Consider the following 112,299-nt stretch of genomic DNA (forward strand, 5'->3'; position numbering starts at 1 on the left):
CAGGGCGCTGGAGAAGGCCCGGGCGAACGGGGCCGCGCGGGCGGTGGCGCACCTGCACCTCAACGCGACGCCCACGCTCGACACCGGGCTGCTGAAGGAGCGGTGCTGGCGGACCGTCCGCCGCTACCACGTGCTGCACCGCCCCCTCGATCCCGCGCTGGACCCGGTGCCGGAGCCCCCTGCCGGCGTCCGCGTGCGCGGCTGCACCACGGAGGCCGACCGGATGCGGGTGCACGCCCTTCACGAGGAGTCGTTCGCCGGGCACTTCGACTTCCGGCCGCGCCCCTACGAGACGTGGCTGCACGATCTCGGCGCCCGGCAGCTCGACTGGAACCTGGTGTGGATCGTCACCGCGGACGACCTGGGCGACTGCGGCTTCCTGATGGCGCGCGACGACCGCGAGGCCATGGGGTGGATCCGCAGCATCGGCCTCCTGCCCGCCGCCCGCGGCCGGGGCCTCGCCGGTTTCCTGCTGAGGCACGCGTTCGGCGTCTTCGCCGCCGGCGGCCGGGACACGGTGGGGCTCGGCGTCGACACGCGCAACGCCACCGGGGCGCCCCGCCTGTACGAGCGGCACGGGCTCACCCTCCACTACGCGGTGGACACCTGGCAGACGGTGGTCCGGTGACCGTCGGCCGGTGAGACCGGTCAGGCCGCTCAGGCCACCGCGAGTCCCTCGACGGGGCCGGACAGCGCGGCCTTGAAGTGCCGGGTCACCTCGTCGGCGAGCACCTCGCTCTCGCCCTTGAGGAGCGCCTCCACCACCTGGGCGGCCACGTCACGCGGGTCGTTCTTCGGCACGTCCAGGGCGCGCACCATGTCGGTGTCGGTGTAGCCGAGGTGGACCCCGACGACCTGGGTGCCCCGGCCCGCCAGCTCGTGGCGCAGCGAGTTGGTGAGCGACCACAGGGCGGCCTTGCTCACGCCGTACGCGCCCGTGCCGGAGGCCCACGACAGCACGGAGTGCACGTTCACCACCGCTCCCCCGCCCCTGCGGGCGAGCACCGGGGCGAAGGCCTGCGTGACGCGCAGCGCGCCGAGGACGTTGACGTCGAAGAGGTGCGCGACCTCGGCGACGTCGTTGCCCAGCAGGCCGTTGGGGATCGTCGCACCCGCGTTGTTGACCACGATGTCCACGTCCGGCACCCGCTCCGCCAGCCGGGCCACGGACGCGTCGTCGCTCACCTCCAGGGCCAGCGGCACCAGACGCGGGTCCGCCTCCGGCTCGGGGCTGCGCGCGGTGACGTACACCCTCTCCGCGCCCGCCTCCAGCAGCGCGGCGGCGAAGGCCTTGCCCAGCCCTCGCTGCCCGCCGGTCACCAGCACCCGGGCTCCCTCGATCTTGGTCATGATCCCTGCTCCTCGTTCATGGGCGGCATCGGCCGCGACGTAAGTAAAAGCGTTTTGCTTGCGTCGTCAGCGTGCACCTCGATCGCGACAGAGTCAAGTACGATTGACCTATGTCATGGACCTCGACCGAGCGCTACCGCATCCGCCCCGCCCCCGGCGGCCTCGCTCTGGTGCAGGAACTCCTCAACACCCGCGCCGTCCCCCCGTACGGCGAGGACGTCCTCGCCGACGGGAACGGCGGCGGCCGGTGGCTGCGGGACGTGACCTCCGCGTGGGCCGAGGAGCAGGGCTGGCCGGACCCGACCGGGGAGCCGCGAACCGGGGACCTGGAGCGGGTGAGGGCGCTGCGGGAGCGGCTTGCCTCCCTGATGACCGGCGAGGCGGAGCAGGTCGGGGCGCCCACCGACGTCTCACTGCGGCCCGGCCTGGACGAGGAAGGGCGGGTGGCCCTGATTCCGGTCGGCAGCCCCGGCGAATGGCTGGAGGCAGCCGTGTGGGCGCAGGTGCTGCTCGCGCAGACGGACGGCACCTGGCAGCGGCTCAAGCTGTGCCGGGAGCCGGCCTGCCGGTCCGCGTTCTACGACCGCTCACGCAACAACAGCGGTGTCTGGCACGACGTCCGCCGGTGCGGGAACGCCGCGAACCTGCGGGCGTCCCGGGCCCGGCGGAGGCAACAGGCGGCCGAGGGGCCGGCCGGGGAGTGACCGGGCGGGGACGATCAGGTCGTCTGCCAGAATGGGCGGCGTTCACAGGGCATCGGGGTGCCCGTCGTCGGCCCAGGAGCGTTCACGGTGTCGCCACAGCACGGAAGCCGCTCGTCCGCGCACGGCGGCGGACAGCCTCGGCGGCGCGGGCGGACGAAGCTTCTCCCTGACCTCGAGCTTGGCCCTGACCCCGAACCCCCCGTCGTGCCGGGCGGCGAGCCCGCCGTCGTGAACCGGGAGGATCTGCGCGCCGACTGCTCGGCCTGCTTCGGTCTGTGCTGCGTCGCGCTGCCGTTCGCCCGCTCCGCCGACTTCGCCCGGGACAAGCCCGCCGGGCGGGCCTGCGGCCATCTGCGGGACGACTTCGGCTGCGGCATCCACGCACGGCTGCGCGACGAGGGCTACCGGGGCTGCACCGTCTTCGACTGCTTCGGCGCCGGGCAGAAGGTCTCGCAGGTCACCTTCGGCGGGACCGACTGGCGGCGCCTCCCGGAATCGGCGTCGGCGATGTTCGCGGTGTTCCCGGTCATGCGGCAGCTGCACGAACTGCTCGCGTACACCGCCGAGGCGCTGGAGCTCCCGGCGGCCCGTCCCGTGCACCGCGAGCTGCGCCGGGCGCTGACGCGGATCGAGGAGCTGACCCGGGGCGACGCCGAATCGGTCGTCGCGCTCGACGTGAACGCGCTGCGCGGGGAGGTCAACCCGCTGCTGCTGCGGACGAGCGAGCTGACGCGGGCGGCCCGGGTGCCGGGCCGCAGGAAGGACCACCGCGGCGCCGACCTGATGGGCGCGCGGCTGTCCGGGACGGCTCTGCGCGGGGCGAGCCTGCGCGGCGCACTGCTGGTCGGCGCCGACCTCACGGGCGCGGACCTGCGCGACGCGGACCTGATCGGCGCCGATCTGCGCGGCACGGACCTGTCGGGCGCCGACCTGACCGGCGCCCTGTTCCTCACGCAGGCGCAGCTGAACGCGGCACGGGGCGACAGCACGACGATGCTGCCGCCGTCGCTGGAACGCCCGGCCCACTGGGCGCGTGAGGGTTCAGCCGGCGGCGTTGTCGACGCGTAGCCGGACCTGCCGCTCCAGCCGCCGCAGGCTGTCGTCGAGGGCGCCGGACACCTGCTCCTCGCCGGGGTCGTGGCCGGCGTCGAAGAAGGAGAGGTGCACGGTCACCTCGCTGGCGCCGCTGTCGATGCCGGCGACCTGGAGCCAGCCGGCGTAGCCGCCCTGCTCCCGTGTGCCCCATTCGATGCGCATCTGCTCCCGCCGGGCCCGCAGCAGTGCGGACGTGTCCTCGTCGGTGCGGTCCTCGTGCACGGTGACGGCCGGCAGTTCCTCGGCGCGCACGTGCAGTTCCCCGGGCAGCCAGTCACTCATCTGGCCGATGTTGGCCGCCTGGTCGAAGACCTGCTCGGGCGGGCCCGGCATGGTGCGCGAGCGCTCGTACTCGTTCATCGGTGCACCCTCCTCGGTCGGTGACGGACGCGGGGCCGCCGACGGGGGCGGGCGGCTCCGGCGCGCGGGTCATTCGTTGCCGAAGACGGCCTGCTGCACCTCGTTGGGACCGTCGAAGCGCTTGGCGCCGGTCTCCGACAGCTTGCTCACGAGGCCGTCGTCGGCTCCGTTGCTCCTCGCCACCAGGACGAGGTCGTCCTTGGCCGCGGGGTAGTCGGCGCCCTTGAGTGCCTTCTGCAGGTCGATCGGGCTGAGGTCGGCCATGGCGGGCCTCCCGTGGTGCGTCCGGCGCGGCGGTTCCGCGCGACGACCGGCCGGGTACCCGGCGCCCGGCGAGCCGATTCAGCTCTCCGCGCGAACCTCGCCGTGTGCGCGCCGGTGACTTTCCGCGAGCGCGCCCCCGTCCAGCTCGCACTCGCCCGCACCGGGCCCGGTACGGAAGACGCGGATCGCGCCGAGCGGGGCAGCCCCATGCTCCGGACGGCCCGACCCGCTTCCTCGCGGAGGGCCCCACGGGCTGAGTGACTCGCGTGGTCGCGGACGCCCTCCGGTGCGACGCTGGGGTGGTCAGTTCCGGACGAACAGCCTGGAGGGAGACCGATGGGACGGGACGTCCCGGCGCTCACCTTCACCCGCGAGGACCGCCGGCAGTACCGGTTCAAGATGCAGCAGTGCCTCGACGCGCTCGCACAGATGCTGCGCGAATCCCGTTTCGAGGCCGAGCGGCCCCAGGTCGGTCTGGAGATCGAGCTCAACCTGGTCGACGACCGGGCCGAGCCCGCGATGCGCAACACCGACGCGCTGGAGGCGATCGCGGACCCGGCCTGGGACACCGAGCTGGGCCGCTTCAACCTCGAGATCAACATCGCGCCCCGGCGGCTCACCGAGGGCGGTCCCGACGCCTGGGAGTCCGAGATCCGCTCCGCCCTGAACCACGCGGAGCAGCGCGCCCGTTCCATCGGCACTCACCTCATCATGACGGGCATCCTCCCCACCCTGCGCCACGAGGACGTCGGGGAGGGCGCCCTGTCGGAGAACCCGCGCTACCGGCTGCTCAACGACCAGATCTTCGCGGCGCGCGGCGAGGACCTGCACATCGAGGTGACCGGCGTCGACCGGCTGCGCACCTACGCGGACACCATCACCCCGGAGGCCGCCTGCACCAGTACGCAGTTCCACCTCCAGGTCGACCCGGAGGACTTCGCGGCGTACTGGAACGCGGCGCAGGCGATCGCCGGGGTGCAGGTGGCCCTCGCGGCCAACTCGCCCTTCCTGTTCGGCAAGGAACTCTGGCACGAGACGCGCATCCCGCTGTTCGAGCAGGCCACCGACACCCGCCCCGAGGAGATCAAGGTGCAGGGGGTGCGGCCCCGGGTGTGGTTCGGCGAGCGCTGGATCACCAGCGTGTTCGACCTCTTCGAGGAGAACCTGCGCTACTTCCCCGCCCTGCTCCCCCTGTGCGACGACCAGGACCCCGCGGAGACGCTGCTGCGCGGCGACATCCCGGACCTCGGCGAGCTGACGCTGCACAACGGCACCATCTACCGCTGGAACCGCCCGGTGTACGCCGTCTCCCGCGACAAGCCGCACGTGCGCGTGGAGAACCGGGTGCTGCCCGCCGGCCCCACGGTCGCCGACACCCTCGCCAACGGCGCCTTCTACTACGGACTGACCCGCGGACTGGTGGAGGAGGAGCGGCCGGTGTGGTCGCGGATGTCCTTCTCCGCGGCCGAGGACAACCTGCGCACGGCGGCCCGTTACGGCATCGACGCTCGGCTGTACTGGCCCGGCATGGGCGAGGTGCCGGCGGCGGAGCTGGTGCTGCGGCGGCTGCTGCCGCTGGCGCACCGGGGTCTGGAGCTGTCCGGCATGGACGACGCGTGGCGGGAGCCGCTGCTCGGCATCATCGAGCAGCGCTGTGTGACAGGGCGCAACGGCGCGGTGTGGCAGAAGGAGATGTTCCACCACATCGACGCGACCGCGCACTGCGGGCGGCACGAGGCGCTGCGCCGCATGACGCAGCAGTACGTCGCCTACATGCATCTGAACGCGCCCGTGCACACCTGGCCCGTGGAGTGAGGCGGGAGACGCGGGGACTCAGGTACGGCCCAGGATGTCCGTCACCTCCCGCCGGACCACGTCCCGCGCCTGCCGGGGCAGGCCGCCCAGGGCCGTGCCGTCCAGGGCGTCGAGCACCCGGCCGGCGTCCGCCGTCGCGGGGACGCTGCCGCTGACGACCTCGTCGCCGTCCCGTACGGCGGTGAACAGCCGCCGTCCGCCGTCCTCCTCGGCGTGCACGGCGGTGGCGACCACGAGCGGCGGCGGTCCGCCCAGCTCGCCGGGCGCCTTGTGGTAGCCGCTGACGAGGGGGCGGCGCCAGCGGATGTCCAGCATCAGGGGGCGCTTGGCCACGACCTCCGCGAGATCGGCCTGGTACGCGCCGTCGTGGTCCAGGACGGTCGCCCGTGCGTCCAGGACCAGCGCCGGGGGCAGCAGGCAGCGCAGGGTGCTGCCCACGATGTTGCCGCCGACGGTGGCCGTCCGGCGCACGGCTCCGGTGCCGACGGAGGCGGCCGCACGGCGCAGCACCTCCGGCACGCGGTCGTCGACCTGGTGCAGCAGCACGGCCGCGCCCAGGGTCTCCGCGTCCACCACGGTGGCCTCGGGCAGCCGGCGCAGAGACATCGCCTGTTCCGGGAAGCCGTCGCGCTGCCACTGGGCCCACACGAGCGTGGCCCCGCCGACGGGCACCGCGCCCTCGGCCAGACACCGCCGGGCTTCGGACAGGGAGGTGGGAAGGCGCAGCAACACGGCGATCGACCTGCTTTCCTCTGCGGAGGGCTCAACAGGGGCGGGACGTGGGGCACTTGTCGGGGAGGCGAGGACCGGCACCGCATTCTCCGCAGCGAACCGGGGGCGCGTACAGGGCTCACGCCGGTCGGCTGTGCTCCGAATTGGGAGACCTTGCGCTCGGCCATGTGTTTGCCCCATGGTTGACGCGCGTCACACGGCTGGTTGCTCACCTCGATCTCTCGTACCGGAAGCGGAGACCGCATGTTGAAACGCGCACTGAGACTCGTGCTGTCTATTGTCATGCTCATGGCTGGCCTGGCGGCGGGTTCCCTGGCGACCGCCGGGACCGCGCACGCCGACGGCTGCTACACCTGGAACCGCACCCTGTCCCAGGGCGCGTCCGGCGCCGACGTCACCCAGCTCCAGATCCGGCTGAGCGGCTACCCCGGCTACGGCGCCGTGCTGGCCGTCGACGGCAAGTTCGGCCCGGCCACCACCGCCGCCCTCAAGCGCTTCCAGTCCGCCTACGGACTCGCCGCGGACGGCGTGGCGGGCCCGAACACCTTCAGCAAGCTGTACGCCCTCCAGGACGACGACTGCACGCCGATCCACTTCGACTACTCCGAGCTGAACCGCTGCAACTCGACCTGGTCCGGAGGCGCGGTGAGCGCCGCGACGGCGAAGGCCAACGCCCTGCGCACCATGTGGAAGCTGGAGGCGCTGCGGCACGCGCTCGGCGACCAGCCGATCCGGGTCACCAGCGGCTTCCGCTCGCAGTCCTGCAACAGCGCGGTGGGCGGCGCGAGCAACAGCCGCCATCTGTACGGCGACGCCGCCGATCTCGGCGTGGGCTCCCACTCTCTGTGCACCCTGGCCAAGCAGGCCCGCAACCACGGCTTCAACGGAATTCTCGGCCCCGGCTACCCGGGCCACAACGACCACACGCACGTCGACCACCGCGGCAGCCGCTTCTGGTCGGCCTCGACCTGCGGGATCTGACGCACGCGCGCACGCTGGTGAGAGGTGAGGGGGTCCCGCGCGGGGCCCCCTCACCTTCACGTACCCACGGTTCCGCCCTCAGGCGTGGCCCGACGCTCCCGCCGCAGAGCCGTGCCCGTGGCGAGGGCGCCCCGCCCCTGCCAGGCCGTGACAGCCGGGCGTCCGGCCGCGGCGGCGAGTGCGCCGGACACGGCGATGGTCCGGCCCGAGGGCGAGCGGGGCGGGGTCACGGGGTCAGCCGACCGTCCACTTCTGGTTCGCGGTGCCCGAGCAGGTCCAGATCTGCAGCCTGGTTCCGTTGGCGGAGTTGTTGCCGGTCACGTCCAGGCACTTGTCGGCCTGGGGGTTGACGATGTCACGGGCGGCGGTGACCACCCAGCGCTGGGCGGCCGTGCCGTTGCACTCCCACAGCTGCACGGGTGTGCCGTCGGCCGTGCCGCCCGAGGCCACGTCCAGGCACTTGCCCAGCGCCCGGATCGTACCGTCGGAACCGGTCGTCCAGCGCTGCGCGGCGGTGCCGTTGCAGTCGTGGAGCTGAACAGGGGTGCCGTTGGCGGTGCCGGCCCCGGCGACGTCCACGCACTTGCCGGCGAGGCCGCGGATCGCGCCGCCGATCGAGGTGTCACTGGTCGTCACCGTGACGTGGTCGACGAGGAGTTGCTGCGGGAAGGCGGTGGAGCCGTCCGGGTCGCCGGGCCAGTAGCCGCCGACCGCCAGGTTGAGGATGAGGAAGAACGGCTTGTTGAACACCCACTGGCGGCCGCCCAGGTCTGCGGGCGTGCGGGTCTGGTAGACGTTGCCGTCCACGGACCAGGTGATGCGGTCGGGCGCCCAGTCGACGGCGAAGGTGTGGAAGGCGTCCGCGAAGGCCTGTCCGCCGGGCAGCGTGTAGCCGGCGCCGATTCCGCCCGACCCGGAGTAGCCGGGGCCGTGGATCGTGCCGTGCACGGTGGACGGCTCGAAGCCGACGTTCTCCATGATGTCGATCTCACCCGAGTCCGGCCAGTCGACCGGAGTGCCGAGCATCCAGAACGCGGGCCACATGCCCTGTCCTCGCGGGATCTTCATCCGCGCCTCGACGTGCCCGTACTGCGCGGTGAACCGGCCGGAGGTGTTGAGCCGGGCCGAGGTGTACTGACAGGTGCCGTACCAGCACTGGTAGTTGGCCGGGTTCTCCTTGCGGGCGGTGATGACCAGATGGCCCTGGCCGTCGAGCGCCGCGTTGTCGTTCCCCGCGGTGTAGAACTGCCGTTCGTGGTTGTTGACGTTGTCGCCGGTCTCGATGTGCCACTTCGACCCGTCGACCGCCGCGCCGGCGGGCCCGTCGAAGGTGTCCGAGAAGACGACGGCCGCCGCGGAGACGTCGGAGGCGGGTGCCGTGGCGCGGGCGGGTTCCGCCTGGGCGGTCGTACCGGCCACGCCGGAGGCGAGGAGCGCGGCGGACAGGGCGGCGACCAGCCATCTGCGGGGCGTGCGCGGAGAGGACATGGCTCTCCCTTCCGTACGGCGACCCGTGGGGACGGGTGCGCCGACCGTGGTGGGGGGGTGAAGGTCCGACCACTTGATTCAAGATGTGAGATAAGAAGGCGTCAACCCCCTGGTACAGACCAGGAATTCACATGGGCCGCGTCCCGCCGCACCGGGAGGAGGGGGATCAGGCCGTGGTGCCCCAGGAGGTGCGGTGGGCGCACTTCGGGTCGTGCTCGGTCGCGCACGACGTCCACCAGCGCTCGCAGCACGCCGCCTCCACCTCGGCCCGGGCCACGGCAGCGGCGGCCGCGTCCCGCCATGCCGCCCGGCGTCCCTCGCGCTCGCGCAGCACGGCGACGGCCCGGCGCTCGTCGGCGATGACGGTCTCGCGGACCACGCCCAGGACGGGCGCGAGGGAGGCGGCGGCCATGGCAAGGGTGGTCCAGGCGGGCACCTCACCCCAGGTGCGCACGGTGCAGTAGGCGAGCCAGAGGGCGACGGCGATGTACATGACGGTGAGAACCCGGCTGCCCCTGCTCATGCTCGTCTCCCCTTCGGTCCCCGGTCCGATGGACATCTGATGCCCCGGAAGCGCCCATGCATGACACCGAGTTGCGAGACGCCTTCACCCTTTTCCGGATTCGGTTTTCTGCGGGTGTTTCGGTGCGGACGCCGGGGACGGGGACCGGTCCGGCCGGGGGGTGCGCTAGATTTTGCTCGCCCTTGACCGCGATCATTCACGATCTCTCACGCTACGGAGCCGGCGCACCTCATGAACGACATCGTCAACGGACTCGGCCGGGCCGGCGCCTACAGCGCCCTCGGTCTCGTCCTGCTGGTCCTCGGCATCTTCCTGGTCGACCTGCTGCTGCCCGGCAGGCTCGGCAGGCAGATCTGGCAGGAGCGCAACCGGAACGCCGCCGTGGTGCTCAGCTCCTCGCTGCTCGGCATCGGCGGCATCGTGTTCACCTCCATCTGGACGACCTACGACGACTTCGGCAAGGGCCTGGTCTCCACGGCGGTGTTCGGCGTGCTGGGGCTGGTGACGATGGCCGTGGCGTTCTTCGTGATCGACCTGGTCACCCCCGGGCGGCTCGGCGCCACCCTGGTGGAGGTGGAGCCCCACCCGGCGGTGTGGGTGACCGCGTCCTGCAACATCGCCGTGTCCGCCGTCATCTCGGCGTCCATAGCCTGAACCGGCCGTCCCCTTCCGTCCGCGCGTCACCGCCCGGCCGCCGCGCACCGCACGCGCGGCGGCCGGGCGGTCGCGTACCCGGCTTCAGCCGCCGGTGCCGGGGAGTGGCCGTGGCCGTGAAGTTGTCTCTTTCGGTGCGTTACCGGGGAGTACCAGCTGCCGCTGGGCCACGCCGACGCGCGCGACCGGACATCGGAACGGCACGTCCGGGCGAGCCGGCCCGGGCCGGGGCGGGGCGGCCGTCAGGCCACCCGGCGTCGCTCCGGGGCGACCGCCGGGCGGGCGGGCGCCTGGGGGACGCGGGCGGCCGTACGGACGCGGTACGTCGTGCGGTTGGGGTCGACGACCGGCTCGCCGAGGGTGATCCGGCCGCTCGCCTGAAGCTCGTCGCACTCGGCGGTGGGCAGCGCGGCGTAGCAACCGCCGGCGCCGGTGGCCGGGTCGATCGGACGCCAGTAGCTGTACCGACGGCGGCCGTTGGCGAAGACCGTGACGTACGTCGGGGTACGGGGGTCCGCGATGATGCGCAGCACGTCGGCCGTGGTCCCCGGCGACGCGGGCGCGGCGGCCGGGGACGGGGCGGCGGCCGCCCGAGCCCGCCGTCGGCGGACGGTCGGCAGGTCGACGAGGGTGGTCGAGCGGTCGACGGTGGCAAGCATCTGAAGGACCTTTCCGGAGCCGGACACGAGACCGTCTACCCAGCACCGCGCCGGAGTTGATCTCCTTTTCCGATCATTGTGCAACCTCACACCGACAACGCGCGACGCTTTTCGGACGTTCCCGGTCGACGTGTCGACATGACGACCGTGACAGGCCGTCAGTCACCGGCGAGCGGGTCGTGGCCCCAGTTCATCAGCGAGTGACGCCAGCGGGTGTCGGTGACGTCGCCGGACGGGCGCTGCGCGAGATGGCGGTTGATGTAACCGACGACCTTGCGCATGTGGGCGTGGTCGTCCTCGGTGAGGTCGGCGCGCCCGGTGCGCAGCAGCTCGACGATGCGCCGTCCCGAGGCGTGCCCGGTCGACTCTCCGCCGTCCTTGTGCTGCCCCGCGCTCCGAGACTCGTCCGACTCGAGCCACTTCTCCAGATCGCCGGCCTTCATGTTGACCAGCTTCCGGAACTCGCTCCAGGTCTCCTCGTCGTCCGCGGCCACGTCGCTCACTTCTTCTTCTTGAGCGCCGACGGCTTGTGCACCGCTGTCCTGCCGGACTTGTCGCTGCGCACCTCGTACTGCGGCTCCTCCTCGGAGGCCGCGACGGTGCGTCCGGCCGCCTCGGTCCGCTCGGTGATCTTCTGCTCGACCTCGCCCGTGGTCTCGCTGCCGTGGCTGCTCCAGGCGACGTGGTCGCCCTCGTGCAGGTCCTTCCCGGACTTCTTGTCCTTCGCCATGTCCGGCGCCTCCTTCGTGTCGACCGTGGGGCCGCTCTCCACCCTGGTGGCAGCGGCGGCCGCGCGCATCTCGGGTGGACAGCCGTCCGGGCCGGCCCCCGGTTGAGGGGACCGGCCCGGACGGACGGATCAGCGCGCCGGAAGGACCGGGCGGGTGGTGCGGATCAGACGAGGTCGAACCGGTCGAGGTTCATGACCTTGTCCCACGCCTTGACGAAGTCCCGGACGAACTTCTCCTTGGCGTCGTCGCTCGCGTAGACCTCGGCGAGGGCACGCAGCTCGGAGTTCGAGCCGAACACCAGGTCGGCGCGGGAGCCGGTCCACCTGACCTCGCCGGTCGCGGCGTCGCGGCCCTCGAACGCGGTCTGGTCGTCGGAGGTCGACTTCCACGTGATGCCCATGTCGAGCAGGTTGACGAAGAAGTCGTTGGTGAGGACGCCCGGCGTCCCGGTGAGCACGCCCTGGGAGGACTGCTGGTGGGTGGCGCCGAGGGCCCGCAGGCCGCCGACGAGCACCGTCATCTCGGGGGCGCTCAGGGTGAGCAGGTTGGCCTTGTCGACCAGCAGGTACTCGGCCCGGAGCCGGTTGCCCTTGCCCAGGTAGTTGCGGAAGCCGTCGGCGGTCGGCTCGAGCGCGGCGAACGACTCGACGTCGGTCTCCTCCTGCGTGGCGTCGACGCGGCCCGGGGTGAAGGGCACCTCGACGTCGAAGCCGGCGTCCTTGGCGGCCTTCTCCACGGCGGCGGCACCGCCGAGCACCACGAGGTCGGCGAAGGAGACCCGCTTGCCGCCGGTCTGCTCGGCGTTGAACGCCTCCTGGACGCCTTCCAGGGCACGGATGACGCCCGCGAGGCGGTCGGGGTCGTTGGCCTCCCAGCCGCGCTGCGGCTCCAGGCGGATACGGCCGCCGTCGGCGCCGCCGCGCTTGTCGCTGCCGCGGAAGGAGGAGGCCGCCGCCCACGCCGTGGACACCAGGTCCGACACGGGCACGCCGGTGGCGAGGAGGCGCTCCTTCAAGGAGGCGATGTCCGCGGCGTCGATCAGCTCGTGCGTGCGCTCCGGCAGCGGGTCCTGCCACAGCAGCGTCTCCTCCGGGACCTCGGGGCCGAGGTAGAGGGACTTCGGGCCCATGTCGCGGTGGGTGAGCTTGTACCAGGCGCGGGCGAAGGCGTCGGCGAACTCCTGCGGGTTCTCGTAGAACCGCCGGGAGATCGGCTCGTAGACCGGGTCGAAGCGCAGCGCCAGGTCGGTGGTGAGCATCGTCGGCAGGTGCTTCTTCGACGGGTCGTGCGCGTCGGGGATGATCGCCTCGGCGTTCTTGGCGACCCACTGCTTGGCGCCTGCCGGCGACTCGGTCAGCTCGTACTCGAACTCGAAGAGGTTCTTGAAGAACCCGTTGCTCCACCGCGTCGGCGTGGCGGTCCAGGTGACCTCCAGGCCGGAGGTGATGGCGTCGCCGCCCTTGCCGGTGCCGAAGGTGTTCCTCCAGCCCAGACCCTGCTCTTCCAGCGAGGCGGCCTCGGGGTCGTCTCCGACGTGGTCGGCAGGGCCCGCACCGTGGGTCTTGCCGAAGGTGTGGCCGCCGGCGATCAGCGCGACGGTCTCCTCGTCGTTCATCGCCATCCGGCGGAAGGTCTCACGGATGTCGCGGGCCGCGGCGATCGGGTCCGGGTTGCCGTTGGGTCCCTCGGGGTTGACGTAGATGAGGCCCATCTGGACGGCGCCGAGCGGGTTCTCCAGCTCGCGGTCGCCGGAGTAGCGCTTGTCGTCCAGCCACGTGGTCTCGGGACCCCAGTAGACGTCCTCCTCCGGCTCCCACACGTCCTCGCGGCCGCCGCCGAAGCCGAACGGCTCGAAGCCCATCGACTCCAGCGCGACGTTGCCCGAGAGGATCAGCAGGTCGGCCCAGGACAGGCTCTGGCCGTACTTCTTCTTCACCGGCCACAGCAGGCGGCGGGCCTTGTCGAGGTTGGCGTTGTCCGGCCAGCTGTTGAGCGGGGCGAACCGCTGCTGGCCGGAGCCGGCGCCGCCGCGGCCGTCGCTGACGCGGTAGGTGCCGGCGCTGTGCCAGGCCATCCGGATGATCAGCGGGCCGTAGTGGCCGAAGTCGGCCGGCCACCAGTCCTGCGAGGTGGTGAGGACCTCGGCGATGTCCCGCTTCACCGCGGCGAGGTCGAGGGACTTGAAGGCCGCCGCGTAGTCGAAGTCCTCACCGAGCGGGTTCGCCGCCGGCGGGTTCTTCGCGAGGATCTTGAGGTTCAGACGGTCGGGCCACCACTGACGGTTGCCGCCGCCCTGGGTGGGGTGCGACGCGCGATCGTGCGCCACCGGGCAGCCGCCTGCCCCCTCCGCCTTGGGTTCGGTGACGATCGCGTCATGGTTCTCGGTCATGGGAGTCCTTCCGGGCGAAAAATGTTCGCGCAGTTCAGGCACTGCGGGAGGTGGAACAGCCGGGGCACAGGCCCCAGTAGACGACTTCGGCCTCGTCGACCTCGAAGCCGTGGCCGTCGGACGCGGTCAGGCAGGGCGCCTCGCCGACCGCGCAGTCGACGTCGGCCACGGCGCCGCAGGAACGGCACACCAGATGGTGGTGGTTGTCCCCGACGCGCCCCTCGTAGAGGGCGGCGCTCCCCGCCGGTTCGACGCGCCGCACCAGGCCCGCCGCGCTCAGCGCGTTCAGACCCTCGTACACCGCCTGGAGGGACACATGCCCTATGCGCCGGCGCACCTCGGCGGCGACGGTCTCGACGCCGAGATGGCCGCCCTGGCGGACGGTGTCGAGGAGCGCTACGCGGGCGGCGGTCACGCGCAGCCCCGCACCGCGCAACTCCTCGGCGCTGGTCGACGGCCGGGATGCGGTCATGGCGCCGAACCTACCGCCGAAGACGCGAACAATTCCAGAGAACGAACGGATCCATTCTTGGGGCGTGTCCGGTAACGGTGGGTGGCTCCCGGGTTGCGCCCAGCGCCGGGCACGGACCGCCGCGCGTCCCGCCCCCTCGGTCTGTGGCCAGGGCGTCAGCGCAGGACGTCGAGCGCCCCCGGGAGGATCTTCGCCGTGACGGGCAGCGTCGCGTCGACTTCACCGTCCGTGCCGTACGGGATCGCCCGGTCGGCCTCGATGCGTATCTCCCGGCCGCGCAGGACGCGCACCTGGGGGCGGTGCACGTGGGCGCCGGTGCGCAGTTCGTTCATCAGGGCGAAGAACAGCAGGCGTGGCGCGTGGCGGATCATGACGACGTCGAGGAGGCCGTCGTCCGGTCGGGCGTCGGGGGCGATGAGACGGCCGGATCCGTACGTGCCCGAGTTGGCGGCGACCACGGTGTACCCCGTGTGGGTGAGTTCCTCGCCGTCGACGGTGACCGTGTAGCGGGCCGGGCGCCAGGTGGCCACGGCCCGCAGGCCGCCCGCGTAGTAGGACGCCGAACCCCGCAGCAGGCGGGAGCGGTTGGCGTGCCGGTTGGCGAGGGCGTCCACCCCGGCGTAGACGCTGCCGAGCACCACGACGCGGTCGTGGGCGGCCGAGGTGACCTCGACGGTGTCGACGGGGCGGGGTTCGGCGTGCAGCAGGATGCCGGCCAGGGCCTCCGGGTCCCGGGGCAGGCCGAGCGCCCGCGCGAAGTCGTTGCCCCGTCCCGCCGGGACCAGGCCGAGCGTGGCGCCGGTGCCGCTGAGGGCGCCGCCGACACAGCCGGCCATGCCGTCCCCGCCGACGGCCAGCACGGTGCGGCCCGCCGCTCCGGCGGTGAGGGCGAGTTCCCTGGCGTGCGCGAGACTCCGGCTGTACTCCGTCACCAGCTCCGCGCCCGCCTCACGCAGATGCCGGGCGACGGCGAGCAACGCGGCGGCGGAACCGGCCGCGCCCGCGGTGGGGTTGACGACGGCGGTGAACTGTCGCATCGGGATGCCTCCGGGGGACGGGCCGAGGGGGTGGGGTGGATGTGCGGGGCGCCCGGGCGGGGGCGGTGGGGAGGGGCCCTGCCCGTCAGTCGGCGGGCAGCAGTACGCCCGGGTTCAGCACGCTGTCAGGGTCCAGCCGTCGCTTCACCGCGCCGAGCGCCTCGGCGCCGAGGGGGCCGATCTCGCGGACGTACCAGTCGCGGTGGTCCGTGCCGACGCCGTGGTGGTGGCTGATGGTGCCGCCCGCGGCGAGGATCGCCTCGTTCGCGGCGTGCTTCGCGCGTGCCCAGTGGGCCACGGGGTCCTCGCCCTGCGCGGAGACGACCGTGAAGTACAGCGAGGCGCCGTTCTCGTAGACGTGGGAGATGTGGCACATCACCAGCGGCGGGGTGCCGGCCTCGGTGAGGGTGGCGGTGAGCGCGTCGCGGACGGCGGCGTACAGGCCGGGGAGGCGGGACCAGAACGTCGCCGTCTCCAGCGTCTCCGCGAAGGCGCCCGCGTCGAGCAGGGCGTCCCGCAGGTAGGGCGCCGCGTAGCGGCCGTGGGCCCAGCGGCGGCCCGGCTCCTCGCCGAGCGGGGTGCCGCCGCACTCCCGCAGGACGGCGGCGGCCCGCTCGCGCCGGTAGGCGGTGTCCTCCTCCGTGCCCTCGTAACCGGCGACGGCGGTGCAGCCGCTCGCCTTGAGGTCGCCGGTGCCGATCGCCTCGGGGTTGGCGAGGCCGACGAGGGTCTCGGTCTCGTCGGACAGGCGCAGCACGGTGGGCCGGGGCCCGTCCTGGGCGAGCCGGCGCAGGGCGGCGGCGCCCGCGTCGAAGGAGGGGAAGTTCCAGCCCTCGTACACGCGGGTCTCCGGCACGGGCCGGACCCGCACGGTCACCGAGGTGATGACACCGAAGGCGCCCTCCGAGCCGAGGAGGAGCTGGCGCAGGTCGGGGCCGGCGGCGGAGCGCGGGGCACGGCCGGTGTCGAGGGTGCCCCCGGGAGTGGCGAGGGTGAGGGAGAGGACCATCTCGTCGAAGCGACCGTACCCGGCGGAGGCCTGGCCGCTCGAGCGGGTGGCCGCGAAGCCGCCGATGGTGGCCCATTCGTAGGACTGCGGGAAGTGGCCGAGGGTGAAGCCGTGTCCGGCGAGGAGGGCCTCGGCCTGCGGGGCCCGCAGACCGGGCTGCAGGGTGGCGGTGCGGGAGACCGGGTCGAGGTCGAGCAGGCGGTTCATGCGCCGCAGGTCGAGGGCGACGAACGTGCCGCGCGCCTCCGGGGCGAGACCGCCGACGACGGAGGTGCCGCCGCCGAACGGGACGGCCGCCAGGCTGTGTTCGGCGCACAGGCGGAGCACGGCCAGCACCTCGTCGTGCGTGGCGGGCAGCAGCACGGCCGCGGGGAGCGCCGCGGCGAGGTCACCACCGCGCATGCGCAGCAGGTCCGGGGTGGACTTGCCGCGGGTGTGCCGGACGCGGGTCTCGGCGTCGGTTCGGACGTGGGTCCCGCCGCCCAGCGCGGCGGCCAGGGCGCGGTGCGCGTCGGCAGCGAGCGGGCTCGCGGGGACGTCCAGGTCCTCGAGGGCGGCGGTCGCCGTCTCGCGCGGTCTGACGCCGAGCAGGTCGCGCAGCAGCCCGGTCACCGATCCGGGCAGCGGGGCCGCCCGCTCGGGGTCGCCCCAGCCGCTCCAAAGCATGTCCATGCCTGTCATCCTCACGGGTCCGTCCTGACGGGTCGGGAAAGAGCGATGCCGTCGCCCGACGGCCTCACGTGGCGTTACACTGTTACACATGACGCCTATTCGTCACAACGCCTCGGCAGGTTCGGACAACGACGCGGTGCTCGACGCGGTGCGCGACTGCGTGCTCGCCGTCGGGGTCCGCCGCACCACGCTCACCGACGTGGCCCGCCGCGCCGGTGTCTCCCGTATGACGCTGTACCGGCGCTGGCCGGACGTGCGGTCGCTGGTCGGCGACCTGATGACGCGGGAGTGGATCGCGGTGGCCACCGGGGCCATGCCCGAGCACAGAGCCGGCACGACCGCGCGGGAGCTGCTCACGCAGGGACTCGTGGACGCGGTGCGGGACTTCGTCGCCCACCCGCTCTTCCGCAAGATCCTCGACGTCGACCCCGAACTGCTCCTCCCCTACGTGCTGGACCGCCGCGGCGCGAGCCAGGAAGCCCTCCTCGAACTGCTGGCCGGCGTGCTGCGCGAGGGGCACGCGGACGGCTCCGTGCGCCGCGCGCCCGTCGAACGGCAGGCGCGTTCGGTGCTGTTGGTCGTGCAGTCCTTCACCCTGTCCCTGCGCACCATGACCGACGAGGACGACCCCGAGCTGTCCGCCGAGGCGTTCCTCGGCGAGCTGCGCGGCATTCTGGAGAGGACCCTCACGCCATGACCCCCCTCAGCGGCTCGTCCCTGTCCGCCGCCCGGCGCGCCCGCGACCTGACCGACTCGGTGCACGGCGACACCGTGGACGTGCTGGTCGTCGGCCTCGGTGTGACCGGTGCGGGCGCCGCCCTGGACGCCGCGGCGCGCGGACTGCGGGTGGTCGCGGTCGACGCCCACGACCTGGCGTTCGGCACCTCCCGCTTCAGCAGCAAACTGGTCCACGGCGGGCTTCGCTACCTGGCCTCCGGCCGGCTCGACGTCGCCCACGAGAGCGCGGTGGAGCGCGGGATCCTGATGGAGCGCACGGCGCCCCACCTGGTGCACGCCCAGCCGTTCGTGCTGCCGCTCACCCCGCTGGTCTCGCGCGGCCAGGCTGCGCTGGCGCGGGCCGGCTTCCACGCAGGGGACACACTGCGGCTCGCGGCGCGCACCGCCCGCGCCACGCTTCCCGCACCCCGCCGCCTCTCCGTCGTGGAGACCCGCCATCTCGCGCCGGCGCTCCGCCTCGACGGTCTGCGCGGCGGCCTTTTGTCCTGGGACGGGCGGCTCACCGACGACGCCCGCCTGGTGACCGCCCTGGCCCGTACGGCGGCCGCGCACGGCACGCGGGTCCTCACCCGCGTCCGGGCGCTGGAGCTGACCGGGACCGGCGCCCGTGTCCGTGACGAACTCACCGGCGAGGAGGGCGAGATCCGCGCCCGCGCGGTGATCAACGCGGCCGGCGTGTGGGCGGGCGGCCTCGTCGACGGCGTCCGCATCCGCCCCTCCCGCGGCACGCACCTGGTGCTGCGCCCGGAGAGCCTCGGCCCGCTCACCGCCGGTCTGCACGTACCGGTGCCCGGGGAGACCAACCGCTTCGTCCTGGTCCTCCCCCAGGACGACGGCCGGGTCTACGTCGGCCTCACCGACGAGCCCGTGGACGGCGACATCCCCGACGTCACGGAGCCCCCGGAGACGGACATCGGCTTCCTGCTGGACGTCCTCTGCTCGGTCCTGCACGCGCCGGTGCACCGGGACGACGTGGTGGGCGCGTTCGCCGGGCTGCGGCCCCTGCTGGACACCACGCCGGAGGACGCGGACGCCCCGCCGAGGACCGCCGACATCTCCCGCCGGCACGCCGTGCTGACCTCGCCGGAGGGCGTGGTCACGGTGGTCGGCGGCAAGCTGACCACGTACCGGCGGATGGCCGAGGACGCGGTGGACGCGGCGGTACGGCTGCGAGGGCTGGCGGCCGGCCCGTCCCGCACCGCGGTCCTCCCCCTGGTGGGGGCGGCGGCGCCGCACGTCCTCGCCGGACTGTCCGCGCCCCGCCGCCTGGTCCGCCGCCACGGCACCGAGGCCCTGGACGTCCTGGCACTCGCCGAACGGGACCCCCGCCTCGCCGAGCCGGTCCTCCCCGGCTATCCGGTCACGGCCGCGGAGGCGCTGTGGGCGGTGCTCCACGAGGGCGCGCTGGACGAGGAGGACGTCCTGGACCGCCGCACCCGCATCGGCCTGGTCCCGTCCGACCGGACGGCGGCGCTTCAGGCGGTGCGGGAGCTGCTGGCCGACGCGCCCGCGACGGGCTGACGCGGTCAGCGTGCGTGCACGCCGACCTCGTGCAGCGAGTAGCCGTACCTGGTCCCGCGTTTCAGGCCGACGACGCGCACCTGCCGTGCCTCGACCGGCGTGAACATCGCCGTGTCCAGACCTCCGTCGCCCGTCGTCGTGGACCACACCGTGCGCCAGTCCGTGCCGTCGGTCGACACGTCCACGCGGTACGAACTGGCGTACGCGCGTTCCCAGTCGACGGTGACGCGGCTGATCCGGTGGGCGGCGCCGAGGTCGAGGCGCAGCCATTGGTGGTCCGTCCAGTCGCTGGCCCAGCGGGTGCCCTGGTCGCCGTCGACCGCGCGGGCGGGGGCGTAGCTGGTGAACGGGTTCCACTCGGCGGAGGAGGCCGTCGCCAGGGCGCTCCGGGCGAGGTTCGCCGCCGGGCGGTGGCGTTCGGTCGCGCCCCAGGTGGTGAGGTAGGACTCGGCGCCGCGGAAGAGGTCGTCCACGACGTGCTGCCCGCCGACGCGCCGGATGTCCTCGATCCAGTCGGGCACCAGCCCGTAGTGCGCGGCGCCGTCGGTGTTCAGGTCCCAGGTGCGCTGCCCGGTGGTCTGCCGGTCGAGGAGGGAGCCGCCGTCGACGCTGCGGTAGGGGTAGGTGACCGGGTCGGGCGCGTCCGCGCCGCGCGGGGCGGGCCAGCCGCCTACGCCGTTCATGTCGGTGCCGAAGCCGTAGCCGACGCCGTAGGCGTCCCGCAGCTGTTCGGTGCGGCCGGCCTCGGTGACGAACTGCTCGGAGCCGTTCATGTACTGGGCGGTGAACCCGCCGAGCCGGTAGACGCGTTCGGTCCAGTTCAGGTCCATCCAGCTGTGCGAGGAGAGGACGCCCGGGTAGGACGCGGACTCGAAGAGGTCGAGGACCCGGCCGGCGGCCTTGACGCTCATGTGGTCGATCTCGAGCATCATTCCGCGCGTCATCATGCCGCGCACGGCGTACTCGCCCAGCCCGGTCAGCCCGCGCACGTTGCACCGGGCGTCCGCGTCGTACGACGGGACCTGCACGCCCGCCGGGAGGTGCTTCTCGGCGGCGGGGGCGGAGGCGAGGCCGACGGGGTTGTCGTGCTGCGGGCCGGTGCAGGGCTCGGTCCGCCAGAAGGTGCCGGTGGACAGGAACTGCCCGACGTTGATGGCGGTGCCGAGCGCTCCGGAGTCGAAGCGCACGCCGCACAGCGCGTTGTCGAACTTGTGGCACAGGAACATGCTGCGCACACCCAGGTCGTACAGCTCGTCGAGGCCCGCGTCGATGTCGTCCCGGTCGCACTGGGCGATGTCCAGGATCATCTTGCAGCCGAACGGCTCCGAGGTCTCCACGCCCAGCACCACGGCCAGTTTGCCCTGCTCGATCACCTCACGCGCCTGCGCGCTGTCGGTGACGATGCGGAACCAGCCCTTGCCCGGCCCGCCGTACATGGCGTCGACATGATCCTGCATCCGGTAGGTCAGTGCGGCCTGGAGGCGGATGGAGGTCATCTCGTCGCAGCTGCGGTCCTTGAAGAAGTAGACCGAGCAGATCACGCCGTTGGTGACGAGGTCGTTGACCAGCACCCGCTGCCCGCCGCGCCAGGCTCGCTCGATCCAGGCGTAGTAGTTCTGCTGATGGGTCAGCGAGTCGTGCGCCGGCCAGTCGGCGAAAGTGGGCCAGCCGTCCGGGTCGTGACGGCCGTCGCCGCCGCCCGTGATGAAGTCGAAGACGGCGAGGGAGCCGTCGGGGTAGTGCTCGGGGCAGTCCTTGAGCGCGTCGGCGACGCCCTTGCCGGAGAACGCCTTGCCGCAGATGAGCCGGCCGCCGAAGGCCTCGTTGGACATGATGTGGTTGTGCGCGTCGACGAATCCGCGCACCCGTCCGGCGGAGTCGGTGCCCTTGAACGGCTCGCCGGTCACACCGACCTGCGAGTCCGGCTCGGGCCGGGCGACCGGGTCCCACCAGTTGCCGTCGGCGGCCGAGCTGGACGTGGGCGTGAGCACGGCTGCCAGGACCAGGAGGAGCAGCGTCACGATCCCGGCGTGGCGTCCGGAGCGAGAGGTGGTCACCGGCGGGTCCCTCCGTCGACGGAGCGGTCACGACCACAGTTGTCATGACCTCAGCAAAACCCCTTCGGGGAGCATCGCCACCCGCGCGTACGCCGTCAAGAGTGTGCGCACACCCGGCTCCGTCGGCGGGACGGCCCACGCCCTCCGTGGACCGTCCCGCCCGCAGCTACGGCACGAGCCGCGCGTCCGCCCAGTCGGCGTGGTCGGAGTCCACCCCGTCCCCGCCGTCCAGCACGCGCAGCGTCAACTGCCGTACGCCGGTGACGTCCACGTCGACGGGGAAGGCCGGGTCGGAGCCGCCGAGCATCCCGGTGGTCAGCAGGGTCCTGCCGTCGCCGAGCACCTCGAAGGCCACGGTGCCCTTGGCGCCCACCTCGTCGTCGACGCCGACGTCGGCCCTGAACCGCCCGTACCGGCCGTCGAGTTCGACGACGACTTCGCCCTCCGCGTGGGTCCCCAGGCCCTTGTCGTACACCGTGCCCGCCAGTGTGAGCGGACCTCCGTCGGCGGGGTCGCGCTCGCCGTTGGACATGTCCCGCTCGACCGGCCCCCACCCGTTGCGCTCGGAGGTGAACGGCAGATCGCTCACGTAGGTGACGCCCGGTTCCGGCACGAACACCCGCACCGGGCGCTCGGCCCTCAGCACCCCGGAGTTCGGCCGGTCCGGTGCGCGGTACTCCGCGCGCACGGTCAGATCGTGGCCGCCGGGGCGGACGTCGGACGGCACCCGCACCGCCCAGTTGCCCGACAGCGCCTCTCCCGTGCGCAGTTCGGCCGCCGTCGTGCCGTCGCCGTCGACGGTCCAGCCGTCGGGGACGTCGACCGTCAGCCGGACGTCCGTCGCCGGGCCCGACTCCTCCACCGCGAACCGGCCGGTGACGGCGACGGAGCCGCCCGGGTCCGCCTCGGCGCGTGCCGGAGCGGCGGTGAGCGCGGTGAGCGGCAGCCGGGTCACCGGCCGGTCGCAGGTGTCGCGCCCCGGCGTGAACCGGCAGATCTGCCCGGCGAACCCGCCGTGTTCGGCCGTCGGCACCTCCAGGACGTCCCGGCGCGTGACCACCTGCCGTTCACGCAGCAGCCCGCCGTCCTCACCGTCCCGCACGACCTCCGCCAGCCAGCGTCCGCCGCCCAGGAAGTCCAGCGGCACGCGCTCCCTCCCCGCCTCACCGGCGTGGACTCCGCCCAGGAACCAGCGGTCGCCGTGGCGGCGGGCGAACGTCGCGCTCTCGCCGGGAAGCCCGGACAGCAGCCGCGTCTCGTCCCACACCGTCGGCACCTGCTCCAGGAAGCGGGCCAGCTCCGGCCGCTCACGGTAGGCGGCGACCGAACCGGCGAAATTCTGGAAGCCGGACTCGAACACCACCGACAGCGCCAGTTCGGCCGCGTCGGAGACGGTACGGGTGCCGAACTGGAAGCCCATCGGCGTGTAGTCCATCGAGCCGACCGCGTTGCGCGTGTACGGCAGGGCCGTCAGCCCCGCCGCGGGCACGGTGGCCTGCTCGGCGCCGTACACCGCCTCCAGGGTCATCACGTGCGGCCAGGTCCGCTGGACGCCCTTGGGGAGGGTGGCGCCGTGGAAGTTGACGAGCAGCCGGTGCCGGGCGGTGTCCCGGAGGATGTCGTCGTACCAGCGGAAGCGCGCCTGGGAGTCGGAGTCCATGAAGTCGATCTTGAGTCCGGAGGCGCCCCACCGTTTCACCCGGGGCAGGAACTCGGCGCGCTCGGCCGCCGTGTCGAGATCGGTCCAGTGCGCCCACAGCAGGACGTCGACGCCCCGCTGCCGGGCGTACGCGATCAGCTCGGGCATCCAGTCGGTGGTCTTCCAGCCGTCGTCCACCAGGGTGTACGGCCAGCCGTGGGCGGCGGCGAGGTCCACGAACCGCTGCTGGGCGGCGAGGTCACGCTGGGCGGCGCCGAAACCGTCCAGCCAGGACCAGGCGACCTTCCCGGGCCGGATCCACGAGGTGTCCGCGAGCCGCGAAGGCGGGGCCAGGTCGTCGACCAGGGTGGACTCGGTGACGGCGGCGAGGTCGCCGACGACGGCCGTGCGCCACGGCGTGGCCAGCGGCCCCTCGGAGGTCACCTCGGGGTCGGCCAGACGCACCGTGTAGCGTCCGTCGCCCTCGTGGACCAGCCGGCTCGCGTCGTAGCGGCCGTCGACGTCCGACTCGGTGAGCAGGGCGTAGACGTCCCCGACCTGGAACAGCGCCGGATAGGCGTAGGCGCCGGGGGCGGCGCCGGCCGCGGTGGCGGGGGCGTACAGGCGCTCGTAGTTGACCGAGTACGGCGTGAGCCAGGCCCGCGCGGCGGCGGGCGGGCGGAACGCGGACGCCTCCCGCTCGACCGTGACCGTACCGGGCCCCGGGAGGACGTAGCGGTAGGCGACGCCGTCGTCGGCGACGCGGACCACTACTCCGAGGCGGGCGCCGTCCCGGCCGGTGAAGGTGAACCGGGTCTCCGTCATCCGCGCGGTGCGGTGGAGCTGCTTGCCGGTGGTCATGGAGTACCGCTCGGTCACCTGCCGGGTGTGCCGGGAGTCCGCGCGCAGCCCCGAGGTGAGGTCGGCGGCGGAGGTGACGATGCCGAGCGGCGCCGGTTCGAGCACCGTCGTGGCGCCCTTGCGGGCGGTGAGGGTGAGGGTGCCGTCCGCGGGGTCGAGACGGACGACGGCCGTGACGCCGTCCCGTGGCGCACCGGGCTGGTGCACGGTCCAGCTGCCGCCGGGCCCCGCCGCCCGGGCGGGGGCGCCGAGCATGGTGAGGACGAGCGCGGCGGAGAGCAGCAGGGCGGGGAGGAGCGTCCGGCGCGGGCCGCCTGGCGACATGCGCGACGATCTGGGCACGGGGGTCTCCGTCCAAGAGGTGACATCGTTGTCTGTCTTGGTTCGGGACAACCCTTCCCGCTCACCCGTTCCTCAACCACCGTCCCTCACACGGTGGTTGGGATCAGCTCAGGAGTCGTCCCGCTGGTAGTGGAGCGCGATGGAGCGCAGGACGTCCGCGGACGACACGTCGGTGCGCCCTTCGTCGTGGATCTCGGCGAGCTGGACGAAGGCGAAGGTGAGCGCGGAGGTGATCTGCACGATGGCAGGCCCGAGCTTCCCGGTGACGATCTCCGCCACCTCGCGCGCAGTGGCGTCGGCGGGGAGCTGGATGCGCGGCAGCATGTCCTCGAGCAGCCCTGCGACCGCACTGTCGGCCGTCACGTCGGCGTCCGGGTCGGCGCGCAGGCGACGCCGCATCTCCAGGGCCTCCGTGAGGATGCCGACGCTCCGCTGCATGATCTCGCGCTGCTCCATGCGGCCAGCCTTCACACCGACTGGCCCGGCCAAACGCGTTCTGCCTATCATCCTGGTGATTGCGCCTTTCATACGGTTTGTCCCTGCCGGTGGACCCTGTGTCCCGGCCCGAGTGAGTGATCCATGTCCCGCACCGGCTCCAAGGACCACGGCGACGAGCTGCTGACGCGGCTCGGGACGCTGACGGCCCAGGCGCGTGCGGCGGCCGAGGTGCAGCGCTCGCGGGTGGAGCTTGCCGTCGCGCTGCAGCGCGGCATGCTGCCGAGAGGGCTGCCGACCGGTGACGGCGTACGGTTCGCGGTGCGGTACGTGCCCGCCAACCAGGGCCTCAACGTGGGCGGCGACTGGTACGACGCGTTCACCATGCCCGACGGCCGGATCGGCCTGTCGATCGGCGACGTGCAGGGGCACAACATCGAGGCCGCCGCCTTCATGGGGCAGGTGCGGGTCGGGCTGCGGGCGCTCGCCTCCGTGGACAGCGATCCGGGCGAGCTGCTGGCGCGGACGAACGAGCTGCTGCTGACGCTGGGCGCCGACCTGTTCGCGACCTGCACCTTCATGCGGCTCGACCCGGAGACCCGGGTGCTGGAGAGCGCCCGCGCCGGTCATCTGCCGTGCGTGTGGGCCACGGCGGACGGGCGGTCCGGTGTCACCGAGGACGAAGGCGGTCCGCCACTGGGCGTGCAGTCCGGGGCGGTGTACCCGGTGACGCGGTACCGGCTGGACTGCGGCGGGGTGTTCGTGATGGTCACCGACGGCGTCGTCGAGGGCCCGTCGATGCATCTGGACGAAGGGCTGGAGCAGGTGTCGCGGCTCGCGGGCGTCGCGGCGGTCGCTCGCATCGGCGCGGACGCGCTCGCCGCCGCCGTGATCAAGGGGGCGACCGAGGTGGGGCACGACGACGACGCGGCGGTCCTCGTGATCGGGCACGAGCCCGCCGGTCAACCGTAGGGCCGACAGCGCCGTGCCTCTCACCTGGCCGTGACGGCCGCCTCGGTGTCTGATGACAGATGTGGTGGCTCGCCAGGATCTCCGTACACCGGCCCTCTACGTGCTGCAGACGCTGGCCGTCGCCGCCTGCTACTACGCCGGAGGCCGGCTCGGGCTGGTGTACGAACTGCGGATCGACGGCTCGGTCGTGTCCCCCATCTGGCCCCCGACCGGGATCGCCGTCGCGTCCCTGCTGCTCCTGGGACCGCGCGTCTGGCCCGGCATCGCCCTCGGCGCGCTGCTGGTGGTCGCCCACCTCACCTCCTTGCGCCTGAACTCGCTGGGACTGCTGTTCGCCCACACCGCCGCGCCGCTGAGCGCCTACTGGCTGCTGCGCAGGGCAGGCTTCCGCACCGACCTCGGCCGATTACGCGACTGCCTCAGCCTGGTGTTCCTCGGCGGCTTCGCCGCGATGCTGGTCAGCTCCACGGTCGCCGCCGGGGTGCTCGTCGCCTCCGGCGACCTGCCTTCCGGGTCCTTCTGGTCGGTGTGGCTGCCCTGGTGGGTGGGCGACGCGATGGGGGTGCTGCTGATCGCCCCGGTGCTGCTGCTCCTGCCCCGGGTGCGGACCCCCGTGCAGTGGTCGCGCTGGAAGGAGGCGACCGCCCTGGTGGTGGTCACGGCGGTCCTCGTGCCGGTCGTCACGCACACCCAGGCCAGTCTGCTGTTCGTCGTCTATCCGTTGCTGATCTGGTCGGCGCTGCGGTTCGAGCTGCCCGGCAGCACGCTGTGCGCCCTGTTCGCCTCCTTCCTGGCGACCGACGCGGCGGCCCACAGGACCGGGCCGTTCGATCACCTGTCGGACACGTACATCATGATCACTCTCCATGCCTTCAACGCGGCGGCGGCCCTCACCTCGCTGCTGCTGTCCGCGGTGATCACCGAGCAGCACAACACCCGCCGCTCGGTGGAGCTCGCGTGCAAGGAACTGGTCGAGGTGCTGGAGCATCTGACGGCGGGCGAGCCCGCCCCGCACGGCCGGCCGCAGCGTGAGGAGGGCCCCGGCGCGCGCTGAACCGCGGGGGTGAACCGTCCGCGCACACGGGTCCGTTGCGGCAGAACAGTATGAACGCAACCGCTCCGCCCGTGGTGTCCGGCGGCCGGCGTTCCTAGCATCGCCGCCCGTGCGCAGCAACGCGCCGCCGAACCAGGAGCCGCACCGTGAACAGATTCCGTCATGCCCTCCGTCTCCCCCGCTCCCCGCGCACCCGCCGGCGCATGGCGGGGCTGCTGATCGCCGGGACGCTGGCCGGCGCCCTCGCCCCGGCACCGGCCGCGCAGGCCCGGGACACGTCGCCCCGGCCGGCCGCCTGTCCCGAAGGGCTGCCGGACGGCGCCGCCTGCTGGGCCGGCACGGACGCGAACGGCGCCCACTACGCGATCGCGGTCCCCGCGCGGTGGAACGGCGGGCTCGTCGTGCACGCCCACGGCGGCCCCGACCTGGGCGACGCCTCGGACCCGGAGCGCAGCGTCGAGGACCTCGGGCGCTGGCGGGTGATGGTGGACCAGGGGTACGCCTGGGCCGGGTCGTCGTACCGCAGGGGCGGCTACGGCACCCGGATGGCCGCCGCCGACACGGAGAACGTACGGCGGCTCTTCGTCGAGCGGTTCGGCGAGCCGCGGCGGACTTACGTGCACGGCCAGTCGTGGGGCGGGAACGTGGCCGCCAAGGTCGTCGAGACCTACGCCCCCGCGGGCGGCCCGTACGACGGTGCGCTGCTCACCAACGGGGTGCTGGGCGGGGCCTCCCGCGGCTACGACCACCGCGTCGACCTGCGCGTGGTCTACCAGTACTACTGCGCCAACCTGCCCCGGCCCGAGGAGAAGCAGTACCCGCTGTGGCAGGGGCTGCGCCGCGGGTCCACGCTGACCACGGCCGGGCTGCGCGCCCGGCTCCAGGAGTGCACCGGGTACGCGTCGCCTCCCGGGGAGCGCACCGCCCTCCAGCAGCGGAACCTGGACGACATCCTGAACGTCACCGGTGTCCCGGAACGGACGCTGGAGTCGCATCTGCGCTTCTCGGTGTTCACCTTCCGGGACATCGTGCACGAGCGGCTGGGCGGCCGTAACCCGTTCTCCAACCGCGGGGTGCGGTACACCGGTTCGCACGACGACAGGGCGCTCAACGCGGGCGTGGAGCGGTTCGCCGCCGACCCGGCGGCCGTGCGCGACCTGTCGTACGACAGCGACCTCACCGGGCGGGTGGCGATCCCCGTGCTGACGCTGCACGCCAAGGACGACCCGACCGCGTTCGTGGAGCACGAGGCGGCCTACCGGGACACGCTGCGGGGCGCGCACCGCGACGGGTGGCTGGTACAGACGTTCACCGGTGAGCACGAGCACTCCGCGCTGAGCGACGCCGAGTACGCCACGTCGCTGGCGGCGCTGGACCGCTGGGCGCGCACCGGGCAGCGGCCGACGCCTCGGTCGGTCGCCGCGTCCTGCCCGGCGTTCGACCGGGTGTACGCCACCGGCTGCTTCTACGACCCCGGGTACCGGCCGGCGCCGTACGCCTCGCGGGTGCGTCCCCGGCCGGGCGGCACGTCCTGGCCGGCGATGACGGCCGCGCAGGAGAAGGCGTGGAGCCGTGTCCCCGGGGTCGGTATCGCGCCCTGACCCCGCGGGGCGGCGGTCACTCGCGCAGGGACGCGGCGTCGCCCATGACGACCACCGGGCGCAGCACGGGGTCGAGGGCGAGGAGCAGGTCCCGCATGTGCTGCTTGCTGAGGCTCACGCAGCCCTGGGTGGGGCCGTCGTGGTCGACGTGCAGCCAGATGCCGCCGCCCCGGTCGGCGCCCAGCGGCCGGGTCAGGTCCAGCGGGGACGTGCCGGGTGTGCGGTTGTAGTCGATGGCGACGACGTAGTCGAAGGACCCCTCCAGCGGCTCCCCTTCGAAGCCGGTGCCGCTGACGGCGAAGCCGTCCGAGCGGTCGTAGGGCAGTCGGGCGCCGGGGTCGGGGAGCAGTCCGCCGGCGTCGGAGAGGCTGTAGACGCCGATGGGCGACCGCAGGTCGCCGGCCCAGTGGTCGTCGGTCCAGCCGCGGAGCGCGTTGCGGGCGGGCCACACCGGGCCCGCCTCCCAGCCGGTGCCGGTGTGCCGGTACAGCACGGCCTGGGAGTGGTTGGCGTTCCGGTCGCGTCCGGTGACCACGACGACCTGGCGGGCGTCGCCCGGGATCCACGCCCGGGTGCGGGGGCCGAGGCCGGGGATCACCGCGGGAGCCTCGGTGGCCGGGCGGCCCTGCGCGGTGCCCGGCGCCCCCGCCGCGGGGGCGCTCGCGGACGGGTGCTCGTGCTCGGTGCCGGCGGCGGGGTCGTCCCGGGCGCCGGTGCCGCTGCCCGCCCCGCACCCGGTGAGGGCGGCGAGGACGACGAGGACGACGGCCCACAGCCCTGCCCCGGTACGGAGGCGGACGGGTCCGGCGGACGGCCGCCGGGCGGCGCCGGACACGGCGCGGGGCGCACGGTCCGGGCAGTCGGTCGATGAAGCCATGGACTCAGCCTGACTTCGTCCACCCGCGATCGCCTCGGCTCCCCGCGCGCGTCCGCGCGAAGTCCCCCGTCTGCGCCGCCCGTGCGGGGGCCGGCCGCACCGGGGCGCCTTTCGGCAAGGGGCCGTACGGGTGACGGGCCCGCACCCTCGCGTGGGGTGCGGGCCCGCCGGACGGAGCAATCGGCGTGTGAACGCCTACCGGTCGATCACGAAGGTGGAGCCGGGTTCGATCAGCACGTCGCCTTCCGCCGATCCGGTGATGGTGACGTTCGTCAGGGTGGCACTGCCCCGGGCCCCGCCCATGGCGAGGATGCCGGAGCCGTTGTTCGACTCGCTGATGGTGACGTCGGAGATCCGCACGTCCGGCATGGCGCCGCCGCCGGACTTGAACTGGATGCCGTCGTACGTCGAGTCGTGGATGTCGGTGTCGCGGATGACCACGCCGGGGATGTCGGATCCCTGGGCGAACAGGGTGATGGCGCCGAACTCCTGGTCCTCGTTCCAGAAGGCGCCGCCGGTGCGGTGGAGCCCGTTGCCGGCGATCAGGGTCTGCCCGGAGAACGGCGTGGGGTCGTGGTCGGTGGCCAGCATGATGCCGGGGTAGTTCATGGTGTCGTACACGAGGTTGTTCTCCACCGTGTTGCCGTGGCCGCCGTAGATCGCGATGCCGTTGGCGCGCCAGGGCAGTTGGACGGTGTTGTTGCGGAAGTGGTTGTCGTGGCCGATGTCGGTGGCCGGGTTCCTGACGTGCTTGCTGGACCACACGGCGAGCGCGTCGTCACCGGTGTTGCGGAACGACGAGTTCGTCACGGTCGAGTCGTGGCTGCCGTTGGTGAGGTTGATGCCGTCCGCGTAGGTGTTGCGGATCCGCATGCCGGTGAACTCCAGTCCGTCGGCCGGGTTCCACAGATCGGGGATGTTGGAATAGTCACGGCCGACCCAGACGCCGACGTTGGCGTGCTCGATCCACACGTTGCTGATCTTGGTGTTCTTGCCGAAGCGCCCGTTGAGGCCGACGCCTCCCTCGGCGCCGCCGTCGCCGCCCCTGATGGTGCCGGAGCCGAAGATGGCGAGGTCGGAGATCTTCGTGTTGTCGTCGATGTCGAAGCCGAAGTTGCCCTCGTGCGGGTGGTTGATGCCGCCCGCCTGGTGCGGGGGCGTGAGGGTGTACAGCTGGGAGTGCCACATGCCGGCGCCGCGGATCGTGACGTCGCGAATGCCGACCTGGTTGAACTCACCGCGGTCGAGGGGGTCGTCGGTGAGGATCTTCCGCTCCTGGCGCCACTGCCCGGCCGGGATCCACACGCAGTCGATCTCGCCCCGCTGGTCGGCGGTGACGGCGCGCTGGATCGCCGCGGTGTCGTCGATGCCGTCGTTGGGGACGGCGCCGTACTCGGTGATCGAGACGCACCCGGCGGGCCTCTGGGCGGGCGGGGCCACCTGCTCCAGGTCGATCAGGTCGACGACGTAGAAGGCGGCGGTGTCGTCGGAGTCGCGCCGGAGCCGGAACACGGTGCCCGCCGGATAGGTGTCGGAGAGCAGCGCGTGGGACTCGTCGAAGAGGCGGCGCGCGTCGGCCTGGGGGGTGTTGGTGAGTCCCTCGGGCTGGTCGGTGGTGCCGTAGAGCCAGCTGTGCTTGGAGCTGAGGCCGAGCTTCTGCACGAACCTCCCGTCGGCGTAGAGGCTGAGGGTGGCCTCGGTGCCGCCGCCGCCCGGGGCGTCGGGGACGGAGTTGCGCACGACGATCGAGTTGGTGGCGCCGGTGGAGGTGAACTCCACGTACTGGCCGGTGGAGTCGAGGCGGACGGACGCACGTCCGGAGGACTCGGTGGCGAAGTTGGTGTGGCCGAAGGTGCGTTTTGCGTCGGCGGTGAGCAGGGTGCCCCGGTAGGCGCCGTCCTCCGCCTCGTACTCGGTGTACGGGACGGCGGCGCCGCGGCCGACGACGATCGAGCGGCTGAGGACGTTGTTGTTCTCGTCGGTCTCGGTGACCGTGCCGGTGGCGTCCGCGGTGGCGGTGAGCACGGCGGGGCCCGCGGTGGCGGTCCAGGTGCCGGAGACCGTGACCTCGGCGGTGGCGCCGGCGGCGATCGCCCCGGTGGTCCCGTCGAGGGTGCGTCCGGCCACGGTGAGCCGGGTGACCGAGCCTGCGGGGGCGGGTGAGGTGCCCCGGTTGTGCACGGAGACGGTGAACGACACCGGCGCGCCGACGGCGGGCGTGGCCGGGCTGGTGCGGATACCGGTGACCTCCAGGTCGGGGCCGGGGCTCCGGGCGACGGTCAGCCGGTCCGTCGCGGTGCGGCTGTTGTTCGTCTCGTCCAGCTCGGCGACGGTGTCCGTGGGGTCGGCCACGGCGGACACGGTGTAACTTCCACTGGCGCGGGTGCCCGCGTCCACGGACACGGTGGCGGAGTCGCCCGGGGCGAGCGCGGGCACGGGGGCGCTGCCCGCGACGGTGCCCTCCAGGCTGACGTTCACCGTCGCGGCGGCGGACCGCGCGGTGCCGGCGTTGCGCACGGTCGCGCGGACGGTGACCGGGTCCGTCTCGGTGGGGGCGGCGGGGGTCCAGTCGAGGGCGGTGACGGTCAGGTCGGGGTTGGGCGCGGCCGTGCCCCGGACCTCCAGCTCGGCGACCTGGGCGCCGTAACCCGCCGAGTTGTGGCCGAACTTCAGCTGTACGTCGGCGACGCGGCCGGTGACGGGGATGGTGACGCCGTTGTCGTTGCCGGCCGGGTCGAAGGTGTGGTCGGCGCGGGCCCCGAGCGTGGTGTACGCGCTCGACGAGCGGTCGCGTCCGAGGACCTCGATGCCCTGGGTACGCCGCTCCCACGCCGCGTCCGGGTTCAGCCGGACGACAACGGCGGTGACGTCCGCCTCGGCGCCGAGGTGGACGGTGAGGGTGGCGGGGTGACCGGCCGACTCCCAGTAGGTGTCGACGCGCCCGTCGTTGGCGTTGGCTGCCACGAAGGAGTGAATCGTGGAGGACGCCTCGACCGGTTTGCCGCGCGCCAGATCGGTCCCGTCGTCCGGTGGCTGCCCCGGTCCCCCTCCGCCGTCCTCGCCGTACACCTCGAGCGCGGACAGCTGCGCGGCGTTCCAGCCGGTGTTGGCGGTGACACGGACCCGGAGATGGCGTAGGTCGCGGGCCGGGAAGGTGAGCGTGACGGTGTTGGCGCGGTCGGGATCGAAGCGGTGGGCGGCCGAGGCGGACAGTGTGGTGAAGGACGAGCCGTCGGTGCTGCCCTCCACGGCGAGGGTCTGGGTGCGCGCCTCCCAGGCGGCCGGGAGCTTCAGCACGACCTCGTCGACGCGTACCGCGCCGCCCAGGTCGAGGCGCACGGACTGTGGGAAGGTGTCCAAGGGGCCTTCCCAGTAGGTGAGTTGACTGCCGTCCGTCAGGTGGGTCGCGGGGTGCTCGGGATGGGACCCGGTGGCCGTGACGCTTCTGCCGAGCGCCAGGTCGGGTCCGTGGACCGCCTTCGCGGCGGCGCCGGCCGTACCGGGTGAGAGACCGGCGGCCACCAGGCCGGCCAGGAGCAGGCCGGTGATCGCGCGCAGGCCGAAACGCGTGCGTGTCATGAAGTCCTCGTTCCACGGCGGGTGCTGAGGGCGCTCGGCCACCCGGGCAGCCCGATGACCCTGCCGAGGATTGCCGACGCCTGATGCAATATTTGCGGGACGACGTTCATTTCTTGCGGCTCTCGCTTTGAAGTTTCCGGCTCGCGTATCACTTGTCAATGGCGTGGACACAGCGACCGGCAGCGGACCGCGGCACCTCGCGCCTCATGGGCGTCAACCGCGCACCTCTCCCGGTGTCCGCGGAGGAGAAACGGTCAACCCCGCCCGGCCGTACCATGACTGGCCACCGGCAGACCACACGACGAAAGGACACCTTCATGTCCGACCACTCGACCGTCGCCCCCACCGATCTCACCTCGCAGTACGTCGCCCAGGTCGCGAACGACCTCGAGCGCAACGCCAAGGAGCAGGAGCGGGTCGGCGCCGAGATCGCCGGGCTGCAGCAGCAGTTGGCGGCGCTCCAACGGGACCACGCGTTGCTGGTGAAGATGCAGCGGGCGCTGGACCTGGCGGCGGAGGGCCCCGGGGAAACCACGGTCGCCTCCGAGGACACGGCGGTCGCCGAACCCGCCCCGGACACCGAGCCCTCGAAGGAGGAGTCCGCCACGCCGGCGGAGGAGACCGGCGTTTCCGCGGGCGCGACCGTCCCCGCGCCGCGCAGCCGCGGCGGCGTCAGGTCCGGGGCGGAGAAGCCCAAGCGGGAGCGGAAGAAGGTGACGGCGGGCGGTGCGGGCAAGGCGGCCGCCGCTTCCTCGAAGACGGGCGGCTCGGCGAAGACGGGCGGCTCGGCGAAGACGGGCGGCTCGGCGAAGACGGGCGGCTCGGCGAAGGCGAGTGACTCGTTGAACACCGCGGATGCGGGCAGGACCACGGGTGCGGCCAAGACCACAGGTGCCGGCGCGTCCGGGGGTGCGGCGAAGGCCACGGGCGCGTCCAAGCCCGCCGGATCGGCGAAGGCCGCCGGTGCCAGGGCCTCGCGCAAGCCCGCCACCACCAGGCCCGCCGGGAAGGCGTCCGCGGTGAAGGCGCCGCGCAAGGCGCCGGCGAAGGCCGCCACGTCCTCCACGTCCGCCACCTCCGCCCAGGGTGACGCGCCCAAGCTGGTCGACCTGGTCCGCCGGCATCTGGACGAGCAGAAGGAGCCCCGCTCGGCGGCGGAGGTCGCCACCGCGCTGGGCCAGGCGCATCCCGGACGCACCATCAAGGTGACGGTGATCCGCTCCACCCTGGAGGGGCTGGTCGCGCGCAACCAGGCCCAGCGCAGCAAGCAGGGCACCTCGGTGTTCTACACCGTGCCGGACGGCTCCACTCCGGCCCCGGAGCGTGCGGCGGACGCACACTCCTAGGGCCGGCCGGGCGCGTTCACGGGCGTGTGTGGCGCACCTCCACCGGCCCGAACGAGACGTGGGTGCGGGAGCCGTCGTCCGCCCACGTCACCCGCACGGTCCCGTCGTCGACGCGCACGTCGGTCACCGCCCGCTCCAGCGACGGGGCGTCAGGACCGGCGGTGAGGGACGCCAGGGCGAGGTGCACGGTGGTGCCCCCGCAGCCGCCGGCGAGGCGGGGCACGCTGGCCCACGGGGTCCAGGCGGTGCCCTGCGGCGCGGGGAGCGTCTCAGGGGCCGGGTCGTCCCAGCCGTACAGGCCGTGCAGGGCGGACGCCGTCGGCTCCTCAGGGCCCGTGGCCCAGCCGGTGAGGGTGACCCGCGATCCGGGCGGCGCCCCCACCACGCGGTGCGCCCGCAGCTCGAGACCGCCGTGCGCGACGGTGACGCTCTCCACCGTCAGGCCCGGCACCATCGGCGGGCCGGCGACGAACACGGGCCGGTGCCAGGAGGCGGCCCAGCCCCAGCCGTCGCCGTGCCCCGCGCCCAGGGGGTGGACGCGGCGGCGCACGCTGGACCGCCCGGCCACCTCCACCGAGAGGTGGTTGTCGGCGACGTTCGCCGGGGCGGTGGGTCCGGTGCGCGTGGAGTACGCCAGGCGGCCGTAGTGCGGGTCGTCGCCGTCCGCCGACTCGCCCTCGTGCGGCCGCACATGGTCGCTGCCGTGGTTGTGCAGCCGTACGGTGCCGTCGGCGCGGGTGGCCTGGAGGAGCAGGCCGGGCCCTGGCAGGGACAGCACCCGGTCGGCCTCCTCGACCGGGGCGGGCTCCTCGATGTCGGTCCACAGCGCGTGGCCGGCGGGGGCGAGCAGCGCGACGAAGGCCTTCGACGCCCAGTACGGCGACGCGGGACCGGAGTACTCCTGGAGGCTCGCCCCGTGCGGGCCGTACCACCCGAGGGACAGCAGCCCGTCGGGGGTGAGCGCGCCCCGGTCGAGGAAGTGGCGCAGGCTGCCGCTCGCGATACGGCGGGAGGAGCCCGGGGTCAGCGGGGTGTGTCCGGTGACCGCGCCCAGGGACACGGCTGCGGAGGCGGCGAAGCGGTACGTCAGGGAGCGGCCGTAGTGCAGCGGGGCGCCGTCCGCGCCGAACATCAGGGAGAAGCCGTCGAGGTGGGCGCTGAGCCGTCCGCCGTGGTGGGTCAGGGCGTCGGGGTCGCCGGACAGGTGGGCGTCGAGGACCGGGTAGAGGTGCAGGGCCCAGCCGTTGTAGTGGTCGAAGGCGCGTCCGTCGCCGTCGGCGTACCAGCCGTCGCCCCGGTACCAGCTCTCCAGCAGGTCCAGCGCCCGCTCCCGGACGGCGGCCGTCTCGGCGTCGCCCCGGCCGACGGACTCCAGGAACCCGGCGACGGTGTACGGGAAGAGGTACCAGTTGTTGGGCGCCGGGGTGTGCCGCAGCGCGCCGCGCAGCCACTCCTCGGCCCGGTCCTGCACGTCGGTGCCGAGCTTGTCCCACAGCCAGGGCGCGGTGAGCCGCAGGCCGAGCGCGACGGACGCGGACTCGACCATGGGCTGGCCCTGGACGTCGAAGTCGAGGATGTGCGGCCAGGACTCGGTGTCGTCGCGGCCGGGGGTGCGGGTGCCGGCGGCGAGTCCGTCGGCGTACCGCTCCAGCCAGTGGTGGGGGTCGTCGCCGTCGGCGCCGGCGACGCGGAAGGCGGCCGCGAGGAACGTCCTGGCGTAGCCCTCCAGGCCGTCGGAGCGCACCCCCGACCGGGAGGGCCGGCCGGGCAGGTGCAGCAGGGCGCTGCCGGGGGTGGCCCGGCGCCAGGCGGCCGTGAGCAGCCCGTCCGCCACCGCCTCCCAGTGGGCGCGGGTGTATCCGGTGCGGGGACTGAGGCCGTGGTCGTCGGCGGGCAGATCGAAGGGGATGCTCATGCGAGGAAGGCCAGCCTTTCGCGTCGGACGGGGTGCAGGAAGCCCTCTCCGGAGGCCCAGCGGGCGACCTCGGAGACGGCGGTGTCGGCGAGCCGGCGCCACTCGTTGCCCTGCGAGCCGGCGAGGTGCGGGGTGACGAGGACGTGTTCGCAGTCCCACAACGGATGACCGGGCGGCAGGACTTCGGGCTCGGTCACGTCGAGCACGGCGCGGATGCGGCCGGCGAGGGCGGCGTCGGTGAGGGCGTCCTGGTCGAGGACCGCGCCGCGCGCCGTGTTGATGAGTACGGCCCCGGGCTTCATGGAGCCGATCAAGTCCCGGGAGACCAGTGCGCGGGTCTCGGGCAGCAGCGGGGTGTGGACGCTGACGGTGTCGCTCAGCCGGAACAGCTCCGGGAGTCCGACGCCTCGCACGCCGAGCCGGGCGGCCTCGGCCTCGTCGACGTACGGGTCGTGCAGCAGCACGTCGACGTCGTGCGGGCGGAGCAGGTCGATCACGCGGCGGCCGATGAGGGACGCGGAGAGGATGCCGACGGTGCGGCGGTGGTTGCCGACCGTGCGGGGGGTGTGCAGCCAGTCGGCGCGGGTGCGGGTGGCCCGGTACTCGCGGGCGCTCTCCAGGACCCGTTTGCCGGTGAGGAGGATCATCGCCAGGGTGTATTCGGCGACGGGTACGGCGTTCGCCGCGGCGGCGGAGGACACCTCGACGCCGCGGTCCCAGCAGGCGTCGGTGACATGGCCGCGGACACTGCCGGCGGTGTGCACGACGGCCCGCAGCCGGGGCGCGGCGCGCAGCACGTCGTCGTCCAGGGGCGGGCAGCCCCAGCCGGTGACGAGCAGTTCCGTGTCGGCGAGCACGGCGCGGGCGGCCGGCGTGGTGAAGTCCTCCAGCACCGGCGGGGCGAGGTCGCACAGGGCGTCGAGGGCGGCGCGCGACTCCGGGTCGAGGACGGCGGAGGCGACGTCCGGGGACATGGCGAGGGCGGCGCGGGGACGGGGGCCGGGCGTGGGCTCGGTCATGTGGTGCGGTGACTCCTTGCGTGGGCGTTCACTTCACGGCGCCGGCGGTCAGACCGCTGCGCCAGAAGCGCTGGAGCAGGACGAAGGCGAGGATGAGCGGCACCACGGCGAGCAGCGATCCCATGATGACCACGGGGTAGTACTCGGGTGAGACGGAGGCGGAGCTGTTCCACGCGTACAGGCCGAGGCTCACCGGGTACAGGTCCTGGTCGGAGAGCATCACCATGGGCAGGAAGAAGTTGTTCCAGATGGCGGTGAGCTGGAACAGGAACACGGTCACCAGACCGGGCCCGAGCATCCGAAGCGCGACCCGCGCGTACATGGTGAGTTCGCCTGCGCCGTCGATGCGGGCGGCCTCCAGCACCTCGTCGGGGACGTAACCCTGGCTGAAGATGCGGCCGAGGTAGACGCCGAACGGGTTGAAGAGGACGGGTATGAACACCGCCCAGAAGGTGTTGACCAGTCCGGCCTCGGAGGCCATCAGGTACAGCGGCAGGGCGAGCACGGTCTGCGGCACCATGACGGCGGCGAGGACCAGGCCGAACAGCTTCTCCTTGTGCCGGAAGCGGTACTTGTCGAAGGCGTAGCCGCAGGCGACGCTCACCAGCGCGCCGACGGCGGCGCCGAGCACCGCGTACAGCAGGCTGTTGACGTACCAGCGTCCGTACAGGCCGCCGTCCATGGCGAACAGGTCGGTGAGGTTCTGGGCGAAGGAGAAGCCGCTCAGGGAGAGCAGGTCGCTGCCGAAGAGGGCGTCGCGGTTCTTGGCGGCGGCGAGCACCAGCCACAGCACGGGCAGCAGGGTGTAGAGCACGGAGATCGCGACGACGGCGTTGACGGTGGCCCGGCCCAGCAGGCGGGGGCGCAGCAGGGTGGAGCCGGTGGCGCTCATCGGGCCTCCTCGGCGGTGGTGTTGCGGCTGGTGAGGCGGGTGACGCCGTAGGAAAGGGCGATGGTGCACAGCAGCAGGACGACGGAGGCGGCCGCGGCGAGGCTGTAGTTGTTGCGGGTGAAGGCCGCGTCGTAGATGTACATGCTGGGCGAGAAGCGGGAGTTGATCATCTGGGAGGACTGGCTGAGCAGCATCGGCTCGGTGAACAGCTGGAGCGCCCAGATGAGGGTGAACATGGCGACCATCACGATGGAGGCCCGTACGAGCGGGGTCTTCACCTGGAGCGCGGTGCGCACGGGGCCGGCGCCGTCGACGACGGCGGCCTCGATCACCTCGCGGGGCACGGCCTGGAGGGCGGCGTAGAAGACCACCATGTTGTAGCCGAGGTTGCTCCACAGGGCGATGTTGACGATGGACGGCAGGACGGTGTGCACGCCGAGGAAGTCGATCGTGATGTCGGCGCGGGCGAACAGGTCGATGACCGGGCTGATGCCGGGTGTGTAGAGGTACAGCCAGATGAGGGCGGCGATGATGCCGGGCACGGCGTGCGGCAGGAAGAGCCCGAGCTGGGCGAACGCGCGCAGGCGTACGACGCCGGAGTCGAGCAGCAGCGCCAGCAGGAGCGCGCCGGCCACCATGAGCGGGATGTAGATCAGGCAGTACAGGGCGACGGTGCCGAGTCCGCCGAGGAAGGTCGGGTCGGTGAGGACGGCGGCGTAGCTGCGCAGGCCGACGAAGACGGTGCGTTCGGGTCCGAACCCGAGTCCTGGCTGGTCGTCGCTGTAGAAGCTGAGGTAGGCGGCGGTGCCGACGGGGATCAGGAAGACGGTGGTCAGCAGCAGGAAGAAGGGGGCCATCAGCACGCCGGCGGCGCCCAGCCTGCGGCGCCGGGCGGTGCGGCGGGTGCGGGCGGAGGGGGCGGCGGCCGGCGGGGCGGGGACCCGCACGGTGTGCTCGGTCGTCGCGGTCATGAGGGGGTGTCACCTGCCTTTCGGGCGGCTCAGGTGCTGTGCTGGGTGGTCGACAGGCCGAGGGCCTTGAGGTCGGGCATGGTGCCGTCCTGGGCGGCCCGCATCGAGTCGACGATCGTGCCGCGGCCCGCCGGCACGCGGGCGAAGGAGTCCTGCATGACCCGGCCGGTGGCGGTCATCCGCGGGCCCCAGACCCAGCCGTCGCGGATCTTCTCCGCCTCGTGCTCGAAGAGGGTGTAGATGTCCTGGCCGCCGTAGTAGGAACGGTCGAAGGCGTCCCGGCCGACGGCGACCAGGGCGGAGGCCGCCGGATACTGGCTGCTGGTGCCGCTGGACAGGCGGGCGCGCAGGGCGTCGGGGTGGGAGACCTGCCAGGCGATGAACTCCATCGCGGCCTCGGGGTTCCCGCTGTCCTTGGTGACGGCGAAGGTGGAGCCGCCGTGGGTGCCGACGGCGGGACGGGCGGTGTCCCACTGGGGCAGCGGGGCGATGCGCCACTGGCCCTTCTGCCCGGGGCGGGCGTTCATCTGCGCACCGGCGTCCCAGGCGCCGCTGAGCCGGGTGAGGACGAGCCCGTTGCCGATCTGGGCGTCGGACTGCCGGCTCTCGACGGCGTTCATGAAGACGTCGTCGCGGTCGATCAGGTCCTGCCAGTACGCGGCGACGCGGCGGGTGGGGGCGTCGGCGAGGGAGACGTTCCAGGCGCCGTCGCGGGTGTCGAACCACTGGGCGCCCGCCTGCCAGGAGTAGGCGGCGAACTGGGTGGCGCCGTCGGTGGGGAACAGCACCAGCCGCCGGTCGGGCGCCTTGCGCCGCACGACGCGGGCGAGGTCGGCGAACTCGTCCCAGGTGCGCGGCACTTGGAGGCCGTAGCGTTCGAACAGATCGGCGCGGTAGTGCATCACCATCGGCTCGACGTCGAGGGGGACGCTGAACACCCGTCCCTGGAAGGTGGTCAGGCCGAACGCCTGCGGCAGCAGTTTCGCCCGCAGCCGGTCGTCGACCAGGTCGGTGATGTCGCGGGCGACGCCGTCGATGGCGAACCCCGGCACCTGCGGGTACTCGATCGTGGCGACGTCGGGGGCGTTGCCCGCGCGGGCGGCGTTGCTGAGTTTCGCGTAACCGCCCTGGCCTCCTGAGGGGATCTGCTGGAAGTCGACCTGGATGCGGTCGTGGGTGCGGTTGAAGGCGTCGACCACTTCCTGGCTGCCGCGCAGGGCGGACCAGAAGGTGACGCGTACGGGTTTCTTCGCACCGGTTCTGCTGCTGCCTGATGGGGCGTCGTCCGCGCCTCCGCTGCAGGCGCCGAGGGCTCCTGCAAGCGGCGCGGCGGCCATCGCGGCGAGCACGGATCGACGGCGGTGTCGACCGGGCATGGCGCCTCCCGCGGCTCCTGGCGTGTCTGGGACACGGCTGTTCGGGACACGGGAATCGTCGGGGCTCCGCCGGTAAACGGTCAATAGATCGATCAGAAGAAAATGAAACGTTCAAACGCTCACTCGGCGTGCGCGGTCTTTCCTGGTCCTGCTGCGGATCTCCGCGAGCCCGTGGTCGGCGGCCTTCTGGGGCCGCGCACGGCCGGGCAGCCGCATATCGGTGTGCGCTCGACCGGTCCGCGCTCGGTCGGCCGACGAGGTTCCGTGGCCGTGCGCGGCGCCGGTTCCGCTTGGGCTGCCCGTCCCCTGAGGCAAGGGCCCCGTGGGCCGCCCTGTCCGTCGAGGCGGCCCGGCACCCTGACGCAAGGCCCGTATGCCCTGCCGGGCCTGCCGGGCCTGCCGGGCCTGCCGGAAGGCTGAGGCGATGGTCAGAGGGCGCGCGTGGAGCCGCGTACGGACAGGGAGGGCAGCAGCTCCACCCGGCGCACGGGGGCGTGCCCGACCGCCTCGGAGTCAAGTCGCTCCAGCAGGAGTTCGGCGGCCGCCCGTCCGACCTCCGCCTTCGGCGGGGCGACGGCGGTGAGCGGCGTCGTGCCCAGTCCGGCGACCACGTCGTCGTAGGCGACGACGGAGCAGTCCTCCGGGACCCGCACCCCGTGGTCCGCGAGCCGCTGCACCAGCATCAGCGCGTCGACGTCGCCGTGCAGCACCGCCGCCGTGGCGCCCGTCTTCCGCAGCACCTCGTGCAGTTCGGCGGTCTCCTCCGGCGCGTACGGGCCCTCCTGGCCGGCCTCGGGTGCGCTCAGCGTCCACGCCCACGCGTCGACGAGCGGGTGCGCCTCGGCGATCCGCACGCACGCCGACCGCAGGGTACGCGCGGTGGGGCTGTCGTCGCGGGTGGCGAAGACGATCCGCCGGTGCCCGAGGCCCACCAGGTGCTCCACGGCCAGGTGGGCGCCGTGGAAATGGTCGGAGCAGACGGAGTCCATGGCGTGCAGCGCGGTGCCCGCCCCGGGGCGCCGCTCCATCAGCACCGCGGGCACCTCCACGGCGGCGAGCCACGGGTGGTCGGCCTCCTCGTGGGCGAGGGTGCGCCAGCGCGGGGCGAGCAGCAACCCGGCGGCGCCGTCCTCCAACGCGCGCTCGACCAGAGGACGTTCGGCGCCCGCGACCTGGGGTGCGATGTGCAGCGCGATGCGCTTGCCGGACGCCTCCAGCACGGAGCGTGCGCCGTGCAGGGACTCGTACAGGTAGTGGTGGCGCTCGGGCACGACGACTGCCACGGTGTCGCCGTCCGGCGGGCGCGGCGCGGGAATGTCGCGGGCCGCGAGGGTGGATCGCACGACGCCGTGCCCGCGGCGCAGCCTCCCCTCCTGGGCCAGCTCCTCCACGTCCCGCCGCACGGTCACCACGGACACCTCGAGCTCCGCGGCGAGATCACTCACCCGCGCCGACCCCCGGGACTCCACGGCAGCGAGGATCCGCTGCCTCCTGACCTCGACCGGCTCGCGCATGAGGCCCCTCCCCGCGGCGGAATGTTCGTTTGAACGGTGCGGGCATCATAACGATCGCTCCGCCGGACGTCCGCGGGAGCCGTCCGGCTCATGCGGCAGGGTCAGGAGCGGCGGGTGCGGATCGTCATGCCCGGGCGGCGGCGGTGGGCCGTGAGGTAGGTCAGGCCGTCGGGGCCCGCCGTCAGCGAGCGGGTGGAGCCGTGGGGGAGCCAGGTCAGGGTGCCGGTGGCCAGGGGGTGGTCGCCGTCCGGGGCAGTGAGGGTGCCGTCACCGGCGAGGACCAGCAGGAGGACGTCCAGGTCGGGTTCGCGGTGGGTGTCCACGCGGTGGCCGGGCGGGAGGTGGACGACGTTGGCGTCCAGCTGGCGGCCGGACTCCGCGAGCCGCCACAGCGCGCCGGCGGATCCATCGCCGGCGGCAGCGGCCAGGGCGGCCGTGTCGCAGAGGATGCGGGGCAGCGGTGCTGCCCCGTCGTCCGGTGTGCCGGTGTGCTCCGACGTCATGGTCGCCGCCGTCCGTCCCCGAGAGCCCGGCCAGGCCGGGTGTCACGCGCTCGCTGTCGTGCGGGAACCTAACACGCGGCCGGGGGCAGGGCGGCCAGCCAGTCCGTGAGCAGGCGATTGGTGTCCTCGGGCCGCTCCTGCTGCACCCAGTGTCCGCAGCCCTTCAGGATGTGGGAGGAGACCAGGCCGGGCAGGGTGACCGGGAAGGCGTCGATCGCGTCGGCCATCCAGGTGGTGGACGCGTCGAGTTCCCCGCCGATGAACAGGGACGGCTGCGCGACCGGGGCCCCGTCGTACGCGGCGAGGTCCTCCCAGTCCCGGTCCATGGCACGGTAGCGGGCCAGCGCCCCGCTCATCCCGGTACGCTCGAACTCGCCGGCGAACACGTCGAGTTCGGCGTCCGTGAGCCACTTGGGACGCCGGTCCGCCGGGAACCGTTCACGCAGGGTCCCGCCCGGTCCGGTGAAGTACGGCGAGGGCGCTTGGGGGCCGGGCATGGTGTCGGCGGACAGGGCCGCGTAGAACCCGGCGAGCCAGCCGCGCACGTCCGGCTCGATCTCGGCCTCGGCGCGGCCCGGCTCCTGGAAGTACGACACGTAGAACTCCTCGTCGCCGCCCATCGACGCGAAGACCGTGCTGGGGCGCGGCCCGCCGCGCGGGGCGTAGGGCACGCTGAGCATGGCCACCGCGCGGAAGACGTCCGGCCGGAGCAGGGCGGCGTTCGAGGCGACGGACGAACCCCAGTCGTGGCCGACGACGACGGCGGTCCGCTCCCCCAGCGCCTCGACCACCGCGACGGCGTCCTCGACTAGTTCCCGTACGCGGTACGCGTCCGGGGCGGCGGGCCGCGAGGAGCGGCCGTAACCGCGCACGTCGACGGCCACCGCCCGGTAGCCGGCCGCGGCGAGGGCGGGCAGCTGGTGGCGCCAGGAGTACCAGCCCTCGGGGAAGCCGTGCACGAGCAGCACCAGCGGGCCGCTGCCCTGCTCCACCAGGTGCACGCGGCCCGCGGGGGCGGGAACGAGACGGTGGACGGGCGGTGAGGTCGGTACCGGCACGGCTGCTCCTGAGTCGCTCGGGGGCCCGGGGCGCCGGTGCGGCTCCGGAGGGCCCTGGTCGTACACCGAGCATGTGCCGCCGCGCGACGGAGGGCGAGTGAAGTTGCCGGTTCCGCAAACCACTGGCCTCGCACACCTCTCAGGCCGTCAGCCGCCGAATGCCGCCGCGTTCTCCCGCACCCACCGGGCGAAGGAGCGGGCCGGCCCGCCGGTCACCTTCTCGACCGTCGGCAGCACCGTGTACCCCCTCCGGCGGGTCGGTTCGCATCATCAGGAAGAACGCGATGTCCTCGTCGGAGTACCCCTCCCGGTGCCACTGGGTGACCATCGCGTCCCGGGACAGCTCGACGAAACGCACGTCGCGGCCCGGCACCTCGGCGCCCTCGGACCTGACCGTCTCCGCCCACTCCAGCGTGTTGGACGTGAACTCCACCGGCGACAGGTACGTCCACTCCAGGTCTCCGGACTCGACCGCCCGCTCCAAGCACCCCTTCTCCACGTCGCCCCTGAGCACGGTCACCCGGCGCACACCGGCCTCCCGCGCCATGGCGACGATCTCCGCCCCGTTGGCCAACGGGGCGAAGCCGTCACCGCCGAAGGCGATCAGGTGGGCGGCGGTCACTCCGTCGAACACACCGGCGAGGCTCGCGGTGTCCGCCAGGTTCCCGGCCACCAACTCCGCGCCTGCCGGGAGGTCCGCCTTCTCCGGGGCCACGGGTCGGTGCGCGCACCCGATGCCCCGCCGCGAGCAGCTGCTCCACGAGGGGGCGTCCGGCATGCGCCGTGGCACCGGCCACGAGAATCGTCATGAGGATGACTCCTTCTGTCGTGCCGCCGACGCCAGGAACCTTCGCGGTCACCCCCTGACCGTGATCGGTGCGAGACTCCCGCCATGCTGGAAACCTCGGCGCGGCTGCTGCGTCTGCTCGGTCTGCTGCAGACCCGACGGGACTGGCCGGGGCGGGAGTTGTCCGACCGGCTCGGGGTCAGCGCGCGAACGGTACGGCGCGATGTGGAGAAGTTGCGCACCCTGGGCTACCCGATCGAGGCCGTCGGCGGCGTCGGGGGCGGCTACCGGCTGGGGGCGGGCGCCGCGCTGCCGCCGCTGCTGCTCGACGACGAGGAGGCGGTGGCCGTCGCGGTGGGGCTACGGACGGCGGCGTCGGGCGCCGTCACCGGCATCGCGGAGACCTCGGTGCGCGCCCTCGCCAAACTGGACCAAGTACTGCCGTCCCGCCTGCGGCACCGCGTCAACACACTCGACGCGGCCCTGGTCACCGTGCCCGTGCCCGGTCCCACCGTCGACCCGTCGACGCTCGGCACCATCGCCTCGGCGGTACGGGACCATCACCGGCTGCGCTTCGACTACGTCTCCCACGACGGCGAACGCTCGGTGCGTGACGTGGAGCCGTACCGGCTGATCCACGAGGCGCGGCGCTGGTACCTGTTCGCGTGGGACACCCGGCGGTCGGACTGGCGCAGGTTCCGGGTCGACCGGCTGGAGTTGAGGGTGCCCTCCGGACCCCGCTTCGGCCCCCGCCCGCTGCCGGCGGAGGACCTGGTGGCCTACCTCTCGAGCCGCACCACCGAGCGGTACCGCTTTCAGGCGGTGCTGACGATGCGAGGTCCGGCGTCGGAGGTGGCCGAGGAGGTGCCGCCGGCGCTCGGCACGGTGGAGCCGGTCGACGACACGTCGTGTCTGCTGCGGATCGGCTCCGACAGCCTGGACCATCTGGCGGTGTGGGTGGCGACGTTCGGTTTCGACTTCGTCGTGCATGAGCCGGACGAGTTGGTGGGGCGGTTGCGGACGCTGGGTGGGCGGATACAGCGGGCGGTGGACCCGGACACGACCGCCGGCCGCGCGACGGTGGGGGCCGTTCGCGCGGTTCCCCGTGCCCCGGAGGCGGGCCAACCGACCGACGCCTCAAGGGGCGCGGGGAACTGTGCGACAAGCCCGCACCGTCCCGCGGCCGAAACGGAAAGGACACCATGGTCGAACGTCTCACCGCACGAGCCCTCAACCGCGCGACCCTCCGACGCCAGTTGCTGACGACGCGGACCCGCCTCTCCCCCCTCGCCGTGATCGAACACGTCGCCGGGCTTCAGGCCCAGGACCCCGATCCCCCGTACATCGGGCTGTGGAGCCGCATCGACGGGTTCCGGATCGAGGACCTGACCACGCTGCTGGAGCAACGCGCCGTCGTGCGGGCCACGTTGTTCCGCGGGACGCAGCATCTGGTCACCGCGGACGACTATCTGTGGGTGCGGCCCCTGCTGCAACCCATGCTGGACCGCTGGCGGAAGGGCGGTTTCGGCCGGCAGACGGCCGGGGTGGACCTGGGCGAGCTCGCCGAGGCGGCGCGGGGGGCCCTCACCGGCGGACGCACCGTGAAACGGCCGGAGTTGGGCCGGTTGCTGGCGGAGCGGTGGCCGGGGTGTGATCCGGTGGCGCTGGCGCGGTCGGTGCAAGGGCTGCTCCCGGTCGTGCATCCGCCGCCGGACGGCACCTGGGGACGCCGGGGCGCCACGCCGTTCGCCCTGGCCGAGGAGTGGCTGGGCCGTGCGCTCACCGGCGGCGCGTCGATGGAGCGGCTGGTGCTGCGGTATCTCGCCGCGTTCGGGCCCGCCACGGTGAAGGACGTCCAGGCGTGGAGCGGCACCACACGCCTGCGTGCGGTGGTCGAGGAACTCCGGCCGCGGCTCGCGGTTTTCGTGGGCGAGAACGGCGAGGAGCTGTTCGACCTGCCCGACGCGCCGCTCCCCGGCCCTGACACGGAGGTCCCCGTCCGGTTCCTCGCGGCGCTGGACAACGTGGTGCTCGCACACGCGGACCGCTCACGGTTCATGAGCGACGACCGGCGCCCGTACGTCATCGTCGAGCCGGCGGTCCTCGTGGACGGCGTCGTCCGCGCGCTGTGGGGGATCAAACGGCAGAAGGGCACGGCCGTCCTCACCGTGAAGTGCTTCTCGCCGCTGGGCGCGCGCGAGAAGGAGGCGGTGACGGACGAAGCCGTCCGTCTGCTGCGGTTCGCGGCGGGCGACGCCGAACGGCACGAGATCCGGTTCGCTCCGGTCGACTCCGAATGACGAGGCGTGGGGGCTGCATACCGGCTGCGGGCCGGTGGGGGCCGTTCACGCAGTTCCCCGCGCCCCTGGGTGAGCTGTTCGACCGGCACCCTCAAGCGGCGCGTGCCGGTCCCCCGTTTCGCCGTTCCGGCGCTGTGCAATGATCCTGGCGGACTGCAGCACACAAGAGGAACGGACGGACGTGACCGCGCAGGGACCGGACGACGGCGGAACGCCGCAGGAGCGGGAGGACGGCGTGCCGTCCGTGCCCGACGACGTCTGGCAGCGGTTCCTCATGGACAGCGAGCAGGCCATCCGTACGTCCGCCCCCAAGGAACCCTCGGCGGTGCAGCGGGCCGCGGGACGGTCGCCCCGACTTCCGCCGCCCGCACCGGCGCAGCCGTCCCGCCGCGACACCCCGGACGCGGTCGGCGACCTGTGGCAGCCGGACGATCCGTGGGAGGGTCCCGCCTGGCGGGACCTCGACGGGCGGGCGCGGCTGCGCCGGGTCGGGCGTGTCGTGGGGACGGCCGCCGCGATCGCCCTGGCCCTGGGCGCCTGGTCCCAGCTGTCCACGGGCGCCGGCGCCCCGGCCGAGGGGCCCGGCGACACCGTGCTCCAGCAGTCCGAGGAGACCCCGGTGACGCTGCCGCCGGGGGCCTCAGTTCCGGCCGGGCTCACCACGCCGTCCGCCACGGAGCTCCGGACCGGCTGACGGGCCGACCGTGAAGGGCGGTCGACAGCCGGGGCGGCGGCGTCCGCTCAGCCGCCCAGCGCCGCCAGCACGACCCCCTTCGCCTCCTCCTGGACACGGCGCAGATGCTCCGGACCCTGGAACGACTCTGCGTAGATCTTGTACACGTCCTCCGTGCCCGACGGGCGGGCCGCGAACCAGGCGCTCTCCGTGGTCACCTTGATGCCGCCGATGGAGGCGCCGTTGCCGGGCGCCTCGGTGAGCACGGCGGTGACCGGCTCGTCCGCCAGGGTGTCCGCGGTGACCTGGGCCGGGGAGAGCTTCGCCAGGCGCGCCTTCTCCTCGCGGGTCGCGGGGGCGTCGATGCGCTCGTAGGCCGGTTCGCCGAAGCGCGCGGTCAGTCCGGCGTAGTGCTGCGACGGCGTCTTCCCGGTGACCGCGGTGATCTCGGAGGCGAGCAGCGCCAGGATGATGCCGTCCTTGTCGGTGGTCCACACCGAGCCGTCGCGGCGCAGGAAGGAGGCCCCGGCCGACTCCTCGCCGCCGAAGCCGAGGCTGCCGTCGACCAGTCCGTCCACGAACCACTTGAAGCCGACCGGCACTTCGACGAGGTCGCGCTTCAGGTCGGCGGCGACCCGGTCGATCATCGCCGAGGAGACGAGGGTCTTGCCGACGCCCGCCGCCGACGGCCACCGCTCGCGGTGCGCGTACAGGTAGCCGATGGCGACGGCGAGGTAGTGGTTGGGGTTCATCAGGCCCGCGTCGGGGGTGACGATGCCGTGCCGGTCGGCGTCGGCGTCGTTGCCGGTCGCGATGTCGAAGCGGTCGCGCCGGCCGATGAGGGACGCCATGGCGTAGGGCGACGAGCAGTCCATGCGGATCTTGCCGTCCCAGTCGAGCGTCATGAACCGCCAGGTGGGGTCGGTGAGCGGGTTGACCACCGTGAGGTCCAGACGGTGCTCCTCGGCGATACGGCCCCAGTAGGCGACCGACGCCCCGCCCAGTGGGTCGGCGCCGATGCGGACACCTGCCGCGCGGATCGCGTCCAGGTCCAGCACGCTCGGCAGGTCCGCGACGTACGTGCCGAGGAAGTCGTGGCGGCCGGTGTTCGGCGCGGCGAGGGCGCGGCCGTAGGGGATGCGGCGGACGTCCTTGAGCCCGCCCCGGATGATCTCGTTGGCGCGCTCCTGGATCCAGCCGGTGGCGTCCGATCCGGCGGGGCCGCCGCTGGGCGGGTTGTACTTGAACCCGCCGTCGGCGGGCGGGTTGTGGGACGGGGTGACGACGACGCCGTCGGCGAGTCCCGTGCCGCGGCCCCGGTTGTGGGTGAGCACGGCGTGCGAGACGGCCGGGGTAGGTGTGTAACCGTCGGCGCTGTCGACGAGCGTCGTCACGCCGTTGGCGGCGAACACCTCCAGGGCGGTGACCCGCGCCGGCTCGGAGAGGGCGTGGGTGTCCGCGCCGAGGAAGAGCGGTCCGTCGGTGCCCTGCGCGGCGCGGTACTCGCAGATGGCCTGGCTGGTCGCGGCGATGTGGTCCTCGTTGAACGCGGCCGCCAGTGACGAGCCGCGGTGCCCCGAGGTGCCGAACGCGACGCGCTGCCCCGGGTCGTCCAGGTCGGGGTGGAGCGCGTAGTACGCCGTGACCAGCCGAGCGACGTCTACGAGATCCTCGGGACCGGCCGGACCGCCCGCTCGCTCGTGCTGCATGTGCCCACTCCTCCGCAAAAGGTCGGTTGTCACGCTTGCGGAGACATCTTTCCCCGCCGGGGCGCCGCCGCGCGAGTGGGCTCGGTCCGCTCCGGCCCCGCGGACGTGAGAAGTGGGCTCGGTCCGCTCGGGCCCCAGGCGGACGTCAGATGCGTCCGCCGGTCATCCGGGTCAGAGGGCCGTGGGTGTGCCGTTCGGCGCGGCGGCCGACCGCGTAGGAGGCGGCGGTCAGCGCGGTCAGTCCCGCGGCCGCGCCCGCGGCGACCAGCCGGCGGTTGGCGATGACCGTCCACGCGGTCTTGGCGCCCGCGGCGACCTGCCCGGAGGCGGTGACGACGGCGCGGCGGCCGGCCTCCACGCCCTTCGCGGCGGACTGGGCGGCGCCGTTCGCCGCGCGGGCGGCGCGCTCGGTGCCGGACGCGGCGGCCGACGCGGCGTCAGTCGCCTTGGAGGCCACGCCGTTGGCGGCGCTCTTCGTCGACGCGGTCGCCTTGCCGGTGGTCTTGTCGGCGGTCGAGGCGGCCTTGGACGCCGTGGACCCGGCGGTCGAAGTCTTCCGGTTCGCGTTCTTGTTCTGTTCGGTCATGGACACCGGTTTGCCGCAGGGCCGGTCGGCAAACACATCCGGTGACGAGGCGCTGCTCACGGTCGTGGAGTACCAACCGGCGGGGGACAGCGCGGGCTTGAGATTCCCGGCAGGTACCGGGCTGTGTCCAGGCATTCGGGGGTAGAAGGAGGACGGCACGCACACGCCGACGCCTACCGAGAGGAGTCACCATGCCCGGCATGGTGGAGCGCATCAAGCAGTTCGCCCGGAGCCCGCAGGGGCGCCGCACGGCCGAGCAGGTACGACGGGCCGCGGCCGACCCCCGGCGGCGGGCACAGGCACAGCGGCTGCTGGGACGGCTGCGCGGCGGCCGGCGCTGAGCCGCCCCCGGGCCTGACGGTTCCTCGCGCGTCCGCGCGGACCGCAGGCCGACGACCGGAAGGGACTCCATGAACGAATCGTCGGTCCGTACCGTGGGCTGGGCTCGCTCCCTGCCGATGGGTCAGGGGGTCAAGGCGGCCCGTGACTGGGCGCAGGAGCACCTCGCCACCCTGGGGTGGGACGAGACCGCGCCCGAGACGGTCCACTCCGTGCTGCTCACGGTGTCGGAGCTCGTCACCAACGCGCATGTGCACGCCGGAACCGACGCGCAGCTGGTGATGGCGTGGGACACCCGCTGCCTGCACATCTCCGTGCACGACGGGTCCGCCTCCCTGCCCGCGCCGCGCGAACCGAGCGAGGAACGGGTCGGAGGACGCGGCATGCTGCTGGTCGACGTCCTGGCCGACACCTGGGAGGCGCGGCCCTGCCCGCACGGCAAGACGGTCACCGCCTGCTTCCGCGCTCCGGAGGCCGCAGCCACGGTGTGATCACCCCGGCGCGGGACGCGGACCCGGCCCGGCCTACGATCGGTCGGGCCGACCCCCGCAAGGGCCGCCCGCGAAGGCCGCCCGCCGCAAGGAGCCCCGCACGGTGACCGCCGTCCTGCCCCCGTACCCCGCCACGCCCGCCCTGCCGGCCCCGCGACGGCTCACCCGCACCGAGGACGGTGAACGGCTGAACGCCCTGCTGTGGGCGGCGGGTCCCGGGCGCCGCGCGATCAGCAGCGCGGTGCTGGGCGGAGGCATCGGCGAGCGGGCGTGGATCCTCAACGCTCAGGTGGCGCACGGCTACCGGCGCACCGACCCCGAGCGGCACCTCGCCTCCCTCGCCGCGGACGCGGGCCTGAGCGGGCCCGGGGTGGGTCTGATGACGGCGGCCGACGTGTCGGCGTACGCGCACGCGCGCGACGCGGGCGTGGAGGCGTTCGTCACAGCGGGCGTGGACGTGCGCGGCTGGGCCGCGCGACCCGGTGAGGGCGCGGCGGGCGCCCCGGAGCCGGGCACGATCAATGTCGTGGTGGCCGTGCCGGCCGCGCTGACCGACGCGGCCCTGGTGAACGCGGTGGCCACCGCGACGGAGGCGAAGGTGCAGGCGCTGGTGGAGAGCGGCCACGACTGCTCCGGGACCCCGACCGACGCGGTGTGCGTGATCGCGGACGCCCCGGCCCGCGGCCGGGAGGCGTATGCGTTCGCCGGACCCCGGTCGCTGTGGGGGGCGCGGCTGGCGCGCGCCGTGCACCGGGCCGTGCGGGACGCCGTGGCGGACGGCGGTCCCGGCGGGTCCGGTGTGACGCATGGAACACCGCTTCCGGGGTACTGAGCGCCTCATGAACCGCCTCGCCGAGACGGCAGGTTGCTTCGCAGGCACGGATGGGGGACCGTTGCCGCCATACCTGCTGACGCCGACGAGAAAGGGGGTGGGTGCGCGGCGCGCACCTCGTTCGTGATCTCTTCCCCCGGTTCCAGTACCGATCCGTGCGATGCGCGCGACGGAGCCGTCCCCGCGTGGGACGACGCGCCGTGCCCCGTTCTGGTGCTGGACTCCCGCGGCCGGATCGCCGGCCGCAACCGTGCCGCCCGCCGCCTCACCGCGTCCGCCTCCGACGTCCCGCCGTCGTGGCTCGCCGAGGCGCACCGGCGTCATGTCGCCGACGCCCTCGACCCGACGGCGGGCCCGCCGGCCGGGCTCCTCGGCGACCGCTCCTTCGAGGCCCGGCCCTCCCCCGCCGGGGACGGCGGCGTGGCCTGGTGGCTGTTCGACCGCACCGACCTCGTGCGGGCCCACGAGACCGTTCTGGAGACCCGCCGGCGTGCCGACGCCACCTCCGGCCTCTTCAGCACCCTGCTGTCCTCCCTGAACGTGCCGCGCTGTGCGGAGGTCGCCGCCCGGATGGCCACCGACCACCTCGCCGAGGCCGCCGTGCTGATCACCCCGCCGGCCGGGCACCGGTACGCCGTCACCCACGCCCTGCGGGGGCGGCGGGTGGTGCAGGAGACCCGGCAGATCGACCCGCTCACCGTCCCCGGGCTCGACGAGGCCCTGCGCGGCTTCCCGCCCGTGCCGGCCCGCTGGATCAACCCGGACGCCATCCCGGCCTGGGCGATCCCCGACGGTTTCTCCGGCCCGGTCGGTTCCGTGCTGGTGACGCCGCTGCCCGGGCACGGGGTGCCGGCGGGCGCGCTGATCCTGCTGCGCTCGGACACGGAGAAAGGGTTCTCGCCCGAGGAGGAGGTGTTCGCCCGGCTGTTCGCCTCGCGCGCGGGCACCGCCCTGTCGGCGGCGCGCCTCTACAGCGAGCAGACGTCCATCACCGGCACCCTGATGCGGGAGCTGCTGCCGCCGCCGCTGAGCCGTGTGCACGGCGTCGACTACGCGGGCCGCTACCGCACCGCCATGGACCACGAGCGGGTCGGCGGCGACTTCTACGACGTCCACCCCGGCCCCGACGAGTCCGCCGAGACGTTCGTGGCGCTGGGCGACGTGGCCGGCAAGGGACTGGACGCGGCGGTCCTCACCGGGAAGATCCGCAACACGCTGCACGCGCTGCTGCCGCTCGCCTCCGACCACCTCCGGGTGCTGCGCATGCTGAACAGCGCCCTGCTCACGTCCCACCACGCCCGGTTCGCCACCCTGGTACTGGCGTCCGTGAAGCGGCAGGACGACGGCTCGGTGCGGCTGCGGCTCACCAGCGCCGGGCATCTGCCGCCGCTGGTGGTGCGCGCGGACGGCCGGGTCGAGGAGATGCCCACGCAGGGCACCCTCGTGGGCGCGCTGCCCAAGGTGACCGCGCGCACCGTGGAGACGGTCCTCGGCCCCGGCGACACCTGCCTGCTCTACACCGACGGCATCACCGAGGCCCGCGGCGGCCCGCTGGGCGACGAGCTGTTCGGCGAGGATCGGCTGCGGCAGGCCCTGGAGGGATGCGGCGGCATGCCGGGCGAGGCGCTGGTGGAACACGTACAGATGCTGGCCGGGCAGTGGCTGGAGCCGGGCAGCGGTCACGACGACATGGCCGTCGTGGCCGTCACCGCCCCGCGGAACGGGGGCCCGGCGGGCGACGGCGCGCCGGCCGGCGCCGGCGGACGAGCACGGAGGACAGCATGAGCGGCGGCCCCCGGGCGTCGGCCGGCGAACTCGGCGAGGCGCTGTGGAAGGCGGTGATCGACGGCGACGAGTACGACGCCGTCGAGGTCGTCCGCGGCGCCCTGACGGAGGGCTGGCAGGAGGAGGACCTGCTGCTGGACGTGGTCGCGGCGGTGCAGGCGCGGATCGGTCTGGAGTGGGCCGCCGACCACATCACCGTCGCCCAGGAGCACGCGGCGACGGCGATCAACGAGCGGGTGATCACCGCCCTGGCGCACCACGGTTCCGGCACGCGCCCCGAGGCCGTCCGGGGCCGGGTCACGGTGAGCTGCGTCGACGGTGAATGGCACGCGTTCCCGGCGCGCCTCGTCGCGGAGACGCTGCGGCTGCGCGGCTGGCAGGTCGACTACCTGGGCGCCCAGACGCCGACCCCGCACCTGGTCGCGCACCAGCACCACACCAATTCCGACGCCGTGCTGCTCTCCGGTTCGATCCCCACGCACCTGCCGCGGGCGCACACCGCGATCAACGCCTGCCGGTCGGTGGGCGTGCCGGTGGTGGCGGGGGGCCGGGCGTTCGGCGTGGACGGGCGGTACGCGCGCGCCCTGGGCGCCGACGCGTGGGCCCCGGACGCGCGCGGCGCCGCGGCCGTGCTGGAGGCCGGGCTCCCGCGGCCGGCGAACGTCCGGCAGGCCGTCGACGACCTGCCGCACCTGGCCGACCAGGAGTACAGCATGGTCGCCCAGTCACGCGGCCGGCTGGTCAGGGAGACGCTGACCGAGCTGGAGCGGCGCTTCCCGCCGATGCGGGAGTACAGCGACGCGCAGCGCGAGCGCACGGCCGAGGATCTGGCGCACGTCGTCGACTTCCTCGCGACCGCCCTCTACGTCGACGCCGTCGAGGTCTTCACCGAGTTCCTGGGCTGGACGGCGGACGTGCTGTCCGCCCGGCAGGTCCCCCCGCACTCCCTGGTGACCGGCCTGGACATCCTCGCCGACCGTCTGCACGACTTCCCGCGTGCCCTGTCCTTCCTCCGCGCCGGTGCCGCCCATCTCACGGACCGGACCGACCCGGCGGTCACGGACACGGTGGTCTGACCGGGGGGAGCCCTCCCGCTCCCCCGGTTCACGTCACCTGCCGCGCCCCGCCGTCCCCGCCAGTCCGCGCAGCACCGCGCTGCGTCCGCGGTCCGGGACCGTCCAGAGGGGCTGGCCCCGGACGCCCCAGCGTTCCAGCAGGGCGTTGGCGGCGAGGAAGCCGGTGGTCGCCGCGCGTTCCATCAGGGCGACCGGCAGGGACGTGCGGACCAGGTCGCCGGCCACCATCAGGCCCGGGTCGGGCGTGCGCACCGTCGGGCGGTCCTCGTATCCGCCCACGGGGAAGAGCGGACAGTCGGTGCCCCACTCGTGTCGGGCGTCGACGATCCCCGCCTTCCGCGTCTCCGGGTAGATGCGGTGCAACTGGTCGAGCAGCCGCTTCTGTTCGACCTCCGGTGCCGCCTCCGGGGGGAGGGCGTAGGCGTGCAGCTCGACGACGGAGCCGCCGGTGCGGGCGGCCCAGCGGGCGGCCTCGTCCTCGTACCGTTCGAGGACGCTGACGTTGTCGAGGGTGCCGTAGCCGCTGGTGCCGAGGAAGCCCGGCCGGTCCGGGGCGACCGGGCGGTCCAGCCAGAGCCGGGACACCAGGAACGGCGGGGCGTTGCGCAGCCGGGCGATCCTCTCCCGCCAGGGTGTGTCCCCGAGCCGGGGTGAGCGGTCGACGAGGGCGCGCAGTCCGACGGCGTCCAGGGCGAGCACCACGGTGTCGTGGCGCCGCCCGTCCCGGCCGGTGACGACCTCGTACCCGCCGTCGTCCAGGGGTTCGACGTGCTCGACGGGGGTGGAGGTGCGCAGGTCCGCACCGTGCCGCTCGAGCAGGGCGGCGAGCGGCTCCCACAGGGCCGTGGGGAAAGGCGCGGTGGGCACGTCGAACAGCAGGCCCTCGGAGGAGCCGAGGAAGTAGATGTGGAACATCAGCGACATCTCGGCAGCCGACAGCAGGCGGGGGTCGGCGAAGAAGCTGCGGGAGAACACCTCGAAGGCCAGGTGCCGGGCGCTCTCCGGGAAGCGGACCGCGTCGAGGAAGTCGTGGGCGCTTACCGCGTCGAGGCGTTCGTAGATCCCGGGCACGCGCACGTCGAGCAGGGGCAGCGCGGCCGCCGCGTTCATCCGGGGCAGGTCGCGCAGCGGGAAGGACGGGCTGAGCGCGGCGAAGCCGAGCGCGCTCCACGGCGGGGTGCGGGGCACGTGCCGGAAGCTGTCGTGCATGCCGTCGCTGTGCCGCAGCGGGTAGTCGGGCAGCGGGGTGAGGCGTTCCAGGGCGGGGTCGGTACGGCGGAGCAGGCCGCGCAGGTTGTAGTACTGCCGGAAGAAGGCGTGGAAACCGCGGCTCATCGTCGCGGACGTGCCGTCGCCGAGGTCGACGGGCCAGCCGCCGACGCGTCCGCCGAGGTAGGGGCGGGCCTCGTAGAGGGTGACGTCGACGCCGCGTTCGGCGAGGGCGGTGGCGGCGGCCAGTCCGGCGATGCCGCCGCCGACGACGGCGGTGCTCGGCCTGCGGTCGCGGTCGGCGCGCGGTGCGCCGGGCGCGGGCATGATCACGCGGGCGCGGCGGTCTCGGCCCCGGCGGGCGGCGTTCGGGCGGGACGGCCGGGTCATCGCGCGGTCTCCGTCGTGGTGGGGCGGCGCCCGGTGAAGGTGTGGGTGATGCCGGTCTGCCAGCCGGGCAGCGGCAGTCGGCGCACGCAGTCGAAGCCGACTCCCCGAAGCCGGTCCGCGAACCGGTCGGCGGTGTCGAACTCGACGACGCTGCGCCACAGATGGCGGTACAGGTCGCCGTCCCCGAGCAGGGTCGCGACCGGCTGGACGACGCCCCGGCACACCAGCGTCCACACGGCGCGGTCGGTACGGCGGCCGCCGAGGGTGTACTCGTGCACGGCGAGGCGTCCGCCGGGCGTGAGCAGGCCGTGCACGGTCCGCAGCACGGCGTCGGGGTCGGTGACGTTGCGGAAGAGGTAGGCGGCGAACACCGCGTCGAAGGGCCCGGTCACCCCGGCCTCGGCGAGCCGTTCGGCGGGCGCGTGTGTGAACGTGACGTTGGGCGGCCAGGTCTTGGCGGCGGCCCGCTCCAGCATGCCGGCGGAGGCGTCCACAGCGGTGATGTCGGCGCTCGGCAGCACCTCGGCGAGCGCGCCGGTGGAGGCGCCGGTGCCGCAGCCGAGGTCGAGTACGCGCAGCCCTTCGCCGCCGCGGGGCAGGCCCAGGCGACGTGCGGAGCGGCGCAGGTGGGCGTGGTAGCCGGGGTTGGCGGCGACGAGGGTGTCGTAGCTGCGGGCGGCGTGGTCGAAGGCGGCGGCGAGGTGCTCGTCGCGCAGGAGGGTCATGGGGTCTCCGGGGTGGCAGGGGCGGGACACGTCAGGGGGTTTCAGGGGCCGTCGTAGGGGCGGCGGGGCAGGCCGGGCAGTTCCAGCGCGGAGCGGAGCATCGGGCCGACCGGGGCGTGCAGGCCGACGGCGAGGTCCTCGTGGAGGCGGGTGTCGCCGTCGAGGAACCGCAGCAGCCGACGCATGGGAACGCGGTCGAACAGGCGGCAGAACAGGGCGGGTCCGTCGGCTCGCCCTCCGGCCAGGGCGCGCAGCAGCACGGCGTCCATGGCCCGGGAGCGGGCCGAGTGGGCGGGCGGCGGCACCGGGCGGCGGCCGTCGCGGATCGCGGCGGCGACGGCGCGGGTCTGGCGCTGGAGCCCGGCGAAGGTGTAGCCGGTGGAGGGGCGGGTGGCGCCGCCCGCCGCGCCGATGCGGAACACGGACTGCCCGGTGCGGCGGGGCATCACGGCGTCGGTCATCGGGATGACGCCCGTCTCGGTGGACAGCACTTCGAGGTCGCCCAGCCGGAGCACGTCGTCGGTGTAGTGGCGTACGGCTGCCTCGTAGGCGTCGGAGGTGAGGGGGCGCGGCGAGAACTCGGTGTACTCCACCAGGGCGTCGTGCCGGCCGACGGGCAGGACGTAGCCGAAGGACAGGCCGTCGGCGGGCTGCGGGGTGCGGAAGTCCATGAGTTCGGCGGTGCCGGGGGTGAAGGCGGGCCGGGCGGTGCGCACGAACCAGCCGTGGAAGTGCTGGAGCAGCGTGGTGCGGGCGGCGGGCAGGCTGCCGGGCGGGCGTGAGTCGAACACCCAGCGTGCGCCCACCACGCGGGAGTTGCCGTCGCGGTCGCGCAGCCGCACCAGCGCTCCCCCGGGCACGTCCTCCACGGTGTCGACGGTGCCCTCGACACGCCGTACCCCGTCGTGGCCGGCCAGGTCGCGGGCGACCAGGTGTTCGAAGTCGTCGGAGCGGATCATCTTGTAGCGCAGCGGGGCGATGTCCCCCTGGATGGGGCGGCCTCCCCGGTCGCGGACCCGCAGGCTCCGCCAGGACGCGGTCACGGCGGCGTCGAAGCGACCGGGGCCCGCCTCCCAGAAGCACCAGGTGCGGCGGGGCGGTCGCAGCGGTCCGGGCGGCGCGTCCAGCAGGGCCACGGACGGCGCCCGGCGCCCGCTGCCGGGACCCGCCAGCCGGTGGGCGAGGGACAGCCCGGCCGCCCCCGCCCCGACGATCGCGACGTCCGCCTCCAGCACGCCGGCACCACCCTCCTCGGTACGGGTCCGCGCGGATCCGCACGGCCGGTTGTTTCCGTCCGTGTGCCCGCGCGGATCCGGGTCACTCGGACGTGAGACGACGGGCGCGACCGGGAAGGCATGCGCCGGTCGTCCGGCGTACCGGAACGATGCGCGTGCCGACGAGAGGAAGACACCGGATGCTCCCGACTGGGGCCAAGAGACACCGCGCGACGATGCGGTCGCGCGCGCCGCGCCCGGCCCGTCCGACCGGACCCACCGTCCGGGTGCGGGCCGTCCGGGTGTGTTCCGTCCGCGTGACGGCGGACGTCGTGCACGGGTGTGCGGCAGGGGCGGGGGCCGGCCGGTGACCCGTACCCTTCCGGGGCGCGCGGACCACGTCGTCGTCGTGGGGGCCGGCCTCGCCGGTCTGTCGGCGGCGCTGCATCTGCTGGGTGCGGGCCGGCGCGTGACCGTCGTCGAGCGGGACGGCCTGCCGGGCGGGCGCGCCGGGCGGATGGAGCTGGACGGGTACCGGATCGACACCGGGCCGACCGTGCTGACCATGCCCGACCTGGCGGACGAGCCGTTCGCCGCGGTCGGCGACAGCCTGCGCAAGCGGGTGGAGCTGGTGCCGCTGCACCCCGCCTACCGGGCGCGGTTCGCCGACGGCAGCAGTCTCGACGTGCACACCCGGGCGGAGCCGATGGCCGCCGAGGTGGAGCGGTTCGCCGGGGCGCGGGAGGCGGCGGGCTACCTGCGGATGCGGGACTGGCTGGAGCGGCTGTACCGGGCGCAGATGCGCCGGTTCATCGACGCCAACTTCGACTCGCCGCTCGGCCTGCTCCACCCGGACCTGGTGCGGCTGGCGGCGCTGGGCGGCTTCGGGCGGCTGGACGCGCGCATCGGGAGCTTCCTGAAGGACGAGCGGCTGCGCCGGGTGTTCTCCTTCCAGGCGCTGTACGCGGGCGTGCCGCCGGCGCGGGCGCTGGCCGCGTACGCGGTGATCGCGTACATGGACACGGTCGCCGGGGTGTACTTCCCGCGCGGCGGCATGCACGCGCTGCCGCAGGCGATGGCGGACGCCGCCGCCGACGCGGGTGCGGACCTGAGGTTCGGGCGGGAGGTGACCCGGCTGGAGCGTTCCGGCGGCCGGGTGACGGCGGTGGTCGCGGGCGACGAGCGGATCCCCTGCGACGCGGTCGTCCTCACGCCCGACCTGCCCGTCACGTACCGGCTGCTGGGCGGGGCGCCCCGCCGTCCCGTGCGGCTGAGGCACTCGCCCTCGGCGGTGGTGCTGCATCTGGGCACGGACCGGACCTGGCCCGAACTGGCGCACCACACGATCTCCTTCGGTGAGGCGTGGCGTGGGACGTTCGACGAGCTGACCCGGACCGGGCGGCTGATGAGCGACCCGTCGCTGCTGATCACCCGGCCCACCGCCACCGACCCGTCGCTCGCGCCGCCGGGACGCCATCTGCACTACGTCCTCGCGCCCTGCCCGAACACCGGCATCGGGCCGGGCGCCGCCGAGTGGACGGACCTGGCTCCGCGCTACCGGGACACGGTGCTGCGGACGCTGGAGGAGCGCGGTCTGACCGGGCTGGCCTCCGCGATCGAGGCGGAGTGCGTGGTCACGCCCGCCGACTGGACCGCGCAGGGGCACGCGGCCGGTACGCCGTTCGCCACCGCCCACACCTTCGCCCAGACGGGTCCGTTCCGGCCTCGCAACCTGGTGCGCTCCGCCGAGAACGCGGTGCTGGCCGGCTGCGGCACCACCCCCGGCGTCGGCGTGCCGACCGTGCTGCTGTCCGGGAAGCTGGCAGCGGCGCGCATCACCGGCGCCGGCGGCCCCGCCGGACGCGCGTCCACCTCGTTCTCCACCCAGGAGGCCCTGCATGACCGAGCGTGAACTGGACGCGGCGGGGATCACCGATCCGGTGCTCCGCGAGGCGTACGACCACTGCCGGCAGCTCAACGCCCGGCACGGACGGACGTACTTCCTCGCCACCCGGCTGCTGCCCGTGGAGCGGCGGCCCGCCGTGCACGCCCTGTACGGCTTCGCCCGCTGGGCGGACGACATCGTCGACGCGCTGGGCACCGGCGCGGACACCGCCCGCCGGGACGCCGAACTGGCGGCGCTGGAGCGGGAGCTGGCCAAAGGGCTGCGGGACGGGGACAGTGCCGAGCCGGTGGTGCGGGCGCTCGCCGACACGGCCCGGCGGTACGGCATCGACCACGCCCACTTCGCCGACTTCATGACCGCCATGCGGTCCGACCTGGTGGTGACCGACTACGCCGACTACGCGGCCCTGCGGCGGTACATGCACGGGTCGGCGGCGGTGATCGGGCTGCAGATGCTGCCCGTCCTCGGCACGGTCACCGACCGCGAGACGGCCGCCCCGCACGCGGCGGCCCTGGGCGTCGCCTTCCAGCTGACCAACTTCCTGCGGGACGTGGGCGAGGACCTGGACCGGGGGCGGGTGTACCTGCCCGCCGACCTGCTCGCCGCGCACGGTGTCGACCGGGAGCGGCTGCGCTGGAGCCGGGACACCGGCCGCCGTGACCCGCGCATCACCTCGGCGCTGCGCGCGTTCGAACGGCTGACGCGGGGCGTGTACCGGCAGGCGGCGCCGGGGCTCGCGATGCTCGAACCGGTGTCCCGCCCCTGTATCCGCACCGCTTTCGTGCTGTACGGCGGGATCCTGGACGCGGTCGCCGAGGACGGGTACGCGGTGCTGCACGGGCGGTCGGCGGTACGGCGCAGGCGGCGCGCGGTGGTGGCCGCGGACGGGCTGGCCCGGGTGGCCGCGGCGCGGCTGCGGGCCCGGTCGGCGGCCTCCCGGCGGCCGGACGGCGTTCCGCTGACGGGTGCGGGGCCGGTGGAGCCCCGGATGGTCGAGGAGGTCGCGTGAGGGCGGGTGACGGACGACGACGGCGGCGGCTGCCGCTCGCCCTGCGCCGCGACGCCGTGGCGTGGGAACGGCAGCGCCCCACCTGGCGGGACGCCAGGCCCGCTCTGATCGCGGGCGCGCTGAAGCGGGCGCAGGCACGCCGTTCGGGCAACTGGTACGTCGTGGGCGCCTCCCGCGACGTCGGCGGCGACCGCCCGCTGGGCCGGACGGTCGCGGGGCAGGAAGTGGTGGTCTGGCGCGACACGGGCGGACGCGTCGTCGCCGGGCCGGGCGTCTGCCCGCACCTGGGCGCGCCGCTGCGGGACAGCCCGGTGCGCTGCGGCACGCTCGTCTGCCACTGGCACGGACTGTCCCTGAACGGCGGGCCGTTCGCCGGCTGGGAGCCGTTCCCCGCGTACGACGACGGGGTGCTGGTGTGGGTACGGCTGGACGCGGTGGGCGGCGAGGAGCCGCTCGACGCGCCGGTGGTGCCGCGCCGCCCGGTCCCGGCGCGCGCGCTGACGGCGGTGTACGCGGGGGTGGGCGTCTGCGAGCCGGAGGACGTCGTGGCGAACCGGCTCGACCCCTGGCACGGGGCCTGGTTCCACCCTTACTCGTTCGTCGACCTCACGGTGGCGGACACTCCGGAGAGCGCGGGCGGGGACGCCTTCGCGGTGGACGTGTCGTTCAAGGTGGCGGGCCGTCTGGTGGTTCCGGTCCGGGCGGTGTTCACGGCTCCCGAGCCACGCACGGTCGTCATGCACATCACGGAGGGAGAGGGGGTCGGCTCGGTGGTCGAGACGCACGCCACTCCCCTGGGCCCGGACGCCTCGGGCCGGCCGCGCACGGCGGTGATCGAGGCGGTGGTCGCGGCGTCGGACCGCCGCGGCTTCGCCCTCGCCCGGGCCGCGGCGCCCGTCCTGCGCCCCCTGGTCCGCGCAGCGTCCGGCCGCCTCTGGCGCGACGACCTGGCCTACGCGGAACGCCGCTGGGCGCTCCGCTCGACGGGACGCTTCCCGGGGGCGTAGCAGTTACCCCTACGGCCTCGGCCCGCCCGGTGAGGACACCGGGCGGGCCGAGGCACGCAGGTCTGGCGAACGGCGTCTCAGTTCAGCCCCGCCGCCTTCGCGTCCGCCGTGCCGCCTCCGCCCAGGAGGTCCGTGTGGGTCAGGGGGGAACGCGCCTCGATGCGGGGGAGGTAGTGGCGGGTCGCCCTGGTGACCACGGCAGGCAGGGCGGCCCGTACCGGCTGGGCGGCGCGGAGCCAGCGGGGGTGGTAGACCGCCGTGCTGCGGCGCTCGACCGCCTGGGCGAGGCGGGCCGCCGCGCGGTCCGGCGCGTACACGTCCCGCACCGGCCACGGCATGTGCCCGCGCAGTTCCTGCATCACGCTGTGGCGGTCGGCGTCCTCGATCAGGTCGGTGCCGATCCAGGTGAGGTAGCCGAGGCCGACGGTCACGCCGAGGTGGGCGACCTCCGCGCGCAGGGAGTGGGCGAAGGCCTCCACGCCCGCCTTGGAGGCGCAGTACGCGCTCATCATCGGGGCGGCGCCGATGGCGGCGAGGGAGGCGACCTGGAGGTGGTAGCCCTTGGTCGCCGTGAGATCGGGCAGGAAGGCGCGGGCGGTGTTCGCGCTGCCGGTGAGGTTGACGTCGACGATCCGCCGCCACCGCGCCGGGTCGGAGTCGGCGAACAGCCCGGCGTCCGCCACCGCCGCGTTGGCGACGACGACGGACGGCGTGCCGAGCCCGGTCCGTACCGCGTCCGCCGCCTGCTCCAGCGCAGCGTCGTCCGTGACGTCGACCTCGTAGGCGAGGGCGGGGACGGGCAGGTCGTCCGCGAGCTGCCGCAGCCGGTCGCCCTCGTGTCCGAGCAGCGCCGCCCGCATGCCGCGTGCGGCTAGTTCACGGGCGAGGCCGGCACCGATGCCGCGCGCGGCCCCGGTGATCACGGCGGTGCGTCCGCCCAGCGGGCCCACGCTCATCCTCCGTCCCCGCCGGTGATCTGCGGGTCGACGTCGGGGCGGGCGGTGTGGTGCGGGTGGCCCGCGGTCCTGCGGGCCTCCTTCATCTCCGCCTCGTAGAGGTGGTCGCGGCCGTCGGCCAGCTCCTCCACCGCGGCCTGCTCCAGCTCCCGGAACGGCCGGTAGTACGTGTGGTCGTACGCCTCGACGATCTGGAACGTCCAGTGACCGGGGATGACGTTGCGGCCCAGCACCTGGGTGCGGACGGCCTCCGCCCAGTCCGCGTGTCCGGCCTTGTGCAGCAGTTCCACGGCCCGGTCGAGTTCCAGGTCGGCGGTGCCGGTGAGCTGGTGGAAGCTGTAGAGGTGGCCGCGGGCCCGTTCGGTGGTCTCCAGTGCCTTCGACAGTGATCCCAGCGCCTCGACCGTCTCGTCGCTCAGGCCCTCCGGGCGCTGGTGCCGACGGTCGGGGCCGTCGTCGGGCCGTCCGTTCTGTCCGCTCATCGTCTCGCCTCCTCCTGTGGTCGGTCGTCCGTCCGTGACCGGTCGTCCGTCCGTGGTCGGTGTCGGCCCGTCGGGGCTCATGCGCGGCGCCCGCCCCGGTCGGGCTGCCGGTGTCCGGTGCGGTCGCGGTGGGCCAGCAGCCGCTGGGCGGCGGCGAGACCGGGAGCGAAGGACGGACGCAGCGCGGCCCGCGCGGCGTTGGCGCCGGGCGCGCCGTGCACGCCGCCGCCCGGGTGGGCGCCTGCGGAGGCCAGGTACAGGCCCTTGACGGGGGTTTCGGGACGCCCGGTGCCGGGGGCGGGCCGGAAGAACAGCTGCTGGTGCATGGCGGTGGTGCCGCCGTTGATGGCGCCGCCGTGCAGGTTGCGGTCGAGGTTCTGGAGCGTGGGCGGGGCGAGGATCCGCCGGGCCCGGACGCGATCGCGGAAGCCGGGCGCGAAGCGTTCCACGTGGGCCTCGACGCGGTCGGCCATGCGTTCCTGCTCGTCCTTGTCCCAGGAGCCGGTGAGCCCGTCGTCACCCGCGTCCCCGACGACCCGGTGCGGGACGTGGGTGTAGGCCCAGGCCGACTCGGTGCCTGCAGGGGAGCGGGTCGGGTCGGAGGTGGTCATCTGCCCGAACAGGGAGAACGGGCGGTCGGGCACGCGTCCCATGGCGAGCTGGGCGGCGAAGCGGGTGAGTTCGTCGAGCCCGTTGGCGAGATGCACGGTCCCGGCTCCGGCGGCCTGCTCGCACTCCCACGGCACGGGCCCGTCCAGCGCCCAGTCGACCTTGAAGGTGGCGAAGTCCCACTGGAAGCGCTCCAGGTCGGACAGCAGCTGCCCGGGCAGGTCCTCGGGGGCGACGAGTCCGCCGTAGAGGGCGGGCACGGACACGTCGGCGAGGACGGCACGCCGGGCGGGGACGGTCTCCCCGCCGGCGAGACGCACGGCGACCGCGCGCCCGTCGCGCACGACGACGCGCTCCACGTGCCGCCCGCACCGCACCGCTCCCCCGCGTGACTCCAGGCGCCGCACGAGGGCGTCGGTGAGGGCGCCCGCGCCGCCGACCGGCACGGGGAAGCCGTAGGTCTGACCGAGCATGGACATCAGCCAGCCGAAGCCGCCGCTGCCGGCGGCCTCCGGCGCTAGGTCGGCGTGCAGGGCGTTGCCCGCCAGCAGCAGCCCGCCGCCCTCGCCACGGAACTCCTCCTCCGCCATGCGACGCACCGGCAGCACGAGGGTGCGCGCCATGCGCAGCCCGCCGGTGCCGCGCAGCCGTACCGCGAGCCGCAGCCCGGAGCGGACCGGCGGGAACGGCGTGAACAGGGCGTCCAGCAGGTCGGGACGCAGGGTGTCCCACATGGAGTGCAGCCGGCGCCAGGCGTCGCCGTCCCCGGGCGCGAAGGTGTCGAGGGAGTCCGCGGTGACGTCGACGTCACGGTCCAGGACCGCGCAGCGGCCGTCGATCAGCGGGTGGGCGACGACGTGCGGGGCGTGGCTCCAGCGCAGTCCGTGCTCTTCCAGGCCGAGCCCGGAGACGACCGGCGAGGCGGCGGCGAGCGGATAGAAGGAGCTGAACAGGTCGCTGGCGAAGTCGGGGTGGACGCCGTGGTCGTGGCGCACGGCGCCGCCGGGTTCGGGCTGTTCCTCCAGGACCGTGACGCTCCAGCCGGCGTCGGCGAGCAGGTTCGCCGCGACCAGGCCGTTGGGTCCGGCGCCGATGACGACGGCGTCAGCCACGGGCGTCTCCCGCGTCGGGCTCCGGCACGACCTGGCCGAGCGGCCGATGCTCCTCCGCCTCGGCGGCCTCGGTCTCGACGAGGTGCGCGAGCCGGGCGAGCATGGCGCGGTGGCGGATCTGGATCATCGCCTCGACGGCCACGTTGTGCAGGAAGCCGCCCGCCCCTCGCAGCGGGTGTTCGTCCACCTTGACGAGGCACCAGTCGCCCCAGGGCTGCACCTCGATGGCGATGCGGGCGGTGCCGAGGGGGCCTGCCTTCGCCTCCAGTTCCAGCACCTCGCCGGGGACGCAGCGCCGGACGACCGTCTCGTTGTGCAGCTTCAGCGGGCCGACGGGAACCTCGTAGCGGATGGCGGAGCCGAGCTGCGGCCAGTGGCCGCGCACCGGCTCCGACTCGGACGTGCCCACCACCCAGTCCGCGTAGCGGGTGCCGTCCTCCAGCACGGCCCACACGGACCGCGGATCGGTGCGGATCAAGCGATGACGAACCGCCACTGTTGCCTCCTGTGTCCTTGGGCGCCACCGGTCAGCTCTGAGTGCCCCGTCCTGCCGCCGTCAACCAGGAGGCTCCGCCGGACGGGTCAGGCGGCGGGGCGGGCGGGTGCCAGCGCCCAGCGGATGCCGGCGGTGACGGCGGTGCCCAGCGGGCGGACGCACAGGCTCTCGGCGGGCATGCGGGGCACCCGCAGCTCGCGGGACGCCCACGGCGGCAGCAGGGACACGGCGTTCGCCGCGAGGACGCCGTACGGCAGGCGGGCGAGCAGCGGGACGGGCGGGTCGAGCAGCAGGAACCGCGTGGTGGCCAGCGCGTCCGGGGTGGCGTGCAGCTCGTCGCGGTAGGCGGCCAGCCGCTCGGCGAGCTGGGCCCGGTCCACGGGCGGGTCGGGGACGCCGAGGGCGGTGGCGATGCGCGCCATGTCGGCGACGTACCCGTCGCAGCCGGCGTCGGCGAGCGGGCGGGCGCCGTAGCGCTGGTGGGCGCGCAGGAACATGTCGACCTCGGCGACGTGCACCCAGCACAGCAGGTGCGGGTCGGAGGCGCGGTACTTCCGGCCGTCGGGCGCGGTGCCGCTGACCGTGTCGTGGACGGCGCGCACCCGTTCGACGGCCCGCTGGGCGCTGTCGGCTGTGCCGTACGTGGTGACGGCGAGGAAGGTGCTGGTCCGCTGGAGCCGGCCCCAGGGGTCGCCGCGGAAGCCGGAGTGGCCCGCGACGGCGGCCATGGCGAGCGGATGGAGCGACTGGAGGAGCAGGGCGGACAGCCCGCCGATGAACATCGACGCGTCGCCGTGCACCTGCCGCACCGGGCTCTCGGGGGCGAACCAGCGGGGGCCCGGGGTGCCGTGGATGCGGGCGCGGTTGTCCGGGCCGTCGGGGCCGGCGACCCGCGAGAAGATGGCGTGGCCGATGCGGCCGCGCAGTGCCGAGGCGGGTTCGGCGATCCGCTTCATGGTGCGCCGCACCTCCCTCGGCGGTGACGTCCTACGGCTACGTCTGCCCCGGTCGCCGCGTCCCTACCCGCGCGCGGGGTTCGGTCACGGGACGTCGCCCCGCCACTCGTACACCCGGTCGCCGGCCCCGGCGGCCGCGCGGGGCGCGTAGACCGCGCGGCCGCCGGGGCCGTAGCGGCCTATCTCGGTGGGCAGGCCCACACCGTGCCGCCGCTCCGCCGGGCCGTGGTCGGTGACGTCCAGCAGCAGTCCGTCCAGGGGGCCGCCGGACAGCTCCGCGTACACCCGTCCCTCACGCGGCCCCGGGTCGTCGTGGTCCGCCCCGTACACCCGGCCGCGCATGAACTCCGTCTCGTCCATGAAGGCAGGGTGGCATCCGCCACTGACAACGGCCCGGTGCGCGGGCTCCCCATGATCGCCGTGGGCGGCGGGGCCGGTGGGTACGGCCAGGGCCGTCCTCGGCCGTTCGCGCAGTTCCCCGCGCCCCTGAGAGGGGCGCGGGGAACTGCGCGAGCAACCACGACGAGACCCGCGGACACGAATCGTCGGAACGTCCCCTACGCCGTCTCCTCCCGCACCGCCGCCCACGGCGCCTCCGCGCGCCCCTGGCTCCACGCCAGCAGTCCGTCCCCGTCGACGCAGACGATTCCGCACTGCTCCGCGTACTCCAGCGCCGGCACGGTGAACTCCCCGGTGGTGACGACGACGGCGACGTCGGCCTCGTGCACCGTGAAACACGTGCCCCCGAACCGCTGGAGATCCTGCGAGCCGACCTTGTTGTCCTCCCCGTACCGCTTGCACTGGACGACGAGCCGGCGCCCGTCGGGCGTCAGTGCCGTCACATCGGCGCCGAGATCACCCGCGCCGCCGACCACCTGGACCTCCGTGCAGCCGTCCCGCGCGCACAGCTCGGCCGTGGCCGCCTCGAACTCGTCCGGTGTCAGGGCCTCGTGGTCGATGCCCTGCGCCACGGGCAGCGGCGAGGTGACCTCGTCCACCGGCCCGGCCTGGGCGGGGATGACGGGTGGTGCCGGCGCAGAGGGCTGCGCGTCCAGCGCGTCGAGCGCCGTGGACGTCCCCCGGGCGAACGCGCGCCCGGCCTGCCGGGCGATCCCCGCCGCCGACGGCCGCCGCCTGCGGCGGCCCCGGGCCACGGCGACCGCGACGACCAGGCAGAGCAGCACGACGGCCCACACCGGGCGCCGCTGCACCACTCCGGCCAGCGCGCGCACCGCCAGGCCCCCGATCACCAGCGCCGCGGCGAGCAGAGCGAAGAACATGGCGGTGGAGCGCAGGTCGAAGCGGCGGCCGGGGCGCAGCGCACGGATACGACGCTCGGGCATGGTCACCGTGGTGACTCCTCTCTCTGGAAGGCCGGGCACCGGCGCCCCGCACACCGGCACGCCGAAGATCACAGACGCCGTCTGCCCCCGATCCGCGCGCTCACCGAATACAGGGCAGGCGGCCTGTTTCGGTGTCCGGTGGGAAAAAGGCGACCGTGAGGAGATGCCACGATGGTCAGGAGCACGGTCGGACGGACAGGGAGACGGACATGGACTGGCGGCTTTTCGCCCAGCGCATGGCGTCGATGGCCCGGGATCTGCTGGCGGAGCACACACTCGACGCGACACTGGAGCAGATCTCGCGATCGGCCGTGGAGCTCGTGGACGGCTGCGACGCCTCGGGAATCCTCGTCCTGAGCGAGGGACGGGTCCGGTCGCTGGCGCCGACCGACCCGTTCGTCACCCGGAGCGACATGCTGCAGGGCGAGCTGCGCGAGGGACCCTGCTTCGACGCGGTTCGGCCCGAACACCCGGAGCGGCTGTTCCGCATCCGCGACCTCACGGCGCCCTCGGAGCGCTGGCGGCACTTCGTGCCCCGGGCCCGGGAGCTCGGGGTGGGCAGCATGATGGGCTTCCTCCTGTACACGCGGGAGCAGGAACTGGGCGCCCTCAACATGTACTCGCGCAAGCCGGGGATGTTCACCGAGGACAGCGAGACGGCGGGCTGGCTCCTGGCGTCGCACGCGGCGGTCGCGTTCGCCACCGCCCGCGCCGACGAGCAGATGCAGGAGGCCATCACCACGCGCCATCTGATCGGCGAGGCGATGGGCATCCTGATGGGCAGGCACCACGTCACGGAGGACCAGGCGTTCGATCTGCTGCGCACCCGGTCGCAGCGCACCAACACCAAGCTGCGGGACGTGGCGCGGGAGATCTGCGGACCGGGCGGCGCGGAGCGCTGACCGCCCGGTCCGCCGTACGGCGCGGGCTCAGCGGGCGGCGGCGCCGGTCCAGTTGTGGGCGACGTCGATCACGAGACGTCCGTCGAACTGCTGCACGCGGAACGGCAGCCGCGCGCGCAGCCCGAGGCCGAGCTGGGTGTCGCCCTCGAAGCTGCCGGCGAACCGCGCGTCGCGGAACGTGCGGTACCCGGTGAGGTCGACGCCCGGCAGGGCGCGCCCGGCGCGCGCGGGATAGGTGGCCGCGCCCGTCTCGGGGTCGTACGCGGGGGCGGTGACGCGGACCTCGAGGATCGCGCCGCCGGAGACGGGGATGTGCCGTCCCGAGCCGTCCTGGTGGAGCCGGTCGACGTAGCGGACGGAGTAACCGAGGTCTCCGCGCGCGGCGCCGGGCACGTCGACGACCATGCGGTCGTAGCAGTCGTGCCGGCCGGTGCGGACGTTCCGCACGGACTCGGACGTGGCGGCGGTGGCCGCCTTGTCGGTGGAGCCCCAGCCGGTGGGGCAGACCGTGGCCGCGGCGGGCGCCGCCGGAGGGGCGGCCACGGCCGGAACCGCCGCCGTCAGCAGCGTGGCTCCGAGGAGCACCGCCGTCGCGCAGATTGTTCTTGGTTGAAGCATTTTCGGCCCCCTGGGACGACAACGTTCTGATATCGGGTGAGACGACCGGGATGACCCGATGGTTGCGGTCCGTTCGGCGGTCGCCGTACGGGCGCGCATGGCACATGCTGGTGGGGAGCGGACGAACGTCCCGTTCCGTGCGCACCGGGAGGGCGTCACATGGGTGGTGCAGCCGCCGCACCGCGCGGGAAGCGGCCGGCGGGCCTGTCCGTACCCGACGCGGAGGAGAGCCGGTCCGCGCGCGGCGAGGCCCGTATCGAGGACGCGCTCGCGGACCCCGTGGTGGCGGCCGTACGGGACTCGGGAGGGTACGGCGGGGCGGTGTACCTGCGGTCGCGGGACCGCCGGTCGCTGGTGCTGTGCGTGATGTCCGGCGTGCCCCGCTCGCTGCTGAAGCCGTGGTGGCGGGTCCCGGTGAGCGGCGCGCTGCCGATGTGCGAGGCCTTCCGCAGCGGCGAGACGCAGTACCTGCCCGACGACCGGGCCACGATGCTGCGCTTCCCGCAGTTCACGGCGGCCCTGCCATACTCGTTCGCACACGCGTACCAGCCGGTGCGGGTCGGCGGGGAGACGGTGGGAGTCCTCGCGGTGCTGCACTCCTCGTCCCGGGACCCGGCCGGTGAGAAGGAGGTGCGGGAGGGCCTGCGCCGGGCCGGGCGGGAGATGGAGGAGCGCCTCGCCGAGTACGCTCGCGGTCTGCCCGGCCGCACGGACGCGGACGCGGTGGCGTACGGCATCGAGTACGACGACCAGCCGGTCAGCGTGCGGCTGCCGACGCCGCGCGCCGAGGCGGTCGCGGTCGGGATGGTCGAGTGGGACCTGGCCAGCGGCCACTGGACGGGGGACGACGACGCGCTGGAACTGCTGGGCGTGTCCCGGGAGGAGTTCGGCGGCACCCTGGACGCGGTCGAGCAGCGGGTGTCACCGGACGACCTGTACGAACTGCGGGCGGCCCGGCGGGACGCGGAGGAGACGGGGCAGGTGCGGGGCCGCCACTTCCGGGTGCTGGACGAGTCGCGGGACGACGGCGACGCGGTCCGCTACCGGCCGGTGGAGCTGTGGGGGCACGTGGTCCGGGCGGGAGCCTCCGACCGGCTGCTGGTGGGCGCGCTGGTCGACGTGGCGGGCGGCGTCACCGCGGCGGAGGCGGCCGAGCGGCTGCCCGACGGGCTGTTCTCCCTGGACCAGGACGGCAGGGTCATCTACGCCAACCGCCGCTGCCAGGACCTGCTCGGCTGCGACCTGGAGCTGCTGCTCGGCCACCACCCCTGGCGGGTGCTGACCTGGCTGCGCGACCCGGCGTACGAGGACCGCTACCGTGCGGCGATGCTGACGCAGGAGCCGGTGTCGTACCTGGTGCGCGACCCGGACGGTGTGTGGCTGGGCTTCGTGCTCTACCCGGGTGTGCACGGCCTGACCGGCCGGGTCTTCCGCACGGCCGCCCCGGCGGGCGCGGAGCCGGGGCGGCCGGTGACGCCGTCCGCCGATCCGGCGGTGCCGCCGACCGGGCTGGTCACCACCGCCCGCGCGGGGGCGCTGTACCACGTGGTGCAGATGGCCAGCGTGCTCACCGAGTCCGTCACCGTGCGGGACGTGTGCCGGGCCGTGTCCGAGCAGCTGCTGCCGGCGTTCGGGGCGCAGGAGGTCGCCCTGTACACGGTGCGCGACGGGCGGATGTACCTGCTGTGGGAGGACGGGTATCCGCAGCACTTCCTCGACCCGTTCGAGGGGGTGCCGCTGGAGGCGGACCTGCCAGGGGTGCACGCGCTGACCGCGCGCCTGCCGCTGTTCTTCGAGTCGCCGGAGGAACTGGTCGGCGCCTACCCGAGACTGGCGCTCGACCCCATGACGTCCTGGGCGTTCCTGCCGCTGATCGCCTCCGGCCACGCCATCGGCTCCTGCATCCTCGGCTGGAACACCGCGCACCGCTTCACCGCCGAGGAGCGCAGCGCGCTGACCGCGCTGGCCGGGCTCGCGGCGCAGGCGATGGAGCGCGCGCGGTTGTACGACGCCGAGTCGGCCGTGGCGCGCGGGCTCCAGGAAGGGCTGCTGCCGCACCGGCTGCCGCCCGTCGACCGGCTGCGGATCACCGCCCGCTATCTCCCCGGCACCAAGGGCATGGACATCGGAGGCGACTGGTACGACGTGATCCGGACGGGGCGGGGGGTGGCGCTGGTCATCGGGGACGTGGAGGGGCACAGCGTGGGCGCGGCGGCCGTGATGGGGCAGCTGCGCAGCGCGGTGCACGCGTTCGCCGCGAGCGGGCGGCCGCCGCAGGAGGTCATCACGCACACCAACCAGCTGCTCGCCGAGCTGGAGACGGACGTCTTCGCCACTTGCTGCTACATCGAGCTGGACCCGGCGACCGGGCGCGCCCTCGCCGTGCGGGCGGGCCACCCGCCGCCACTGCTGCGGCACCCCGACGGGAGCGCGGAGCCCTTGGAGCTGCCGGGCGGCGTGCTGCTCGGGGTGCAGCCGGGCGCCGACTACCCGGTCACCGAGCTCACCCTGGAGCCCGGCAGCGTCCTGGCGCTCTACACGGACGGGCTGATCGAGGTGCCCGGCAGCGACATCGCGATCGGCATCGAGACGGTCCGCACGTGCCTGGCCGCCTCCCGGACCGACTCCGTGGAGGAGCTGGCCGACCGGATGCTCGGCGCGGCCCGCCGCGCGGAGGACCGGCCGGACGACGTGGCGCTGCTGCTCACGGCGTACGACGCGGCCGGCGCCGACTGACGCCCGCGAGGCGGGCGGACGCGCTCAGGCGCAGTACCGGACGAGCCATTCGTCGGGGTTGTAGGCGAAGCGGGCCGGGTCCGGTGCGACGGCCGGCTTCTCCTCGACCAGATCCTCCACCCGGACGGGCTCCGGCAGGCTCCCGAAACGGGCGTGGCGGGCCCGGGCGGCCACGTCGTCGCCCTCGTGTGTGCGAACGCTCTCCCGGCTCACGGCGCTTCCCCTCCCCGGCGGCCGGCGCTCCCCCCTCGGACAGCGCCGCGGCCTCGTGCGATCAAGTGTCACACACGGGCGGCGTAACGGACGGGGCTGTGCACGGTCCGCGACACGGCGGCGAACGTCCTGACCCTCCGGGCAGGTGAGCCCACTCCCCCGCGCACCCCCGCGCACCCGCGCGGGGATGCCGGGGTGACCGCCCCGCCCTCTAATGGGCTGCAGGCGCCGGGATCCGCCCGGCCGGGCGGAGGAGAGCACGTCGATGCCGTCGACACGCGGTGGGGCGGGCCCCGTCCCCCGGGCGGGTGTGCTGCGCCGGCTGGGCGAGTGGTGCGCGCGCCACTTCGTGACGGTGATCGTCGCCTGGCTGGTCGCCCTGGTGGTGCTGCAGGTCGTCAGCCGGGCCGTCGCCGGCGCCTACTCGGACAACTTCACGCTCTCCGACTCGCAGTCGCAGAAGGGCATCGAGGTCCTCCAGCGGCACGACCCGCAGGCCGGCGGCTACAGCAGCCAGATCGTCCTCCACGACGGCCGGCAGGAGCTGACCGCCCTCGGCCCGCAGATCTCCTCCACCGTCTCGAGTCTGGAGAAGCTGCCGCACGTCCTGTCCGCGCAGAACCCGCTGACCGCCCAAGGGTCGTCCGGCTCCACGCAGCCGGACGTCGGGCCGCTGTCGTCCGACGCCAGGACCGCTTACATCACGGTGCGCTTCGACGTGCAGCCCTCCACCCTCGGCGACGGCTATCTGAGCGGGGTGGACGACGCCGTGCGGCCGTTGCGCGAGGCGGGCGCGCAGGTCGAGTACGGGGGTCCGCTGGGTGAGCTGGCCCGGCCCGCGGCCGACGACCGGATCAGCGAGCTGATCGGCTTCGGGGTCGCCGTCGTGGTGCTGCTCATCGGGTTCGGCAGCGTGGTCGCCGCCGTGATGCCGCTGCTGACCGCGCTGATCGCTGTGGTCACCGGGCTGGCCGTGCTCGGGCTGCTGGCGGCGGCCACCACCTTCGCCACCGTCTCCCCCACGCTCGCCACGATGATCGGTCTGGGCGTCGGCATCGACTACGCGCTGTTCCTGATCACGCGTCACCGGCAGGACCTGATGAACGGCACGGACCCGGTCCGGGCAGCCGGGCATGCCACCTCCACCAGCGGCCGGGCGGTGCTGGTGTCCGGCTGCACGGTGATCGTCGCGCTGGCCGGACTGTCCGCCTCCGGCGTCTCGTTCATCGCCAAGCTGGGACTGGCCGCCGCCGTCACGGTGGTCTCCGCCGTCCTCGGCGCGCTCACCCTGGTGCCGGCGCTGCTGGGACTGGCCGGCGGCCTGATCGACCGCTGGCGGGTGCGGAAGCCCGTGGCGGAGACCGAACCCGGGGTCGAGCCGCACGGCACCTGGCACCGGTACGCGCAGCGGGTGGCGCGCCGGCCGTGGACGTTCCTGGTGTCGGGCGTCGCCGTGATCTCGGTGCTGGCGATCCCGGTGTTCTCCATCCAGCTCGGACACATCGGCGACGGCGCCGACCCCACGTCGTTCACCGACCGGCGCGCCTACGACCTGATGACCGACGCGTTCGGGCCGGGCTCCAACGGTCCGCTCACCGTGGTCGTCGACCAGTCCTCGGTGTCCCAGTCGCAGCGCTCCTCCCTCGCCTCGCAGGCGCAGCAGACGCTGGAGGGCGTCGAGGGGGCGGCCGTGGTCACGCCGCTGACGCCCACGCAGGACGGCGACGTGCTGGTGGGCACGGTGTACTCGACGGCGAGCCCGCAGAGCGCCACCACCACCGACCTGGTCAACCGCCTGGTGGACGACACGCTGCCGGAGGCGGTGCGCGGCACGGACGCCTCGACGTACGTCACCGGGACGACGGCCGCGCAGGTCGACTTCCGCGACCTGGTCGCCGAGCGGCTGCCGTGGATCATCGCCGTGGTGGTCGCCCTGGCGTTCCTGATCATCCTCGCGGTGTTCCGCGGCCTGCTCGTCGCCGTGAAGGCGGCCGTGCTCAACGTCCTGTCCATCACGGCCTCGTACGGCGTGGTCGTCGCGGTGTTCCAGTGGGGCTGGGGCGGTCCGGCGCTGGGGGTGTCGGGCACGGTGCCGATCGAGAGCTACGTGCCGATGATGATGTTCGCCATCGTCTTCGGCCTCAGCATGGACTACGAGATCTTCCTGCTGTCCCGCGTCCACGAGGCGTGGCGGCGCACCCGGGACGCGCGCGCCTCGGTGGCGCACGCCCTGGAGATCACAGCGCGGGTCATCACCTGTGCCGCGCTGATCATGGTGAGCGTGTTCGCGGCGTTCGTGGTCAGCGACAACGTGGTGGTGAAGATGCTGGGCCTCGGCCTGGCGGTCAGCGTCCTCATCGACGCGACGGTGGTGCGGCTGCTGCTGGTGCCGGCGGTGATGACACTGCTCGGCCGGTACGCCTGGTGGACGCCGCACCGGCTGGACCGGCTGCTCCCGCACATCGATGCGGAGGGCGCGGGCGCGGGAACGGGCGCCACGGCGGGCCGCTGAAGGAGTCCGGACACGCCTGGGCGGCAGGCCCCCGAAGGTGCCTGCCGCCCGTCCTGCTGTGGTGTGACCGTCAAGCGTTGCGCCGCACGCTCCGCAGCACGAAGAAGCCGAAGATCACCAGCACTCCGCCGATGGCGGCCGGCCACATCTGGGCGCCGGTCTCGGCGAGGCTGCCGCCGGCGCCCTGGGCCTGGGTGTTGTCCTCCAGCTCAAGGAGGCTGCCGGGCACCTGGGCGGCCTGGGCCGCCTGGCCGCCGCCGTCGTCGCCGCCCTTGCCCTTGTCCGCGCCGCCCTGGGCGTCGTCCTTGCCGCCGGCGTCGGCCGGGCCGGAGACCTTCACGTCGGGCTGGGCCGTGGCCTTGTCGTCCGCGGGCTTCTCGGTCGCCGCGGGCGGCTCCTGGCCACCGTCCTGGTTGCCCTGGTCGCCGTCGTCCTTGCCGCCGCCCTGGTTGCCGCCGTCCTGGCCGCCGTCGTTGCCCTGGCCCGGGTCGTCGGGCGTGGCGGTGGGCTGCTCGGCGCCGTCGTCACCGCCGCCGTCGTCACCGCCGCCGTTGCCGTTGCCGTTGTCACCGCCGCCGTTGTCACCACCGGCGTTGCCGTCGTCGCCGCCGTTGCCGTCGTCGCCACCGTCGTTGTCACCTCCGCCGGCGCCGGCGCCGCAGGTGCGGCCCTCGTTGATGCACGCGACCATCTCGTTCATCAGGTCTTCCTCGAAGACGTTGATGAAGTCGCCGTGGTCGGTGATCGGCTTGTGCAGCTGCTCGGGGAAGGAGTCCACCGCGAACAGCGGTACCGTCCTGCCGCCGTCCTCGAGGCTCGGCGCGTCGACGTCGTACACGATGCGCTGGACGAGCTGCGGGATCGGCTGGAAGCCGGACGGGCAGTTGCCCTCGGCGTCCGTGAACGCCATGTGCGTACGGTGGTTGGCGCTGTCGATGTTCCGGCCGTCCCAGCAGCTCTGGAAGGCGAACGAGCGGACCACGTCGCTGCCCTCGGGGCACAGCGGGTACTTGTCCTTCAGCTGCCGGTCCTCGAACCCGGTGCAGCTCCAGGAGGCGTTGGCGTTGGCCGGGCCGTTGACGAAGGACTTGGCGTCGCCGGTGATGATGCGCAGCAGCCGGGGCATGGCCGTGACCTTGGCCTTCGGGTTGCCGACGAAGGTCAGCGTGACGTCCTTCGGGGTGACGATCTCACCGACGTTGCCCTCGATGCCGCCGCCCGGGGACTGGGCGTCGCGCTCCTCGGTGCCGTTCTGCAGGCGCAGCACCGGCCAGTAGTAGGACGACTTGTCGCGCTGGTCCTCACAGCTGGTCTGCGCCCGGGTCAGCTCCTCGTCGCTGACGAAGGCGTTGGTGGCCTGGTTGCCGATGTAGTCGTGGAAGTGGTGGGCGCCGTTGCTCACGCCGGGCGCGGCGATGACGTTGTCCGAGTTGAACAGGCCGTTCTCGTTGACGCCGCACTCGCTGGTGAAGGTGCCGGTGGAGGCGTCGCCCGACGGCTGCGGGGTGTCGGCTTCGGGCTGGACGCTCTCGATGGAGACGTAGTCGCCGGGCACCGGGCCGTTCCCGGCCTGACCGCCGTTGCCGCCGCCCTGGTCCTGGCCGCCGTCCTGGCCGCCCTGGTCCTGGCCGCCCTGCTCGCCCTCGCCGCCCGGCTGCTCGCCGCCGTCCTGCCGGCCGTCGCCGTTCTGCTGGTCCTGGCCGTCACCGGCCTGCTCGCCGCCGTCGCCGCCCTCCTCAGGGGCGGGGGCGTTGCCCGAGTCGCGCACCGCGCAGGCGGCGAGGTCGTCGAGGCCCTGCGGCCGCTCGGCGCCGGCCTTCTCGATGGCGGCCCCGATACGGGCCAGCACGGCGGCGCGCTTGTCCTTCAGCGGTCCGGCGATGGCGTTCTCGGCGAAGCCGGGGTCCTGGCGGAGTGCGTCGCCCGACTCGCCGAGCCGCTTGTAGGCCTCGGCGATCTGGGCGTCCAGGTTGGCGAGTTCCTTGTCCACCTCCGCCCGGGCCTGGTCGGGCACCTCGGTGAGCTGGGTGGCCACATCGGGGCAGTCGATGGTGGCGGCGCCGGACAGCACCTGCGCGTCCGACGCTCCGCCGTCCGTCGCGGAAGCGTAGACGTTGGCCGCCATCATGCCGCCGCCGCCCAGGATCAAGGCGAAAGCGGCGAGCGTCGCGCGCTGTTTGGGGCGTCTGCGTGTGTTGCGTGCCAAGGCAGTACTCCTACGCTTCTGTCACGGGGGACGGGCATTCGATTCCCACGCCCCATACGCAGGCGGACCGCACCGTGTTCAACCGGCTCACGACTTCTTCGGGAAATCTCAGCGATCGCAGGCCGCTTGGGACACGTGAGCCCCGCCGGACGGGGTGCGTCCGGCGAGGGTCGAACGGCTCAGGACGTCACGTCCTGCCTGGTCAGGTGAAGTTCACGTCGCTGCACAGGAAGTACGTCTGGTCCGAGTGCGAGGCCTGCCAGATCGTGTAGACGACGTGGTGGCCGCTCAGGCCGGACGTGTTCACCGGGATCGCGTAGTTGTTGCCCGGGGCGTAGGAGCCGGTGCGGGTCAGCAACTGGAGGTCGTCCCAGCGCAGCCGCTGCGTCGTGGGGTCGAAGCCCTGCTTGGTGACGTAGACCAGGAAGTAGTCCGCGCCGTGGCTGGCCTGGTCGTACAGGTTGACGGTGAAACTGCTGCCGACGTTCGTGGTCCTCCAGGCGCCGGGCGTGTCCATGGAGCGGTAGCGGCCGTTCTCGGTGTTGCCGCCGCTGCAGAGCGTGCCGTCGGGGACGACCGCGCGGAAGTTGCCGCCCGAGCCGTCACGGTAGAGGCCGTTCCAGTTCCACATGGCGTTGGTGTTGTCCTGCCAGGCCTGCCAGCACATCGGGTCCTGCTGGGCCATCGCCGGGTTCTGGAAGTCGCTCCCCCACCGCAGCCAGCAGCCGTAGTTGCGGGACGCGGGGTCCACCACCGAGCCGTGGGCGTGGGCCGTTCCGCTCCAGGGCACCAGACAGAGCAGCGCGGCGACCACGGTGCTCAGGACGAGCGCGAGCCGGGACCGGGATCGCGGCAGCTGGCGCGGTAATAGATCATGCGCATGCCAACTCATGGGTTCCTCTTCCGTCGTGGGGGTTGTGGGGTGCGGACGCGCCCGACCCGCCGCACCCGCTCGGATGGGAGCGCTCCCAGGGTCAATCTGCGCCCCGGCGGCGGGACGGGCAACCCTTCGTTCTCGCCACTTCCGCCACCCGGTGGCGCGTTCGACACTTTCGACGGCGAGCGCGCGCCGCCCGCCCGTCAGAGCCGGTCGGAACCCCCCGTCGTGCGGCCGAGGCAGACGACCGAGTCGTCCATCGGCACGCCCTCGATCTCCTCGAAGCCCACCCTGTCGTAGAAGGCGCGGGCGGGCTTGTTGGCGACCGTCATCGTCAGGTGCACGGCCGGGACATCGCGCTCCGCCAGCGCCGCCAGAAGGGTGCGCATCAGCCTTCGCCCGTACCCCCGGCCCTGCCACTCGGGCAACAGGTCGATGTGCAGATGGGCGGGCCAGGCGGCCAGCTCCGGCACGACCATCCGCTCGGGATGGTGCAGCAGCCAGGCGATCGTCTCGTCCGGGGTGGCCGGCGGTCCGGCCGGGGCGGGATGGCGTTCGGCGACCAGCGGGAGCCACTCGGTGCGGAACCGCTCGGCGAACCGGGCCGTGTCGGCGGCGCCGACGACGTAGCCGACGGCGTTCCCCCGCCCGTCGTCCAGCACGAAGGCCAGCGCCGGCTCCAGATGGACGTACGGGGCGGCGAACGCGGCGGTGAAGACGGAGGGGTCTTCGTAATGGGGGCGGCTGTCCTGGCCGTTGTGCGCGGTGCGGACGCAGATGTCGTCGAGTGCCTCGTGATCCTCGGGGCGGTACGGGCGGACGGCGGGAGACTCGGTCATGGCAGGCATCCTGCATCGCATGGGAGCGCTCCCACAAGTCCTTTGCGTACGGCTTCGCACCCGGCCGCGTCACCCGTGCGCCCGGGCGTGACATGGCGGACCCGGGGCACCCGGTCGCCATGAAGCTGCATATCCCGGGCCGGGGCGACCGGCCGGCACACCAGGACGCGCGGGACGAGTCCGCGTCCCCTCGGAAGGCCGGGCAGGCCGAGGAGCCGGGCCCGAGCGACGCGGTGGAACGGGCGGCGCCGGACACCCCGACGAAGCTGCCCAAGGGCGCCTGGAAAAGCGCGCTCAAAGGCAGTGTGCGCGAGTTCAAGGACGACGAACTCACCGACCGGGCCGCGGCCCTGACGTACTACGGCGTGCTGGCGCTGTTCCCGGCGCTGCTGGCCCTGGTGTCGATCCTCGGCCTCACCGGCAGGTCGACGACGGACAAGGTGCTGGAGAACGTCCAGGAGCTCACCGCCCCCGGCGCGGCGCGGGACATCATCACGCGGGCGATCGAGCAGTTGCAGGGCAACGCGGGCGTCGGATCGCTGGTGGCGGTCATCAGCCTGCTGGTGGCCGTCTGGTCGGCGTCGGGCTACGTGGCCGCGTTCATGCGCTCGGCGAACGCGGTGTACGACATGCCCGAGGGCCGCCCGGTCTGGAAGGTGCTGCCGGTCCGGGTGGGCGTGACGGTCGCCCTGCTCGTGATGGCCGCGATCAGCGCGTTGATCGTCGTCTTCACCGGCGGGCTGGCCCGGCAGGCGGGCGATCTGCTGGGGTTGGGCGACACGGCCCTCACGGTGTGGTCGATCGCCAAGTGGCCGGTGCTGGTCCTGCTGGTCACGATCATGATCGCGCTGCTGTACTGGGCCGCCCCGAACGCCAAGGTGAAGGGGTTCCGCTGGGTCACACCGGGCAGTTTCCTGGCGCTGCTGATCTGGCTGCTCGCCTCCGCCGGGTTCGCGCTCTACGTCGCCAACTTCGGTTCGTACAACAAGACGTACGGCACGATGGCCGGTGTCATCATCTTCCTGATCTGGCTGTGGATCACCAATCTGGCGATCCTGCTGGGCCTGGAGTTCGACGCGGAGATCGCCCGGCAGCGGGCCATCGCCGGCGGTCACCCCCCGGAGGAGGAGCCGTACACGCAGCCGCGCGACACCCGCGCCTGGGACGACCAGGACCGGGAGAAGATGGACGGCGCCTGACCTCGAGAGGTCCAGGCCTGCGGCGGGGCCCGGCGGGCATCAGTCCGCCAGCCCCGCCGCGATCGTTGCGCCCAGCTCCCAGCAGCGCCCCAGGGCCGCCTTGTCGGGTTCCCCCGTGACGGTCACCGTCTCGGCGGCGCGACGCCAGCCGAGGCCGGTGGTGACCGACTCGATGCCGCGCACGGCGCCGGTGACGTCGTTGCCGCCGTGCACGTAGTACCCGAACGGGCGGCCCTTCGTGCTGTCCAGGCAGGGGTAGTAGACCTGGTCGAAGAAGTGCTTGAGGGCGCCTGACATGTAGCCGAGGTTGGCGGGGGTGCCGAGCAGGTAGCCGTCGGCCTCCAGGACGTCGTTCGCGGTCGCGGACAGCGCGGCGCGGCGCACCACCCGGACGCCCTCGATCTCCGGGGCGGTGGCGCCGGAGACGACGGCTTCGAACATCGCCTGGCAGTTCGGCGAGGGCGTGTGGTGGACGATCAGCAGGGTCGGCACGTCCACGACCCTGCCGTGCCGGGCACCGCGTCCGCAAGCCGGGTCCGGCGAGGTGCCGTTGTGACGCGGGCAGGCGAGTGGCACGATGCCCGGCATCGGCGAGGGAAGCGAGGTGGATCGTGGGCGAAGAGGTGCACGGATCCCCGGCGGCGGCGGTGTTCGACGCGCTGGGCAGCGACTACGAGAAGGCGTTCGCGTCCTCCGCGGCGCACCGGGCGTCGCTCACCTGGCTGCTCGAACGGCTCTCCCCCGGCAGCACCGTGCTGGACGTGGGCAGCGGCACCGGACGGCCCACCGCCGCCACGCTGGCCGGCGCGGGGCACAAGGTGCTGGGCGTCGACGTGTCGCCGGTGATGGTGGAGATCGCCTCCCGGCAGGTCCCCGAGGCCGAGTTCCGCTGCGACGACATCCTGCGCATGCCGCTCCCGGAGGGCTCGTACGACGCCGTCTGCGTGTACTTCTCGCTTCTCCAGATGACCCGGGCCGAGCAGAAGGGGCTGGTGCGCCGGCTGACGGCCGCGCTCGGGCCGGGCGGTCTGCTGGTGCTGGCCACGGTGCCGCTGGACGTGGAGGAGTTCGACGGGGCGTTCATGGGTCAGCCGGTGCGGGTCACCAGCTTCGCCGCGCAGGACGTCATCGGCATGGTGCGGGAGGCGGGTCTGACGGTGGAGTGGGAGGAGAGCACGATGTTCACCCCGAGCCATCCGGAGGCACGCCCGGAGCCGCATCTGTTCCTGCACTGCCGTCGCGGCGGCGCCTGACGCCGCCCGCGCCGTCACGGCACGGGCCGGGTCTCCCCCTGGGTCGCCTGGAGGTCCGCGAGGAGTTCGGCCTGCCCGGCGAGGACGCCGGACAGGATGGTGCGCGCGACCCGCAGCAGCTCCGCCACATGGGGGTCGGTCAGCGAGTAGTGGACGGTCGAGCCCTCTTTGCGGCCGACGACCAGGTTCGCCCGGCGCAGCACCGCCAGCTGCTGCGAGAGGTGCGCGGGCTCGATGCCCACGTGGGGGAGCATCTCCCCCACCGAGTGCTCGCGTTCGCTGAGCAGCTCCAGCACCCGGATGCGTGCCGGGTGGCCCAGTGTCTTGAAGAACTCGGCCTTCAGCTGGTACAGCGGCGTGGTCATCGTGCCGTCCCCTTTCCGGCCCGGCAGTGGTACGGCCCGTTCACCCGGTCCCCGGTCCCTCGCCTCGTCCATGCGTCGCCATCGGCCTCGACGGTTTCCGACATTAGCAACTCGTCAGGTGTGCGCCCCGCCCCGGCCGTCCTGGGCCGGTTCACAGCGGGAGCGTGATCAGGACGCTCTTCCCCGGGCCGTCCTTGTCGCCGCGGACGACCGCGGTGCCGCCCAGGGCGTGGGTGAGCTCCAGGACCGTGGCCAGCCCGCCGGGACCGGTCGCGTACGGTCCGGTGAGGTCAGGGCGGTGGGGGTGGCTGTCGTGCACGGCCAGCACCAGGCAGTCCGGGCCTGCCGCGTAGAACACCGTGGTCCGCGGGGAGACGTCGGCCGCGTGCCGGACGGTGTTGGCGACGAGTTCGCCGAGGATCAGCAGGGCCGGCCCGACCGCCGGGTGGCGCTCGTCGACGCCCCACTCGGCGAGGGCCTGCTCGGCGGTCTCGCGGGCGACGCGCACGGCACCGGGCCCGGTGGGCACGGTGAGCACGTGCCGGTGCGGCAGCGCGGCCGGCGCGGTGACGGACCTCATGGCGCGTCTCCGGTGGGCACGGGCTCCTCGCCCGGGGGGCCGGCCGCGCTCAGCACCCCGTCGCGCTCCAGGCGGGCGCGGGCCGCCCTGATCGCCTCGGGGGTGGTGGCGTACTCCCGGCCCTCGTGGCGCAGCAGGTCGAGGACGCCGACGGAGTCGAGGGCGCGGCGGTGGCCGGCACGTACGCCGGAGACCATGACGACGATGCCGCGCCGCCGCAGCTTGGTCACCGCGTCCTTGAGGACCAGTGCCCCGGTGGCGTCGACGACGCTGACGTGGGACATCCGCAGGATGACCACGCGGACCTCGGCCGGCTCGGTCAGCTCCAGCAGGAAGCGGTGGGCGGCGGCGAAGAACAGCGGGCCGTCGATGCGGTAGGCGACGATGTGCTGGGCGAGCAGCTCGTGCTCCTCGTCGGTGTGGTCGCCGCGGTCGAGCGGCAGCGGGGCCAGCCGGGCCTGCCGGGCGACCGCGCGCAGGGCGAGCACGCCGGCGACGACCAGACCGATGATCACCGCCTGTACGAGGTCGAGGACGAGCGTGGCGACGGCGGTGAGGACGAGGATCACCGCGTCGGAGCGGGTGGCCCGGGTCATCGCCCGCAGCGAGCCGACCTCGACCATGCGCACGGCGGTCGCGAGCAGCACCCCGGCGAGGGCGGCCAGCGGGATCCGCGACACGAGCGGGGCGGCGGCGAAGACGATCGCGGCGAGCACGGCGGCGTGGGTGAGGGCGGAGGTCCGCGAGGTGGCGCCGGTGCGGACGTTGACGGCGGTGCGGGCGATCGCGCCGGTGGCGGGGACGCCCCCGAACAGCGGGGCGGCGATGTTGGCGAGGCCCTGACCGAACAGCTCCCGGTCGGGGTCGTGCCGCTGTCCCACGGTCATGCCGTCGGCGACGGAGGCGGACAGCAGCGACTCCAGCGCGGCGAGGGCAGCGACCGCGAGGGCGGGGGCGAGCAGACCCCCGAGGGCGCCGGGGTCCAGGAACGACAGGGAGGGTGCGGGCAGTCCGGCCGGCAGGTCGCCGATGGGCCGTACGTCGTCGAGTCCGGCGGTCTCGACGACGACCGTGGCCGCGATCACCGCGAGGACGGAGAAGGGGACGGTGGGCTTCCAGCGGGCGCCGGCCAGCATCACGGCGGCGACGGCGGCTGCCAGCGCGGGGGCGGCCCACTGCGGGGCGCGGGCGAAGTCCCCGGCCGCGTGCCAGGCGACCTCCAGGACGCGTTCGCCGTCGGGTTGGGCCACGCCGAGGGCGTTGGGTATCTGCTGTAGTCCGATCACGCAGGCGATGCCGAGGGTGAAGCCTTCCACGACGGGCGCGGGCACGTAGCGCATGCTGCCGCCGGCCCGCAGCAGGGCCAGTCCGACGAGGATGACTCCGGCCATCAGTCCGACGGTGAGGACGCCCGCGGGTCCGTGATCGGCGACGATCGGCACCAGGACCACGGTCATCGCGCCGGTGGGTCCGGAGACCTGGAGGTTGGAGCCGCCGAACACGGCCGCGAGGGCGCCGGCGACCACGGCGGTGGCCAGTCCCGCCTCCGCTCCGAGGCCGGAGGACACGCCGAAGCCGAGGGCGAGCGGCAGGGCGACGACGGCGACGGTCAGTCCGGCCAGCAGATCCCGGCGGGGGTGGCGGCGGGCCTGGGCGAGGTCGGCGCGGGTGGGAAGCAAGGAGGTGATCCGGGACCGGAACCCGGCCGGTGACAGCGGTACGGACACGGCCCCTCTGCTTCTCGTTCAGGACGACATGACGAGCCAAGCATGTAGTGACTTGCGAATTTTTGCAATTCAGCAGATCACGAGGTCACGCAGGAGCGTGTGCAGGTGCGCGGTCCCCGCTGTCGTCGACGCGGCCCTCGATCAGGCCGTCGGTGTAGAGCTTCGGACTCCACCCGGCGCCCAGCTCCACCTGCATCCGCGGCCGTTGGGCGCCGGGCAGCAGCCCGAGGGCGGGGCCGTTGTTGTCGTCGGGCAGGAGCCGTGCGGGCATGCCGGGGCGGGCCGGCGCGGGTGTGCGGATGCGCGGGCGTGCGGATGCGCATAAGCGGATGCGCGGATGCGTGCGGAAGGCTCAGCCGGTCATGCGTTTGCGCCACGCCGGCTCGACCTGCCGCCACTCGGCCTCCCAGAGGTCCAGGCGGCGCAGCCGCAGCCGGGCGCGGGCGATCCATCCGCCCAGCAGCACCGTCCCCCCGGTCACGAAGGCCACGGTGATGCCGGCCATGGCGGTCTGGAAGTGCGCCTCGGCTCCCTCGGGGGGCGCGGACACGAGCCGGCCGTCCCGGTCGTTGTGGACGGTGACCTCGTCACCCTTCTTGCCGTCCGCGGGTACCTCGGCCCGTCCGGTGTGACGGGTGCCGTCGGGGGTGGTCCAGCGCACTTCGGCCCAGATGCCGCCGTCGCCGTTCTCGGACACGGGCGCGGGCGCGGCGTCGCGCGCGTTCTCGACCAGCACGGCCGGGACCGGGCGGGTGCGTTCGCGACGGTCGTCGAGGGACGCGTCGACCGCGCCCGCCGCCGCGATCCCGGCGAACCCCGAGAGGACCAGGGCGAGGACGGCCGTGGCGATCAGGAGCCAGGCCTCGGTGACATCGCTGCGGCGGCACAGCGGGTTGTTCCGCCATCGCCACCAGGGCACCTTGGGCCTCGCGCCATGCGTCGTCGCCATGGGAGGTCACCTCCTCACGCGGGTGCCGACCGCGCCACCCCTCCAGGGTGGCCCGTTCTCGCCCGGTCCGCACGGGCGGAACGGGCCTTTTCCACGGATACGGTCCGGCGGATCCTCCCGGCACCCCCGGACCGGCCCGGCAGGGCGGCGGGACTCGGCCGTCCCGCCGCCCTGCCGCGCGGTCAGACCGTCGGATGCACCGGGACCACCTCGTGCTGCGGGACGCCGAGGACGACCTTGAGCGCGCCCGTCTCGGCGGCGTTGGCGAACACGTCGTACGCCTCCTGCATCTGGTCCAGGGGGAAGGTGTGGGAGACCAGACGACGGGTGGGCAGCCGGCCGGCCGCGGCCATCCGCAGCAGGGTGGGCGTGGAGTGCGTGTCGACGAGACCGGTGGTGATGGTGACGTTCTTGGTCCAGAGGTCCTCGAGGTGCAGCGTGGCGGGCGCGCCGTGCACGCCGACGTTGGCGACGTGCCCGCCTGGGCGCACCACCCGGGTGCACAGCTCGAAGGTCTCCGGGACGCCGACCGCCTCGATCACCACGTCCGCGCCGAGCTCCCCGGTGAGGTCCTCGACCAGCTGTTCGGGTCCCTCGCCCGCGTCGGCCACCGCGTCGGCGCCGAACTCCTTCGCCGCCTGGAGCCGCGACGCCGCGAGGTCCACCGCCACGACACGCTCGGGGCCGAACAGCCGGGCCGTGGCGATCGCGGCCAGCCCGACGGGCCCGGCGCCGACCACGACGACGGTGTCCCCGGGCCGCACGCGCCCGTTGAGCACCCCCACCTCGTAGGCGGTGGGGAAGATGTCCGCCAGCAGCACCGCGTCCTCGTTGGCGACGGCGCCGGGCAGCGGGTACACCGACAGGTCGGCGAACGGCACCCGTACGTACTCGGCCTGCGTGCCGTCGACGAGGTGCCCGAGCATCCAGCCCCCACCGCCCCGGCACTGCCCGTACATGCCCTCACGGCAGAAGCGGCAGCGTCCGCACGCGGTGATGCAGGAGACCAGGACCCGGTCGCCGGGCCGTACGGTACGGACGTCGGCGCCGGCCTCGACCACCTCGCCGACCGCCTCGTGTCCGAGGACGGTCCCGGGGCGCACCGCGGGCACGTCGCCCTTGAGGATGTGCAGGTCCGTCCCGCAGATGGTGACGGCGTCGACGCGGACGATGACGTCGCCGGGCTCCCGGATCTCCGGATCGGGTACCTCCTCCCAGGCGGACTGCCCGGGGCCGTGGAAGACGTAACCCTTCATGCCGATCCTCACCCTTCTCGCTGAGCGGCGGGCCTCGGCGCCGGGCGCACACACCCGCCTGCGTCGGCGGAGCCGGGGTGTCCGGAACCGCCCTGCACTTCCAGTGTGTGCACGGTTCGCCCGTTCTGCCGACACGGGCATCTCCCCGCCGAGGAGGGACGGCGGGCGGCCGGGCCCACAGGCCTGTGCTTCCTGGGGCCGGGGCGGCGCACCACGTCGCGCTTCCGGCGTGGCGGAGGCCGAGGTGGCACGCGGGGCGTGGATCTCCGTCTCAGGCGACCGGGCGGGCGATGCCTGTGTGGAGGGCGTGACGGGTGTGGCGTGCGGAGTCCGTCAGGTGTCGGGTGAGGCGGGTGGCAAGGGCGTAGAGGTGGCGGACCGCGGCGAGGCGTTCCAGGTGGGGGGCCAGGGCGGAGAGGGTGATGGCGAGGGCGACGCCCGTCCAGGCGACCGGGCCGAGGGGGACGCAGCCGAAGAAGTGGCTGACACCGGGCGTCTGCACCAGCGCGGCGAGGACCGCGGCCGAGCCCAGCGCGGTCACCCACACCAGGGTGCTGTGGCGGCGGCCGGAGAGGGTCTGCACCAGCTGCGCGCCGACCACCCCGCACAGTGCCATGGTGGTGGAGCGGCGCTCGGTGCCGGGGGTGAAACGGCCGAACAGGTAGGCCGCGACCGCGCCCAGGCAGGTGGTGACGCCGCGCCGTCTGATGGAGCGCAGCAGCGGCGTGCCGAGCACGTCCAGGCTCAACGGGCCGGTCTCGGCGTGCGCCGCGGTGGACGGGTCGTTGCTCGGCGTCACCGCCACCGCCATGGCCGGGAACATGTCGGTGAGCAGGTTGACCAGCAGCAGCTGGCGGGTGGACAGCGGCGAGGAGCCGGCGAGCAGGGTGCCGAGCACGCTGAAGCCGACCTCGCCGGCGTTGCCGCCGATGAGGATGCTCACCGCGTCGGCCACGCTGCGCCACAGCGCCCTGCCCTCGGCGAAGGCGTCGACCAGGACGGACAGGTCGCCGCCGGTGAGGACGATGTCGGCGGCGTTGCGCGCGGCGGCGGAGCCGCGGGCCTCGATGCCGACGCCCACGTCGGCGGCGCGGATGGCGGCGGCGTCGTTGGCGCCGTCGCCGGCCATCGCGACCACCCGCCCGGCCTGTTGGAGGGCCTCGACGACGTGCAGCTTCTGCTCCGGCGCGACACGCGCGACGACCCCGGCGCCGTGCAGGGCGCGAACGCGTTCGGTGCGGCCCATGGCGACGAGGTCGTCCCCGGTGACCACCTGCGTCTCCTCGGGCCAGCCCAGTTGCAGGGCGATCGCGCGGGCGGTCTCCGGGTGGTCGCCGGTGAGCATGACGGGCAGGATGCCCGACTTCCGCAGAGAGGTGAGGAGTTCGCGCGAGGTGTCGCGGGGCACGTCGGCGAGGGCGACGAACCCGACGAGCTCCAGCTCTGAGAGGCCGGCCTGCACCTCCGTCTCCGGGCCGGATCCCTCGTACCGGCGCCGGGCGACGGCGAGGACGCGCAGTCCCTGACCGGCGAGGGTGTGGGCGGCGCCGGCCGCCTCCTCGGGCAGGTCCGCGCAGGCGGGCAGCACCGTCTCGGGGGCACCCTTCACGACGAGGTACGCGCCGTCCTCGCCGTCCCGGCCGACGGCCGCCGCGTATCCGCGGCTCGCCTCGAAGGCCAGTTCCCCGTCCGCGGTCCAGTCCTCGTCGGGCGGCGCGGCGTCCAGCACGGCCTCGTCGGTGGCGTGCGCGACCTTGCGCCCTTCGGCGGTCTCCTCCTGGGGGCAGGCGCGCGCGGCCGTCCGTACGACCGGTACGGCCCGTTCGTCGTCGGGGGCCAGGAGCGCGCCGTCGGCGGTGGCGACCCGCACCAGGCGCAGGCGGTTCTCGGTGAGGGTGCCGGTCTTGTCGAAGCACATGGTGTCGACCCGCCCGAGCGCCTCCAGGGTGCGCGGGGTGCGGACCAGCACGCCCCGGCGGGACAGGCGGCGGGCGGCGGCCATCTGCGCGACGGTCGCGACCAGGGGCAGTCCCTCCGGTACGGCGGCGACGGCGACGGCGACCCCGCCGCTGACGGCGCGCCGCAGCGGGCTGCCGCGCAGCAGGGACAGGCCGGTCACCAGCGCGCCGCCGGTGAGGGTGACGGGCAGCGCCTTGCGGGTCAGCTCCTGCAGCCGGGCCTGCACACCGGCGGGCGGCGGGGTGCGGGAGGCGAGGGCGACGGCCCGGCCCGCCTCGGTGTGGTCGCCGGTGTCCACCACCAGCGCCTCGGCCCGTCCCGCCACGACGGTGGTGCCCTCGAAGACCATGCAGGTCCGCCGTGCCACCGGCGCGCCCGGCGTCGCGTCGACGTCCTTGGCCACGGGCAGCGACTCACCGGTGAGTGACGACTCGTCGACCTCCAGCCCGTCGGTGCGCAGCAGCCGCGCGTCCGCCGGTACGACGTCGCCGGCGGCGAGGTCGATGTGGTCGCCCGGCCGCAGGCGGGCGGCGTCGACGGTGACCGTGCGGTGGTCGGTGAGGTGGCGGCGCGCGCGGGGCTGCTGGCGGGCGGCGAGCCGGGCCAGGGCCCGTTCGGCGCGCAGCCGCTGGAGCCCGCCCGCGACCGCGTTGAGGTCCATCGCGCCGACCACGAGCAGCGCGTCCACCAGCGAGCCGAGCAGTGCCGAGGCGACCGCTCCGGTGGCGAGCACGGGGGTGAGCGGGTCGTCCAGTTCGCGGCGGACGGCGCCGGCCGCCTCCCAGGTCCAGCGGGCGGGCGCGGCGGCGCCGGTCCCGGCCAGGCGGGCGGTTCCCTGCCGTACGCGGGCGCCGAGGAGGGCGAGACCGACCGGCTCGGCCTCGGTGCGGGCGTGCCGCAGAAGGGTGTGCGCCTCGTGCGGTTCGAGGGCGTGCCAGGGGACGTGCAGCCGGGGTTCGGGCGGGGCGGCGCGGGCCACGCGGACGGCTTCGGTCCAGCCGGTGAGGAGGGCGCCGGCCGCGGCGACGTTCACCGGGGCGTGGCGGGTGAGCCGTTGCCACACGCGGCCACCGGGGGTGCCGCCGCGGGCCACCATCAGCCCGGAGAGGGCGGCGCCCGCGCGGGCCAGGGTCTGTGAGCGGCGCCCTACGCGGCGGGCCGCCGGAATGGCGGTGAGCAGCCGCCAGACGTCCGCGAGTCCGCCGGGGGCGAGGGCGTCCGCGCCCCACGGGACCGCCGAACGGCCGTCGGTGAGGGCGATCGCCACGTCCCCCGCGGGCAGTCCGCCCGCGATGTCCCGGTCCCCGTCGGCGGGGACCCGGGCCACGCTGACGACGATGTGCCCGTCCTGCTGGAGGGCGCGGACGGCGTCGCCGAACGGCAGGTCGGCGGGCGCGACCTCGTCGGCGAGGCGGGTGATGTCCTTCAGCTCGGAACCGCCGGTGACGACGACGTGCAGCCCGGCCCGGCGGGCCGCGTCGAGCACCGCCTCCGCCCACGGGTGCACGGGGTCGTGGTAGGGCGCGGGCTCCTCGTCCTCGGTGGCCGGGAGGCTGCGGAGCGCGTCGGCGTGGAGGACGAGCGAGTCGGCGATCTCCAGCTGGCGCAGCCGGTCACCGCCGCGCACCAGCACGCCGGTGCGGGCGAGTTCGGTGCCCAGTACGGAGTTGAAGGCGGCGGGGCCGTAGCGTGCGGCCTTCGGGGAGCCGGCGAGGACGGCCTCGGCGGCCTCGCCGGCGTCGTGCGTGACGAGGAGGGTGGCGGCGGCCCCGGCCACGCTGCCGGTGCCGGCGTTCGCCGCGTACGCCTGCGCCGGGGTCACGCGCAGCGGCGGGCGGACGCCGGGGGTGGGCGGGACGCTGGTGCGCCGTTCACGGCAGACGTCGTCGTGGAGCGTCTCGAAGGCGGCGGCGCGGGCGGCCGCCTCCGTGAGCTGACCGGTGCGCAGCAAGGCGTCGAGCAGCAGCGACACCGGTGACTGGGCGGCGCTGTGCGCGGCGGCGTTGGCGGCGGCGAGCAGCAGTTCCATTCCGCTGCCGCCGAACCGCTCGCGCAGCCGGGCGCGGAAGCGGGGGTTCTCGCGGAGCAGGGTGACCAGGGCGGTGACCGCCTTGGGGCTGCGCGGCAGCCGCAGCGACCGGCCGGCGAGGGCGCCGGCGACACCGGCGGCGTCCAGCAGCAGCGCGGCGGCGGCGACCCGTACCTCGCGCGGGTCGCCGGGGTGCGTGGTGTCCAGCTCCGGCTCGGGGCCGGCGTCCTCGGTGAGGCCGATACGCTCGGCGGCGGCGACGGCCCGCTCGGCCACGCGGTCGCCGGCCGCGTCGGTCACGGCCGTCACCACGAGCCGGGCCAGCCCTTCGTCCCAGTACGCGGCCACGACATCGGGGTGTTCCAGCAGTTCGGCGGCGACCTTGCGGGCGAGGGGCGCGACGGTCGCGTCGGGGTGGCGCAGCGCGAGGTGCACGCGGTGGCCGGCCCGCCAGTGGGGGTCGGTGTTGAGGGCGTTGCGGGCGACGTGCGTCAGCCGCCGGGTCGTGTCGTGGACGGACGTCACGCCGTGGACGGTGCCGCGGGCCGCCTCGGCGGCGGCACCCGCCAGGGCGCCGGCGAGGGGGGCGACGTCGAGCAGTGCGAGCATGCGGGGTCCCTGCCCGGCTCAGTCGTTGCGCCGGCCGGCGGTCCGGGTGGGTCCCGGTCGGCCGGCGCCGTCGTCGTGGCCGGTCGCCGCGGCCACCTTCTTCAGGGCGGACGCGGTGCCTTCGTCGCCCACCTTGGCGGGCTGGACGCGCGGGGCGGGGCTGTGGCGGGTGGGGGTGAGGCGGTCGCCGGGGCCGGTGTCGCGGGCCGCACGCCGGTCCGCGGTGGTGCTGCCGCCGGCCGGCGGGACCACGCCCTCGCGGGTCGCGGCGGCCCATGCCTCGTCCTCGGCGGGGGTTCGCCGCGTGCCGTCGGCGCTCTCTCGTTCGTCCCGCGGCCTGGTCAGCCAGGCGACCGCCGCGCCGGTGAGGGCGACGGGCCACTCCACGAGGCCGGCGACGCCGAGGACGCCCGCGCCGGTGTAGACGGCGATGCGGCGGCCGCGGGGCGACACGGCGCCGAGGGTGTCGAGGGCGGTGCCGGCCACCCGGCCGACGTGACCGGCGCCCGGCAGGCGGCTCAGCTGCGAGGCGACGGCCCTCAGAGGTTGCGGAAGCTCCGGGGCGCGCGGCGTTTCCTGCTCCATGTGGACCTCCAGCACCGGATGGCGGACACGGGTGTCCGCGTCCTTTGTGAACCCTCGGGTTCATCGTCGGGCGGGGTGACGGCGGGCGCCGCTTGGGTACCGCCGAAAGCGGGTGGGGGGCGGGGTGCCTACGGCGTTTTTGGGGCGCGGGGGGTACGACGCGGGGGGTACGTCGCGGGGGCGGTTTCGTCGGCGGGTGCCGGGCCCGTGAGGGCTGGGCGCGCAGTTCCCCGCACCCCAACGGCGGGTGAGCGCCGGGAGCCGATTCACCGACGGGCGGCGGGCGGCGGGCCCGTGAGGGCTAGGCGCGCAGTCCCCCGCACCCCTGCGGCGGGTGAGCGCCGGGGGCCGATTCACCGACGGGCGGCGGGCGGTGAGGGCTGGGCGCGCCGTTCCCCGCGCCCCTGCGGGGTGCGTCTCCCCTGGGGGTCGTGTCGAAGTGGGGGTGTCGGGTACCAGGAACGGCGTGGTCGGTGGAGCGGGAGGAGTGGTCATGCCGGGTAACCGGGAGGACGCCGTCCGGGTGGCGCCTGAGCTGCGTCTGGCCTCCGAGGGACCCGGGGAGGTGCCGCCGCCCGTGCCCGCGGACGAGGCGGACCTGCCGCGCGACCGCAACCAGGCCATCCTGGAGGCGGCCAAGCAGGTGGGCGCGGTCCTGAAGCGGGGCGGGCATCTGTTCGCGCTGGCGGGCAGCGTCGCTGTGCACGCCCACGGCGGCAGCGGCAACCTCCAGCACGACGTGGACTTCTGCGTCCGCCCGGAGGACGCGGGCCCGGTCGCCGCCACGCTGCGGGACGCCGGGCTGACCGTCTACAGCCCGCCCGAGGACTGGCTGATCAAGGCGACCTGCTTCGGTCAGGACGTCGACGTCATCTTCGAGCTGGCGCACCGCCCGGTCTCGGAAGAGATGCTCCGCCGCGCGGAGGAGCTCCCCGTGGAGTCGGTGCGGATGCCGGTCCTCGCGCCGACCGACCTGCTGACCGGTCTGATCGCCGCGTTCTCCGAGCATCACTGCGACTTCGGCGCCGTGCTGCCCATCGCCCGTGCCCTGCGCGAGAAGGTCGACTGGGAGCAGGTGCGCCGCGACTGCGGCGACGCGCCCATGCCCGCCGCTTTCTTCTTCCTGCTGGAACGCCTGAACGTCATCCGACCCGTCCGTGGAAGGGAATCCCCATGAACACCCACGACGCCGGTCCGGCGAGCGCCGCCCCGCCCGCGGGTCCCGAGTACCGCGTCGCCCACTTCCAGGACCGTCTCGCCTCCGGGGAGCTGGGCGAGCTCGGGGTGCACGCCGAGGTCCGCGGCGGGGCCGTCCTCGTCACCGGGACCGTGCCGTCGGCCCGCTGCCGGGACGACGTGCTCGAGGTGGTGCGCGAGGAACTCGGCGGGCTCGACGTGCACTGCGACATCGTCGTGAGCGAGTCCTCGTCCCCCGACCACGCGGAGGAGCTGTCATGATCCGGATCGCCGCCGTCGGGGACATCCACATGGGGCCCGACACCCGGGGTGTGCTGCGCCCCGCCTTCGACACCCTGCCCGACTGCGCCGACGTGCTGCTGCTGGCCGGGGACCTCACCCGGCACGGCACGACGGACGAGGCGCGGGTGGTCGCCGACGAGATCCGCGGCCTCGGGGTGCCGGTGGTCGCCGTGCTGGGCAACCACGACCACCACGACGACCGCCAGGACGAGGTGTCCCAGCTGCTGCGGGACGCGGGCGCGCACGTCCTGGAGGGCGAGGCGACGGTCCTGACGATCGGGGACGCCCGGGTCGGAGTGGCCGGCACGAAGGGCTTCGGGGGCGGGTTCGTCGGGGCGAGCGCCGGGGAGTTCGGGGAGCCGGTGATGAAGGAGTTCGTGCGGGTCTCCCGTCGTTGCGCCGACGGTCTGCGGACCGCGCTGGAGCGGCTGGCGCAGGAGGACTGCGACGTGCGGATCGCCCTGACCCACTACTCCCCCGTGCCGGAGACGCTGGCAGGCGAGCCGCCGGAGATCTATCCCTTCCTGGGGAGCTATCTGCTGGCCGAGGCGATCGACACGGCCGGCGCCGATCTCGCCGTGCACGGGCACGCGCACGCCGGCAGCGAGCACGGCATGACCACCGGCGGCGTCAAGGTGCGCAACGTCGCCCAGCCGGTCATCGGACGTGCCTTCCACGTGTACCACCTGCCGTTGCGCGAGCGGGTGGGCGCGGACGCCGTCTGAGTCCCCGGTTCCCGAAGCGCCGTCGGTACTTCCGGCGGCGCTTTCGTGTGCGCCCCTCCCCCCGTACCGCCTGTGGTGTGAACGCCTCGCACGGCACGCCTCCGACACGCGTCCGACGAGCATTTTGTCTGCTTAGCATGCAGATCTTCGTGTCCGCGGCCCTGCCTGCCTGCGGCTGCCGTCCACCCCCGCCCCGTACGAGAGGACACCGCATGGCGCTGCCGGGCCGCACCGGACGACGACCTGCCTCCGCGCTCGCCCCCACCTCGCACGACGCCGAACTGCGCACCGCCGCCCGCCATGTGTCACGCCGTCGCTTCCTGACCGTCGGCGCCGCGGCCGCCGCCCTCGCCTTCTCGAGCGGCCTCCCCGCGCGCGGGGCGTTCGCCGCGCCCCGGCTCCGGGCGGCCCGCATCACCGAGGAACCGTTCACGCTGGGGGTCGCCTCCGGCGACCCGCTGCCGGACTCGGTGCTGATCTGGACCCGGCTCGCCCCGGCGCCCTTCACACCGGACGGCGGATTGGGGCAGCAGCAGGTGGAGGTGGCCTGGGAGGTCGCGCTCGACGAGTCCTTCGCCCTGGTCGTACGCACCGGCACCGCCGTCGCCCGTCCCGAGTACGCGCACAGCGTCCGCGTCGACGTACGGGGTCTCGACCCGGCGACGACCTACCACTACCGCTTCCGCACCGGCGCCTGGATCAGCCCTGCCGGACGTACCCGCACCGCGCCCGCCGCCGGCGACGACGTCACGCGGCTGCGACTGGCCGCGGTCGCCTGCCAGGCGTACCACGACGGCTACTACACCGCGCACCGGCATCTGGCGCGGGAGGACGTCGACGTGGTGTTCCACCTCGGCGACTACCTCTACGAGTACGCCGTCAACTCCGCGGGCGGCGCCCGGAACTACACGGACCGGGTGCTGCCGTCCGTGTTCAACAGGGAGACCACGACTCTCGCGGACTACCGGATGAGGTACGCGCTCTACAAGAGCGACCCGGACCTGCGGGCCGCGCACGCCGCGCACCCGTTCGTCGTCACCTGGGACGACCACGAGACGGAGAACAACTACGCGGCCGATCAGGACGAGAACGGCAGCGACCCGGCACTGTTCCTGGCGCGTCGGGCCGCCGCCTACCGCGCCTACTGGGAGAACCAGCCGCTGCGCGCGGGACAGCTCCCCGACGGGCCTGACGCCCGGCTGTACCGCAGGCTGCACTGGGGCACCCTCGCCCAGTTCGACGTCCTCGACACCCGCCAGTACCGCTCCGACCAGGCCTACGACGACAACCCGCACGTGCCGGGGCCGGAGTCGGACGACCCGGAACGAACCCTCACCGGGGACGCCCAGGAGCGCTGGCTGCTCGACGGGTGGGCGTCCTCCACCGCGCTGTGGAACGTGATGCCCCAGCAGGTGTGCTTCTCGCAGCGCCGGCTGGACCTCGGTACCGAGGCGAAACTGTCCATGGACGCCTGGGACGGATACCGCGCGAGCCGCGGCCGGCTCACCGCCGGGGCGAAGCAGGCCGGCGTCGACAACTGGCTGGTGCTCACCGGCGACGTGCACGTGGCGTACGCCTTCGACGTCAAGGACGACTTCGACGACCCCGCCTCCGCCACCGTCGGCACGGAGTTGACCTGCACCTCCGTCGCCAGCGGCCGCGACGGGACGCAGCGCCCGGCCAACTGGGACACCTACATGAGGGCCAACCCGCACCTGCGCTTCTACGACGGACGGCGCGGCTACCTGCGGGTGGAGCTGAACCGGGAGAACGCCCGCGCCGACTTCCGCACCGTGCCCGCCGTGACCACCCCGGGTGCGGCCGTCTCCACCGCGGCCTCGTTCGTCACGGAGGCCGGCGCGCCCGGCCTGACGCCCGTGTGACGTCACCCGTCCGGTCCCGCCCGCGTACTGCACACGGGCCCGTCGCCGTATCGAACGTGCGAATTCCGGCGTGTCCTGACATTCCGTCGGATGTATCGGGCAAGGAAACGGTCTCCGCGACAGCTACGCCGGCCCAACGAAATGGAGACGTACCGAATGGTCCTCAGACACGCCCGGACCGCGCGCCGCTCGGCGCTCGTGGCACTCGGCGCCCTCGTCCTCGCCGGACTCCCCTACGCCGCGGCGGCCGACGCCTCCCCCGCCGGGGGGCCCGCGCCCGGGGCGGCCCAGACCCTCGGCGCCGACCGGCCCTCCCCGCATCTGCTGAGCGCCCTCCAGCGCGACCTGAAACTGAACGAGGAGCAGGCGTCCGAGCGCCTGGTCAACGAGGCCGAGGCGGGCACCCGCGCCGGCCGGCTGCACAACTCCCTGGGCGAGCGGTACGCGGGCGCCTGGCTGCGGGGCGCGACCGCCGGCGAGCTGACGGTGGCCACCACCGACGCCGAGGACGTGGCGGCCATCAAGGCCGAGGGCGCCACGGCGCAGGTGGTCGAGCGGCCCCTGGCGGCGCTCCAGGCGGCGAAGGAGAAGCTGGACGCGGCGGCCGGCCGCGTCTCCACCGTCGACACGCCCGTCTGGTACGTCGACGTGGTGAAGAACCAGGTCGTGGTGCAGGCCGTCGACCAGGCCGCGGGTGCCGCCTTCGTGGAGGCCGCGGGCGTGGCCGGCGAGGACGTCGGCATCCGCCTGGCGTCCGAACGGCCCCGGCTGTTCCAGGACATCACCGGCGGCGACGCGTACTACATCAACGACTCGGCCCGCTGCTCCGTCGGCTTCTCCGTCGCCCAGGGCAGTCAGGGCGGCTTCGTGACGGCCGGCCACTGCGGCCGGGCGGGCGCGACCACCACCGGCTACGACCGCACCGCGCAGGGCACCTTCGAGGCGTCCGAGTTCCCCGGGCGGGACATGGCGTGGGTGGCCGCCCGGAGCCAGTGGACGCCCACACCCGACGTGAAGGCGGCGGACGGCCAGAAGATCCAGGTCACCGGCTCGGCGCAGGCGCTCGTCGGGGCGTCGGTGTGCCGTTCTGGATCCACCACGGGATGGCACTGCGGGGTGATCGAGCAGCACAACGCGAGCGTCCGCTACCCGGAGGGCACGGTCGACGGACTGACCAGGACGACGGTGTGCGCGGAACCGGGCGACTCCGGCGGCCCGTACGTCGCGGGCGCGCAGGCCCAGGGCGTCACCTCCGGCGGCTCCGGCAACTGCACCAGCGGTGGCACGACGTTCTTCCAGCCGGTCAACCCGATCCTCTCCCAGTACGGGCTGACCCTGGTCACGGCGTCCGCGCAGGCCGCGCCCGGGGAGCAGGAGACGGGCGCGCAGGCGTGGACCGCCGGCCGGGTCTACGAGGCCGGCGCCACCGTCACCCGTGACGGCGTGACGTACCAGTGCCTGCAGGCCCACCAGGCGCAGGGCGCGTGGGCGCCCGCCGGGACTCCGGCGCTCTGGCAGCGGGTCTGACGCACCCCTCGTACACGGCTCCGGCGGCGGTCCGAGGACCGCCGCCGGAGCCGTGTACGAGGTTCTGTCACTGCTCGGCGAGCAGCGCGTACGCCGTGGACACGAACGGGTCGCCGGAGCGGAAGCGGCGGGTGCAGACGGCGGCGAGCGCGGTGCCCGTGTCGGGCCGGAAGCCGAGGAACGCCTGCTGGCCGAGCGTGGCGCCGCTGTGGAAGTACAGCGGGCCGCCGCCCGTGGGGTGCCGGAACCAGGCGAGCGTGTGCACGTGCCGGTGCCCGAACCCCCGGCGCAGCACCGGGGTGCGGACGGCGCGGAGGGCCGCCGTCAACGGGGGGCACCGGCCGGGGTCGAGGTGCGCCTCCAGGAAGGTGAGCAGATCGTGCGGGGTGGCGCGGACCGCGCCCGCCGCCCGGAATCCGCCCGCGTCGAAGGCCGGAAGCGTGCCCGTGCCGTCCTTGCCGTGGCCGACGGCGTCGAGCCCGTCGCCGTCGGCGGGGAGCGGGGCCGTGTCGTGGAGGGCGAGGGGGGTCAGGAGGTGCGCGGCGAGGAGGTCCTGCCAGTCGGTTCCTGTGGCCGCGCCGAGGGCGTGGCCGAGGACGGCGACGCCGAAGTTGGAGTAGCGCCAGCGGGTGCCGGGGCGGTGGTGAGGGCGGTGGCGCGAGCGCAGGAAGGCGTCGACGACGCGCGCGTCGGGGTAGCGGCCGTAGGGGTTGGTGCGCCAGGCGGGCAGCGCGCGGGGGTAGAAGTCGGCGGGGAGCGCGGGCAGTCCGGCCGTGTGGGTCACCAGGTGGGCGAGTGTGACGGGGGTGCGGCCGGGCGGGCGGCCGGCGCCGAGGAGGGCGGCGGCGGGCTCGCCTCCGGTGAGCGTGCCGCTTTCCACCAGGTGCGCCAGCAGCAGCCCGGTGAACGCCTTGGTGGCCGAGCCGATCTCGTAGCGCAGCCGGTCGCGAGGGCGTCCGGGCAGGGCGCCGGTCCCTCCGGTGACGACCGTGCGGCGGCCGTGGCGGGAGAGGGCGAAGACGGTGTCGGGGGCGTCGGCGGCGGAGACGGCCTCGGCCAGCCGCTCCGGCCAACGGCCGTCGTCCTCCTCCGGGTTCGGGGAGGGCTCGTCCTCCCGGCCGGTGGGCGGGCCCGGCCAGGAGGTGCGGTACGCCGTCGTCATGGGGCGGTGCCGGCCAGCTCGGTCAGGGCGCGTGAGGTGGCCAGGACCGAGGCGAACGCGGCGACCAGGGTGGAGTGGTAGACGACGTCGAAGACGGCTTCCTCGTCGCCCTCGGGCATGTCGCGGACGGCGGGCATGGCGCCGTCCGGCTGCTGAGCGGCGGCGAAGGCCCGCCAGGCCGTCTCGTCGAGCGTGGGGCGGGGCAGGCAGGCGTCCACCACGAGGAGTTCGCCGAGCAGGTCCCAGCGGCGCAGGTCCAGCCAGTCGTCGATCCACGCGGGCAGCCAGGTCGCCAGGTACTCGGCGATGTCCGCGGGCAGCCCGTCGGGGTTCTCGCCCCAGTCGGTCAGATGGAACACGCAGTGCGTGATGTCGTAGCCGATGTGACCCTCGACGGTCCACGGTTCGGGGGTGCGGGCCAGCCAGGTGGAACGCAGGGCCTCGGACTCCGACGGGCGGGGAGTGAGACCGAACCGGCGCTGGAACGCGGACAGTCCGAGCCGCCGGGTGGGGGTGGTCTCGAAGGCGAACCAGCTGTCGAGGCGGTTGTTCAGCACGACGTGGCGCTCGATCTCCGGCTGGCTGTACCCGAGTTCACGGAACGGCAGGTACACCTCGAAGGGGATCGGGGAGGCCGGTTCGGTGCGCTGGCCGCGCACCAGCATCGTGCCGCCGTCCAGGGTCTCCCGCCAGACGTGGTCGAGCAGGCGGCGGGCCAGCTCGGCCTGCCGGGAACCGGCGACGCCCTCGCGGAACAGCACCTTGCAGACCAGGGCGAGTTCACCGACCGGCTTGAAGCGCTCCAGGAAGCCCACCTCGGGGTCCACGTCGGTCTCGAGGCGAAAGCCGTGGCGGTGCGCCCACAGCCATTCCAGGGCGCCGACGCCGACGGTGTGGACGAGTCGGGTGTCGGTCATGCCGGCGCTCCTTGTCCGCCGGGCCGTCGTCCCGCCGCGGGCCGCTCGGCCGGGCGGGCTCCGGCCAGCACCGCCGCGAAGGCGGCCATGAGGGTGGAGTGGTAGTGGTGCAGGAAGTAGCGGTCGCCGTCCGAGCCGGGTCCGGCGCCGATGTCGTCCAGGTCCCGGTCGTCCAGGGGGACTTCGCCGGACGGGCCACGGGCCGCGAGCAGCCGCCCCCAGTCGCCCTCGGGGACGTCCTCGCCGGTCGTGCGGGCCACGATCGCGGCCACCGCGAGGAGTTCGCCGCCGAGGTCCCACAGCCCGGCCTCCAGGCAGGTGTCGAGCCAGGGCGGGAGCCAGGCGCCGAGGTAGGCGACGAGGTCCGGCGGCAGGGCGGAGACGTCACGGCCCCAGTCGCTGAGGTGGAACACGACGTGGGTGAGGGCGTAACCGGCGTCGCGGCCGAAGGTCCACGGCTCGGGCAGTCCGCCGAGCCAGGTCTGCGGCAGCTCCGGCGGCGCCTGCCCGAAGCGGTGGATGCCGCAGCGTTCCTCGGCGCGCAGCACGCCGAGCCGCCGCGTGGGGTCCTGTTCGGTGAGCCGCCAGCCGCGGGTGCGCGCCACGACCGCCGCCGCCCGTTCGAAGGCGGGGTGGCGCAGTCCGGCCGAGGCGAAGGCGGCGTACACCTCCAGCGGATAGGTGGCGAAGGGCTCCAGCCGCTGGAGCCGCAGGAACAACTCGCCCTCGTTCGTCTCCTGCCAGACGAAGCCGAGCAGTCCGCGGGCCCGGGCGTGCAGCGGATCGGCCGGCTCGGTGAGGCGGGTGACGGTGGCGCAGACCTGGGCGAGTTCGCCGAGGGGTTTCCAGCTGCGGTCGACCTCGCCGTCGGCGGCCAGCGCGTCCTCACCCAGGGCGAAGTCGGCGCGCCGGGAGTCCGCCCAGGCGAGGGCGTCCCCTGCGGCGGTGCGCAGGGCGACGGCGGTGCGGTGGGCGTCGGCGGGCGCGGTCACACGCGTGCTCCGGTCCGCATCCGGCGGGCCGCCTGCACCTGGAGCGTGACGAGCGGGTCCTGTCCGCCCATCAGTTCCACGAAGTCCAGGCCGGACTCCAGGCCGACGGTGTCCGGCACGCCGGGCAGCAGCGTCAGCCAGCGTCCCGCGCCGGCGGCCTGCCGCCAGTCCCGGCGGCGCACCGCGCGGACGAACCCGCGGGCGACGTCCACGGGCCGGCCCGCGGCGAGGCGGCTCACCGCGCAGTCCTCCCCGGGCAGCGCGAGAGGTGCCAGGACGGCGAGTTGATGGGTGACGAACTGCCAGGTCGCGCCGTCCAGCCACGCGGTGTCCGGCTCGGCCGGCGGCTCGGCGGAGGAGGGGTCGGCGCGGCGCAGGGTGCGGGCCATCGCCCAGTGGCTCCAGCGCACGGTGGGCGCGGCGTCCGCGCGGGGCGGGTACGCCTCGACCGCCTTGCGGAAGACGGCCAGCTCCGCCGGGTCGGGCGGAGTGCGCGACAGGAGGCCCGGCAGCAGCGCGTCCGCTCCCAGGACGCGTACGGCGGCCAGTGCCAGGTCCCCCGCTTCCCCGTCGGTCCCCACCGGGGGGACCACGTGGGCGTGGTCCCCGCCCCGAAGGGCGGAGACCACACCGGAAGCGAGGTCCTGCACCGCGGCCTGCAAGCGGGTCGAAGTGCCTGACTGCTCCATTCGACTACTCCCGTCGATCCGTCAGCCCTTCTTCGGGCGCGGGGTCGGAGGCGACAGCAGCAGCTTGGTCGCGCCGGAGAGGAGCGCCAGGGCGGCGCACTGCCGGCTGTCGCGGTAGACGCCGTCGGCCTCGACCGGGTCGAGCGCCGCCTCGATGTCGGCGGCCTGGATTCCGGTGACTTCCTTGATGACCTTCTCGTCGGTACGCATAACACCATCTCCCTGAGGCGTAGCGAAGTACCTTCCAGGTTCAGAATCACCCGAATCGGACAAATCACGCCACTTTTCTCTTACTTACTTTCGTCACTTCTTCAACATGCGGCGGCGGTACGGGTGCAGACGCCGCGACCGTCAGACGGCCGCCCGCCCTACGCCCGCAAGGACGACACCGCTGTGCGGGAGGGTGGGGACGCGGTGCAGGGAGATGACCAGATTCTGGTCCGGAACCGTGTACTCCATACGGGCTAGTTGCGCGGCGAGGGTCTCCAACACGCCGACGGTGAGGCCCTCTCCGGGGCAGCGGTGTCCCGTCGCCGGGTCGCCGCCGCCCTGCGGGATCAGCTCGTCGCGTCCGACGGCACGTTCGAGGAAGCGCCGCGGCCTGAAGGCGTACGGGTCGCCCCACAGCGTCTCGTCGTGGTTCTGGCCGTACACGTCGAGCACCACCAGGCCCCCTTCGGGGACCCACGCACCCCGCCAGAACAGGTCGCGGGCCGCGAGGCCGCCGAGGAAGGGCACGAACGGGTAGAAGCGCCGCACCTCGTGCGCGAACGCGGTTCGGAACGCCGCGTCCCCCTTCGCCAGCGGTGCCCGGTTCTCCGGCCACCGGTGCAGGGCGTGCGCGGCGAAGGCGACGAACCAGGCGAGGGCGGTGGTGGGGCGCAGCACGTTGAGCAGTTCCACGGCGGCGGTCTTCTCCTCCATCGGCTCGCCGTTCGGATCGCGATGCCCGCACACCCGCTCCAGCACCGAGCCGGCGGGTGCGGTGACCGTCCCGGTGCGCACGTCGCGGACCAGGCGGGCCAGCCGCTCCTCCTGGCGGCCGCGGGCGCGGCGGGCCCGTAGATGGCGCGGTCCCGCGCCGGCGAAGCCGTCCACCATCGCGGTCATGTCCCGGGCGACCGCCCCCGCCTCGGTGTCGTCCAGCGGCACACCCGCCCAGCGGTGGACGCCCCGCGTGAGCACAGTGGCCGCCTCGTCGAACAGCACGATCGACGCGCGGCTGCCCCATTCCGGTACGGCCTCGTCCCAGGCGTCGGAGACGTGCTCGGCGAGTCCCGCCACGGCGGTGGGTTCCAGCAGCGGCAGGAACAGCTCCTTGCGGGCGCGGTGGGCGGCGCCGTCCAGGGTGTGCACGGCCTCGTGCCCGAAGAGGGTGCCGAGGACCGGCTCGGGGATGGCGCGGTGCCGCTGTACGTTCCGTTCGTCGTAGAAGAAGCGGACCGCCTCCGGTCCGCGCAGGGCGAGGGCGGGGCGGCCCATGATCCGGGTGCGGACCACGGAACCGGACGCGTCGCGCATCCGGTTCGGGAGCCAGGCGTAGCCCTCGGCGAGGAGAGGCAGGGTGCGGTCGAGCAAGGGGCGGCTGAGTACGTCCATGGCGGGCGGGTGCCCGCAGGCCATCCCCGGACACTCCGGGGGACGGGCGTCACACCCGTCCGGGCGTGGCGCGGACCACGCCCCGATCGAGACCCGGGTCACGCCGGGGAGGGCGGGGCGAGGACTAGGGTGCTGCCGTCCTCATCCTTCTCCCCCCAGTTCGGACGGACCCGTAGTGCCGGCCCACCTCTCCCCCGTGATCGCGGCCACCGCGCAGTGGCTGACCCGCTCCTTCCCCGCGCCCGGCGGCCCGCTGTCGGCCGCCCTGTGCGAGATCCAGGCCCGCCAGGCGGTGACCGTGGCGGCCCGGCTCCGCCATCCGACGCCCATGGACGCGGAACTGGTCGGCCTGGCCGGCCCCGGCGGCGCTGCCCGCCTGGACGGCATCACCGGAGCGGAGGGTCTCGGCCCGGAGCCGTGGCGCTCGTGGGTCGACGAGGTCGTGGCGAGCTGGGCGGCGTGCCTGCTGTCCGACGCGGGCCTGGCCGCCCGGGCCGTGGCGGCACTCCCACCGGGCCCCGGCGAGTACCACCGCCTCCTCTCCCCTGACCGGACGGACACCAGGGCGGCCGCCTTCCTCCGCCACCCGGACCTCCTGTACACGGTGGCCCGCCTCCACGAGCCGTCCCTGCTGGCGCGCCTGGGCCCCGGATCCACGCTGGCGGCGTGACCGCACCCGCCGTGCCTGAGCGCGGCTCCCCCACCGCGTGCACCTCGGACGACCCCCGCATCGCCCGAGCGGGACCGCCCCCCGGGCCGACGCGCCCTGCTTCGCCGGCGGCCCACCGGTTCAGTCGTCGTCACGCCCCGTAGTTCACCCGACCGCACCAGGCAACCGTGCCGACCGCCGCCGTGCGGGTGAGGGTGTGGGCATGAGTAGCCCCATATCCCGGAAGTGGGAGCACGCTGTCGTGACCGGCGGCGCCGGGTTCGTCGGCTCCCATCTGTGCAAGGCCCTGCTCGACGCGGGCGCGGCCGTGACCTGCGTGGACGACCTGAGCACCGGCCGCCCCGAGAACATCGCCCCGCTGCTCGACCGGCCGGGCTTCACCCTCGTGCAGGCCAACGTGGCGGAGGAGCTGCCGGTGCGCCGGCGGCCCGATCTGGTGCTGCACTTCGCCTCGCCCGCCTCCCCCGCGGACTATCTGCGGCTGCCGCTGCACACCATGGACACGGGCAGCGCCGGCACCCGCAACGCCCTGACCCTCGCCCACGAGTCCGAGGCACGGCTGGTGCTGGCGTCGACGTCGGAGGTCTACGGCGACCCGCAGCAGAACCCGCAGGACGAGCGGTACTGGGGCAACGTCAACCCGGTCGGCCCGCGCAGCGTGTACGACGAGGCCAAGCGGTTCGGCGAGGCGCTGACCACCGCGCACGCGGACACCTATGGCACGGACACCTGCATCGTGCGGCTGTTCAACACCTACGGCCCCGGCATGCGCGGCCACGACGGGCGGGCGGTGCCCACCTTCGTGCGGCAGGCGCTGGCCGGTGAGCCGCTCACCGTGACCGGTGACGGCCGGCAGACCCGCTCGCTGTGCTACGTCGACGACACCGTCGCCGGCATCCTCGCGGCGGCCGCCCACGGTCTGCGCGGCCCCGTCAACATCGGCAACCCCTCCGAGATCAGCATGCTCGCGCTGGCCCGCCTGGTGGTGGCCCTCGCCGGATCCTCGTCCGAGGTGCGCTACATCGAGCGCCCGGTGGACGACCCCGCCGTGCGCTGCCCCGACATCACGCTGGCCCGCGACAAGCTCGGCTGGGAGCCGCGGGTGGGCGCCGAGGAGGGCCTGCGCCGCACGATCGACTGGTTCCGCGCCGAAGCGGCCCGCGGCTGAGGGGACCGCCCTCGCCGACTCCAGGACCAGGCGGCCGCCCCGGCCGCCGCCCCCACGCGAAAGGTCCGTCCGCCATGCGCATCCTCGGCATCAACGCCCTGTTCCACGACCCCGCGGCCGCCCTGGTGATCGACGGCCGTACCGTCGCCGCCGCGGAGGAGGAGCGGTTCTCCCGGCGCAAGCACGGCAAGCGGCCGCTGCCCTTCTCCGCCTGGGAGCTGCCCGAGCAGGCCGCCGCCTGGTGCCTGAAGCGGGCCGGGCTGCGCCCCCAGGACCTCGACGCGGTCGCGTACTCCTTCGACCCCGCCCTCGCCCGCCCCGCCGACGCGATGGGCCTCGACGACCCCTGGGACCATCTGCGCCTCACCTATGCGCGGGAGGCCCCGAACTTCCTGCGGACCGCGCTGCCCGGCCTCGACCCGGAGACCGTGCGCTTCGTCCCGCACCACATGGCGCACGCCGCGTCCGGCGCGTACGCCGCCCCCGACGCCGACAGCTGCTCCGTGCTGGTGCTGGACGGCCGCGGCGAACGCGCCTCCCACCTGGCCGCGCGCCGCGTCGGCGGCCAGCTCGAACCGCTGCGCGCCCAGGACCTCCCGCACTCGCTGGGCCTGGTGTACGAGGAGCTGACCGAGCACCTCGGTTTCCTGCGCTCGTCCGACGAGTTCAAGGTGATGGCGCTCGCCTCCCACGGCACCCCGCGCATGCTGCCCGAGCTGCGCCGGTACGTGTATCCGACCGGCGACGGCGGTTTCCACGCCGTCGGGGTGCCCTGGGCGGAACTGTGCGCGCCGCGCGGCCCGGACGAGCCGTGGACGCAGGGCCACGCCGACGTCGCCGCGAGCGCTCAGGCCGTGCTGGAGGAGACGCTGCTGGACCTGGTGCGCTGGCTGCACGGCCGTACCCACGACTCGGTGCTCACCCTCGCCGGCGGTGTGGCCCTGAACTGCGTCGCCAACTCCCGCATCGCGCGGGAGGGTCCGTTCTCCCGGGTGTGGGTGCAGCCCGCGGCCGGCGACGCGGGCACCGCGCTCGGCGGCGCGCTGCTGCTGTCCGCCGGGGCCGGGGACGCGCCCGAGCCGATGAGCGGCGCCGACCTGGGCCGGGACTGGTCCGACGCGGAGCTGGGCGCGTGGCTGAAGACGGCCGCCGTGCCCTGCGAGAAGCCGGAGGACATCGCCGTCACCGTGGCCCGGGCGCTCGCCGACAACGGCATCGTGGCCTGGTTCCAAGGGCGCAGCGAGTACGGGCCCCGGGCGCTCGGCCACCGGTCGCTGCTCGCCCACCCCGGGCACGCGGGGAACCTGGAGCGGCTCAACGACGTGAAGGGCCGCGAGCAGTTCCGGCCGGTCGCGCCGATGGTGCTGGCCGACCGGGCCGCGGAGATCTTCGACGGGCCGATGCCCAGCCCGTACATGCTGTTCGTGCACGACGTGGCGCCCGCCTGGCGGGACCGCGTGCCCGCCGTGGTGCACGTCGACGGGACCGCCCGCATCCAGACGGTCGACCCGGCGCGCGAGCCGCTGCTGGCGCGGATGCTGCGCGAGTTCGAGCGGCTGACCGGGCTGCCCGTCGTCGTCAACACCAGCCTCAACACGGCCGGCCGCCCCATGGTGGACGACCCGCGCGACGCGCTCGAGTGCTTCGGCTCCTCCCCGGTGGACCTGCTGGCCGTCGGCCCGTACGCGGTGCGGCGCGGCGCGCTGTTCCGCACCGGGGACGGCGGCGAGGAGGTGGCGCGATGACCGGGCCCGCCGCTCCCGCCGGGGAGTACGCGGTGGTGGTGCCGACCCTGGGCCGCCCGTCGCTCGCGGCGTGCCTGGGGGCGCTGGCCGAGTCGGAGGGGCCGCGCCCCGCGCGGGTCGTGGTGGTGGACGACCGCCGGGACCCGGCCGTGCCGCTCACCGCGTCCGTGCCGCCCGCCCTGCGGTCCCGGACCGTCGTGGTGCGCGGCGGGGCGCGCGGTCCGGCCGCCGCTCGCAACGCCGGGTGGCGTGCCGCCGGGGACGCGCCGTGGATCGTCTTCCTCGACGACGACGTGACGCCGGGCCCCACCTGGGCCGACGACCTCGCGCTCGACCTCGCGGGGGCGAGCGTGGCGACCGCCGGGATCACCGCGCGCGTCGAGGTGCCGCTGCCCGTGGACCGGGCCCCCGGCGACTGGGAACGCAACGTCGCGGGGCTGGCCGGGGCGCGCTGGATCACCGCCGACATGGCGTACCGGCGCAAGGCGCTGGAGGCCGTCGGCGGCTTCGACGAACGGTTCCGCCGCGCCTTCCGGGAGGACGCGGACCTGGCGCTGCGGGTCCTCGACGCCGGCTGGACGCTGGCGGAGGGACGCCGTACGACCACGCACCCGGTGCGGCCCGCGGACCGGTGGGTCTCCGTGCGGCTCCAGGCGGGCAACGCGGACGACGTGCTGATGACCCGCCTGCACGGGCGGGACTGGTGGCGGCGGGCCGGCGCGCCCCGGGGCCGTCTCCCCCTGCACCTGGCGGTCACCTCGGCCGGGCTCGCGGCGGCGGCGTGCGCGCTGACCGGGCGCCCGCGCGCGGCCACGGCGTGCGCCGCCGGGTGGCTCGCCGGGACCGCGGAGTTCGCCCTGGCCCGGATCCTCCCCGGCCCGCGCACGCGGGACGAGATCGTCACCATGGTCCTCACCAGCGCTCTCGTCCCGCCGGCCGCGGCCTGGCACTGGCTGCGCGGGCAGGTGCGGCACCGCGCGACTCCCGCCCACCGTCACCGGGCCGTGCCCCCGTCGCCGTCCGCGGCGGCGCCGGCCGGCGAACGGATGCCGACATGACCGGCAGGCCCTGCCCGCCCCGAGGCCTCGACGGGCCCCGGCGGGCGCCACGCGCACGCTCCCGGCCGCAGCCGCGGCCGGAACCCGATCCGCGGACGGGGTGTCCGCACCCCGGCCGCGACCGATCACGGAGGTGAGCCCATGACCGCGGACCTCGCCCCTGTCCCCCCGGGCGTGCTGTCGATCGCGCTCGTCTCGGAGCACGCGAGTCCTCTCGCCGCGCTCGGCGGGGTGGACGCCGGAGGCCAGAACGTCCACGTCGCCGCCCTGGCCACGGCGCTCGCCGACCGCGGACACCGCGTCACGGTGCACACCCGCCGCGACGCGCCCGACCTGCCGGACCGGGTGCGGCTGGGCGAGCGCGTGGAGGTCCACCACGTCACCGCCGGGCCCGCCGAACCGGTGCCCAAGGACCGGCTGCTGCCGTACATGGACGCCTTCGCGCGCGTGCTCGTCCGGGAGTGGCGGGCCCGCACCCCGGACGTGGCGCACTCCCACTACTGGATGTCCGGGCTGGCCTCGCTGGGCGCGACCCGGGAGGTGGGGCTGCCGCTGCTGCACACCTACCACGCCCTGGGCACGGTCAAGCGGCGTCACCAGGGCGAGGCCGACAGCAGCCCGCCGGAGCGGATCGGCTGCGAGATCGAGGTGGGGACCGGCTGCGACCGGGTCGTCGCAACCTGCCGCGACGAGGTCGCCGAGCTGGTCGGGATGGGCGTGCCCGCGGACCGGATCGGCGTCGTGCCGTGCGGCGTGGACACCGAACGTTTCACGCCGACGGGCCCGCGCTGGGCGCGCGGCCCGTACCGTCACCGGCTGGTCCAGCTGGGGCGGCTGGTGCCGCGCAAGGGCGCCGCCGTGTCGGTGGCCGCCCTGGCCCTGCTGCCCGGGACCGAACTGCTGGTGGCCGGCGGGCCCCCCGCGGAGCGGCTCGACGACGACCCGGAGGTGCGCCGGCTGCGCGTGCTCGCGCGGGACGCGGGGGTCGCCGACCGGGTGCGGTTCCTCGGCGGGGTGGACGCCGAACGCGTTCCGGCGCTGCTGCGCTCCGCCGACGTGGTGCTCTGCCCGGCCGACTACGAGCCGTTCGGCATCGTCCCGCTGGAGGCGATGGCCTGCGGCCGTCCCGTTGTGGCCAGCGCGGTCGGCGGCCAGCTCGACACGGTCGCCGACCCGGCCACCGGTCGGCTCGTGCCGCCCGGCGACCCCGAGGCGCTGGCCGCCGCCGTCGCGAGCCTGCTCGCCGACCCCGCCGGCCGCGAGGCCTGCGGGGTGGCGGGCCGCCGCCGGGTGCTCGCCCGGTACGGGTGGGCACGGATCGCCGCCGCCACCGAGGCGGCGTACTGCGAGGTCCTCGACAGCGAGCCGGCCGTGAGCAGGACCGCCGACGTGACCAGGACCGGCTGAACCTCGGGCCCGACCGGGCCGCAGACGTCCGACGCTGGAAGGAGGTGCGGGTGCCGTCGTCGTCCCCGGAGGGCGGCGCGCCCGACACGCCATGACCGAACACCCTGCCCTCGACGCCGCCCGTCTGCACTGCCGGTCCCTCCAGGACGCCCTCGACGGACTCGGCCGGCACGGTCTGCCCCGGATCGCCGACTGGGCCGGCCGGCTCGCCTCCGTCCTCACCGGCGGCGGCCGGCTGCTGGCGGCGGGCAACGGCGGCAGCGCCGCCCAGGCCCAGCACCTCACCGCCGAGCTGGTCGGCCGCTACCGCGACGAGCGGCCCGCCTACTCGGCGCTCGCCCTGCACGCGGAGACCTCCAGCGTCACCGCCATCGGCAACGACTACGGCTTCGACCACGTCTACGCCCGTCAGGTCGCCGCGCACGGACGCCCCGGCGACGTGCTGATGCTGCTGTCCACCTCGGGACGCAGCGCCAACCTCGTCGCCGCCGCGGTGGCGGCCCGGCGGGCCGGGCTCGGGGTGTGGGCGCTGACCGGCCCGGGCCCCAACCCGCTGATGGAGGCCGCCGACGAGAGCCTGTGCGTGGCGGCGGCCTCGACGGCGACCGTCCAGGAGGTCCACCTGGTCGCCGTGCACCTGCTCTGCGAGTGCTTCGACACGGCCGTGGCCGCGCCACCGGCGCGGACCGTGGCGGCCGTTCCCGGGAGGCTGACATGACCGGTCCCGAACCGCTGGTGGTGGTGGGCGACGTCCTCCTCGACGAGGACATCGAGGGCGTCGCCACCCAGCTGGCCCCCGACGCGCCCGCCCCGGTCGTCGACGTCACCGGGGACCACAGGCACCCGGGCGGCGCCGGGCTGGCCGCGGCCCTCGCCGCGCGCGGCGGCCGGGACGTCGTCCTGGTGACCGCGCTCGGCGACGACCCCGCGAGCGAGGCCGTACGGCAGCAGCTCGACGGGCGGGTACGGCTGCTGGAACTGCCGCTGCACGGCACGCTGCCGGTGAAGACGCGTGTCCTCGCCGGCGGGCGGCCGCTGGTGCGCATCGACCGGGGCGGCGGGACGCCCGGCGAGCCGGACGAGGCGGTGCGCGAGGCGCTGGCCGGCGCGCACGCCGTCCTCGTCGCCGACTACGGCCGGCACACCGCCGGCGCGGTCCGCCCCCATCTGGAGGAGGCCGCACGGCGCACCCCCCTCGTGTGGGATCCGCACCCGCGCGGCGAGACGCCGGTGCCGGGGGCCCGGCTCGTCACGCCCAACGGGAGCGAGGCGGTCGCGCTCTGCGCGGGCACGCCCGGCCTGTCCGGCGCGTCGCTCGGCGCCTTCGCCGAACGCGGCACCGAACTCGCCGAGCGCTGGCGGGCGGCCGGCGTCGCCGTGACGCTCGGCGAGCGGGGTGTGCTGCTGACCCGGCCGGGCGGCGGTACGCCGATGCTGATCCCGGCGCCCTTCCACGCGGACGGCGACACCTGCGGCGCGGGCGACTGCTTCGCCGCGACGACGGTCGCCGGGCTGGCGGACGGGCTGCTGCCGGAGGAGGCGCTGCAGCGGGCGGTCGCCGAGGCCGCCGCCTTCGTCGCGGCGGGCGGCGCGGGCAACCCGGACCTCTGGCACACACCGGTCGCCCCGGTCCCCGCCCAGGACCCGGCCTCCGACGCGTTCGAGCTGGCGCGGGAGGTACGGGCGCGGGGCGGCACCGTGGTCGCCACGGGCGGCTGCTTCGACCTGGTGCACGCCGGTCACGTGGGCCTGCTGGAAAGCGCCCGGCGGATCGGCGACTGCCTGATCGTCTGCCTGAACTCCGACGCCTCCGTCACCCGCCGCAAGGGCTCCGGCCGCCCCCTCACCCCGGCCACCGACCGCGCGAGGGTGCTGGCGGCGCTGGGCAGTGTGGACGCGGTGGTGGTGTTCGAGGAGGACACGCCGGAGAGGGTGCTGGAGCGGCTTCGGCCGGATGTGTGGGTGAAGGGCGGGGACTATTCCGTCCAGGATCTGCCCGAGGCGGCCGCGTTGCGGGAGTGGGGCGGGCAGGCGGTGGTACTGCCGTACCTGGACGGTCACTCGACGACGTTGCTGGCGCGGAGGGCTGCGGATGCGGTGTCGGTGGCTTTGAAGCCGACGGAGGGGTGAGCGCCCGCCCTTCGGGGCGCGGTGGGGAAACGCCCCGTAAGGGCGCGGGGAACTGCGCGAACGGGGGTCCGGGGGCGGGGCCCCCGAAACGGTGCGGTCAGCGCTGCCGCTTCGGGAGGTTCGGTTCGCCGGACTTCCCTTCGCGCAGTTCCCCGCGCCCCTTGGGCCGTGCTTCGGAGGCTCCGTTCGCTGGACTTCCGTTCGCGCAGTTCCCCGCGCCCCTTGGGCCGTGCTTGAAAGGCTCCGTTCGCTGGACCCCTGTTCGCGCAGTTCCCCGCGCCCCTTGGGCCGTGCTTGGAAGGCTCCGTTCGTTGGACTTCCCTTTGCGCAGTTCCCCGCGCCCCTTCAGGCGCGTTTCTGCACCGTGTGCTGGACAGGGGGCGGGTTACGCCGCCGTTTGCAGGGTTGGCTGGGGGCCCGCTTCCTTCGTGGGCAGGGGGACCGAGGTCGTGAGCGTGCCGCGGCGGTGCAGGAGGTGGCCCGCCGCGATGGACGCGGCGATGATCACGCCGCCCGCGATCAGCGCACCCCGCGCCCCCGCCAGCTCCATGAGGAGCCCCAGGGCCGGAGGCCCGCCGAGGCTCCAGACCGTGCCGACCGAACCCCACACCCCCAGCACACGCCCCCGCATATGGGCGGGCGGATCGGTCTGGAGGACCGCCGTGCCCGCCGTGTCGGAGACGGACTCGACCACGGCCATGGGCAGGACCAGCACCAGCAGCACCGCCAGCGAGGGCGACAGACCGGCCACGATCTGCAGCAGCGCCCCACTCGCGGCCAGCGCGCCGACCAGCCGCACGGACGGACGGCGCAGACGCGCGCCGAGCACCGCGCCGACGATCCCGCCGGCCGCGAGGACGGTCGACACCGTGCCGAAGGCACCCGCGCCGCCCGCGAGTGGGCCGGTGACCAGGACGGCGAGGGTGAGGCCGTAGTTACGGCCGAAGACCGCGCTGATGCCGGTCACCCCCGCGAGCGCCAGCAGCCGAGGCCGGCGGGCGAAGAAGGCGAGCCCCTCCCGCACGCCCATGTCGGACTTCGGCCGCCGGGCGGCCCGCCCGGTGACCTGCCGCACCGCGCCCGCCGCCGGGCGCAGGAACGGGATGACCGCCGTCACGAAGAGGAAGGAGAAGCCGTTGGCGAAGTAAGCCGCCGCCGTGCCGAGGAAGCCGACGGTCACGCCGGCCAGGGCCGCGCCCGCGAGCCGTCCCGCGTTGAAGACGAGCGCGCCCACGCCGATGGCGGAGGGCACGTCCTCGGCGGGGACGAGGTCGTTGCCGAGCAGGGCACAGGCCGGGTTGTCGACGGTGGCGACCGTGCCGGTGACGGCGGCCAGCACCATCAGGGTGGTCATGTCGAGCCGGTCGAGCGCCACCAGGGTGGCCGTGGTGAAGGCGATGACGGCGAGCGCGGCCTGGCTGACGGCGGCGGTCAGCTTGCGCGGCCAGCGGTCGACGGCCGCGCCGCCGAGGACGCTCATCAGCAGGGCCGGGGCCGCCTGGACGGACATGGACAGGCCGGTGGCCGCGGCGGACCCGGTGATCTGGAGGACCAGCAGGTTCTGCACGGTCAGCTGCATCCACGTACCGGCGTTGGACACGAAGTTCGCGACTGACCACCAGCGCATGCTGCGGTGCCGGAGGGAACGCCAGGGCGACCGGGACCCGGACGGGGCGGGGGAGGGTGTGGAAGACACGGTGCGCTACTCGGGGAGGAGCCCTTGGAGGCTCGGCTGAGTGGGCGCGGGAAGGAGGTCACCGGCTGCGCTGCGCGGCGGTTCCCGTCGCCGGATCGGGCGCGCACCATCGTGACAGAAGGGACCCCCGAGTCCTTTCCACCGCACATGCTCCGTGGACGGACACGGGGGTCAAACGCCCGCACCCGCACGGCACTTGGCCGCGCGAGTGCGGTTGCTCACAGGGAGGTTTGCGGGGCGGGACCGCGGGAAGAGGGGCCCGCCCCGCAGGCCCCGCCCCGGTCAGTGGGACAGCTTGGCGCGGGCGCGTCCCGCCGCCGCGGCCGGTCCGGCGCCGGCCTTGAAGGCGCGCCGGGCGATGTGGGCTTCGCGGCGCAGGTCGTGCGCGGCGTGCCGGCTGCGCCACAGCACGGAAGGCCGGGCCCCCGTGTCGTCCGCCGCGATCAGCAGTCCGCCGAGCAGGCCGAGGTTCTTGAGGAAGTGGATCCGGTGCTGGGATTTGTCGCCGGAGTCCTCCTGCTCCCAGAAGCGGTGCGCGGCGAGCGTGGTGGGCACGAGGGTGGCGGCGATGGCGAGGGCGGCCGGGCGGGACATCCGTCCGGTGGCCAGCAGCAGTCCGGCGGCCACCTGGACGGCGCCGTTCAGCCGCACGGAGTCCTCGGTGCGGTCCGGCAGTGCGCGCAGGCGGTCGGTGACCGGCCGCACGACGGGCTCGGCCAGCCCGGCGACGCGGTCGGGATGGCGGAGGGTGTCCAGTCCGCCCGCGATGAAGATCGACGCCAGCATCGGCCGGCCGAGGACGCGCAACAGGCTCATGTCCTTCTCCTGGAGTGTGGAGGGT

Annotated in this window: 99 protein-coding genes and 2 pseudogenes (1 of these 101 only partly in view); 40 read left to right on the plus strand and 61 right to left on the minus strand. The window is 74.2% G+C overall.

The annotated features are described in order from the left end of the window. Positions 1-628: the 3' portion of a GNAT family N-acetyltransferase gene (locus ACF1AG_RS15800; RefSeq protein WP_391809881.1), read on the plus strand. Its footprint begins 299 nt before the window's first position; 628 of the gene's 927 nt are visible here — the last part of the coding sequence; its start codon lies off the left edge, out of view; its stop codon occupies positions 626-628. A gap of 29 nt (positions 629-657) precedes the next feature. Here the strand turns inward: ACF1AG_RS15800 and ACF1AG_RS15805 are convergent, their stop codons facing one another. After that, positions 658-1,350 (minus strand): SDR family oxidoreductase, encoded by a 693-nt coding sequence (locus ACF1AG_RS15805; RefSeq protein ID WP_391809882.1) that lies wholly within the window; start codon positions 1,348-1,350, stop codon positions 658-660. A 110-nt stretch (positions 1,351-1,460) separates the two neighbouring features. Here ACF1AG_RS15805 and ACF1AG_RS15810 point away from each other — a divergent pair, with 110 nt between their 5' ends. After that, the gene (locus ACF1AG_RS15810) at positions 1,461-2,054 is read left to right on the plus strand and encodes a CGNR zinc finger domain-containing protein (RefSeq protein ID WP_391809883.1); all 594 of its coding nucleotides are present in this window, start codon (positions 1,461-1,463) and stop codon (positions 2,052-2,054) included. 228 nt (positions 2,055-2,282) lie between these two features. Then, a complete protein-coding gene (locus ACF1AG_RS15815) occupies positions 2,283-3,122 on the plus strand; it encodes a pentapeptide repeat-containing protein (protein WP_391809884.1) in 840 nt (279 codons plus the stop codon). Here the strand turns inward: ACF1AG_RS15815 and ACF1AG_RS15820 are convergent. Together ACF1AG_RS15820 and ACF1AG_RS15825 are read right to left on the minus strand one after the other, a co-directional pair. Beyond that, positions 3,096-3,509, minus strand: coding sequence for an SRPBCC family protein (locus tag ACF1AG_RS15820; RefSeq protein ID WP_359604556.1), 414 nt, complete (start codon positions 3,507-3,509; stop codon positions 3,096-3,098). The two genes, ACF1AG_RS15815 and ACF1AG_RS15820, sit on opposite strands and share 27 nt — an antisense overlap. A 69-nt stretch (positions 3,510-3,578) precedes the next feature. Then, on the minus strand, positions 3,579-3,773 hold the full coding sequence (locus ACF1AG_RS15825; protein ID WP_391809885.1) for a DUF2795 domain-containing protein: 195 nt from the start codon (positions 3,771-3,773) through the stop codon (positions 3,579-3,581). Positions 3,774-4,109: 336 nt separating this feature from the next. On the opposite strand from ACF1AG_RS15825, the gene ACF1AG_RS15830 reads away from it, so the two are divergent. Further along, on the plus strand, positions 4,110-5,588 hold the full coding sequence (locus ACF1AG_RS15830; RefSeq protein WP_359604558.1) for a glutamate-cysteine ligase family protein: 1,479 nt from the start codon (positions 4,110-4,112) through the stop codon (positions 5,586-5,588). Between the two features lie 18 nt (positions 5,589-5,606). On the opposite strand, the gene ACF1AG_RS15835 is transcribed toward ACF1AG_RS15830, so the two are convergent. After that, positions 5,607-6,320, minus strand: coding sequence for an FAD binding domain-containing protein (locus tag ACF1AG_RS15835; protein WP_359604560.1), 714 nt, complete (start codon positions 6,318-6,320; stop codon positions 5,607-5,609). Positions 6,321-6,563: 243 nt separating this feature from the next. On the opposite strand from ACF1AG_RS15835, the gene ACF1AG_RS15840 reads away from it, so the two are divergent. Further along, positions 6,564-7,301, plus strand: coding sequence for a D-Ala-D-Ala carboxypeptidase family metallohydrolase (locus tag ACF1AG_RS15840; RefSeq protein WP_391809886.1), 738 nt, complete (start codon positions 6,564-6,566; stop codon positions 7,299-7,301). 234 nt (positions 7,302-7,535) lie between these two features. On the opposite strand, the gene ACF1AG_RS15845 is transcribed toward ACF1AG_RS15840, so the two are convergent. Continuing rightward, entirely contained in the window at positions 7,536-8,789 is a 1,254-nt protein-coding gene (locus ACF1AG_RS15845; protein ID WP_359604564.1) for a ricin-type beta-trefoil lectin domain protein, read from the minus strand. 166 nt (positions 8,790-8,955) lie between these two features. Further along, complete coding sequence (locus ACF1AG_RS15850) at positions 8,956-9,312, minus strand: hypothetical protein (protein ID WP_359604566.1); 357 nt, start codon at positions 9,310-9,312, stop codon at positions 8,956-8,958. A gap of 231 nt (positions 9,313-9,543) precedes the next feature. On the opposite strand from ACF1AG_RS15850, the gene ACF1AG_RS15855 reads away from it, so the two are divergent. Then, positions 9,544-9,966: a DUF350 domain-containing protein gene (locus ACF1AG_RS15855; protein ID WP_230226982.1), complete on the plus strand. Its 423-nt coding sequence runs from the start codon at positions 9,544-9,546 to the stop codon at positions 9,964-9,966. 242 nt (positions 9,967-10,208) lie between these two features. On the opposite strand, the gene ACF1AG_RS15860 is transcribed toward ACF1AG_RS15855, so the two are convergent. From ACF1AG_RS15860 to ACF1AG_RS15890, 7 genes are all read right to left on the minus strand, one after another. Next, on the minus strand, positions 10,209-10,625 hold the full coding sequence (locus tag ACF1AG_RS15860; protein ID WP_210906488.1) for a hypothetical protein: 417 nt from the start codon (positions 10,623-10,625) through the stop codon (positions 10,209-10,211). Positions 10,626-10,783: 158 nt separating this feature from the next. Continuing rightward, positions 10,784-11,128: a DUF3140 domain-containing protein gene (locus tag ACF1AG_RS15865; protein WP_359605403.1), complete on the minus strand. Its 345-nt coding sequence runs from the start codon at positions 11,126-11,128 to the stop codon at positions 10,784-10,786. Continuing rightward, entirely contained in the window at positions 11,125-11,355 is a 231-nt protein-coding gene (locus tag ACF1AG_RS15870) for a DUF2945 domain-containing protein (RefSeq protein WP_359605401.1), read from the minus strand. Before ACF1AG_RS15870 ends, ACF1AG_RS15865 begins: the two co-directional genes overlap by 4 nt. Positions 11,356-11,519: 164 nt before the next feature. After that, complete coding sequence (gene katG, locus ACF1AG_RS15875; RefSeq protein WP_359605399.1) at positions 11,520-13,745, minus strand: catalase/peroxidase HPI; 2,226 nt, start codon at positions 13,743-13,745, stop codon at positions 11,520-11,522. 34 nt (positions 13,746-13,779) lie between these two features. Beyond that, positions 13,780-14,217 (minus strand): Fur family transcriptional regulator, encoded by a 438-nt coding sequence (locus tag ACF1AG_RS15880; RefSeq protein ID WP_359605397.1) that lies wholly within the window; start codon positions 14,215-14,217, stop codon positions 13,780-13,782. Positions 14,218-14,372: 155 nt separating this feature from the next. Further along, complete coding sequence (locus ACF1AG_RS15885; RefSeq protein ID WP_359746680.1) at positions 14,373-15,254, minus strand: YegS/Rv2252/BmrU family lipid kinase; 882 nt, start codon at positions 15,252-15,254, stop codon at positions 14,373-14,375. 85 nt (positions 15,255-15,339) lie between these two features. Further along, positions 15,340-16,935 (minus strand): FAD-binding oxidoreductase, encoded by a 1,596-nt coding sequence (locus ACF1AG_RS15890; protein ID WP_391809887.1) that lies wholly within the window; start codon positions 16,933-16,935, stop codon positions 15,340-15,342. Between the two features lie 88 nt (positions 16,936-17,023). Between ACF1AG_RS15890 and ACF1AG_RS15895 the strand changes: the two genes are divergently transcribed. Continuing rightward, complete coding sequence (locus tag ACF1AG_RS15895) at positions 17,024-17,632, plus strand: TetR/AcrR family transcriptional regulator (protein ID WP_359605391.1); 609 nt, start codon at positions 17,024-17,026, stop codon at positions 17,630-17,632. Beyond that, positions 17,629-19,194, plus strand: coding sequence for a glycerol-3-phosphate dehydrogenase/oxidase (locus ACF1AG_RS15900; protein WP_391809888.1), 1,566 nt, complete (start codon positions 17,629-17,631; stop codon positions 19,192-19,194). Before ACF1AG_RS15895 ends, ACF1AG_RS15900 begins: the two co-directional genes overlap by 4 nt. 5 nt (positions 19,195-19,199) lie before the next feature. Here ACF1AG_RS15900 and ACF1AG_RS15905 read toward each other — a convergent pair whose 3' ends face one another. The 3 genes from ACF1AG_RS15905 to ACF1AG_RS15915 all read right to left on the minus strand — a co-directional run bounded on the left by ACF1AG_RS15905 (position 19,200) and on the right by ACF1AG_RS15915 (position 24,549). After that, positions 19,200-21,251: a discoidin domain-containing protein gene (locus ACF1AG_RS15905; protein ID WP_391809889.1), complete on the minus strand. Its 2,052-nt coding sequence runs from the start codon at positions 21,249-21,251 to the stop codon at positions 19,200-19,202. 166 nt (positions 21,252-21,417) lie between these two features. Further along, on the minus strand, positions 21,418-24,075 hold the full coding sequence (locus ACF1AG_RS15910; RefSeq protein WP_391809926.1) for a glycoside hydrolase family 97 catalytic domain-containing protein: 2,658 nt from the start codon (positions 24,073-24,075) through the stop codon (positions 21,418-21,420). A 126-nt stretch (positions 24,076-24,201) separates the two neighbouring features. Next, positions 24,202-24,549, minus strand: coding sequence for a hypothetical protein (locus ACF1AG_RS15915; RefSeq protein ID WP_359605386.1), 348 nt, complete (start codon positions 24,547-24,549; stop codon positions 24,202-24,204). 123 nt (positions 24,550-24,672) lie between these two features. Here ACF1AG_RS15915 and ACF1AG_RS15920 point away from each other — a divergent pair, with 123 nt between their 5' ends. The 3 genes from ACF1AG_RS15920 to ACF1AG_RS15930 all read left to right on the plus strand — a co-directional run bounded on the left by ACF1AG_RS15920 (position 24,673) and on the right by ACF1AG_RS15930 (position 28,155). Further along, positions 24,673-25,500: a PP2C family protein-serine/threonine phosphatase gene (locus tag ACF1AG_RS15920; protein WP_359605384.1), complete on the plus strand. Its 828-nt coding sequence runs from the start codon at positions 24,673-24,675 to the stop codon at positions 25,498-25,500. Between the two features lie 61 nt (positions 25,501-25,561). Further along, entirely contained in the window at positions 25,562-26,554 is a 993-nt protein-coding gene (locus tag ACF1AG_RS15925; RefSeq protein ID WP_391809890.1) for an MASE1 domain-containing protein, read from the plus strand. Positions 26,555-26,757: 203 nt separating this feature from the next. Further along, on the plus strand, positions 26,758-28,155 hold the full coding sequence (locus tag ACF1AG_RS15930; RefSeq protein ID WP_387796549.1) for a hypothetical protein: 1,398 nt from the start codon (positions 26,758-26,760) through the stop codon (positions 28,153-28,155). Between the two features lie 16 nt (positions 28,156-28,171). Here the strand turns inward: ACF1AG_RS15930 and ACF1AG_RS15935 are convergent, their stop codons facing one another. Then, the gene (locus tag ACF1AG_RS15935) at positions 28,172-29,032 is read right to left on the minus strand and encodes a hypothetical protein (protein WP_391809891.1); all 861 of its coding nucleotides are present in this window, start codon (positions 29,030-29,032) and stop codon (positions 28,172-28,174) included. 195 nt (positions 29,033-29,227) lie between these two features. Then, positions 29,228-32,611, minus strand: coding sequence for a CARDB domain-containing protein (locus ACF1AG_RS15940; protein ID WP_391809892.1), 3,384 nt, complete (start codon positions 32,609-32,611; stop codon positions 29,228-29,230). A 317-nt stretch (positions 32,612-32,928) separates the two neighbouring features. On the opposite strand from ACF1AG_RS15940, the gene ACF1AG_RS15945 reads away from it, so the two are divergent. Beyond that, on the plus strand, positions 32,929-33,957 hold the full coding sequence (locus tag ACF1AG_RS15945; protein ID WP_391809893.1) for a hypothetical protein: 1,029 nt from the start codon (positions 32,929-32,931) through the stop codon (positions 33,955-33,957). A gap of 16 nt (positions 33,958-33,973) precedes the next feature. Here ACF1AG_RS15945 and ACF1AG_RS15950 read toward each other — a convergent pair whose 3' ends face one another. The 9 genes from ACF1AG_RS15950 to ACF1AG_RS15990 all read right to left on the minus strand — a co-directional run bounded on the left by ACF1AG_RS15950 (position 33,974) and on the right by ACF1AG_RS15990 (position 43,920). After that, complete coding sequence (locus ACF1AG_RS15950; RefSeq protein WP_391809894.1) at positions 33,974-35,872, minus strand: DUF2264 domain-containing protein; 1,899 nt, start codon at positions 35,870-35,872, stop codon at positions 33,974-33,976. After that, a complete protein-coding gene (locus ACF1AG_RS15955) occupies positions 35,869-36,891 on the minus strand; it encodes a hydroxyacid dehydrogenase (RefSeq protein ID WP_391809895.1) in 1,023 nt (340 codons plus the stop codon). The genes ACF1AG_RS15950 and ACF1AG_RS15955 overlap by 4 nt, the downstream gene beginning before the upstream one ends. Before the next feature lie 28 nt (positions 36,892-36,919). Continuing rightward, positions 36,920-37,783 (minus strand): carbohydrate ABC transporter permease, encoded by an 864-nt coding sequence (locus ACF1AG_RS15960; RefSeq protein ID WP_359602480.1) that lies wholly within the window; start codon positions 37,781-37,783, stop codon positions 36,920-36,922. Continuing rightward, entirely contained in the window at positions 37,780-38,754 is a 975-nt protein-coding gene (locus ACF1AG_RS15965; RefSeq protein WP_359602478.1) for a sugar ABC transporter permease, read from the minus strand. Before ACF1AG_RS15965 ends, ACF1AG_RS15960 begins: the two co-directional genes overlap by 4 nt. A gap of 29 nt (positions 38,755-38,783) precedes the next feature. Then, positions 38,784-40,130, minus strand: a complete 1,347-nt coding sequence (locus tag ACF1AG_RS15970; RefSeq protein WP_359602476.1) for a sugar ABC transporter substrate-binding protein — start codon at positions 40,128-40,130, stop codon at positions 38,784-38,786. Positions 40,131-40,558: 428 nt separating this feature from the next. Beyond that, a complete protein-coding gene (locus tag ACF1AG_RS15975; protein WP_391809896.1) occupies positions 40,559-41,644 on the minus strand; it encodes a substrate-binding domain-containing protein in 1,086 nt (361 codons plus the stop codon). 101 nt (positions 41,645-41,745) lie between these two features. Then, complete coding sequence (locus tag ACF1AG_RS15980; RefSeq protein ID WP_359602473.1) at positions 41,746-42,147, minus strand: hypothetical protein; 402 nt, start codon at positions 42,145-42,147, stop codon at positions 41,746-41,748. Positions 42,148-42,215: 68 nt separating this feature from the next. Then, positions 42,216-43,205, minus strand: a complete 990-nt coding sequence (locus tag ACF1AG_RS15985; protein WP_359602471.1) for an alpha/beta hydrolase — start codon at positions 43,203-43,205, stop codon at positions 42,216-42,218. Between the two features lie 139 nt (positions 43,206-43,344). Continuing rightward, positions 43,345-43,920: a hypothetical protein gene (locus tag ACF1AG_RS15990; protein ID WP_359602469.1), complete on the minus strand. Its 576-nt coding sequence runs from the start codon at positions 43,918-43,920 to the stop codon at positions 43,345-43,347. Between the two features lie 177 nt (positions 43,921-44,097). Between ACF1AG_RS15990 and ACF1AG_RS15995 the strand changes: the two are divergent. The 3 genes and pseudogenes from ACF1AG_RS15995 to ACF1AG_RS16005 all read left to right on the plus strand — a co-directional run. Then, positions 44,098-45,069 (plus strand): annotated as a pseudogene (locus ACF1AG_RS15995) (helix-turn-helix transcriptional regulator); the annotation flags it as partial. A 125-nt stretch (positions 45,070-45,194) separates the two neighbouring features. Then, positions 45,195-46,292 carry a winged helix DNA-binding domain-containing protein gene (locus ACF1AG_RS16000; protein ID WP_391809897.1) on the plus strand — a complete coding sequence of 366 codons (1,098 nt, stop codon included), beginning with the start codon at positions 45,195-45,197 and terminating at the stop codon, positions 46,290-46,292. Between the two features lie 181 nt (positions 46,293-46,473). Then, positions 46,474-46,986: a hypothetical protein gene (locus ACF1AG_RS16005; protein WP_359602465.1), complete on the plus strand. Its 513-nt coding sequence runs from the start codon at positions 46,474-46,476 to the stop codon at positions 46,984-46,986. Positions 46,987-47,033: 47 nt separating this feature from the next. Here ACF1AG_RS16005 and pgm read toward each other — a convergent pair whose 3' ends face one another. Continuing rightward, positions 47,034-48,674 carry a phosphoglucomutase (alpha-D-glucose-1,6-bisphosphate-dependent) gene (gene pgm, locus ACF1AG_RS16010; RefSeq protein WP_391809898.1) on the minus strand — a complete coding sequence of 547 codons (1,641 nt, stop codon included), beginning with the start codon at positions 48,672-48,674 and terminating at the stop codon, positions 47,034-47,036. A 145-nt stretch (positions 48,675-48,819) separates the two neighbouring features. Next, complete coding sequence (locus ACF1AG_RS16015; protein ID WP_359602461.1) at positions 48,820-49,260, minus strand: hypothetical protein; 441 nt, start codon at positions 49,258-49,260, stop codon at positions 48,820-48,822. 191 nt (positions 49,261-49,451) lie between these two features. On the opposite strand from ACF1AG_RS16015, the gene ACF1AG_RS16020 reads away from it, so the two are divergent. The 5 genes from ACF1AG_RS16020 (at position 49,452) to ACF1AG_RS16040 (ending at position 53,783) form a co-directional block, all read left to right on the plus strand. After that, positions 49,452-49,601: a hypothetical protein gene (locus ACF1AG_RS16020; RefSeq protein WP_019525643.1), complete on the plus strand. Its 150-nt coding sequence runs from the start codon at positions 49,452-49,454 to the stop codon at positions 49,599-49,601. 69 nt (positions 49,602-49,670) lie between these two features. Then, positions 49,671-50,090, plus strand: coding sequence for an ATP-binding protein (locus tag ACF1AG_RS16025; RefSeq protein WP_359602458.1), 420 nt, complete (start codon positions 49,671-49,673; stop codon positions 50,088-50,090). A gap of 103 nt (positions 50,091-50,193) precedes the next feature. Then, complete coding sequence (locus ACF1AG_RS16030; RefSeq protein WP_387796474.1) at positions 50,194-50,922, plus strand: adenosylcobinamide amidohydrolase; 729 nt, start codon at positions 50,194-50,196, stop codon at positions 50,920-50,922. Between the two features lie 213 nt (positions 50,923-51,135). After that, positions 51,136-52,707, plus strand: a complete 1,572-nt coding sequence (locus ACF1AG_RS16035) for a PP2C family protein-serine/threonine phosphatase (RefSeq protein ID WP_391809899.1) — start codon at positions 51,136-51,138, stop codon at positions 52,705-52,707. Continuing rightward, entirely contained in the window at positions 52,704-53,783 is a 1,080-nt protein-coding gene (locus tag ACF1AG_RS16040; protein WP_391809900.1) for a B12-binding domain-containing protein, read from the plus strand. Before ACF1AG_RS16035 ends, ACF1AG_RS16040 begins: the two co-directional genes overlap by 4 nt. Before the next feature lie 33 nt (positions 53,784-53,816). Here ACF1AG_RS16040 and ACF1AG_RS16045 read toward each other — a convergent pair whose 3' ends face one another. Genes ACF1AG_RS16045 through ACF1AG_RS16055 form a run of 3 tightly spaced genes read right to left on the minus strand, consistent with a single transcriptional unit; the run spans position 53,817 to position 57,342 of the window. Further along, positions 53,817-55,382 carry an FAD-dependent oxidoreductase gene (locus tag ACF1AG_RS16045; protein WP_391809901.1) on the minus strand — a complete coding sequence of 522 codons (1,566 nt, stop codon included), beginning with the start codon at positions 55,380-55,382 and terminating at the stop codon, positions 53,817-53,819. Beyond that, positions 55,379-56,107, minus strand: coding sequence for a methyltransferase domain-containing protein (locus tag ACF1AG_RS16050; protein WP_359602448.1), 729 nt, complete (start codon positions 56,105-56,107; stop codon positions 55,379-55,381). Before ACF1AG_RS16050 ends, ACF1AG_RS16045 begins: the two co-directional genes overlap by 4 nt. 41 nt (positions 56,108-56,148) lie before the next feature. Beyond that, on the minus strand, positions 56,149-57,342 hold the full coding sequence (locus tag ACF1AG_RS16055) for a lycopene cyclase family protein (RefSeq protein WP_359602447.1): 1,194 nt from the start codon (positions 57,340-57,342) through the stop codon (positions 56,149-56,151). Between the two features lie 346 nt (positions 57,343-57,688). Between ACF1AG_RS16055 and ACF1AG_RS16060 the strand changes: the two genes are divergently transcribed. The 3 genes from ACF1AG_RS16060 to ACF1AG_RS16070 are packed head-to-tail and all read left to right on the plus strand — an operon-like array spanning position 57,689 to position 61,243. Continuing rightward, positions 57,689-59,233: a phytoene desaturase gene (locus ACF1AG_RS16060; RefSeq protein WP_391809902.1), complete on the plus strand. Its 1,545-nt coding sequence runs from the start codon at positions 57,689-57,691 to the stop codon at positions 59,231-59,233. Next, positions 59,220-60,236 carry a phytoene/squalene synthase family protein gene (locus tag ACF1AG_RS16065; RefSeq protein WP_391809903.1) on the plus strand — a complete coding sequence of 339 codons (1,017 nt, stop codon included), beginning with the start codon at positions 59,220-59,222 and terminating at the stop codon, positions 60,234-60,236. The genes ACF1AG_RS16060 and ACF1AG_RS16065 overlap by 14 nt, the downstream gene beginning before the upstream one ends. Then, positions 60,233-61,243: a DUF5914 domain-containing protein gene (locus ACF1AG_RS16070; protein WP_359602441.1), complete on the plus strand. Its 1,011-nt coding sequence runs from the start codon at positions 60,233-60,235 to the stop codon at positions 61,241-61,243. Before ACF1AG_RS16065 ends, ACF1AG_RS16070 begins: the two co-directional genes overlap by 4 nt. A 77-nt stretch (positions 61,244-61,320) precedes the next feature. On the opposite strand, the gene ACF1AG_RS16075 is transcribed toward ACF1AG_RS16070, so the two are convergent. The 7 genes from ACF1AG_RS16075 to ACF1AG_RS16105 all read right to left on the minus strand — a co-directional run bounded on the left by ACF1AG_RS16075 (position 61,321) and on the right by ACF1AG_RS16105 (position 67,203). Further along, a complete protein-coding gene (locus ACF1AG_RS16075; protein WP_391809904.1) occupies positions 61,321-62,199 on the minus strand; it encodes an SDR family oxidoreductase in 879 nt (292 codons plus the stop codon). After that, positions 62,196-62,681, minus strand: a complete 486-nt coding sequence (locus ACF1AG_RS16080; protein WP_359602438.1) for a hypothetical protein — start codon at positions 62,679-62,681, stop codon at positions 62,196-62,198. Before ACF1AG_RS16080 ends, ACF1AG_RS16075 begins: the two co-directional genes overlap by 4 nt. Positions 62,682-62,758: 77 nt before the next feature. Beyond that, positions 62,759-64,402 carry an NAD(P)/FAD-dependent oxidoreductase gene (locus ACF1AG_RS16085; protein ID WP_359602437.1) on the minus strand — a complete coding sequence of 548 codons (1,644 nt, stop codon included), beginning with the start codon at positions 64,400-64,402 and terminating at the stop codon, positions 62,759-62,761. Beyond that, positions 64,395-64,898 (minus strand): SRPBCC family protein, encoded by a 504-nt coding sequence (locus ACF1AG_RS16090; protein WP_359602435.1) that lies wholly within the window; start codon positions 64,896-64,898, stop codon positions 64,395-64,397. The genes ACF1AG_RS16085 and ACF1AG_RS16090 overlap by 8 nt, the downstream gene beginning before the upstream one ends. An 86-nt stretch (positions 64,899-64,984) precedes the next feature. Beyond that, a complete protein-coding gene (locus tag ACF1AG_RS16095; protein WP_359602434.1) occupies positions 64,985-65,854 on the minus strand; it encodes an oxygenase MpaB family protein in 870 nt (289 codons plus the stop codon). An 84-nt stretch (positions 65,855-65,938) separates the two neighbouring features. After that, positions 65,939-66,214, minus strand: coding sequence for a hypothetical protein (locus tag ACF1AG_RS16100; RefSeq protein ID WP_359746615.1), 276 nt, complete (start codon positions 66,212-66,214; stop codon positions 65,939-65,941). 197 nt (positions 66,215-66,411) lie between these two features. Beyond that, complete coding sequence (locus ACF1AG_RS16105; protein ID WP_359605526.1) at positions 66,412-67,203, minus strand: restriction endonuclease; 792 nt, start codon at positions 67,201-67,203, stop codon at positions 66,412-66,414. A gap of 203 nt (positions 67,204-67,406) precedes the next feature. Here ACF1AG_RS16105 and ACF1AG_RS16110 point away from each other — a divergent pair, with 203 nt between their 5' ends. After that, complete coding sequence (locus tag ACF1AG_RS16110; RefSeq protein ID WP_359605524.1) at positions 67,407-68,099, plus strand: GAF and ANTAR domain-containing protein; 693 nt, start codon at positions 67,407-67,409, stop codon at positions 68,097-68,099. A gap of 27 nt (positions 68,100-68,126) precedes the next feature. Here the strand turns inward: ACF1AG_RS16110 and ACF1AG_RS16115 are convergent, their stop codons facing one another. Then, positions 68,127-68,717, minus strand: a complete 591-nt coding sequence (locus ACF1AG_RS16115; protein ID WP_391809905.1) for a hypothetical protein — start codon at positions 68,715-68,717, stop codon at positions 68,127-68,129. Positions 68,718-68,876: 159 nt separating this feature from the next. On the opposite strand from ACF1AG_RS16115, the gene ACF1AG_RS16120 reads away from it, so the two are divergent. After that, the gene (locus tag ACF1AG_RS16120) at positions 68,877-71,453 is read left to right on the plus strand and encodes a SpoIIE family protein phosphatase (protein ID WP_359605520.1); all 2,577 of its coding nucleotides are present in this window, start codon (positions 68,877-68,879) and stop codon (positions 71,451-71,453) included. Positions 71,454-71,477: 24 nt separating this feature from the next. Here ACF1AG_RS16120 and ACF1AG_RS16125 read toward each other — a convergent pair whose 3' ends face one another. Beyond that, positions 71,478-71,666 carry a hypothetical protein gene (locus tag ACF1AG_RS16125; RefSeq protein ID WP_359605518.1) on the minus strand — a complete coding sequence of 63 codons (189 nt, stop codon included), beginning with the start codon at positions 71,664-71,666 and terminating at the stop codon, positions 71,478-71,480. 265 nt (positions 71,667-71,931) lie between these two features. Here ACF1AG_RS16125 and ACF1AG_RS16130 point away from each other — a divergent pair, with 265 nt between their 5' ends. Next, complete coding sequence (locus ACF1AG_RS16130; protein ID WP_391809906.1) at positions 71,932-74,178, plus strand: MMPL family transporter; 2,247 nt, start codon at positions 71,932-71,934, stop codon at positions 74,176-74,178. A 70-nt stretch (positions 74,179-74,248) separates the two neighbouring features. On the opposite strand, the gene ACF1AG_RS16135 is transcribed toward ACF1AG_RS16130, so the two are convergent. The 3 genes from ACF1AG_RS16135 to ACF1AG_RS16145 form a co-directional block, all read right to left on the minus strand. Continuing rightward, positions 74,249-76,303: a DUF1996 domain-containing protein gene (locus tag ACF1AG_RS16135; RefSeq protein WP_391809927.1), complete on the minus strand. Its 2,055-nt coding sequence runs from the start codon at positions 76,301-76,303 to the stop codon at positions 74,249-74,251. A 283-nt stretch (positions 76,304-76,586) separates the two neighbouring features. Beyond that, positions 76,587-77,276 (minus strand): lytic polysaccharide monooxygenase, encoded by a 690-nt coding sequence (locus ACF1AG_RS16140; RefSeq protein ID WP_359605514.1) that lies wholly within the window; start codon positions 77,274-77,276, stop codon positions 76,587-76,589. 188 nt (positions 77,277-77,464) lie between these two features. After that, positions 77,465-78,100, minus strand: a complete 636-nt coding sequence (locus tag ACF1AG_RS16145; protein WP_359605512.1) for a GNAT family N-acetyltransferase — start codon at positions 78,098-78,100, stop codon at positions 77,465-77,467. A gap of 119 nt (positions 78,101-78,219) precedes the next feature. On the opposite strand from ACF1AG_RS16145, the gene ACF1AG_RS16150 reads away from it, so the two are divergent. Next, complete coding sequence (locus tag ACF1AG_RS16150) at positions 78,220-79,299, plus strand: YihY/virulence factor BrkB family protein (RefSeq protein WP_391809907.1); 1,080 nt, start codon at positions 78,220-78,222, stop codon at positions 79,297-79,299. A gap of 39 nt (positions 79,300-79,338) precedes the next feature. Here the strand turns inward: ACF1AG_RS16150 and ACF1AG_RS16155 are convergent, their stop codons facing one another. After that, positions 79,339-79,791, minus strand: a complete 453-nt coding sequence (locus tag ACF1AG_RS16155; protein ID WP_359752898.1) for an NAD(P)H-dependent oxidoreductase — start codon at positions 79,789-79,791, stop codon at positions 79,339-79,341. Positions 79,792-79,910: 119 nt separating this feature from the next. On the opposite strand from ACF1AG_RS16155, the gene ACF1AG_RS16160 reads away from it, so the two are divergent. After that, positions 79,911-80,552: a class I SAM-dependent methyltransferase gene (locus ACF1AG_RS16160; protein ID WP_359605508.1), complete on the plus strand. Its 642-nt coding sequence runs from the start codon at positions 79,911-79,913 to the stop codon at positions 80,550-80,552. Between the two features lie 14 nt (positions 80,553-80,566). Here ACF1AG_RS16160 and ACF1AG_RS16165 read toward each other — a convergent pair whose 3' ends face one another. From ACF1AG_RS16165 to ACF1AG_RS16200, 8 genes and pseudogenes are all read right to left on the minus strand, one after another. After that, the gene (locus ACF1AG_RS16165) at positions 80,567-80,917 is read right to left on the minus strand and encodes a metalloregulator ArsR/SmtB family transcription factor (protein WP_359605506.1); all 351 of its coding nucleotides are present in this window, start codon (positions 80,915-80,917) and stop codon (positions 80,567-80,569) included. 151 nt (positions 80,918-81,068) lie between these two features. Beyond that, a complete protein-coding gene (locus tag ACF1AG_RS16170) occupies positions 81,069-81,497 on the minus strand; it encodes an ATP-binding protein (RefSeq protein ID WP_359605504.1) in 429 nt (142 codons plus the stop codon). Further along, the gene (locus ACF1AG_RS16175) at positions 81,494-83,224 is read right to left on the minus strand and encodes a SulP family inorganic anion transporter (RefSeq protein WP_391809908.1); all 1,731 of its coding nucleotides are present in this window, start codon (positions 83,222-83,224) and stop codon (positions 81,494-81,496) included. Before ACF1AG_RS16175 ends, ACF1AG_RS16170 begins: the two co-directional genes overlap by 4 nt. 109 nt (positions 83,225-83,333) lie before the next feature. Beyond that, positions 83,334-83,516, minus strand: a pseudogene (locus ACF1AG_RS16180) (SpoIIE family protein phosphatase); the annotation flags it as partial. A gap of 60 nt (positions 83,517-83,576) precedes the next feature. Beyond that, the gene (locus ACF1AG_RS16185) at positions 83,577-84,173 is read right to left on the minus strand and encodes a hypothetical protein (protein ID WP_359605501.1); all 597 of its coding nucleotides are present in this window, start codon (positions 84,171-84,173) and stop codon (positions 83,577-83,579) included. 182 nt (positions 84,174-84,355) lie between these two features. Continuing rightward, the gene (locus tag ACF1AG_RS16190; protein WP_359606812.1) at positions 84,356-85,429 is read right to left on the minus strand and encodes a zinc-dependent alcohol dehydrogenase family protein; all 1,074 of its coding nucleotides are present in this window, start codon (positions 85,427-85,429) and stop codon (positions 84,356-84,358) included. 271 nt (positions 85,430-85,700) lie between these two features. Beyond that, complete coding sequence (locus tag ACF1AG_RS16195) at positions 85,701-90,026, minus strand: HAD-IC family P-type ATPase (RefSeq protein ID WP_391809909.1); 4,326 nt, start codon at positions 90,024-90,026, stop codon at positions 85,701-85,703. Positions 90,027-90,044: 18 nt separating this feature from the next. Beyond that, on the minus strand, positions 90,045-90,611 hold the full coding sequence (locus tag ACF1AG_RS16200) for a hypothetical protein (protein ID WP_359606808.1): 567 nt from the start codon (positions 90,609-90,611) through the stop codon (positions 90,045-90,047). 493 nt (positions 90,612-91,104) lie between these two features. Between ACF1AG_RS16200 and ACF1AG_RS16205 the strand changes: the two genes are divergently transcribed. From ACF1AG_RS16205 to ACF1AG_RS16225, 5 genes are all read left to right on the plus strand, one after another. Beyond that, positions 91,105-91,788, plus strand: coding sequence for a nucleotidyltransferase family protein (locus ACF1AG_RS16205; RefSeq protein ID WP_359606806.1), 684 nt, complete (start codon positions 91,105-91,107; stop codon positions 91,786-91,788). Continuing rightward, a complete protein-coding gene (locus ACF1AG_RS16210; protein ID WP_359606804.1) occupies positions 91,785-92,069 on the plus strand; it encodes a BON domain-containing protein in 285 nt (94 codons plus the stop codon). The genes ACF1AG_RS16205 and ACF1AG_RS16210 overlap by 4 nt, the downstream gene beginning before the upstream one ends. Beyond that, positions 92,066-92,815 carry a metallophosphoesterase gene (locus tag ACF1AG_RS16215; RefSeq protein ID WP_359606802.1) on the plus strand — a complete coding sequence of 250 codons (750 nt, stop codon included), beginning with the start codon at positions 92,066-92,068 and terminating at the stop codon, positions 92,813-92,815. The genes ACF1AG_RS16210 and ACF1AG_RS16215 overlap by 4 nt, the downstream gene beginning before the upstream one ends. Before the next feature lie 212 nt (positions 92,816-93,027). After that, the gene (locus tag ACF1AG_RS16220) at positions 93,028-94,698 is read left to right on the plus strand and encodes an alkaline phosphatase D family protein (RefSeq protein ID WP_359606800.1); all 1,671 of its coding nucleotides are present in this window, start codon (positions 93,028-93,030) and stop codon (positions 94,696-94,698) included. A 156-nt stretch (positions 94,699-94,854) separates the two neighbouring features. After that, on the plus strand, positions 94,855-96,225 hold the full coding sequence (locus ACF1AG_RS16225) for a trypsin-like serine protease (RefSeq protein WP_387796489.1): 1,371 nt from the start codon (positions 94,855-94,857) through the stop codon (positions 96,223-96,225). Positions 96,226-96,292: 67 nt separating this feature from the next. On the opposite strand, the gene ACF1AG_RS16230 is transcribed toward ACF1AG_RS16225, so the two are convergent. From ACF1AG_RS16230 to ACF1AG_RS16255, 6 genes are all read right to left on the minus strand, one after another. After that, positions 96,293-97,387 carry a serine hydrolase domain-containing protein gene (locus ACF1AG_RS16230; RefSeq protein WP_391809910.1) on the minus strand — a complete coding sequence of 365 codons (1,095 nt, stop codon included), beginning with the start codon at positions 97,385-97,387 and terminating at the stop codon, positions 96,293-96,295. Then, on the minus strand, positions 97,384-98,304 hold the full coding sequence (locus ACF1AG_RS16235) for a DUF6895 family protein (RefSeq protein ID WP_387796493.1): 921 nt from the start codon (positions 98,302-98,304) through the stop codon (positions 97,384-97,386). Before ACF1AG_RS16235 ends, ACF1AG_RS16230 begins: the two co-directional genes overlap by 4 nt. After that, positions 98,301-99,296: a DUF6895 family protein gene (locus ACF1AG_RS16240; protein WP_359606893.1), complete on the minus strand. Its 996-nt coding sequence runs from the start codon at positions 99,294-99,296 to the stop codon at positions 98,301-98,303. The genes ACF1AG_RS16235 and ACF1AG_RS16240 overlap by 4 nt, the downstream gene beginning before the upstream one ends. Next, positions 99,293-99,985 carry a hypothetical protein gene (locus tag ACF1AG_RS16245; protein WP_359606891.1) on the minus strand — a complete coding sequence of 231 codons (693 nt, stop codon included), beginning with the start codon at positions 99,983-99,985 and terminating at the stop codon, positions 99,293-99,295. The genes ACF1AG_RS16240 and ACF1AG_RS16245 overlap by 4 nt, the downstream gene beginning before the upstream one ends. 21 nt (positions 99,986-100,006) lie before the next feature. Further along, entirely contained in the window at positions 100,007-100,195 is a 189-nt protein-coding gene (locus ACF1AG_RS16250) for a hypothetical protein (RefSeq protein ID WP_048458282.1), read from the minus strand. 141 nt (positions 100,196-100,336) lie between these two features. Beyond that, the gene (locus ACF1AG_RS16255) at positions 100,337-101,584 is read right to left on the minus strand and encodes a cytochrome P450 (protein WP_391809911.1); all 1,248 of its coding nucleotides are present in this window, start codon (positions 101,582-101,584) and stop codon (positions 100,337-100,339) included. Between the two features lie 175 nt (positions 101,585-101,759). Between ACF1AG_RS16255 and ACF1AG_RS16260 the strand changes: the two genes are divergently transcribed. From ACF1AG_RS16260 to rfaE2, 7 genes are all read left to right on the plus strand, one after another. Further along, entirely contained in the window at positions 101,760-102,254 is a 495-nt protein-coding gene (locus tag ACF1AG_RS16260; protein WP_359606887.1) for a hypothetical protein, read from the plus strand. Between the two features lie 202 nt (positions 102,255-102,456). Beyond that, complete coding sequence (locus tag ACF1AG_RS16265) at positions 102,457-103,422, plus strand: NAD-dependent epimerase/dehydratase family protein (RefSeq protein WP_359606885.1); 966 nt, start codon at positions 102,457-102,459, stop codon at positions 103,420-103,422. Between the two features lie 74 nt (positions 103,423-103,496). Next, positions 103,497-105,167: a carbamoyltransferase gene (locus tag ACF1AG_RS16270; protein ID WP_391809912.1), complete on the plus strand. Its 1,671-nt coding sequence runs from the start codon at positions 103,497-103,499 to the stop codon at positions 105,165-105,167. Next, positions 105,164-106,225 (plus strand): glycosyltransferase, encoded by a 1,062-nt coding sequence (locus ACF1AG_RS16275; protein WP_359606881.1) that lies wholly within the window; start codon positions 105,164-105,166, stop codon positions 106,223-106,225. Before ACF1AG_RS16270 ends, ACF1AG_RS16275 begins: the two co-directional genes overlap by 4 nt. Positions 106,226-106,366: 141 nt before the next feature. Next, positions 106,367-107,632, plus strand: coding sequence for a glycosyltransferase (locus ACF1AG_RS16280; protein ID WP_359606879.1), 1,266 nt, complete (start codon positions 106,367-106,369; stop codon positions 107,630-107,632). Between the two features lie 91 nt (positions 107,633-107,723). Beyond that, a complete protein-coding gene (locus ACF1AG_RS16285; RefSeq protein WP_387796501.1) occupies positions 107,724-108,350 on the plus strand; it encodes an SIS domain-containing protein in 627 nt (208 codons plus the stop codon). Beyond that, entirely contained in the window at positions 108,347-109,762 is a 1,416-nt protein-coding gene (gene rfaE2, locus ACF1AG_RS16290; protein ID WP_391809913.1) for a D-glycero-beta-D-manno-heptose 1-phosphate adenylyltransferase, read from the plus strand. The genes ACF1AG_RS16285 and rfaE2 overlap by 4 nt, the downstream gene beginning before the upstream one ends. A 385-nt stretch (positions 109,763-110,147) precedes the next feature. Here the strand turns inward: rfaE2 and ACF1AG_RS16295 are convergent, their stop codons facing one another. Together ACF1AG_RS16295 and ACF1AG_RS16300 are read right to left on the minus strand one after the other, a co-directional pair. Further along, positions 110,148-111,389, minus strand: a complete 1,242-nt coding sequence (locus ACF1AG_RS16295; RefSeq protein ID WP_391809914.1) for an MFS transporter — start codon at positions 111,387-111,389, stop codon at positions 110,148-110,150. A 351-nt stretch (positions 111,390-111,740) separates the two neighbouring features. Next, the gene (locus tag ACF1AG_RS16300; protein ID WP_359603820.1) at positions 111,741-112,274 is read right to left on the minus strand and encodes a DoxX family protein; all 534 of its coding nucleotides are present in this window, start codon (positions 112,272-112,274) and stop codon (positions 111,741-111,743) included. Positions 112,275-112,299 lie beyond the last annotated feature (25 nt).

Origin of the sequence: Streptomyces sp. NPDC014764, from assembly GCF_043082785.1 — a bacterium.
Taxonomy (GTDB): Bacteria; Actinomycetota; Actinomycetes; order Streptomycetales; family Streptomycetaceae; genus Streptomyces; species Streptomyces althioticus.

Bases quoted from the DNA above. Each gene is read 5' to 3' on its own strand.
- ACF1AG_RS15805 (WP_391809882.1), bottom strand. From the start codon at position 1,350: ATGACCAAGATCGAGGGAGCCCGGGTGCTGGTGACCGGCGGGCAGCGA.
- ACF1AG_RS15810 (WP_391809883.1), top strand. From the start codon at position 1,461: ATGTCATGGACCTCGACCGAGCGCTACCGCATCCGCCCCGCCCCCGGC.
- ACF1AG_RS15820 (WP_359604556.1), bottom strand. From the start codon at position 3,509: ATGAACGAGTACGAGCGCTCGCGCACCATGCCGGGCCCGCCCGAGCAG.
- ACF1AG_RS15825 (WP_391809885.1), bottom strand. From the start codon at position 3,773: ATGGCCGACCTCAGCCCGATCGACCTGCAGAAGGCACTCAAGGGCGCC.
- ACF1AG_RS15830 (WP_359604558.1), top strand. From the start codon at position 4,110: ATGGGACGGGACGTCCCGGCGCTCACCTTCACCCGCGAGGACCGCCGG.
- ACF1AG_RS15840 (WP_391809886.1), top strand. From the start codon at position 6,564: ATGTTGAAACGCGCACTGAGACTCGTGCTGTCTATTGTCATGCTCATG.
- ACF1AG_RS15845 (WP_359604564.1), bottom strand. From the start codon at position 8,789: ATGTCCTCTCCGCGCACGCCCCGCAGATGGCTGGTCGCCGCCCTGTCC.
- ACF1AG_RS15850 (WP_359604566.1), bottom strand. From the start codon at position 9,312: ATGAGCAGGGGCAGCCGGGTTCTCACCGTCATGTACATCGCCGTCGCC.
- ACF1AG_RS15855 (WP_230226982.1), top strand. From the start codon at position 9,544: ATGAACGACATCGTCAACGGACTCGGCCGGGCCGGCGCCTACAGCGCC.
- ACF1AG_RS15860 (WP_210906488.1), bottom strand. From the start codon at position 10,625: ATGCTTGCCACCGTCGACCGCTCGACCACCCTCGTCGACCTGCCGACC.
- ACF1AG_RS15870 (WP_359605401.1), bottom strand. From the start codon at position 11,355: ATGGCGAAGGACAAGAAGTCCGGGAAGGACCTGCACGAGGGCGACCAC.
- katG (WP_359605399.1), bottom strand. From the start codon at position 13,745: ATGACCGAGAACCATGACGCGATCGTCACCGAACCCAAGGCGGAGGGG.
- ACF1AG_RS15880 (WP_359605397.1), bottom strand. From the start codon at position 14,217: ATGACCGCATCCCGGCCGTCGACCAGCGCCGAGGAGTTGCGCGGTGCG.
- ACF1AG_RS15885 (WP_359746680.1), bottom strand. From the start codon at position 15,254: ATGCGACAGTTCACCGCCGTCGTCAACCCCACCGCGGGCGCGGCCGGT.
- ACF1AG_RS15890 (WP_391809887.1), bottom strand. From the start codon at position 16,935: ATGGACATGCTTTGGAGCGGCTGGGGCGACCCCGAGCGGGCGGCCCCG.
- ACF1AG_RS15895 (WP_359605391.1), top strand. From the start codon at position 17,024: ATGACGCCTATTCGTCACAACGCCTCGGCAGGTTCGGACAACGACGCG.
- ACF1AG_RS15900 (WP_391809888.1), top strand. From the start codon at position 17,629: ATGACCCCCCTCAGCGGCTCGTCCCTGTCCGCCGCCCGGCGCGCCCGC.
- ACF1AG_RS15910 (WP_391809926.1), bottom strand. From the start codon at position 24,075: ATGTCGCCAGGCGGCCCGCGCCGGACGCTCCTCCCCGCCCTGCTGCTC.
- ACF1AG_RS15915 (WP_359605386.1), bottom strand. From the start codon at position 24,549: ATGGAGCAGCGCGAGATCATGCAGCGGAGCGTCGGCATCCTCACGGAG.
- ACF1AG_RS15920 (WP_359605384.1), top strand. From the start codon at position 24,673: ATGTCCCGCACCGGCTCCAAGGACCACGGCGACGAGCTGCTGACGCGG.
- ACF1AG_RS15930 (WP_387796549.1), top strand. From the start codon at position 26,758: ATGGCGGGGCTGCTGATCGCCGGGACGCTGGCCGGCGCCCTCGCCCCG.
- ACF1AG_RS15935 (WP_391809891.1), bottom strand. From the start codon at position 29,032: ATGGCTTCATCGACCGACTGCCCGGACCGTGCGCCCCGCGCCGTGTCC.
- ACF1AG_RS15940 (WP_391809892.1), bottom strand. From the start codon at position 32,611: ATGACACGCACGCGTTTCGGCCTGCGCGCGATCACCGGCCTGCTCCTG.
- ACF1AG_RS15945 (WP_391809893.1), top strand. From the start codon at position 32,929: ATGTCCGACCACTCGACCGTCGCCCCCACCGATCTCACCTCGCAGTAC.
- ACF1AG_RS15950 (WP_391809894.1), bottom strand. From the start codon at position 35,872: ATGAGCATCCCCTTCGATCTGCCCGCCGACGACCACGGCCTCAGTCCC.
- ACF1AG_RS15955 (WP_391809895.1), bottom strand. From the start codon at position 36,891: ATGACCGAGCCCACGCCCGGCCCCCGTCCCCGCGCCGCCCTCGCCATG.
- ACF1AG_RS15960 (WP_359602480.1), bottom strand. From the start codon at position 37,783: ATGAGCGCCACCGGCTCCACCCTGCTGCGCCCCCGCCTGCTGGGCCGG.
- ACF1AG_RS15965 (WP_359602478.1), bottom strand. From the start codon at position 38,754: ATGACCGCGACGACCGAGCACACCGTGCGGGTCCCCGCCCCGCCGGCC.
- ACF1AG_RS15970 (WP_359602476.1), bottom strand. From the start codon at position 40,130: ATGCCCGGTCGACACCGCCGTCGATCCGTGCTCGCCGCGATGGCCGCC.
- ACF1AG_RS15975 (WP_391809896.1), bottom strand. From the start codon at position 41,644: ATGCGCGAGCCGGTCGAGGTCAGGAGGCAGCGGATCCTCGCTGCCGTG.
- ACF1AG_RS15980 (WP_359602473.1), bottom strand. From the start codon at position 42,147: ATGACGTCGGAGCACACCGGCACACCGGACGACGGGGCAGCACCGCTG.
- ACF1AG_RS16000 (WP_391809897.1), top strand. From the start codon at position 45,195: ATGGTCGAACGTCTCACCGCACGAGCCCTCAACCGCGCGACCCTCCGA.
- pgm (WP_391809898.1), bottom strand. From the start codon at position 48,674: ATGCAGCACGAGCGAGCGGGCGGTCCGGCCGGTCCCGAGGATCTCGTA.
- ACF1AG_RS16015 (WP_359602461.1), bottom strand. From the start codon at position 49,260: ATGACCGAACAGAACAAGAACGCGAACCGGAAGACTTCGACCGCCGGG.
- ACF1AG_RS16020 (WP_019525643.1), top strand. From the start codon at position 49,452: ATGCCCGGCATGGTGGAGCGCATCAAGCAGTTCGCCCGGAGCCCGCAG.
- ACF1AG_RS16025 (WP_359602458.1), top strand. From the start codon at position 49,671: ATGAACGAATCGTCGGTCCGTACCGTGGGCTGGGCTCGCTCCCTGCCG.
- ACF1AG_RS16040 (WP_391809900.1), top strand. From the start codon at position 52,704: ATGAGCGGCGGCCCCCGGGCGTCGGCCGGCGAACTCGGCGAGGCGCTG.
- ACF1AG_RS16045 (WP_391809901.1), bottom strand. From the start codon at position 55,382: ATGACCCGGCCGTCCCGCCCGAACGCCGCCCGCCGGGGCCGAGACCGC.
- ACF1AG_RS16050 (WP_359602448.1), bottom strand. From the start codon at position 56,107: ATGACCCTCCTGCGCGACGAGCACCTCGCCGCCGCCTTCGACCACGCC.
- ACF1AG_RS16065 (WP_391809903.1), top strand. From the start codon at position 59,220: ATGACCGAGCGTGAACTGGACGCGGCGGGGATCACCGATCCGGTGCTC.
- ACF1AG_RS16075 (WP_391809904.1), bottom strand. From the start codon at position 62,199: ATGAGCGTGGGCCCGCTGGGCGGACGCACCGCCGTGATCACCGGGGCC.
- ACF1AG_RS16080 (WP_359602438.1), bottom strand. From the start codon at position 62,681: ATGAGCGGACAGAACGGACGGCCCGACGACGGCCCCGACCGTCGGCAC.
- ACF1AG_RS16095 (WP_359602434.1), bottom strand. From the start codon at position 65,854: ATGAAGCGGATCGCCGAACCCGCCTCGGCACTGCGCGGCCGCATCGGC.
- ACF1AG_RS16100 (WP_359746615.1), bottom strand. From the start codon at position 66,214: ATGGACGAGACGGAGTTCATGCGCGGCCGGGTGTACGGGGCGGACCAC.
- ACF1AG_RS16110 (WP_359605524.1), top strand. From the start codon at position 67,407: ATGGACTGGCGGCTTTTCGCCCAGCGCATGGCGTCGATGGCCCGGGAT.
- ACF1AG_RS16115 (WP_391809905.1), bottom strand. From the start codon at position 68,717: ATGCTTCAACCAAGAACAATCTGCGCGACGGCGGTGCTCCTCGGAGCC.
- ACF1AG_RS16120 (WP_359605520.1), top strand. From the start codon at position 68,877: ATGGGTGGTGCAGCCGCCGCACCGCGCGGGAAGCGGCCGGCGGGCCTG.
- ACF1AG_RS16130 (WP_391809906.1), top strand. From the start codon at position 71,932: ATGCCGTCGACACGCGGTGGGGCGGGCCCCGTCCCCCGGGCGGGTGTG.
- ACF1AG_RS16135 (WP_391809927.1), bottom strand. From the start codon at position 76,303: ATGGCGGCCAACGTCTACGCTTCCGCGACGGACGGCGGAGCGTCGGAC.
- ACF1AG_RS16140 (WP_359605514.1), bottom strand. From the start codon at position 77,276: ATGAGTTGGCATGCGCATGATCTATTACCGCGCCAGCTGCCGCGATCC.
- ACF1AG_RS16145 (WP_359605512.1), bottom strand. From the start codon at position 78,100: ATGACCGAGTCTCCCGCCGTCCGCCCGTACCGCCCCGAGGATCACGAG.
- ACF1AG_RS16150 (WP_391809907.1), top strand. From the start codon at position 78,220: ATGAAGCTGCATATCCCGGGCCGGGGCGACCGGCCGGCACACCAGGAC.
- ACF1AG_RS16165 (WP_359605506.1), bottom strand. From the start codon at position 80,917: ATGACCACGCCGCTGTACCAGCTGAAGGCCGAGTTCTTCAAGACACTG.
- ACF1AG_RS16170 (WP_359605504.1), bottom strand. From the start codon at position 81,497: ATGAGGTCCGTCACCGCGCCGGCCGCGCTGCCGCACCGGCACGTGCTC.
- ACF1AG_RS16185 (WP_359605501.1), bottom strand. From the start codon at position 84,173: ATGGCGACGACGCATGGCGCGAGGCCCAAGGTGCCCTGGTGGCGATGG.
- ACF1AG_RS16190 (WP_359606812.1), bottom strand. From the start codon at position 85,429: ATGAAGGGTTACGTCTTCCACGGCCCCGGGCAGTCCGCCTGGGAGGAG.
- ACF1AG_RS16195 (WP_391809909.1), bottom strand. From the start codon at position 90,026: ATGCTCGCACTGCTCGACGTCGCCCCCCTCGCCGGCGCCCTGGCGGGT.
- ACF1AG_RS16200 (WP_359606808.1), bottom strand. From the start codon at position 90,611: ATGGAGCAGGAAACGCCGCGCGCCCCGGAGCTTCCGCAACCTCTGAGG.
- ACF1AG_RS16205 (WP_359606806.1), top strand. From the start codon at position 91,105: ATGCCGGGTAACCGGGAGGACGCCGTCCGGGTGGCGCCTGAGCTGCGT.
- ACF1AG_RS16210 (WP_359606804.1), top strand. From the start codon at position 91,785: ATGAACACCCACGACGCCGGTCCGGCGAGCGCCGCCCCGCCCGCGGGT.
- ACF1AG_RS16215 (WP_359606802.1), top strand. From the start codon at position 92,066: ATGATCCGGATCGCCGCCGTCGGGGACATCCACATGGGGCCCGACACC.
- ACF1AG_RS16220 (WP_359606800.1), top strand. From the start codon at position 93,028: ATGGCGCTGCCGGGCCGCACCGGACGACGACCTGCCTCCGCGCTCGCC.
- ACF1AG_RS16225 (WP_387796489.1), top strand. From the start codon at position 94,855: ATGGTCCTCAGACACGCCCGGACCGCGCGCCGCTCGGCGCTCGTGGCA.
- ACF1AG_RS16230 (WP_391809910.1), bottom strand. From the start codon at position 97,387: ATGACGACGGCGTACCGCACCTCCTGGCCGGGCCCGCCCACCGGCCGG.
- ACF1AG_RS16235 (WP_387796493.1), bottom strand. From the start codon at position 98,304: ATGACCGACACCCGACTCGTCCACACCGTCGGCGTCGGCGCCCTGGAA.
- ACF1AG_RS16245 (WP_359606891.1), bottom strand. From the start codon at position 99,985: ATGGAGCAGTCAGGCACTTCGACCCGCTTGCAGGCCGCGGTGCAGGAC.
- ACF1AG_RS16250 (WP_048458282.1), bottom strand. From the start codon at position 100,195: ATGCGTACCGACGAGAAGGTCATCAAGGAAGTCACCGGAATCCAGGCC.
- ACF1AG_RS16255 (WP_391809911.1), bottom strand. From the start codon at position 101,584: ATGGACGTACTCAGCCGCCCCTTGCTCGACCGCACCCTGCCTCTCCTC.
- ACF1AG_RS16265 (WP_359606885.1), top strand. From the start codon at position 102,457: ATGAGTAGCCCCATATCCCGGAAGTGGGAGCACGCTGTCGTGACCGGC.
- ACF1AG_RS16270 (WP_391809912.1), top strand. From the start codon at position 103,497: ATGCGCATCCTCGGCATCAACGCCCTGTTCCACGACCCCGCGGCCGCC.
- ACF1AG_RS16275 (WP_359606881.1), top strand. From the start codon at position 105,164: ATGACCGGGCCCGCCGCTCCCGCCGGGGAGTACGCGGTGGTGGTGCCG.
- ACF1AG_RS16280 (WP_359606879.1), top strand. From the start codon at position 106,367: ATGACCGCGGACCTCGCCCCTGTCCCCCCGGGCGTGCTGTCGATCGCG.
- ACF1AG_RS16285 (WP_387796501.1), top strand. From the start codon at position 107,724: ATGACCGAACACCCTGCCCTCGACGCCGCCCGTCTGCACTGCCGGTCC.
- rfaE2 (WP_391809913.1), top strand. From the start codon at position 108,347: ATGACCGGTCCCGAACCGCTGGTGGTGGTGGGCGACGTCCTCCTCGAC.
- ACF1AG_RS16295 (WP_391809914.1), bottom strand. From the start codon at position 111,389: ATGCGCTGGTGGTCAGTCGCGAACTTCGTGTCCAACGCCGGTACGTGG.
- ACF1AG_RS16300 (WP_359603820.1), bottom strand. From the start codon at position 112,274: ATGAGCCTGTTGCGCGTCCTCGGCCGGCCGATGCTGGCGTCGATCTTC.